This is a genomic window from Paraburkholderia sp. BR10882 (assembly GCF_040948855.1).
Lineage (GTDB): Bacteria > Pseudomonadota > Gammaproteobacteria > Burkholderiales > Burkholderiaceae > Paraburkholderia > Paraburkholderia nodosa_A.
The window spans coordinates 1-112670 of sequence record NZ_JBFPKP010000011.1; the positions used below are offsets into that span (position 1 = coordinate 1).

Here is a 112670-nt window from a genome sequence, read left to right on the forward strand (position 1 = left end):
CGGGTCGCCACCGCATCAAGCGCCCACACTTATCGGCTGTAAATTTTTAAAGATCGATCGCGAAAGCGCCGTTAAAACTGCTCAACTACCGGCTTCTTTCTGCGTTGCTGCGTCAGCAGCAGAGAAACGAGATTATGAAGAATCTTTTCCGCTTCGTCACCCCCTTTTTTTCGCTCACCGCTTGAAAAAGCTTGCTGACTCCTGCGTCCGCCGGTTTCCGCGGCGGCCTTCGCTGCCCTGACGTCGGAGACATCGAACTGCGAAGGGGGCGAATCTTATCGCCCCCGCCGGCACTGTGCAAGGGGGTGGCGAAAATATTCCTCACTTGCGGGTAAGGACCTCCAGCGGCACCGCATTCGCCATCGCCGCGTAGCCCGCATCGCTTGGGTGGATGTGGTCGCCACTGTCATAGCCGTAACGCAGTCGCGCCGGATCTGCCGGGTCCCGCAGCGCGGCATCGAAGTCGACCACGCCGTCGAACGCCCCGCTCGTCCGAATCCACTGGTTCACCGCCGTGCGGATTGCCTCGCGCTCCGGCGGCAGTGAAGCTGGCGTGAGTGTCGCGCCGAAAATGCGCACGCCGCGCCCATGTGCCTGCGCGATCACGCGGCGGTAGCCCGCGATCAGGTCGTTCGCGTCCACGTGCGTATGAGGAAAGTCGCAGTCGAGGCCCGATCGCGCCGGCATCGCCTGGAAGTTGATGTCGTTGATGCCGATGAGCAGCACCACGGTCTTCACGCCCGGATGGCCGAGCGCGTCGCGGCCAAAGCGCCGCTCGAGCGCCTCGCCATAGCAAGGCGAATCGCTCAGCAGCCGGTTGCCGCTGATCCCGAGATCGATCACGGCGAGATCCGTGCGCTGCGACTGGGCGATGCGGCGCGCCAACGCGTCCGGCCAGCGACGGTTCTGGTTGAGCGAGGAACGCATGCCATCGGTAATGGAATCGCCGATCGCCGCGACTGTCGACGCCCCCGGCGCCTCGACCGCCAGCCCCGTCACCCACGCGTACTGCGTAAAGCGCTGGGTGAACGCGCCAATCGACGGATCGGCGACGTGATTGCCCGGACGAGAGACGTAATTCACCTGGCTCGCCACGCGGTGCCACGCAACCATCTTTTGCTCGGCTCCCATATAGGAGCTGATCGCGTATGGCGCGTGCGCCTTCAGGTCGATCTGGGCCGGATCGCTATCGAGCGCCGCGCCGGGCGGCACCGACACCGACGCCCGCCCGCCGAAGGTCACGTGCACCGTGCCCGCCTCGCTCGCCGCCGCGCCGCCGGCCGACGGTGCAATCGCCATCGCCTCGATCACGAGCGGCGTGCGCCCATAGAGGTTGCTCACATGCACCCGCGCGACCGTGCCGCCCAGCGTCGGATACACGATCTGGCGAACGGTACGTCCGGCCACCTCGGGCGCACGGTACAGCGCAGGGAGCGCGTCGCGCTCGGGAATCGACTGCAGCGCCGTCGCCCAGCTCGTGACCCAGGGGCTCGGGGCTTGATCCGCGAATGCCGGAGACGTGGCGCCCAGCGAAATGAACAAAGCGGCCGCGGCCGCGAGGGGAGCAAAAGAAATCTTCATCCGTGAACGAGTGCGCAGGCAAAGGGGCATTGTGCCCCATGGCCCGGTGCCCAGCCTTCCATCCACCTGACAATCCAGCGCACGAAACCAAGCGAAACCCACGCACAAGCCGCCCGCACCAACAAATCCCAGGCATTCCTGCTGCTGCCCCACTAAAACTCAGCGGTAGGCCCGATTTCTTTGCCCTACCTCAAAAAATTCATTTACCGACCGGTCGGTTGGTTTATACTGCGCGACATACCCAACTTCGACGAGAGCGTCTCCATGTACACGCAATCCCTCGACATCCCCGGCAACGTTGCTCCGCTCGACGCGGACGCAACCTCGCCGGAGCAGGCGCAGTTCGACGCCATCATGGCCGCCGACGGCAAGATCGAGCCGCAGGACTGGATGCCCGAAGCCTATCGCAAGACGCTCGTGCGCCAGATCTCGCAGCATGCGCACTCGGAAGTCGTCGGCATGCTGCCGGAAGGCAACTGGATCTCGCGCGCGCCTAGCCTCAAGCGCAAGGCGATCCTGCTCGCCAAGGTGCAGGACGAAGCCGGCCACGGCCTCTATCTGTATAGCGCGGCGGAAACGCTTGGCGTTTCGCGCGACCAGCTCGTCGACGCCCTGCACGCCGGCAAGGCCAAGTATTCGAGCATTTTCAATTACCCGACGCCCACGTGGGCCGATGTCGGCGTGATCGGCTGGCTCGTGGACGGCGCGGCGATCATGAACCAGATCCCGCTGTGCCGCTGCACGTATGGCCCGTACGCGCGCGCCATGATCCGCATCTGCAAGGAAGAGTCGTTCCACCAGCGTCAGGGCTTCGACGCGCTGCTCGCCATGATGAGCGGCACCGAAGCGCAGCGCGAACTCGTCCAGCAGGCCGTGAACCGCTGGTGGTGGCCGGTGCTGATGATGTTCGGCCCGAGCGACGCCGATTCGGTCCACAGCAACCAGTCCGCCAAATGGGGCATTAAGCGCATCTCGAACGACGACCTGCGCCAGAAGTTCGTCGATGCGACGGTCGAGCAGGCGAAGGTGCTGGGCGTCACGCTGCCCGATCCCGATCTGAAATGGAACGAAGCGCGCGGCCACTACGACTACGGCACGATCGACTGGGAAGAATTCTGGCGCGTCGTGAACGGCGACGGCCCGTGCAACCGCGAGCGTCTCGGCACGCGCGTGAAGGCACACAACGAAGGCGCTTGGGTGCGCGAAGCCGCCCTCGCCCACGCCGAAAAGCAACGTCAGCGCGCCGAAAAGCACGCAGCTTGAGCACACCTCATACATGAATCAGGAAGGAAGGAGATCCACGATGAACAAGGAATGGCCGATCTGGGAAGTGTTCGTGCGTAGCAAGCAGGGCCTCGACCACAAGCACTGTGGCAGCCTGCACGCCTCCGACGCCTCGATGGCGCTGCGCATGGCGCGCGACGTCTACACGCGCCGCCAGGAAGGCGTGAGCATCTGGGTGGTGCCGTCGTCGGCAATTACGGCATCGGATCCGAACGAAAAGGCCGAGCTCTTCGAGCCGGCCGGCGACAAGATCTATCGCCACCCGACGTTCTACACGCTGCCCGACGAAGTCAACCACATGTAAGAGCGCAACATGACGACGCCCACGCCTGAACAACTCGCGTACGTGCTGCGCCTCGCCGATACAGCGCTGATCCTCGGTCAGCGCAACACGGAATGGTGCGGCCACGGCCCGATCCTCGAAGAAGACATCGCGCTCGCCAACATGAGCCTCGACCTGATCGGTCAGGCGCGCCTGCTCTACACGCATGCCGCCACGCTCGAAAACGCCCTCACCGGCCGCGAGCGCACGGAGGACGACTACGCCTACTTCCGCGCCGAGCGCGAGTTCGCGAACTACACGCTCGCAGAACTGCCGCACTTCGGCCCGCTCGCCGGCACGACGCATTCGGCCAACGACTACGCCGTGACAATCGTGCGCAATTTCCTCTACGCCACGCTGATGGGGCATCTGTGGACCGCGCTGCTGCGCTCCGCCGACCCGCAACTGGCCGCGATCGCCGAGCGCTCGATCAAGGAAACGCGCTACCACGTGCACCATGCGCGCGAGTGGCTGATCCGTTTCGGCGACGGCACCGACGAATCGCACCGCCGCGCCCAGGCCGCCATCGACTGGCTGATGCCGTACACGCGGGAATTCTTCAGCACCGATGCCGTGGAAACGGCCGTGGCCGAAGCCGGCATCGCGCCGCTCGCCGCACAGTTCGAAGCGGCGTGGCGCACCGACGTAGAAGCCGCGCTCGAAGAAGCCACGCTCGCCATGCCCGCGCCGGTGTTGCACGTCACGACCGGCAAGCACGGCGAGCACTCGGAGCACATGGGTTTCGTGCTGGCCGAGATGCAGAGCCTCGCGCGCCAGCACCCGGACGCGCGCTGGTAAGCACCCCCGCAGGAACAGAGGAAGTCACGATGCAAGCAACGGCAGATCACGCGCTCGAACGCGCGTGGGAAGTGCTGGAATCGGTGCCCGATCCGGAGATTCCGGTCGTGTCGATCCGCGAACTGGGCATTCTGCGCGACGTGCGCCGCGCCGACGACGGCCAGATCGAAGTGGTCATCACGCCCACCTACTCCGGCTGCCCGGCGATGTCGCAGATCGCGGAGGACGTCGCGCACGCGCTCGACGCCGCCGCGCTCGCGCCCTACCGCATCGCGACGACCCTCACGCCCGCGTGGACCACCGACTGGATCACCGACGAAGCGCGCGAGAAGCTGCGCGCCTATGGCATCGCGCCGCCCACGGGCAACTGCGGCTCCGCGCCTCAATCTGCCGAACAGCCGATCACCTTCATCGCGAAACCGAAGCCGTTGCCCGCGCCCGCCTGCCCGCACTGCGGCTCGCAGCACACCGAACGCCTCGCGCAGTTCGGCTCGACTGCGTGCAAGGCGCTCTACCGCTGCATCGACTGCCGCGAACCCTTCGACTACTTCAAACCGTACTGATATGGCCACTCCGCAATTCCATTCGCTGCGCATCCGCGAAGTGCGGCCCGAAACCGCGGACGCGGTCTCTGTCGCTTTCGAAGTCCCGCCCGAGCTGCGCGAGGCGTTTCGCTTCACCCAGGGGCAGTTCGTGACGCTCAAGACGCACATCGATGGCGAAGAAACGCGCCGTTCGTACTCGATCTGCGTGGGCGTCACCGACTACGACCGCGACGGGGAGCTGCGCATCGGCATCAAGCGCGTGCGCGGCGGGCGTTTTTCGAACTTCGCGTTCGACCAGCTCGCGCCCGGCCACGAGATCGACGTGATGACGCCCGATGGCCGCTTTTTCACGCACCTGAATGCCGAGCACGGCAAGCACTACGTGGCGTTCTCGGGCGGTTCGGGCATCACGCCCGTGCTCGCGATCATCAAGACGACGCTAGAAACGGAGCCGCGCAGCGCGTTCACGCTCGTGTACGGCAACCGCAGCGTCGACTCGATCATGTTCGCCGAGGAACTGGAAGACCTGAAGAACCGCTTCATGAGCCGCTTCCGCCTCTATCACGTGCTCTCGGACGACCTGCAGGACGTCGAGCTCTTCAACGGCGTGCTCGATCAGGCCAAGTGCGCGGCGTTCCTCGAAACGCTCTTGCCCGCCGACGAGATCGACGAAGCCTTCATCTGCGGCCCCGGCCCGATGATGGACGCCGCCGAAGCCGCGTTCAAGGACGCGGGCGTACCGCCGCAGAAGGTGCACGTGGAGCGCTTCGGCTCGCCGCTGCCGCAGGCGGGCGTGCCGAACGTCGAGATCACCGAAAACACGCCGGCGGCCGACCTCGAAATCGTCATCGACGGCAAGAAGCGCAAGATGCGCCTGCCATACGAGGGCGTAAGCCTGCTCGACGTCGGCCTGAAGGCGGGTCTGGCGCTGCCTTACGCGTGCAAGGGCGGCGTGTGCTGCACCTGCCGCGCCAAGGTGCTCGAAGGCGAAGTGAAGATGGACAAGAACTACACGCTCGAGGAGCAGGAGGTGAAGGACGGCTTCGTGCTCACCTGCCAGTGCCATCCGGTGAGTGAGCGTGTGGTCGTGAGTTTCGACGAACGTTAAGGCGTTAGAGCAACAGCACGCTTTCGGCCCGCAGGCGATCCGCTTACACTAGGGGCCGCCCGCGGGTGTTGCAGCGCAGCGCTGCAGCACCCGCGGGCGGCTCCTTTTGTTATTTGCGTGCTTTCGGGCTTACAGGGCGTTCAGCGTGAACGCAACGAGTTGTCGATGACCACGATTCACCTCATTTACGGCGAGCCGGCCGTGACGGCGCTACGACAGGCTCTCGAAGCGGCAGGCCGTCCGGACCGCGTGATCGCCCTGCGCGACGACCTGACGGTCGGTCCGTTGCGCGACATCGACGTGGCGGGCGACCCAGGCGTCGCGCAACGCGCCGCCTTCTGGGAGCGCCTGAGCGATGCGCCGCCCGCCCTCGCCCACGACGACTGTGCGGCGCTGGGTGCGCTCGAAGCCGACGATTCCCACGTGGTGTTCTGGCACACGCACGACGCCGCCCACCAGCTCGCGTTGCGGCGGGTCTGCTACCGCTTGCGCGACGTCCCGCAGCGCCTGAATGAAGTGCGTCTGACTGCCGACGAAATTTCGGGCCCGAACGCTGCAACCCGCATCGAGGCGCGCTTGCCGGACGCCGCGCCGATCTCGGTCCTGCGCATCACGCGGCTCGCGCTGGAGTGGCAGGAAGCCAAGTTCGCCAATGGCGAGACGCGCCGCTGGCGCGACAACACCTTTACGAGCGGCACGTGGAGCGACCTCGACGCCATGATCCTCGACGTGCTCGACGCCCATGAAGACCGTCCGGCGGACGCTTCCTGGCTCGCCAGCGACGTGCTCGGCGCAGCCCTCACGCGTGGCGGCGCCGGCTTCACGGTTGGCGAGCCCGTCGTGCTGTGGCGCCTGCGCGAGTTGTGCGCGGCCGAAGAACTGCGCCTGCGCGACGATATGTGCGCCGCCTGCGCCCCGCTCGCCGCTGCCGCGCGCGCCGCGCGTCCGCCGCTGCCGCAAACCGCCGCGCACCTTTCCCTCCCCCGCTGAATTCCCATGGCACGCACCCGAGCGCCCGACCACGAAACCCAACGCGACCAGATCCTCGAGCTCGCCGCCGCCAAATTTGCGCAGACGAGCTACCCGAGCACCTCGATGTCGGATCTCGCGGCCGCCAGCGGCACCTCGAAGGCGCGGCTCTATCACTATTACGAGAGCAAGGAAGCGATCCTCTTCGACCTGCTCGATCGCTACACCAAGCGGCTCATGCTGATCATCGCGGAGGTCGAAGGCGCGAGCCAGCGGCGCGGTCACGACGAGCGCGAGAGCTTCGCGGAGCTGATTCGCGCGTTTCTCGCCGAGTACGAAACCTCGCACAGCCGCCACGTGGCGCTCCTGAACGACGTCAAATACCTCGTGGACGCCCAGCGCGAGATCATCCTGAACCGCCAGCGCGACGTGGTCGCCGCATTTACGCGCCAACTCGCGCGCGCGTATCCGGGCCACGTCACGAGCGAAAACCAGACTGCGCTGACGATGATGGTGTTCGGCATGATCAACTGGACGTTTACGTGGCTCAAACCCGGCGGCCGCATGGGATATCGCGACTTCGCCGAGCAGGTGATCGCCATGGTCGATCACGGTCTGAAGGGCGCCTGAAGGTGGCTTGGGACGGTGCTCCGGGCGATAGAACTTTTCGGGCCAGATTGCTGCAACGCGACATGATGCGTCAGGACAACAGTTGACGAGTCAAACGACTCATTCAGAATAAGCGTTAATAATCAGTCGCTTGCGCTCATATTTTTATTAATTAGGCGCAACACTCAAATTTGCACTCCGGGTTTTCCCTAGAGTGCATCCAGGGTTTCCGCTAGAATGCGTTTTGCGCTGCATCATGCGGCATGCATTCCAAGGAGAACCCATCATGAACCCGCTTTCGACCCAAGCCAACGTGCCGATCATGTCGTCCGCTCGTCCGCTGACGTCCGGTCATGCGCCCGTCATGGTGCGAGTGCTCACCTCGGCAGACCGCGAACGCCTGCTCGCGCACTTTCTCTCGCTCGACAGCGACGACCGCCTGCTGCGCTTCGGCCAGGCCGCGCCGGACCACGTGATCGAAAAGTACGTGCGCTCGATGGATTTCACGCGCGACACCGTGTTCGGCGTGTTCGACCACCAGTTGCAACTCGTGGGCGTCGGCCATCTGGCCTACCTGCCGGCGGACGGCAACGGCCGCACGGCCGAGTTCGGCGTGTCCGTGCAGGAAAGCGCGCGCGGCCAGGGCATCGGCTCGAAGCTGTTCGAGCGCGCCGCCATCCGCAGCCGCAACACGCACGTCACCACGCTCTACATGCACTGCCTGTCGCGCAACTCGACGATGATGCACATCGCGAAGAAGTCGGGCATGAAGATCGAGTACGCGTATGGCGAAGCCGACGCTTATCTCTCGCTCGAGCCGGCCGACCAGAGCAGTATCATCGCCGAAATGCTCCAGGAACAAGCCGCCGTGTTCGACTACGCGCTCAAGCGTCAGGCGCGCCAGGCCAGCAAGCTGATGGAAACGATCCTGCCGCAGGCTGTCGCGGCGTGACTCCTGCCCTTCGGGACAGACTGATGCATTGAAAAAAGCGGCCTCGGCCGCTTTTTTTGCGTCTGCTGCACGGCGCCGCGCAGTCAGCGGATCGGCAAAGCCGTCGTTTCCTTGAACGTGTCGAGCGAAAAGCTGGACTTCACGTCGATCACCGAAGGATGGTGCAGCAACTGGTCCTGCACGAAGCGCGAGAAGTGCGCCATATCCTCCACCTGCACGCGCAGCAGAAAATCCATGTCGCCCGTCATCGCGTGGCAGGCCACCACCTCCGGCCAGGTCTGCACCGCCGCACGAAACAGCTCGGCGTGCGTCACGCCTTCGCGCCCCGCCGCCGTCGGCCCGCGCTTTTCCAGCCGCACGTTCACGTAGGCGAGCAGGTCGAGCCCCAGCTTCTGCGCATCGAGCAGCGCCACGTAGCTGCGGATCACGCCGCTTTCCTCCAGCCGCCGGATGCGCCGCAAACAGGGGCTCGGCGAGAGATTCACGCGCTCGGCGATCTCCTGGTTCGAGAGCCGGCCATTCTCCTGAAGGATCGCCAGGATGCGCCTGTCGATCGCGTCCAATTCGATGCTTGCCATTTTATGCCTTCTCAACACTCATTTAAGGCAGTTTATAGCGTAGATCGACAGCAATGCGACCCAACTCGCAAGTTTTCTCCCAATACGGCGGACTACACTGTGCAGCACGAAATCTGATCTACATCAGCCAGGAGACAACCATGCAGGTCCCCAACTGGGAGAACCCCGTCGGCACCGACGGCTTCGAATTCATCGAATACACCGCGCCGGACCCCAAGGCGCTCGGCAAACTGTTCGAACGCATGGGTTTCACGGCCATCGCGCGCCATCGCCACAAGGACGTGACGCTCTATCGTCAGGGCGATATCAACTTCATCGTCAACGGCGAACCCGACTCGTTCGCCCAGCGCTTTGCGCGTTTGCACGGCCCGTCGATCTGCGCGATCGCCTTCCGCGTGCAGGACGCCGCCAAAGCCTACAGGCACGCGCTCGAACTTGGCGCGTGGGGCTTCGACAACAAGACCGGCCCGATGGAGCTGAACATTCCGGCCATCAAGGGCATTGGCGACTCGCTGATCTATTTCGTCGACCGCTGGCGCGGCAAGAACGGCGCGGCGCCGGGCAGCATCGGCGACATCAGCATCTATGACGTCGACTTCGAGCCGATCGCGGGCGCCGAGCAGAACCCGGTCGGCCACGGCCTTACCTATATCGATCACCTCACGCACAACGTCCACCGCGGCCGCATGAACGAATGGGCCGAGTTCTACGAGCGCCTCTTCAACTTCCGCGAAATCCGCTACTTCGACATCGAAGGCAAGGTCACCGGCGTGAAGTCGAAGGCGATGACCTCGCCCTGCGGCAAGATCCGCATCCCGATCAACGAGGAAGGCGGCGAGACGGCAGGCCAGATCCAGGAATATCTCGACGCCTATCACGGCGAAGGCATCCAGCACATCGCGCTCGGCACGAACGACATCTACCGCACCGTGGACGGCCTGCGCGCCAGCGAAATCGCGCTGCTCGACACGATCGACACGTACTACGAGCTCGTAAACCGCCGCATTCCGGGCCACCCCGAGCCGCTCGAAGAACTCAAGAAGCGCAAGATCCTGATCGACGGCATGCCCGAAGACCTGCTGCTGCAGATCTTCACGGAGAACCAGATCGGCCCGATCTTCTTCGAGATCATCCAGCGCAAGGGCAACCAGGGCTTCGGCGAGGGCAACTTCAAGGCGCTGTTCGAATCGATCGAACTCGATCAGATCCGCCGGGGCGTGGTGCAGGACAAGGCATGACGCACTCGCATCAGTAATTTCGGCCAAAGCCAAACAAAAAGGGCGAAAGATCGCGCGATCTTCGCCCTTTTTGACTTTTGAATCCGCCGCCGCACACCCCGGCGCCGGATTCGGGTGAATGGAATACTGCGCGGATCAGCGCGGCATCAGGATTTGCGTTCGGCCTTCGCGGCCGGCATGGCGTTCGTATCAGCCTTCATGCTCAGCGTGTACTGGGCGCATCGGGTCGTCGCATTCTCGCCGCTCTTTGTGCTGGCGTTCGAATGCAGCGGCGCGCTCATGGCAAAGAACGCAGCCGAGACCGTCAGGAAGGTCTGGATATGTCGACTATTCATGCTGGACTCCTTTTTTAGACTGCCTGTTGCAGTAGTGCCCCTTTTAATAACTGTTAACAGCCAGGGAAGCTGCGCGGTTCGCACAGGTGAGGGAGTTAGACAGGATATTCAAGTCCGGTTCCCAGGTAGTGCAAGTTTTACACGTTGTTACTCCTCTGATGAATTCGATACATCCGTTATTACACAGGGGTTTCAGGCCGCTTGCGAGACACGGCGCCGCGGGCCCGAAACATGCAGCGGGGTGCGGCGCTGCGCTCCGAGGCTCGAAGCGGCGGGTTTATCCGAGTGCTACTATCGAAAGAAAGAAGCCAATATGGCGACCCCGGCCAGAGCATTCACAAGATGCCGAGGCCCTGAAGTTCTGGCGATCCCACAACGGATTGGTTGGATGGAGGAAGACACATAATGAATGCCCCGCTAGACGCAGGTCAGCGCGCTTCGCTCGAAGCCGCACTCGCTTCCGTCACGCTCGACGATAAATACACCCTCGAACGCGGCCGCGCGTATATGAGCGGCATCCAGGCGCTGGTCCGCCTGCCGATGCTGCAGCAGGAGCGCGACAAGGCCGCCGGTCTCAATACCGCGGGGTTCATCTCAGGCTATCGCGGTTCGCCACTCGGCGGTCTCGATCAGTCCCTCTGGAAGGCGAAGCAGCACCTCGCCGCGCATCAGATCGTCTTTCAGCCAGGCGTGAACGAAGACCTCGCCGCGACCGCCGTGTGGGGCTCGCAGCAGGTGAACCTGTACCCGTCCGCGAAATACGACGGCGTGTTTTCGATGTGGTACGGCAAGGGCCCGGGCGTCGACCGCAGCGGCGACGTGTTCAAGCACGGCAACTCCGCCGGCTCGTCGCCGCACGGCGGCGTGCTCGTGCTCGCCGGCGACGACCATGCGGCCAAATCGTCCACGCTCGCGCACCAGTCGGAGCACGTCTTTAAGGCCTGCGGCCTGCCGGTGCTGTTCCCCTCGAACGTGCAGGAATATCTCGACTTCGGCCTGCATGGCTGGGCGATGAGCCGCTACTCGGGCCTCTGGGTCGCAATGAAATGCGTGACCGACGTGGTGGAATCGTCGGCGTCGGTCGAGCTCGATCCGCATCGCACGAACATCATCCTCCCCGAAGACTTCGCGATGCCCGAGGGCGGCCTTAACATCCGCTGGCCCGATCCTCCGCTCGTACAGGAAGCGCGTCTGCTCGACTACAAGTGGTACGCGGGCCTCGCCTATGTGCGCGCCAACAAGCTCGACCGCATCGAGATCGATTCGCCGCATGCGCGCTTCGGCATCATCACGGGCGGCAAGGCGTATCTGGATGTGCGCCAGGCGCTCACCGACCTCGGCCTCGACGACGAAACCTGCTCGCGCATCGGTATCCGGCTCTACAAGGTCGGCTGCGTGTGGCCGCTCGAGGCGCAGGGCGCGCACGCCTTCGCGCGCGGCCTCGAAGAGATTCTCGTGGTCGAGGAAAAGCGCCAGATTCTCGAATACGCGATCAAGGAAGAGCTGTACAACTGGCCCGACGCGCAGCGTCCGCGCGTGTACGGCAAGTTCGACGAAAAGGACGGTGCGGGCGGCGAATGGTCGGTGCCGATGGGCAACTGGCTCCTGCCCGCGCACTACGAGCTGTCGCCGGCGATCATCGCCCGGGCGATCTCCACGCGGCTCGACAAGTTCGAATTGCCTTCGGACGTGCGCGCGCGTATCGCGGCGCGCATGAGCGTGATCGAGGCCAAGGAAAAGGCGCTCGCGAAGCCGCGCGTCCAGGCGGAGCGCAAGCCGTGGTTCTGCTCGGGCTGCCCGCACAACACATCGACGAACGTGCCCGACGGCTCGCGCGCGATGGCCGGCATCGGCTGCCACTACATGACGGTGTGGATGGACCGCGGTACGAGCACCTTCAGCCAGATGGGCGGCGAAGGCGTGGCGTGGGTCGGCCAGGCGCCGTTCACGAACGACAAGCACGTGTTCGCCAATCTGGGCGATGGCACCTACTTCCACTCGGGCCTGCTCGCCATCCGCGCGGCGATCGCCTCGAAGGCGAACATCACCTACAAGATCCTCTATAACGATGCGGTCGCGATGACGGGCGGCCAGCCGGTCGACGGCACGCTCACGGTGCCGCAGATCACGCATCAGGTCGCCGCCGAAGGTGCAGCAAAGATCGTGATCGTCACCGACGAACCCGAAAAGTACGAAGGCGAACCCGCCACGAAGCTCGCGCCGGGGGTGACGATCCACCACCGCGACCAGCTCGATGCGATCCAGCGCGAACTGCGCGAGGTTCCCGGCACGACGATCCTGATCTACGACCAGACCTGCGCCACCGAAAAGCGCCGCCGCCGCAAGCGCGGCACGTATCCGGACCCGGCGAAGCGCGTGGTCATCAACGAGGCCGTGTGCGAAGGCTGCGGCGATTGCTCGGTGCAGTCGAATTGCCTGAGCGTCGAGCCGCTCGATACGGAATACGGCACGAAGCGCCAGATCAACCAGTCCACCTGCAACAAGGACTTCTCGTGCCTGAAGGGCTTCTGCCCGAGCTTCGTGACGGTGGAAGGCGGCCAGCTGCGCAAGCCGAAGACGAGCAGCGTCGCGAACGAAGCGATGCCGACCGTCCCGACGCCCGACGTGCCCGCTATCGACCGCCCCTACGGCGTGCTCGTGACGGGCGTGGGCGGCACCGGCGTGGTGACGATTGGGGCGTTGCTCGGCATGGCCGCGCACCTCGAATCCAAGGGCGTGACCGTGCTCGACGTGACCGGCCTCGCGCAAAAGGGCGGCGCGGTGATGAGCCACGTGCAGATCGCCAACCGCCCCGGCGACATCCACGCGACGCGCATCGCCATGGGCGAGGCGAACCTCGTGATCGGCTGCGACGCCATCGTGACGGCCGGCGACGACTGCGTCTCGCGCATGCAGGAGGGCATGACGCACGTGGTGCTCAACAGCGCGCCCACGCCGACCGCCGAGTTCATCAAGAATCCGCAGTGGCAGTTCCCGGGCTCCAACACCGAAGCCGACGTGCGCGCCGCGGCGGGCACGGACCACGTCGCGACCGTCGATGCGAACCGCTACGCGCTCGCGCTGCTCGGTGACGCGATCTACACGAACCCGTTCGTGCTCGGCTACGCGTGGCAAAAGGGCTGGCTGCCGCTCACGCACGAGTCGCTCGTGCGCGCGATCGAGTTGAACGCGGTGCAGGTCGAGAAGAATCTCGCGGCGTTCGAATGGGGCCGCCGCGTGGCGCACGATCGCGCCGCCGTGGATCAGCTCGAGAAGAAGCCGATGGCCGAGCAGAACGCCGAAGCGGCCGGCGCGAAGATCGTCTCGCTGCACACGCCAAAGGCGCTCGACACGCTCATCGAAAAGCGCGCGCAGTATCTCGCCGCGTATCAGAGCGCGGCATACGCGCGGCGCTATCGCGCGTTCGTCGAAAGCGTGCGCGAGGCCGAAGCGAAGCTCGAGCACGTCGACGGCCAGTCTCCGCTCACCGAGGCTGTAGCGAAGAACCTGCACAAGCTGATGGCGTACAAGGACGAGTACGAAGTCGCGCGCCTCTACGCGGACCCGGCGTTCATCGAGAAGATCAAGGCGAGCTTCGAAGGCGACTGGAAGGTGAATTTCCATCTCGCGCCGCCCTCGCTCGCGAAGCATGACGACAAAGGCCAGCTCGTGAAGAAGCAGTATGGCCCGCGCATGCTCACGGCCATGCGCGTGCTCGCGAAGTTCAGGTTCCTGCGCGGCACGGCGCTCGACCCGTTCGGCCGCACTGAGGAACGCCGTCACGAACGCGCATTGATCGGCGAGTACGAAACGCTGATGCGCGAAGTGATCGGCGGTCTGAGCGAAGCGAATCTGCCGCTCGCGCTGGAACTCGCGAACCTGCCCGACGCGATTCGCGGTTACGGCCATATCAAGGAGAACAACCTCAAGGCCGCGCGCGCGAAGTGGGCCACGTTGCTCGCGAAATGGCGCTCGCCGGAAAACGGCGCGGCGCGGCACGCGGCTTGACGCTCACCTGATTTGAGGCGGTAAAAGCAAAGGGCGCTCCGTGCAATACGGAGCGCCCTTTTCACATCAGGCGTTTCACGCCAAAGCGATTTACTTCGCTGCAGCCTTCGCCACGTTCGCGTTCGCCGAAGCCACCGCCGTCATGTTGATGATACGTCGCACGGTGGCCGCCGGCGTGAGGATGTGCACCGGCTTCGACGCGCCCAGCAGGAACGGGCCGACCGTCACGCCTTCGCCGCCGATCACCTTCAGCAGGTTGTAGGCGATGTTGGCCGCTTCCACGTTCGGCATGATCAGCAGGTTCGCTTCGCCCGTGAGCGTCGTGCCCGGGAACGACTGCTTGCGGATCAGCTCGGAGAGCGCCGCGTCGCCGTGCATTTCGCCGTCCACTTCGAGCTGCGGATCGCGCGCGGCGATCAGCTCGCGTGCGGCCTGCATGCGCTGCGCGGTCGACGAACGCACGCTGCCGAAGTTCGACGACGAAAGCAGCGCGACCTTCGGCGTGATGCCGAACTTCTCGATTTCGCGCGCGGCGAGGATCGTCATGTCGGCGAGCTGCTCGGCGCTCGGCACTTCGTTCACGTAGGTGTCGCTGATGAAGATGTTGCGGCCCGGCAGCATCAGCAGGTTCATCGCCGCGTAGTTCCCGGCTTCCTTCGCCTTGCCGAACACCTGATCGATGAACTTGAGGTGATAGTCGAAGCTGTTGAGCAGGCCGCAGACCATGCCGTCGGCGTCGCCGAGGTGCACGAGAATCGCGCCGATCAGCGTGTTGAACTTGCGCACCGAAGCCTTCGCTACTTCAGGCGTGATGCCCTGACGCGCACCGAGTTCGTGATACGCCTGCCAGCTCTTCTGGAAGCGCGGATCGTCTTCGGGATCGACGATCTCGAAGTCGGCGCCCGGACGCAGCTTCGAGCCCATCTTCTTCAGGCGCATTTCCACGACCGACGGACGGCCCACGATGATCGGCCTGGCGATCTTCTCGTTGAGCACGAACTGCGCGGCACGCAGCACGCGCTCGTCCTCACCTTCGGCGAACACGATGCGCGCGCAGTTGGCCTTCGCCGCCGCGAACACCGGACGCATCACCATGCCCGAGCGATACACGGTCGCGCCCAGTTGCTCGCGGTAGGCTTCCATGTCCTGGATCGGGCGCGTGGCCACGCCCGAATCCATCGCGGCCTGCGCCACGGCCGGCGCGATCTTGATGATGAGGCGCGGGTCGAAAGGCTTCGGAATCAGGTATTCCGGGCCGAACTCGAGCGTGTGGCCTTCATAGGCCTTCGCCACTTCGTCGCCCTGATCGGTTTCCTCGGCGAGTTCCGCGATCGCGCGCACGCACGCGAGCTTCATCTCTTCCGTGATGGTCGTCGCACCCACATCCAGCGCGCCACGGAAGATGAACGGGAAGCACAGCACGTTGTTGACCTGGTTCGGATAGTCCGAACGGCCCGTGGCGATGATCGCGTCCGGGCGCACCTTCTTCGCGTCTTCCGGGCGGATTTCCGGCTCCGGGTTCGCGAGTGCGAGGATCAGCGGTTTGTCGCCCATCTCCTTGACCATCTCGGGCTTGAGCACGCCTGCGCTCGAGCAGCCGAGGAACACGTCGGCGGACTTGATCGCGTCGCCGAGCGTGCGCGCTTCGGTGTTGGCGGCGTAACGCGCCTTCGACGGATCGAGATTGCCGCGGCCTTCGTAGATCACACCCTTCGAGTCGGTGACGAGGACGTTCTCTTTCTTCAGACCGAGATTCACGAGCAGGTCCAGACACGCGATCGCCGCTGCGCCCGCGCCCGAGCACACGAGCTTCACTTCATCGAGTTTCTTCTCGTCCACTTTCAGGCCGTTGAGAATCGCCGCCGAAGCGATGATGGCCGTGCCGTGCTGATCGTCGTGGAAGACCGGAATCTTCATGCGCTCGCGCAGCTTCTTCTCAATGTAGAAGCACTCGGGCGCCTTGATGTCTTCGAGGTTGATGCCGCCGAGCGTGGGCTCGAGCATCGCGATGGCTTCGACGAGCTTGTCCGGGTCGGTTTCGTCGAGTTCGATGTCGAACACGTCGATGCCGGCGAACTTCTTGAAAAGGCAGCCCTTGCCTTCCATCACCGGCTTGGCCGCGAGCGGGCCGATATTGCCGAGGCCGAGCACGGCCGTGCCGTTCGTCACGACGCCGACGAGGTTGGCGCGCGAGGTGTATTTCTGCGCATCGAGCGGTTCTTCGTGAATCGCCATGCACGCGGCCGCAACGCCGGGCGAGTAAGCGAGCGAAAGATCGACCTGGTTCGAGAGCGGTTTGGTCGGTGTGACCGAAATCTTGCCTGGCCTCGGATTCTGGTGATACGCGAGCGCGCTTTGCTTCAGTTGTTCATCCATTTTCAGGCCTGCCTGGACGTGAGAGGTGAGAGACGTGAGAGAGAATCTTTTATGGTCGTAGGCCCGCCGGCCCGCACGGCACGAGCGTTCCAGCAGGGCCGAATAGTGTACACCTGGCGCCGTTCGCGTCCACGTGGGTCAAAGACTGATACCGGGAATTCGCGCGGCCGATATTGCGGAATAGTTCCGCGCTTTTGTCTTACGGTTGCGCGCTGCTCATTCGAGCGCGGCGCCGCGTCGTTCGGGAATCAGGAAGAGGGTCGCGAGGATGTCGAGCACGTAGATGGCGGCGAGCATGCCGAGCGCCGCTGTGAAGGAATAGCGCGCGGCCAGCGCGCCCACGGCGAGCGGCCCGAAGCCGCCAACGGCGCGGCCGATGTTGAACAGCACGTTCTGCGCGGTGGCGCGTGCCGCAGTGGGATACAGCTCGGAGATGAGCGCGCCGTAGCCGCCGATCATGCCGTTGACGAACACGCCCATTGCTGCGCCGCCGATCAACAGCGCGAACGGCGTGGAAAGCTGCGCATAGACGAATACCATGACCACGGCGCCCGCCTGATAGAACAGGAACGCGGGCCGGCGCCCGAACCGGTCGGCGGCGATGCCGAAAAGCCAGATGCCGAGCGCCATGCCGGCAACCGTCGCGGCGGTCCACAGCCCCGACTTCGTGAGCGAATAGCCAAAGGACTTCGAAAGGTACGCGGGCAACCAGATCATGAGCCCGTAGTAGCCGAAGTTCTGCACCGAGCAGAGCACGGCTACCCCGAGGCTCGCGCGCGCGGTGCGCGCATCGGCCACGAGCATGCGCAGGGCGCGGGGGCGCTCGGCCCTGGCGGCAGCGGCCATGCGCTGCGCATGTGCGATGAAAAGCTCGGGCTCCTCCACGCGCCGCCGCACCACGAACGAGACGACCGCCGGCAGCAGCCCGATGGCGAACATGCCGCGCCAGCCGATCAGCGGGAGCAGCAGCGGCGTGAGCAGCGCCGCGGCCAGCACGCCCAGCTGCCAGCCGAGCCCGACATACGACGACGCCCGCGCGCGCAGTTGCGCGGGCCATGCCTCGGCGACGAGCGCCATGCCAATGCCGAACTCGCCGCCCAGCCCGATGCCCGCGATCGTGCGGTAGACGAGCAAGTCGCCGTAGCCGCGCGCCAGCGCGCACATGCCGGTGAAGACGGCGAACAGCAGAATGGTCCACGTGAGCACGCGCACGCGGCCGTAGCGGTCGCTCAACAGCCCGAACACGATACCGCCCATCACCGCGCCGACGAGCGTCCAGGTGACGAGCGCGCCCGCCTGCGCGCCGGACAGATGCAAATCGGCGCTGATCGCCGGCAGCATGAAGCCGAGCATCAGCAGATCGAAGCCGTCCATGGCGTAGCCGAGCACGGCGGCGACCAGCGCACGCAGGGCGTGGCTGCGCGTGGCGGCGGCAGGGTTGGTAGAAACGACGGTCATGTGGGCAATCCTGAGAAACGTACGTGCACGGGGAGCGCAAACCGGCGTGAGTGTAAAGGCGTGGCCGGGCCGTCACAACCGCGACGCCAGGCGCACATAGCGCAGCGCCGCCGGCGTTCGCGCCCCACATCGCTGCCGGCGCTTGCCCGCGCGACTCGTCGGCAGTCGTCAAGTCGGGTAAAATACCGGCCTACGCGCGCAAGAGAAGCCGTCCGGACCGGGCGAGTCGCCTTGACCCCATGCAGTGAAAAAGGTCAGGCGATCCACGCCCCCGGGCCGCGCACCGCAGACGCCGAAGCCACGCTTCGCGCCCGCCGTGCCAGCGCCACCGGGCCACGCGCCCACCCTCCTCTCGCACTCATATCCAAGGATTCGCCCATGACAGGCTACGATCGCCAGACGATCTCGGACGCAACCGCGAAAATGCTGCTCGAAGTGAAGGCCGTGCACTTCAACGCCGAAAAGCCCTTCATCTTCACTTCCGGCTGGGCGAGCCCGGTCTACATCGACTGCCGCAAGCTGATCTCGTATCCGCGCGTGCGCCGCGGCCTGATGGAAATGGCCGAAGCCACGATCCTGCGCGACGTCGGCTACGAACAGATCGACGCCGTGGCCGGCGGCGAAACTGCGGGCATTCCGTTCGCGGCCTGGCTCTCCGACCGCCTGATGGTGCCCATGCAGTACGTGCGCAAGAAGCCGAAGGGTTTCGGCCGCAACGCGCAGATCGAGGGTCTGCTCACCGAAGGCCAGCGCGTGCTGCTCGTCGAAGACCTGACCACCGACAGCCGCAGCAAGATCAACTTCATCAACGCGCTGCGCACGGCCGGCGCGCAGGTGAACCACTGCTTCGTGCTGTTCCACTACAACATCTTCAAGGAAAGCGTCTCGGTCCTGAAGGACATCGACGTCGACCTGCACGCGCTCGCCACGTGGTGGGACGTGCTGCGCGTCGCCAAGGAGTCGGGCTACTTCGAAACGAAGACGCTCGACGAAGTCGAGAAATTCCTGCACGCACCGGCTGAGTGGTCGGCTGCGCACGGCGGCGCGACGTCGGCGCCGCAGTAAGCGCTCGAATCGCGCTCGCACAAGCGTGAGCGCGTGGCAAAAGGGCCATCTGCCTCTGGGCAGATGGCCTTTTTTCTGACTGGTGCAGCGGTGTAATGCGAACGTCGAGCGAATGTCGAGCGGGGGTCGCGCGGCAGGATCAATGCGCCGTTTCTGCCTCGCCGCCCGCTTCGGGCACATTGGGCGCGTACGAGGAGAGATTGAGCAAGCCATTGCTCTGCGCGTACTGGAACAGTTCGGAGTCTCGATCGAGTCCGAGCTTGCGCATCGCCGTGTTCTTCTGAGTACTAATAGTCTTAATACTGCGGTTCAGCTTCTCGGATATTTCTTTAATCGTCATGCCCGAAACAAAGAGTCGCACGACCTCGAGTTCTCGCTTTGAGAGAATCACTTCATCGGTTTTCCCGCCGCTGTTGATGCGCAGTTGATCGAGCGCGGTCTTGACCTGTGGGCTCATGTATTCGAGATTGCGGCTCACATGCTGCACCGCGAGGCCGATGTGGCTCAGGTCGTCGGATTTGTGCACCACCGCGAACACGCCGAGTTCACCGAGGCGTTTGAGCAACGCGGGATTTTCGAGCATCGTGAGGACGACGATGGGAACGTTCGGGAAGTTGCGCCGCAGGTAGCCGATGAGCGGCAAACCGTCGCCGTACTGGCCGCCCGGCATGGCAAGGTCAGTCACCAGCACGTCGCAGGGACCGGCTTGCAACGCCTTGACGAGTTCGGTGGACTGACGGGCGCGCCCTACTACCTTGATGCCGGGAAAGTTGAGCAGTGCATGTTCCGCACCAAACAAGATCACCGGATGATCGTCGGCGACTACGACCCTGATTGGTTGCTGCATTAGCCCTCCGTGTAGGCAAACCTGCTTGTTGCTTTGGCGCTCGGCCAGTCCACATTTCGCTTGTTGTTCCGGCGTCCGACAGCTCCACGTGCCTAAGCGGGAGAATATACGACTATAACGAAATCCTCCCGCGCACCTGGTACGCGCGCAAGCGAAAGCTCGCTCGCTTATACCGCTATATTGGATCAGATTCGGACCATCGAACAATTCAAATGTTTCCTTCAGAAAAACGTGGCCGGAATTTCACAAACATGCAGGAGAGCTCGCTGATGCGTACTCCATATGACTTTCAGCCAGGTTGCGCGCGCCGTGCGCGCCTATGCGCGTGGCTCGCGATGGCGAGCATTGTGGCGACAGCCAATTTAGCCTATGCAGGCGAAACATTCACAGTATCGAGCGCCGATTTCAGCGACGGCGGAAAAATCGGCCCGCGCCAGGTCTTCAACGATGCGGGCTGCAATGGACCCAACGAGTCACCCAGTTTGACCTGGCGCAATGCTCCCGCAGCCACACGGAGCTTTGCCATCACGATCTTCGATCGCGACGCGCCAGGACGCGGCTGGTGGCACTGGGCCGTCGCGAATATTCCGGCGCGCGTAACGAGCCTGCCGGAGAACGCCAGCGCCACGGGCGCGTTGCGCAAGCTTGGTGCGATCGAGGCGCGCAACGATTTCAACATCGACGGCTATGGTGGACCGTGCCCGCCGCCGGGCAATCCCCACCGCTACGTCGTCACCGTCTATGCGCTGAACGTCGAAGCGCTGCCGCTCGCACAAGGCCGCCCGGCAGCGCTGTTCGATCGCGAGATCAGTGGCTCGACGCTCGGAAGCGCACAAATCACCGTCACGTACGGCCGCTGAGCGGGGGCGGTTGCGCGCGGCGAGCGTCTGAGCGCTTACGGGTAAGCCCCGATTTTTTCCGGACGCGTTCACACGCGCGTCCGCATGACGTCTTAAAATACCGTTCCAGCATCGCCCTGGGTGATGGCGCCCCCAATCCCCGCGTTCAGAGAGACTGAGATGAGCACGAAAGTTTTTGTCGACGGACAGGAAGGCACGACCGGCCTGAAGATTTTTGAATACCTGTCGCCGCGCGCCGACGTCGAGATCCTGCGTATCGACGATGCGAAGCGCAAGGATGTCGAAGAACGCCGCCGTCTCATCAACGCTTCGGACGTGACGTTCCTGTGCCTGCCCGACGTCGCCTCGCGCGAGTCGGCCTCGCTCGTCGAAAACGATCGCACCGTGCTGATCGACGCGAGCACGGCGTTCCGCACCCAGGCCGACTGGGCCTACGGCCTGCCCGAGCTGACCAAAGCCCAACGCGACAAGGTGCGCAAATCGAAGCGCATCGCCGTGCCCGGTTGCCACGCTTCGGCGTTCATTCTCGCCATGCGTCCGCTCGTCGAAGCCGGCCTCGTTGCGCCGGATTTCGCCGCGCACAGCTACTCGCTCACCGGCTACAGCGGCGGCGGCAAGAAGATGATTGCGGAGTACGAAGCAGGCGGCAACGCGAAGCTCGCGAGCCCGCGCCCGTACGCGCTCGGCCTCACGCACAAGCATTTGCCGGAAATGGCGGTGCACGGCGGCCTGAAGTCGGCGCCGGTGTTCACGCCGATCGTCGGGCCGTTCTACAAGGGCCTCTCGGTCACCACCTATTTTTCGCCGAAGCAGCTCACGCGCGGCGCCAAGCCGCAGGACGTGCAGGCGCTGTTCGCCGAGTACTACGCAGGCGAGCCGTTCGTGCGCGTGGCGCCGTTCAACGCCGATGAGAACCTCGACGCCGGCATGTTCGACGTTCAGGCGAACAACGACACGAACCGTGTCGACCTGTTCGTGTTCGGCAACGACGAGCAATTCGTCACCGTTGCCCGCCTCGACAACCTGGGCAAGGGCGCTTCGGGCGCAGCGATCCAGTGCATGAATCTCGCAATTGGCGCGGCTGAAAATACCGGCCTGCATGCCTGAAGCAGCGGGACTCGCAGCGCAAACAAAAAACCGGCTCGCTGAGCCGGTTTTTTTTGCCCCACGCCCTCGTCTTGCGCCAAGGCAAAACCTGCAGACGAAAAAAAGCCCGCCAATGGTTGGCGGGCTGAATCCATATCAGAGGAGACATGGAGGAGACAAGAAGCAGTATATCGACTAGCGTGATGCGATGCAACATGTAAAGTAGTGCGCACCCTGAATGTTGCTTCAAAACAACACAGCCATCATTGTCCTGTCATCGACAAAATAAACATCAGCTGATCGAGCCCCACCGGCCGCACCAGATGCACGTCGAAGCCCGCCGTAAGCGCCTCGTCGCGGTGGCGCGATTCGCCCCAGCCGGCGAGCGCGATCATCAGCGGTACGCGCTCGCCGCTGATCGCGCGCAATGCTCGCACGATCGCGCCGGGCTCGTCCTGCGCGAGCGAAAGCGCCACGATCGCCACGTCGGGCGCGCCGCGCGCAGCCAGGTCGAGCGCCTCATCGAGCGTGCGTGCCACAGATACGCCGTAGCCGAGATCGGCCAGCAAGGTGCTGAGCCCGTCCAGCGACTTCTCGTCGTTATCGGCGATCAGGATGCGCGTCTCCATCCGCCGTTCTCCTACCCTGAAAATGGCCTCGCAGCCGGATCTCCCGCTGGATCCGGTGCGTGCCCTGTCGTCGTCATCGGTTCCCGTCCCACATCGCGGGCGGCGCCGTCAAACCGGTCGCCATCCATCGAGATGCGTCACATTGTGCTCAGCCGCACGCCGGGTCTTTGTGCGTCACCGCGCGGTCGTCTGAAGATTTTGATCGCAAACCACCCCCGGACGTTCGCCGCGCCTCATTGCGCCCTTCATTTCACGCAGACTCGTCAACCGCGGCCCGCGCGCCGCGCGGCCACCTTGCCGAGCACGGCGAAATCGGAGTCGCCGTCGCCGTGCGCCACGGCTTCGAGCAGGCTGTCGCGCAGCACGCTCGCGAGCGGCATCGGCGTTGCGGTGGCGTCGGCCGCGGCCAGCGCGAGCCGCACGTCCTTCAGGCCGAGGCGCGCCTTGAAGAGTGCGGGCTCGTAGCGCCGCTGCGCGATCATGCCGCCGTAGCCCGCATACACCGGGCCCGGGAACGGGCCGCCCGTCACGACGTCGAGGAAGTCGCGCATGGCGACGCCGTAGCCGTCGAGCAGCGCCGCGGCCTCCCCGAGCGACTCGACTGCCGCAGCCAGCATGAAGTTCGCGGCGAGTTTCATCACGTTCGCCTGCTGCGGCACAGCACCCACGCGCCACGTTTTCTGGCCGATCACGTCGAACAGCGGCTGCACGCGGTCGATCGCCTCGGTCGCGCCTGCCGCCATGATCGTGAGCTTCGCCGCCTGCGCGGCGTCCGGGCGCCCGAGCACCGGCGCCGCCACGTAGTGCAAGCCACGCCCGGCATGGGCCTGTGCTAGCGCTTCGGCCAGTGCGACAGAGATGGTCGCCATGTTCACGTGCACGAGCCCTTGTGGCGCATGGTCGAGCAGCGTCGCGTCGATGACCTCGCGTAGCGCGGCGTCGTCGGCGAGCATCGAGAACACGGCGTCGCCGGCGAAGGCCTCGCCCGGCGTGCCGACGATGCGCGCGCCCGCGTCGGCAAGCGCCTGCGCCTTCGCGGCCGTGCGGTTCCACACGCGCACCGTGTGGCCCGCCTTCAGCAGATTGCCGACCATCGCACCGCCCATTTCGCCAAGACCGATAAATCCGATGTCCATCGCCTGCTCCTTCGATTAAAAACGAGGGGAAACCCGGGGCAAAGGTGCAGTACAGCACAAGACGGGCCACGCTGCAGGCGGACCCTCACGCCGCGCGAACGCACGCGCGCTGTGGCGGGCGGTGCGATACTGCTTGGCATGGTCACCGCCACCTTCCGTTTTTACGAGGAGTTGAACGACTTTCTTGCGCGGCCGCTGCGCCGGCGTGCGTTCAGTTGCGCCTGCGCGCGCAACGCCACGGCGAAGCACATGATCGAAGCGCTCGGCGTGCCGCACACGGAGGTCGAACTGATCCTCGTGAACGGCGAATCGGTGGGTTTCGACCATGCGCTCGCGGACGGCGACCGCGTGGCCGTCTACCCGAAGTTCGAGGCGCTGGACATCCGGCCGCTGCTGCGCGTGCGCGACGCGCCGCTGCGCGAACTGCGCTTCGTCGCCGACGCGCATCTGGGCGGCCTCGCGCAACTGCTGCGGCTGGCCGGTTTCGATACGCTCTACGACAACCACTTCCCCGACGACGAGATCGAGGCGCTCGCCGCCGCCGAACACCGCATCGTCCTCACGCGCGACCGCGAGCTGCTCAAGCGGCGCAGCATCACGCACGGCTGCTACGTGCGCGCGCTCAAGCCGCGCGCCCAGGTCCACGAGATTTTCGAGCGGCTCGACCTCGCCGCCAGCGCGCGGCCGTTCCGCCTCTGCCTCATGTGCAACTCGCCGCTGCGGCCGATCGAGCGAGCCGCGGTGCGCGAGCGCGTGCCCGCCGGCGTCTACGACCGGCAGACGCGCTTCGTGACCTGCGACGTCTGCCGGCGGGTGTTCTGGGAAGGCTCGCACTGGCAGCGCATGCGCACGCTGATCGACGGCCTCACGCGCCCCGTGAACGAGGCGCACGCGGCACATGACCGGCTCGAGCGCCACAACGGCCATGAGGGACCGGATCGCGGTGGCGACGCGTAGTGGTATTCACGGGTATTCGATGCGGCTGAATGGCGCTCACGAGACCAGTCGCCGCGATGGACGCACGCGGGCGTTTGCGTACAATGCGCGCCACCGCCCAACACCGGAGCACGACATATGGCCATGAAGAAAACCGACCTTGAGAAGAACAAGGCACTGAAACTGATGCAAGCGACGCACAAGAGCGGGCCCGACCGCTTCGGCAAGGGTGCGGCGCAACCGGCGCTGGACCGCCGCGAACAGCGCAAGCTGGACCAGGCGCAAGGGCTCGTGCCCTTCGCGTGCAAGCTCAACGCCGATCTCGTCGAGAAGCTGAAGGCGCGCGCCGAGGGTCATCCCGGCGGCGTGAACGGCCTGCTGACGGAATTGCTGGAGGCCGGGCTCGCACGCGAAGCGTCCTGAGTTCGCACCCGCGGCGAACGCGCAAAAAAAGCCAGAGCAGTTGCTCTGGCTTTTTTACGACTGAAGGGCGCTTTAGTTTGCCTGGCCCTTGTCTGCCGTACCGGCGGCCGATGCGCCTTCCGACACAGCGGCACGCTTGCCGTGGTGCTTGAGTTGCTTGTGCTGCTTCTTGGCCTTTGCGGGCGCGCTGGCTGCCGGTGCGGTCGCAGCGGGAGCCGAAGCGTCTTGTGCGAATGCCGAAGCCGTGACCAGTGCGAACGATGCTGCGATGAGCGAGGCGAGAATCTTTTTCATCTGTTGTTCCCCAAAACCTGACAAATAATGACCGGCACGTTGTGAATTAGAACAGCGTGAAACCGCAAAACGATCCGCTTGCCGATCTGGGCGGGCGTTTCGCGCGAAGCAGTATTACGCAGCGTAGGGCGTTTGTCATCCGCTAATGGCCGGGTGTATTTTCCGGGAGACAATTCCCTTTCAATTCGGATACGATCGGCCTTTACGCGTCCGTTTTCCGGATGTTCGTTGTTTTTTCACGTAATACGCTGAATTGGCCTGCTCCAAGTGAATTCGGGCCAGATTGACAGTTCCCCGCGAAAAGAGATCTCCGCTTGCAATCCGCCTCCCGCCGCCACCTGCGCGCCAATCTCCTGATGCTGACCGCCGCCCTGATCTGGGGCTCGGCGTTCGTCGCCCAGCGCCTGAGCCTCGACGCCATCGGCCCATTCCTGTTCACCGGCCTGCGCTTCCTGCTGGGCGCCGGCGTCGTTTCGGTCTTTCTGCTCGCACGCCGCCGCACCAGCGGGCGCGGCGCTGCGGAACGCGGCAACACGGCGGCGCCGGCGCTGTTCAACGGCGCGCTGCTGCGCTCGGGCACCGTGCTCGGCCTCGTGCTGGCCGTCGCCATCTCGCTTCAGCAGATCGGACTCGGCTACACGAAGATCGCCAACGCCGGCTTCATCAGTTCGCTCTATGTCGTGATCGTGCCGATGCTCGGCGTGCTGCTGCGCCATCGCACCGGCGTCGGCACATGGCTCGGCGCCGCGCTCGCCGCGGTTGGGCTCTACTTCCTCAGCATCAACGAGCACTTTTCGGTGATGTACGGCGACTGGTACCAGCTCGGCTGCGCGCTCGTGATCTCGATCCAGGTCATGCTCGTGGGCCACTACGCGCCGCGCCACGATCCGCTCGCGCTTTCGATCGTGCAGTTCGTCGCCTGCGGCGTGGTGTGCCTCGCGATCGGGCTCGCGTGCGAACCGCTGCGCGCGGCCGACATCGTGCGCGCCGCGCCCACCATCCTTTATGGCGGCGCGCTTTCGGTAGGCATCGGTTATACGCTGCAGGTCGTCGCGCAGCGCGACGCCGCGCCCGCGCACGCCGCCGTGATCTTCAGCATGGAAGGCGTGTTCGCCGCGCTCGCGGGCTGGGCCGCACTCGGCGAAACGCTCACGCCGCGCGCACTCGCCGGCTGCGCGCTCATGCTCGCCGGCCTGCTCGCCTGCCAGCTCCTGCCGGCCTGGCAAGCGCGCATGCTCGCGAAGCAGCGCGCCGCTGCGCAACCTGCCGAAACGGCGTAAAAACGCGCCATGATTTTCTGGCGTTGATCTCGCGCTCCGCACTATTTCGACAAATGGCGTCGCTTTCGAGTGACGCCATTTTTTTCGTGTGGATAACGCGTAATTGCGTCGCGCCGAACCAGGTTATCCACGCCCACCTCTGGACAACCTGGGGACGACCTGGCGAACGACCTGTGGACCACTTCTTGATAACCACGCGCCTGGCGTTGCGGCCTGAAAAGTTATCCCAGCAGCTCGCAACGCGTACAAGCTTTGTCCGCATGGCTATCCGTTTTGCATCGGTATGAGCCGACAGGCAATTTTCGTGTTGTCCACAGTTAATGCCAGGACTTGTTAACTGCTACTACTTATAAATATAAATACTGAAAAGACTATGGGGATATACCGACGCTCGCTGCGCTCGCGTGCTGCGCATTCGCGCAAAGTCATTCCATGCTGTGTTCAAGTGTCCCACGCATGCGCAATGAAAAAAGGCGTGCCCCGAGGAGGCACGCCCTTGCCGAATGCATCGCGTGAGGAACACCTTGGGGCTAAACGCCCGCCATCATCCGCTCGATCGTCGGCTCGAGATCGAGCAAACCGATGGTCGCGGGCTTGGCCTCGACGACGCCAAAGCATTCCGTGCGCTGTGGCGCCGGATCGACGAGGAAATTGCGCGCGTAATGCCCGCAACGCGCAGGCGGCAGAAGCCGCTCGGGCGGGATCACCTCGAACGCCGTCCCCACGGCGATGAAGAGATCGTCCGGCGTCATGTCGCTCTGAATGCGCCAGAGCGTCTCGTACTCGGGCGCGGCCTCGTTGAAAAACACTACACCGGGCTTCACGCCCTCCACCTGCCCGCAGGACGGACAGGCCGCTTGCGGATCGAGCGCGCGGCCGGACACGGGAAACCGATAGTCGCAATCGGTGCACAGCAGCGAAATCATGTCGCCGTGCAGATGCGTCACCTGGCGCGCGCCGGCCTGCTCGAGCATGTCGTCGATGTTCTGCGTGACGAGATGCACGCGCTCCGTGCCCCAGGCGTCCTGCCACTTCGCGAGCCGTTCGTGGGCGGCGTTCGGGCGCGCGTCGCCGCATTCGGCGATGCGCTGGTTGTAGAAACGGAACACCGCGGGCCGGTTGCGGCGCCACGTGAGGTAATTGCAGACCTCGTCGATGCTCGCATGGGACCAGATGCCGTCGCCGGTGCGGAACGTCGAAATGCCGCTTTCCGCAGACAGTCCCGCACCGGAAAACACGAACAGGCGGGGGAGTCTGCCGGACTGCCCCGGTTGCCGGGATTGCGCCACGTTTGCCACTTTCGCCTCCTTGATCGAACGGCGACATTATGACCGTCCAGCGGCGTTTCGGCAGAGGTTCGCCATGGCGGACAGGCGCATGGTCCCGATGAGCGCGCTGTGCGCCCCCAGAACCGGCGCAGGGCGTCTGATCACCCCTGACCACGCGCCGGGTCGCGGCAGCCGCTTGAGAGGCCTCTCAACGCCTTCTGCCGCGATCGGCCAATAAAAAAGGGATGCCGCTATGGCATCCCTTTTTTCAACAGGCGCGATCAGTGCGCGAACAACCTCACTCCACCGTCACCGATTTCGCGAGGTTACGCGGCTTGTCCACATCGGTGCCGCGCACGCACGCCGTGTGATACGCGAGCAGTTGCAGCGGCACGACGTGCAGGATCGGTGACAGCAGCCCGTAGTGCTCCGGCATGCGGATCACGTGGATGCCGTCTTCGCTCGTGATGTGCGTATCGGCGTCGGCGAACACGTACAGCTGGCCGCCGCGCGCGCGCACTTCCTGCATGTTCGACTTGAGCTTCTCGAGCAGCGCGTCGTTGGGCGCGACCGTCACCACGGGCATCGCCTCGGTCACGAGCGCAAGCGGCCCGTGCTTGAGCTCGCCGGCCGGATACGCCTCGGCGTGGATGTACGAGATTTCCTTGAGCTTGAGCGCGCCTTCGAGCGCGATCGGGTAATGCAGCCCGCGCCCGAGGAACAAGGCGTTTTCCTTGCGCGCGAATTCTTCGGACCACGCGATGATCTGCGGCTCCAGCGCGAGCACGCCGTTGAGCGCGGCCGGCAGATGGCGCAGCAGTTTCAGGTGCGCGCTTTCCTGTTCGGCATTCACATGGCCGCGCAGCTTGCCGAGCGTGACGGCGAGAATGAAAAGGCCGACGAGCTGCGTGGTGAACGCCTTCGTCGACGCGACGCCGATCTCGCGCCCTGCGTGCGTGAGGAACTTGAGCGCGGTGAGCCGCACCATCGCGCTCGTCGCCACGTTGCACACGGCGAGCGTGTGCGCCATGCCGAGCGACTGCGCGTGCTTGAGCGCGGCGAGCGTGTCCGCGGTTTCGCCCGACTGCGAGATCGTCACGACGAGCGCGCGCGGATTCGGCACCGACTCGCGATAGCGGTATTCGCTCGCGATCTCGACATCGGTGCGGATCTTCGCGATCGACTCGAGCCAGTACTTCGCCGTGAGGCCCGCGTAATAGCTCGTGCCGCACGCGAGAATCAGGATGCTGTCGATGCCCTTGAACACCTCGCCCGCGTTCTCGCCGAAGAGTTCGGGCGTGAAGGCGTCGGTGGCGGGAATCGTGTCGGAGATCGCGCGCGGCTGCTCGAAGATTTCCTTCTGCATGTAGTGGCGATACGGGCCGAGATCGACCGCGCCGCCATACGCGCCATAGGCCTGCACGTCGCGCACTTCGCGCGTCACGATATTGCCCGCGCGATCGGCGATGCGCACGCCTTCCAGCGTGATCTCGCACACATCGCCCTCTTCCAGATAGCTGATGTGCTCGGCGCTGCCCGCGATGGCGAGCCCGTCCGACGCGATGAAATTCTCACCCTTGCCATAGCCCACCACGAGCGGCGACCCGGCGCGCGCGCCGACCACCGTATGCGGCTGGCTCTTGTGCACCACGCCGATCGCATACGCGCCCGCGAGTTGCTGCACGGCTGCGCGCACGGCGGCAAACAGGTCGCCCTGATACAGGCTGTGAATCAGATGGGCGATGACTTCGGTGTCGGTCTGCGAAACGAATTCGTAGCCCTTCGCGCGCAGCATTTCGCGCAGCGACTCGTAGTTCTCGATGATGCCGTTGTGCACGATCGCGAGCGTGTCGCGCGAGAAGATCGGGTGCGCATTGTTCACCGTGGGCGCACCGTGCGTGGCCCAGCGCGTGTGCGCGATACCGGTCACGCCTTCGAAGTGCGACTCGCGCACCTGCTCGTCGAGCTCGGCCACGCGCGCCACGCTGCGCACGCGCTGCGGGCCGTCGGTCGTCACGACGGCCACGCCGCACGAGTCGTAGCCGCGATATTCGAGCCGCCGCAGTCCTTCGATCAGGACGGGAACGATGTTACGAAGCGCAACCGCGCCAACGATGCCGCACATGGATTCGATCCTTTGCAATGAGAGGCGTGGGCGCCGCGCGCTTGTCGTGCGACAGGCGGTGCCCGCAATTCAACCGTTCAGTTCTTTTTCTTCACCGGCCGAACGTAGCCGGTTTTCGCGATCTGCGTTTTTTCGTTGAGCACGAGCGTGGCTTCCGGCACGTCCTTCCACACCGTCGTGCCCGCCGCGATCGTCACGCCGCGGCCCACGCGCACGGGCGCGACGAGCTGCGTATCCGAGCCCACGAACACGTTGTCCTCGATGATTGTGCGGTGCTTGTTCGCGCCGTCGTAATTGCAGGTGATGGTGCCCGCGCCGATGTTCACGCCCGCGCCGACATCGGCGTCGCCCACGTAGCTCAGGTGATTCGCCTTCGAGCCCACGCCGATGTTCGCGTTCTTCACCTCGACGAAGTTGCCCACGTGAACTTCATCGGCGAGCTTCGCGCCGGGACGCAGACGCGCATACGGCCCGAGCACCGCGTTCGCGCCGACAGCCGCGTTTTCGATATGCGTGTAGGCGTCCACGCGCGTGCCCGCTCCGAGCGACGCGCTGCGAATCACGCAGTTCGGGCCCACGCTCACGTTGTCCGCCAGCGTCACCTCGCCTTCGAATACGCAGTTCACGTCGATGAACACGTCGCGCCCGCAGTGAAGCGAGCCGCGCACGTCGATGCGCGCGGGGTCCGCGAGCGTCACGCCCGCCACGAGCAGCGCCTCGGCCACGTTGCGCTGATGCACGCGCTCGAGTTCGGCGAGCTGCTGCTTGCTGTTCACGCCGAGCGTTTCCCATTCGTCGTCGGGCTGCGCGGTCACGGCCGGGTGACCGGCGGCGATTGCGGCTTCGACCACGTCGGTGAGGTAGTACTCGCCCTGCGCGTTGTCGTTCTTCAGCGCGGCGAGCCATCCCGCGAGCGGCGCGGTCGGCGTCACGACGATGCCCGTGTTGATCTCGGCGATCTTGCGCTGCGCCTCGTTCGCGTCCTTCTGCTCGACGATGCGCTCGACCTTGCCTGCCGCGTCGCGCACGATGCGGCCGTAACCGGTCGGGTCGTCGAGCGTGACGGTGAGGATGCCGTAGCCGTTCTCGCCAGCGGTGTCGACGAGACGCTCGAGCGTGGAAGCGCGCGTGAGCGGTACGTCGCCGTAGAGCACGAGCGTGGGCACGTTCGCGTCGAGCAGCGGCAGCGCCTGCGCGAGCGCGTGGCCCGTGCCGAGCTGCTGCGCCTGCAGCGCGAACTGGACGTCGGGCGCGCCGACGGCTTCGCGCACGGCCTCGCCGCCATGGCCGACCACGACGACGAGCCGGGTGGGCGACAGCGTGCGGGCGGTATCGATGACGTGCGAGAGGAGCGGCTTGCCGGCGAGCGGATGGAGCACTTTCGGCAGCGCGGAGTGCATGCGTTTGCCCATGCCTGCCGCGAGGATCACGATGTTCATTGCATCAGTGACTGAATGAGGATGAAGCGGCCGATTTTAGCATGCGGGATATCCCCGACACGCCGGCCGGCCGGGCTCTCGTGCCCCGAAAAACATTGTTTTACAACTGCTTTTCTTCGGATCGACAGGCGAAAGTAAAAACGCTCCGATGCGGGGTCGGAGCGTTTCAGAACCACAGAGACGATCTGAGGTAAGGCTCAAAGATCGTCGAACGGCGTGAACTTGATCGCCGTGCCTTCCGTGGGCGCCGGGTCGGTCGAGCACGGCTCTTCGTCGAACGCGATGTCGCCGGCCGGGTCGGCCACGCCCGTCGCGCGCAGGTCCGCGAAGTTGAACAGGTTCGCGTCCATGAGATGCGACGGCACGACGTTGCCTAGCGCGTTGAACATGTTCTCCACGCGGCCCGGGAAGCGCTTGTCCCACTCGCGGATCAGCGCCTTCATCTCCGCGCGCTTCAGGTTCGGCTGGCTGCCGCACAGGTTGCATGGAATGATCGGGAATTCGCGCAGCACCGCGTACTTCTCGAGATCGGTTTCCTTCACATAGGCAAGCGGCCGGATCACGACGTTCTTGCCGTCGTCGGACTGCAGCTTGGGCGGCATGCCCTTGAGCTTGCCGCCGTAGAACAGGTTCAGCAGCAGCGTCTGGAGAATGTCATCGCGATGATGGCCGAGCGCGATCTTGGTCGCGCCCAGTTCGCCCGCCACGCGGTACAGAATGCCGCGACGCAGGCGCGAGCACAGCGAGCAGGTCGTCTTGCCCTCGGGTACGAGGCGCTTGACGATGCTGTACGTGTCCTGGTTCTCGATGTGGTACGGCACGCCTACCTTGTCGAGATATTCGGGCAGCACGTGCTCCGGGAAGCCCGGCTGCTTCTGGTCGAGGTTCACGGCCACGATGTCGAAGTCGATCGGCGCGCGCTCGCGCAGGCGCAGCAGCACGTCGAGCATCGCGTAACTGTCCTTGCCGCCCGACAGGCAAACCATGACCTTGTCGCCGTTCTCGATCATCTTGTAGTCGCCGATCGCCTGGCCGACCTGACGCACGATGCGCTTGAACAGCTTGTTGTTCTCGTAGGCTTCCTTCTGCTCGCGGCGCGTGAGCACCTGGCGGCCCGTCTCTTCGGTCGCGGCGTCCTCGCCAACGGGTAGCGTTTCGGGGGCGTTCATGAATCAGTCCTCTTTGATGCGAAAGACCTCGACGCCCACCGCGTCGCAGTCCGGATAAACGTCGGGCTTCTCGGTCGAAACGCGCACCGCGCGCACGAGTTCGTGCGAAAGCAGCGCCGCGGCGAGATCGTCGCAGAGCGTCTCCTGCAGATGGATATGGCCTTTGCCCACGCGTTCGGCGACGGTCGAGCGCATGAAGTCGTAGTCGACGACTTCGCGCAGCTTGTCCTCTTGCGGCGTGGTCGAAGCAAGCGGCACGAACAGGTCGACATTGATGATGACGCGCTGTTCGCCGCGCTTCTCGAACTCATGCACCCCGATGTTGATGTGCACTTCGTAGTCGCGCAGGAAGAGCCGGCGGCAATCGGCGAGCCGGGGGTGAAGCAAAACGGTGGACATACGGGTTCCAGTCGATAAAAGCGTGCGTTCTCTCGCACGTATGCCGGCGCGGCGCGCCCGGCGGGTCGTTCAGCCGGTCTGCAAAACCGCTCGTGCGCGGCGGCTTGCATTCCTTTGTCTTCGTCAGCACCGCTGGCTCGCCGTTCTGCTGGCAGCGGGCTGTGCATTTAGTTGCAAAACTAGATGCAATCCACGTTCGGGCGTCAGCCGCCCGTCAAAAACATCACGTCGCGGGGCAGCGGCAGGAGGTGCTGGCCGCCGTCCACGACGAGCGTCGTGCCGGTCACGCCGGTCGCCCGCGCCAGATACAGCGCCGCTTCCACGAGATCGGCGGGCCGCGACGCGCGCTTGAGCGGCGTAACCTGGTGCGCGGCGGCGAAGCTCGCCGGCGTCTGGTCGCCCGACTGCAGCGTCAGGCCGGGCGCGAGCCCGACCACCCTCACCTTCGGCGCGAGTGCCTGGGCAAGCGCGACAGTGGCGTTCTGCAGCGCGGCCTTCGTCAGCGTGTACGACAGATAGTCGGGATTCATGTTGTACAGCTTCTGGTCGAGCACGTTGATCACACATGGGCGCAGCGTCTCGTCGTCCGCCGCCGCTTCGGGCGTTGCCTCGTACAGCATGCGCGAGAGCACGAGCGGCGCGCCCACGTTGATCGCCATCAGCTGCAGCAGCTTCGCGTAGCCCACATCCTGCGCCGTGTCCTCGTCGAAGCGCGAGGCATTGTTGAGCACGCACGCCGGACGACCGAGCGCCGCAACGCAGTCCGGCACGAGCCGCGCCACCTGGGCTTCGTCGCCGAGGTCGGCGTGCAGCGCCACAGCCCGGCGGCCCAGCGCCGCGATCTGCGCGACGACTTCGTCGGCGGCCTCGCGCGACTCGCCGTAATGGACCGCGACGTCCCAGCCGCGCTGCGCAAAGCCGAGCGAGAACTCGCGGCCAATACGGCGTGCTCCGCCCGTGACCAGCACGACGGGCGCCGCTACGCCAAAATCGGGGCGCGATCCGTTGTCGGATGCACTCATGTCGGCGTCAGCCGGGCGGATGCCGGGAGTTGCGCTCATTTACAATGCCGGGATGAATCCGAAAGCTCACGAACCCGATAGTTTACCTGTTCCCGAGCCGATCGCGCTCGCGCAGTCCGAGGCGCTCGCGGCCACGTTGCGCGCCGAGATCGCCGCGGCGGGCGGGTGGCTCCCGTTCGACCGCTACATGGAGCGCGCACTCTATGCGCCGGGACTCGGCTACTACGGCGGCGGCGCACGCAAATTCGGCCTCTTTGCCGGCGACGGCAGCGACTTCGTGACCGCGCCCGAGCTTTCGCCGCTCTTTGCCGCGACGCTCGCGCGCGCCGTGGGCGAAGCGCTCGCCGCCAGCGGCACGCACCGTCTGATGGAATTCGGTGCGGGCACGGGCCGCCTCGCGGCGGGTCTGATGCTCGCACTCGACGCAGCAGGCGTGGCGTTCGACTCCTACGCCATCGTCGATCTGTCGGGCGAGTTGCGCGAGCGCCAGCGCAAGACCATCGTGCAGCTCGCGCCGGCACTGCTGAGTCGCGTGACGTGGCTCGATGCGCTGCCCGCGCAGTTCGAAGGCGTGGTGATCGGCAACGAGGTGCTCGACGCCATGCCGGTGCGCCTCTTCTCGCGCAAGGACGCCGTCTGGCACGAGCGCGGCGTGAGCGCAAACGCAGAAGGCGCCTTCGTCTTTTCCGATCAGCCGGCGAACTCCGGGCGCGATGCCAACTGGCCCGAGAGCGCGCTCGCAGGCGTGGAAGGCAGCGAAGACTACGTGACCGAAACGCACGAAGCCGCACTCGCCTTCACGCGCACGGTTTGCGCGATGCTCCAGCGCGGCGCGGCGTTCTTCATCGACTATGGCTTTCCGCGCCACGAGTACTACCATGCGCAGCGCGCGCAAGGCACGCTGATGTGCCACTACCGGCACCGCGCGCATGGCGACCCGTTCCTCTATCCCGGTTTGCAGGACATCACCGCGCACGTGGAATTCACGGGCATTGCCGAAGCGGGCGTCGAAGCGGGCGCGGACCTGCTCGGCTATACCACACAGGCGCGCTTTCTGATGAACGCGGGCATTACCGACGTGCTGAGCGAGATCGATCCGCACGACGCGCAGCGCTTTCTGCCCGCCGCGAACGCGGTGCAGAAACTCGTATCGGAAAGCGAGATGGGCGAGCTGTTCAAGGTGATCGCGTTTTCGCGCGGCATCGACGAGACCATCGCGGCGTTTGCGCGCGGCGACCGCAGCCACACACTCTGACGCTCACGCCACGCGACCATGATCCGCTGGTTTCTCACCACCTTCATCGCCGTGGCGATTCTCTCGAGCGCCCAGCCCTGGCTCAGAAAGCTCGGCATCGGGCGGCTGCCGGGCGACATCACGCTGCGCATTTTCGGCCGCGAATATCCGCTGCCGTTCATGTCGACGCTCGTGCTTTCGATGGCGCTTTCGTTTCTCGTGCGCGTGCTCTGAACGCGCGCTCGACCGGTCAAGCCGTAGCGAGCGCGGCTTCCACCGCCGCCACGCGCGCCTCGTGCACCGCTTCCTTGATCTTCTCGGCGCCGCCGCGTTCGATCGAGCGCGCAATCGCCCCCGCATCGACGCCGCGCGCAGCCACGAGCGCGATCCGCAGGCGCTCCGCCTGCGGATAAGGCGCGTTCTCCCAGTTCAGCCGACCGCGCAAATCGGCCTCGCAGGCCTGCAACGCCTCGGCGAAACGCGCGGGTTTGCGCAGCGCGTCGCAACGTTCGAGCATGCGCACGAGCGCCGCCGCGCCCATCGCCATCACGCGATGCACGTTGCCGTGCTCGCGCGCGACCAGCACCGCCAGCTCGCGGCAGTCGTTGGGCACGCGCAGACGGTCGCACAGCGGTTTGAGCAGGTCGACGCTGCGCCCTTCGTGGCCGATGTGACGCGGCAGCACGTCCTCGGGCGTCGTGCCCTTGCCGAGATCGTGCGTGAGCGCCGCGAAGCGCACCGGCAGCGTGTAGCCCTGCGCGGCCGCATGGTCGATCACCATCATCACATGCACGCCGGTGTCGATCTCCGGGTGATAGTCGGCGCGCTGCGGTACGCCCCACAGCGCGTCGACCTCGGGCAGCACGCGCGCGAGCGCGCCGCAATCGCGCAGCACCTCGAACATGCGCGACGGCTTCGCTTCCATGAGACCGCGGGCGATTTCCTGCCAGACGCGCTCAGGCACGAGTGAATCGACTTCGCCCGAAGCGACCATCTCGCGCATGAGTTCGAGCGTTTCGGGCGCGACGGTGAAATCGGCGAATCGCGCGGCAAAGCGCGCGATACGAAGAATGCGCACGGGGTCTTCGAGAAACGCGTCGCTCACGTGGCGGAACACGCGCGCCTCGAGATCGCGCGCGCCGCCGAACGGATCGACGACCTCCCCAGTGAGCACGCCGCCCGGCTGCACTTCGCGCGCCATCGCGTTGATGGTGAGGTCGCGCCGCGCGAGATCTTCCTCGAGCGTCACGTCAGGCGCGTAGAAAAACTGGAAGCCGTGATAGCCGGCCGCCGTCTTGCGCTCGGTGCGCGCAAGCGCGTACTCCGCGTGCGTTTCGGGATGCAGAAAGACCGGGAAGTCCTTGCCCACCGGACGATAGCCCTGCGCGGCCATCTGCTCGGGCGTCGCGCCCACCACGACATAGTCGCGGTCGCGCACGGGCAGCCCGAGCATCTCGTCGCGGATCGCGCCGCCTACGACATAGATCTTCATTCGTCGTCGCGCTCGTCGTCCTGGACGATGTGCGTTTCGCGGCGCGCCGCCTCGACCCACTCGGTCACCGCCGGCAGTGCGCTCACGCGCTGTGCGTACGCCGCCGCTTCGGGCGAGAGCTTCGGCTGGTAGCTGTTGAAGCGCATGACGACCGGCGCGTACATCGCGTCGGCAATGCTGAACTCGCCGAACAGGAACGGCCCGCCGCTCGCGGCGAGACACTCGCGCCAGAGCGCGTCGATGCGCGCGACGTCGGCGAGCGCACCCGGCGTCGCGCCGGCGCCCGGCTTCACCTTGCGGATGTTCATCGGCATGTGGTTGCGCACTTCGCCGAAGCCCGAATGCATCTCCGCGCTCACACTGCGCGCGCGGGCGCGCGCGTTCGCGTCGCGCGGCCACAGCGCGTGCTGCGGGAAGCGCTCGGCGAGCGTCTCGGCAATCGCGAGCGAATCCCACACGGCAAAGCCGTCGTCGCCAACGAGGCACGGCACCTTGCCCGAGGCCGAGAACGCGAGGATCGACGACCTGGTGGCCGGCTCGTCGAGCTCGATCAACACCTCCTCGAACGCAATGCCGAAGTGCTTGAGCAGCACCCACGGACGCATCGACCACGACGAATAGTTCTTGTCTCCGAGTACGAGCTTCATTGTTCCAATGACCGTTGTGAGTTGAATAAGCGCCGGCTGAGAGTCCGCGTTGGGCTATCGGCCGGCACTGGCGCGAAAGATGTTCAGCCGCGAACGCAGCGAGGCGTCGGCGAGATAGAGCGGCGCGATCGTCTCGATGCTCGCGGGCTCGATATCGAGCTCGGGGGCGAGCGGCCCGGTCAGCACGCTGTCCACCTTCATCGAATCGAGATTATCGCGCGTGAGCACCGGCACGCCCGGCGCCATTTCGAACGAGAGCGCCTGCAGGCGGCCGAACGCGTCGGGCAGCCGCACGATGCGCGCGTGCCGACCCACCACTTCGCCGCAATACTGCAGCAACTGTTCGAGCGTGTAGACCGTCGGGCCGCCGAGTTCGTAAGTGTGCCCGCTCGCGGCGTCGAGATCGAGCACGTTGACGATCGCCTTCGACACATCGCCCACGAACACCGGCTGGAACTTCGCGTCGGGCATAGCGAGCGGAATCATCGGGAAGAGCCGCTGCAGGAGCGCGAAACGGTTGAGGAAGGTGTCCTCGGGACCGAACACGACGGAAGGCCGGAAGATGGTCGTAGCGAGCGCCGGGGCCGCGTGCACGGCTTTCTCGCCGTCGCCCTTGGAGCGCAGGTACATGCTCGGCCCGCGCGGGTCGGCGCCGAGGGCGCTCACGTGGATCAGGCGATGGACGCCCTTGCCCTCGCAGGCGGCGACGATCTTCGTGGGCAAGTCGACGTGCAGCTTCGCGAAGCCCGGGCCGTAGGGATCGCCGCGCCCGCCGTTGAGCGTGCCGACGAGATTGATGACCGCGTCCGCATTTTCGACGAACGCCGCGAGCGCGACCGGATCGGACACATCGGCCTCGATCACGTCGACGGGCAGCAGGGTGAGATGGCGGGCGTTGTAGCGGCGTCGGGTGGCGACGCGCACGTCCTTGCCCGCCTCGACGAGCGCGTTGACGAGATGGCTGCCGATGAATCCCGAACCGCCGATGACCGCAATGGCTTGATGTCGCATCTTCGACCTCCTCGGGCAGGCGGCGCCGCCGCGTACGAGGTCCGGTTCGTCCCGCGGCGCGCCAGTCAGAAGACGGAGCACGCAGCGTGCCGTCTGCCGTGCGCGTTTCCGTATGAAGGGAAGCGGCGCGGTCCAACGGCCCGGCGCTTACGGCGAGATATAGCCGAGACGCGCCTTCAGCGATTGCGGACGGCCCTCGAACAGCGCCGCATAGTAGACCGTGTTCGACAACACGTTTTTCACGTAATCGCGGGTTTCCTGGAACGGAATGGTTTCCGCGAAGATGGCGCCCTCGACGCCGCCCTGCAAAGTCTGGCGCCATGCGCGCGGGCGGCCCGGCCCGGCGTTGTAGCCCGCGGTGGCGAGCACGGCGGAGCCGTCGAACTGATTGTAGATCATCGACAAATAATTCGTTCCGAGCAGGATATTGGTGTCGAGATCGTTGAGCTGGTCGCGCGACAGGGGCCCGAGGCCGATCTTCTTCGCCACCATCTGCGCCGTGGCCGGCATGATCTGCATGAGGCCGCTCGCCCCCACGCCCGATTTCGCATTGAGAATGAAACGCGATTCCTGGCGAATCAGGCCGTAGGCCCATTCGACGTCGAGGCCGCTCGTTTGCGCGTCGCGCTCCACGACGTCGCGGAACGGCGCGAGATAGCGCAGCGAGAAGTCGTGCTCCGTTTGCGTGCGGTCGGCCGTGTTGACAGTGCGGTCGAGCAACTGGATGCGTTTCGCGTATTCGGCGACGGCGAGCAGCTGCCGGTCGCTCATGCCGCGCAGCGGCCAGTTCCATTCGCGATTGCCTTCGAGCCGCAGATTCAGCGCATAGAAGCGCTGCGCGAGCGCGAAGCCCGGCGTTTGCGCAGCCTGGGCGATCTCGGCGTCGCTCACCGTGGTCTTCGGCGGGATGGTGATCTTCTGGCCGAGTTCTTCGGTGGCGAGCTGGCCGTAGAAGTGATAGCCCTGCGAAATCGACGCGAATTCCTGGTTCGCTGCGCCCGTTTCGCCGGCCTGTTTGAGCGCGCGTGCGTGCCAGTACACCCACGACGGCTGCGCGCGCAGCGCGGCCGGCATCTGTTCGATCGACCAGCGCACCATGGTCCAGTCGCCGCCCAGCAGCGCGGCGCGCGTACGCCATTCGTAAGCCGGGTTCGAGAGAGGCGCATTGGCCGAGAGGCGGTACCAGCCGAGCGAAGCGGGCAGGCGCTTCAACGCCCCTTGATAGCCGATCGTGCCCCAGCCTGTCGCGCGCTCCGGCGAACTGAGCTGCGGTGCGACAGTGGCGAAGGTGGCCGCTGCCATGGCCGGATCGTTGGCCGCCATCACGGTGACGGCGAGCAGCGCGAGCTGGTGCGATTGCGGGTCGGCGGTGACGCCTTGCGCGAGCGTGAGCGGCGGCGTGCTCACGGCCTGGCTGAACGCGGTCGGGTCGGGGCGCTGCGAAAGGCCGTCGAGCAGCTTCGCGCCGGTCGAGGTCTGGTTCTGCTCGTAGGCGAGGCGGATCTGCTGCCACACGTCGTCGCTCGAGAACTGGCCTTTGATGGCAAGCGCGGTGATGAGATCGACGCAGCCGTCGCCGTAATAGCGCGGCTCGGTGAGCAGCGCACGCGCGTCGTTCGCGACGTTCTCGCCGCGCGCCGCGCGCGACTCCAGCGCGTAGCACTTCACCTGCGTGTCGTCGTTGAGCACGAAGCGCGAATATTGCTGGTCGAAATTCGTCCAGTCGTGGCGCGCGCCGAGCACGGTCAGATAGTCGTTGCGCATGCGGTCGGCGATCGCCTGACCGTCGTAGCGCTGCAGGAACGACAGCACCGGCGCGTCGGGCGCGTCGATGCGCGCATGGCCCTGCGAATCGAACAGCTGCGGCTTGAGCTGGAAGTATTCGAGGTACGACGGCGCCGGGTAGTCGGGAATCATCGCAGCGAGTTGCGCGGCGCGCGCGGGATCGTTGTTGCGCGCGGCTTCGCGAAGCTGGATGAAAGTCTGATCGTCGTTGGAAAGGACTGCGCCTATGGGCAGTGCGACGGGGCGCACGGCGTCCGCCGTGCTGCATGCTACGAGCGCCGCGGCAGTCAGTGCGAGACCGACCACGCGATATACTCGGACAAGGCGTTTGGACATCGTTATTTCTGGAGCGCGAGGTGAACCCAAGCATAGCACGCAACCCTCACACGGAATCCAAAAAGGACTGGCGTGCAAGGCTGCTTCCTCGGCGAATTGAGGCGGCTTCCGACGTGGCAATCGGTGCGGCACTCGCGGCTCGTCTCGATGCGCTCGTCGCGCAATTTTCGCCGCGTTCGATCGGGTTCTACTGGCCCTTGCGCGGCGAGTTCGATGCGCGCGCCTGGATCACCGCCTGGCTCGCCGCCGATGCGTCACGCCGCGCCGCCCTCCCCGCCATTCCCGAGCGCCATACGCCACTCGTCTTTCACGCCTGGACGCCCGATGCTCCGATGTGCGAAGGCCATCACGGGATCCTCGAGCCGCAATCGCAGGAAGTGATCGTGCCTGATCTTCTTTTCGTGCCCTGCGTGGGTTTCGATCGCGACGGCTATCGCCTCGGTTACGGCGGCGGCTACTACGACCGCACGCTGGCCGCCTGGCCGGGCGTTGCGTTGCCCGTCACGGTTGGCATTGCGTATGAAGCATGCCGCATCGACGACGGCGTGCTTGCGCGCGAGGCGCACGACCTGCCGCTCGACGCCGTGGTGACGGAAGCCGCCACGCACCTTTGCCAACGTTCACGTGAACGTTGAACGCTGAACGCGCCTTGATCGCTCAGAGCGAAGCCGCCGCGCGCGCGGCCGTGTCATAGAGCCCCGACGCATTGCGCATGAGTTGCGCGGCATCGCCGATCTGCTGATTCGTGAGGCCGCTTTCCTTGAGCGTCGCGATGAGGCAGCTCTCGCGCACGTCGCGATAGCGCAGGCACAGCGCCTGGCCTTCCGGCGTGACCGAAAAGAAGACTTCCTTGCCGGTCTTTTCGCTTTTTACATACCCTCTTGAGACGAGCTTCTTCAACGCATACGTGGCCACGTGCGTGTCCTCGATGTTGAGCACGAAGCAGATATCCGCGAGCTTCTTGCGCCGCTCGCGATGGCCGACGTGATGGAGCAGCGACACCTCGATCGGCGTCATGTCCTTCACGCCCGCCGCCGACATGCAGCGCACCATCCAGCGGTTGAACGCATTGCTCGCCATGATGAGCGCGTACTCGAATTCGGAAAGCTCGGCGCTCGACTCGGAGACGAGATGTTCGGACGAAACGATCTTGGTCGGCTGGCGCGACATGGCAGATAACCCGGTAGTCGGTGTTAGAAAAGGCAAAGCGGCGTGGCGTGAGTGTAATTGCAGCGCGACTGCCGTGCGCCTGGCGAAAACGCTTATTGATAATTTGTAGATAATTTATCGACAATGTACGCTAGGAAGGAATGGCACCGGCACCGCCTGTGCATCTTTCGTGCGCTTATTTCCGACCGGTCGAACCGTCCCTTGATCGATCCAACATGCCGAATTCTGACCCTCGCATTTTTCCTCTCGGTGACGAAGCGCTCGTCTGCGAAGCGCCGCCGCCCGCCACGCTCGAGGTCCAGCGCCGCGTCTGGGCCGTCGCCGCGCTGGCGCGCGGCTGGGCGCCGGTGCGCGAAGTGGTGCCCGGCATGAACAACCTGACGATCACCTTCGATCCGCTCTCGGCCGACGCCGCGGCGCTCGCGCTCGCGCTGCGCGACGCATGGCGCGAGGCCGAAGACGCGAGCGCGGCAGGCCGTGAAGTCGAGATACCCGTGGTCTACGGCGGCGAAGACGGCCCCGATCTCGAAGCGGTCGCGCAGCATTGCGCGCTCGCCGCCGCCGACGTCGCCGCGCGCCATGCCGCGGGTGTCTACACGGTGTTCTTCCTCGGCTTTCAGCCCGGTTTCGCCTATCTCGGCGGTCTCGAACCCGCGCTGCACACGCCGCGCCGCCGCGAGCCGCGCCTGGCCGTCCCCGCCGGATCGGTGGGCATCGGCGGCGAGCAGACGGGCATTTATCCGGCCGCCTCGCCAGGCGGCTGGCAACTGATCGGCCGCACCGCCGCGAAGTTGTTCGACCCTTCGCGCAATCCGCCTTCGCTGCTCATGCCAGGCGACCGCGTGCGTTTCACCATCGCGGAGCTCCACGCATGATCGAAGTATTGCGCGCGGGCCTGCTCACCACGGTCCAGGATCTCGGCCGCCCCGGCTACCGGCATCTGGGCGTCGCCACCGGCGGCGCGCTCGACACGCTCGCACTCGAGGTGGGCAACCGTCTCGTCGGCAACCGGCCCGACGCCGCCGGCGTGGAAATCACCTTCGGCCCCGTCGCGCTGCGCTTCGCGCGCGCCACCCGCATCGCCATTACCGGCACCGACTTCGGCGCGACGCTCGGCGGGCGCCCGGTCTGGTCGTGGTGGAGCCTGCCCGTGGCCGCCGGCGAGGAACTCGTGCTGAACGGCGCGAAGCGCGGCATGCGCGCCTATGTGTGCGTGGCCGGCGGCGTCGACGTGCTGCCCATGCTCGGCTCGCGCAGCACCGACCTCGCGGCGGGCTTCGGCGGCCTCGCAGGTCGCGCGCTCAAGGACGGCGACCGTCTCGCCACGGGCGCCTCGTTCGCGCCGGGCCGCGAGCGCGCTGCGCTCGACCCGGGCGCGCCGGCCTTCGGCGTGAAGGCGCCCGTGTGGTGCAACTTCGCGCTCGCGGACGAGCCGCATCACCGGCGCGGACGCCATCCGGACGGCATGGCCTGGGCCGTGCCCGTGCGCGTGCTGCGCGGCCCCGAGTACGACAGCTTCACACCCGAGGCGCGGCGCGCGCTCTGGTCCGACGAATGGCAGATCACGCCCAACAGCAATCGCATGGGCTTTCGGCTCACGGGCACGCCGCTCGTGCGCGCGAACGGCGTGGATCTGTTGTCGCACGCGGTGCTGCCCGGCACGATCCAGGTGCCGCCGAGCGGCCAGCCCATCGTGCTGATGGCCGACGCGCAGACCACGGGCGGCTACCCGAAGATCGGCTCCGTGATTCGCGCCGACTGGTGGAAGCTCGCCCAGGTGCGGCTCACCGGTGGCGTGCGTTTCGTGGAAGCGACGCCGGCCGCCGCGCGCGCGGCGCTGGAAGAGGAACGGGCGTATTTGCGGCAGATCGACACCGCGATCGCCATGCACGACGAACGCCTTGCGAACCGCCGCGCGAACGCGGCCGCGAGCGCGTGATTTTCAAGCACCATCGGTAAGACAGGCAGTAAGAGGAACCCATCATGACCACCATCGATCTGAACGCCGATCTCGGCGAAGGCTGCGGCTCCGACGAGGCGCTGCTCGACCTCGTGAGCTCCGCCAACATCGCGTGCGGCTGGCACGCGGGCGGCGCCAACGCCATGCGCGAATGCGTGCGCTGGGCCGTGGAGAAAGGCGTGTCGATCGGCGCGCATCCGAGCTTCAACGACCCCGAGAACTTCGGCCGCAAGGAGATGAACCTGCCGCCCGAGGAAATCTACGCGGGCGTGCTGTATCAGCTCGGCGCCCTCTCCGCCATCGCCCAGGCCGAAGGCGGCCGCATCGCCCACGTGAAGCCGCACGGCGCCCTCTACAACCAGGCCGCGCGTGACCCGCAGATCGCCGAGGCCATCGTCTCGGCCGTGCACGACTTCGATCCGTCCGTGACGGTGTTCGCGCTCGCGGGCAGCGGCCTCGTGACGGCGGCGCGCGAGGCGGGGCTCGTCGCGATCGAGGAAGTGTTCGCCGACCGCGGCTATCGCGCGGACGGCTCGCTCGTGCCGCGCAGCGAGCCGGGCGCGTTGCTCGACGACGAAGACACCGTGCTTGCGCGCACGCTCGCGATGATCCGCGAGCAGCGCGTGCAGGCCGTAAACGGCGCCTGGGTGCCGCTGAACGCGCAGACCATTTGCCTGCACGGCGACGGCCCGCACGCGCTCGCGTTCGCGCGGCGCATCCGCACGGCGCTGGACGACGCAGGCATCGGCGTGCGCGCGGCGGGGGCCGGCGAAGTTTGACCCACGCGCGTTCGAACGCAGCAAAGCGCGCGGCATGCGCCGCGCGCCGCTAGAGACGTATCACCGAAGGTTTTCACAAGGCAAACCCCCGGCAGCGCAAGCTTGCCAGGCGTAGTTGTACCGAGCAGGTTCGTAGTTGTGCGAACGGCCGTCAGAGCCGTGAAGTCAACGCCGCTATCCGCGGCAATCAACGACAAGCCAATACGTTTGGAGATCTACATGCAGAGCACCGTCAACTTATGGCCGCTGATCGGCGTGGCCGTCATCATCGCCGGCTTCTTGCTACGTTTCAATCCGATGCTGATCGTCGCCGCGGCGGCCGTCGTCACAGGCTTTGCCGGGGGCTTCCCGGTCGCGAAGATTCTCGCCGCCATCGGCACCGGCTTCATCAAGACCCGCAACATTCCGCTCATCATCCTGTTGCCGCTCGCCGTGATCGGGTTGCTCGAGCGCCACGGCCTGCGTGAGCGCGCGCAGATCTGGATCGGCAGCATCAAGGCGGCCACCGCCGGGCGTCTGCTCATTGTCTATCTGCTCGTGCGCGAGCTGACCGCCGCGGTCGGCTTGACGGGCCTCGGCGGCCATCCGCAGATGGTGCGCCCGCTCATCGCGCCGATGGCCGAAGGCGCCACCGAAAACCGCTTCGGCAAGCTCTCCGACGCCGTGCGCTACAAGCTGCGCGCCTACTCGGCCGCGACCGACAACGTGGGTCTCTTCTTTGGCGAGGACATCTTCGTCGCGTTCGGCGCGATCGTGCTGATGGTCACGCTGCTCAAGGAAGCGGGCGTTTCGGTCGAGCCGATCCACGTGGCGTTCTGGGGCATTCCCACGGCGATCTGCGCGTTCCTGATTCACGGCTTCCGGCTCTGGCTGCTCGACCGCAAGCTCGAACGCGAACTGGGCGCCATGCGCAACGCGAGCGACGCCAAGGCTGCAAACGGCGCACAAGGAGACGAAGCATGACGCTCACCCTCAACTGGCTCTTCTGGCTGCTCGGCATCGTGCTGCTGATCGTCGGCGGCATGATCGTGATGGATCGCGAGCATCCGCGCCGCTTCACGGCAGGCGGCTTCTGGCTGCTCTACGCGCTCATCTTTCTCGTCGGCGATCTGCTGCCCGCCGAAGTCGTGGGCGTGCTCGTGCTCGCCATGGCGCTGATCGCCGGCCTCGGCGGCGTGACGGCCGCGAAGCCCAAGGTGCTCGCGCTCGAAACGCGTATCGCCAGCGCGAAGCGACTGGGCAACAAGCTCTTCGTGCCCGCGCTCACCATTCCCGTCATTACCGTCGTGCTCACGCTCGCGGCCAGCCATCTCGTCTTCGGCGGCAAGCCGCTCTTCGACCCGAAGAACGTCACGCTGATCGGCTTCGGCATCGGCTGCGTGATCGCGCTCGCGATTGCCTGCATCATCACGCGCGACAGCGTCGGCCAGTCGATGAAGGAAACGCGCCGCCTCGTCGACGCGCTTTCGTGGGCCGCCGTCCTGCCGCAGATGCTCGGCATGCTCGGCCTCGTGTTCTCGGACGCGGGCGTCGGCAAGGCCGTCGCGCACGTGACGACGTCGTACATCAACATGGACGTGCGCTTCGTGGCCGTGGTGGTCTATTGCGTGGGCATGGCGCTCTTCACGATCATCATGGGCAACGGCTTCGCCGCGTTTCCGGTGATGACGGGCGGCGTGGGCGTGCCGGTGCTGGTGGGCGTGTTCCACGTCAATCCGGCGATGATGGCCGCCATCGGCATGTTCTCGGGCTACTGCGGCACGCTCATGACGCCGATGGCCGCGAACTTCAACATGGTGCCCGCCGCGCTGCTGGAACTGCCCGACAAGAACGCGGTGATACGCGTGCAGGTGCCCACGGCGCTCGGCATCCTCGCGGCGAATATCGTACTGCTGAACGTGCTCGGGTTTTGACCCGCGTACGCATGCGCTCGCAAGAAGAGCCGGCGAAAGCCGGCTTTTCCGCATTCAGGCCGCGCGCGAGCACAAGATGCGAGCGCAAAGGCCCGGCCTGGCTCAACCCGGGTCGACGTTGAACCCACGCTGGCGCAACAGCTGGAGCACGCCTTTAGGTCCGCCCAGGTGCAACGCGCCGACGGCGACGAAGAGCGGCTTGTTGGGCGCCACGTACTGCTGCATGCGCGAAACGAAGCGCCGGTTGCGCTCGTAGACGATGCGGTTGTCGACCGACGCCGCCACCCGCGCGTCGTGCGAGAGCTTTTCGGTGCGCGCCGATTCCCATGCGGCGATCGCGTCGGCGTCGCCCACGCGCCACAGGTGCAGCAGCGTCTGCACGTCGGACACGTTTTGCGCCGGCGTCTGCGCGAGGTCCTGGGCGAGCATCTCGCGCTGCTGCGCGAGGCTCAGATTCGTAAAGGCGCGCATCTGCTCGCCGAGCGTCTCCAGGCCGACGATGCGGCGGCCCTTCCAGCGCAGGAACACGTTCTGCAACTGCGCCTCGGTGCCGAACTCGGTCTGCAGGCCGGCGCTCAGCGAATCATAGGTTTCGACCAGCAGCGAGGCGAGCCACGGCCGCATCTTGCGGATCTCGGCGAGCGCCTCGGGATTGCCGCGCATGCGCGCCTCGAGTTTCTGCCAGAGCGGATCGGGCAACAGGCCCGGCAGGCAGGGCCGTTTGCACACCCCGTATTTCGAGACGTCGTCCTGGGAAACCAGCAGATCGTCGGGGGACAGCTCGAGCGCGAGAATGGGCGACGCGGCGAGCGCCGCGAGAATCTGCGGGCGAAACGGCTGGGCGGGCGGGTAGTCGGCGGGGTCGCCCACATGGAGCGTGCCGAGCAGATAGATCGTGAGGTTGCCGCGCGTGGCGACATAGAACGGCATGCGCGCAGGCTGGGTGCGCACCGGGCCGCCAGCCGTCGTGCCCGATGCGTAGCTCGGCACGGCGGGCGCGGCGTGAAAGCCGGGAATGCCGCCGTTCGCGCCGCGTGCGGTGCCGGGCGGCATGGGCACGGCCGGATGCACACCGGGCGTGTTGGCGACGGCGCCGCCAGCGAACACCGGGCCCGAGGCGCCCGCGAGAACGCCGATCGCCAGGACCAGCGTGAGCGCCGCGCGCGCCGCAGCGCTCGACGCCTGCTTCAACGCCGCACGCAACGCCACCGCGAATGCCACACCAAAAGCCACACCGAATGTCACCCGAACAGCCGTACCCAGCCCGGCCGCCACGATAACGGCGGCAGCCGGAACGATTGAAAGAGCGGCGGAGAAAACGGTGGGAAAACCAGTGAAAAAGGCGGCACGACGGCCGCCCATCAACTGGCGGCGCGTAGCAATAAAACGACGCGCCGCCGTCGCTTCAGGCCGGCATGGGCCGCCCATCCTCTTCCCCCACCTCCTCTGCACGATGGCAGGATACCTGACGGCCGTCCACTTCGCGAAGAACAGGCACTTCCTTACGACACCGCTCGACTGCGTATGGACAACGTTGATGGAACGTGCAACCAGACGGCGGGTTGAGCGGCGAAGGCAATTCGCCCTCGAGCTTGATCTTCACGCGGCGGTCCGCTTCGAAGATCGCGGGCGTGGCCGAAAGCAGCGAGCGCGTGTACGGATGGCGCGGCCGCGAGATCACCGTGTCCTTGTCGCCCAGTTCCGCCACGCCGCCCAGGTACATCACCATCACGTCGTCGGCGATGTGCTCGACCACGGCCAGGTTGTGCGAGATGAACACGTAGCTCGTGCGGAACTGCTCCTGCAAGTCCATGAACAGATTGAGAATCTGCGCCTGGATCGAGACGTCGAGCGCGGAAACCGGCTCGTCGGCCACGACGATCTGCGGGTCGAGAATCATGGCCCGCGCGATCGCCACGCGCTGGCGCTGGCCGCCCGAGAACATGTGCGGATAGCGCTTGGCGTGCTCGGGGCGCAGGCCGACGATGCGCATCATGTGCGCGATGCGGTCCGCGCGCTCGTTCGCCGTGAGGCGCGTGTTGATGGCGAGCGGCTCGCCTAGCGTCTGCTCCACGGTCTTGCGCGGATTGAGCGAGGCGAACGGATTCTGGAACACCATCTGCACGCGGCGGCGCAGCGCGGCGATCTTCGCGGCGTTTGCGTGCGCAACGTCCTCGCCGTCGATGGTCAGCTTGCCCGCGGTGGGCGGCTCGATCATCGTGAGCTGGCGCGCGAGCGTCGATTTGCCGCAGCCGGACTCGCCCACCACGGCGAGCGTGCGCCCGCGTGTGAGCGAGAACGACACGCCGTTGAGCGCCTTCACGGTGCCCGTACCGAACATGCCGCGTTTGACGGTGTAATGCTTCTTGAGATCGTCGGCGACGAGAACCTTGTCGTCCTGATGGTCCTGACGAGCCGCGTGTTGCTGGACTGCGTTCATCGCGCGCCTCCACTGGATTGAGTCACCGCCGCGTTCAGCGGCTTGATGCAGCGCACTTGCGCATAGCCGCTTTCATCGGTCACCGCGTCGAGCGCGGGCCGCGCCTTCATGCAGTCATCCACCACATACTTGCAGCGCGGCGCGAACAGACAGCCGCTCGGCCGGTCGTCGCGGCCGGGCACCATGCCGGGCAGCGCGGCAAGCCGCATCGCCCCCTTGTTGTGTTCGGGAATCGCGGCGAGCAGCGCTTCCGTGTACGGATGATGCGGACGCGAAAAGATGTCCGGCACGCGGTTCGTCTCGATGATCTCGCCCGCGTACATCACGGCCACGCGCTGCGCGACTTCGGACACCACGGCCAGATCGTGCGAAATCAGCACGAGCGCCATGCCGCGCTCCTTCTGCAGACGCACGAGCAGTTCCATGATCTGCGCCTGGATCGTCACGTCGAGCGCCGTGGTGGGCTCGTCGGCGATCAGCAGCTTCGGGTTGCAGGCCACGGCCATGGCGATCATCACGCGCTGGTTCATGCCGCCCGACATCTGGTGCGGGAAGTTGTCGATGCGGTTCTTCGCGTCGGGAATGCCGACCTGGTCGAGCAGTTCCAGCGCGCGCGCGTTGAGCGCGGAGCCGCGCAGCCCTTCGTGCAGCTTGAGCACTTCCTTGATCTGATAGCCGATGGTGTAGCTCGGGTTCAGGCTCGTGAGCGCGTCCTGGAACACCATGGCGATGTCCTTGCCGACGATGCGGCGGCGCTCCTTGCCGGTGGCGTTTAGCAGATCGCGGCCGTCGAAGGTGATCGAATCCGCGCTCACCTTGCCGGGGGCGTCGATGAGGCCCATCAGCGCCATCATCGTCACGCTCTTGCCCGAGCCCGATTCGCCGACGATGCCGAGCACTTCGCCAGGCGCGACCGACAGATTGACGCGGTCGACGGCGGGCAGGCCGTTGAAGTTCACCGCCAGATTACGGATGGTCAAAAGTTCGTTGTTCATGTCAGTCCTCGCCGGGCCGCCCCAAGAGGACTGACGCCCCCTCGGGGGGCAACGACCGAAGGGAGTGTGGGGGTCGTTTTCATGTCAGGCCATCCGCTTGAGCTTGGGATCGAGCGCGTCGCGCAGCCCGTCGCCGAGCAGGTTGATCGCGAGGACCGAAATGAGGATGGACAGACCCGGCATCGTGACGATCCACCATGCGCTGTCGATGTAGTCGCGCGCCGAGGCGAGCATCGCGCCCCACTCCGCACGCGGCGGCTGCACGCCGAGGCCGAGGAAGCCGAGCGCGGCGGCGTCGAGAATCGCCGAGGAAAAGCCGAGTGTCGCCTGCACGATGAGCGGAGCCGTACAGTTGGGCAGCACCTGCGAGAACATCAGGCGCAGCGTGCCGGCACCTGCCACGCGCGAAGCGGTCACGTACTCCTTGTGCAGTTCGCCGAGAGCCGAACCGCGCGTGAGACGCACGTAGCCGGGCAGCGCCACGATCGCGATCGCGAGCATGGTGTTCGTGAGACCCGGACCGATGATCGCGACCACGGCCACCGCGAGCAGCAGCGAAGGCAACGCGAGCAGCACGTCCATGAGACGCATGATCGGCGTGTCGGCCCACTTCTCGAAGAACGCGGCGACGAGCCCGAGCACGATGCCCGGAATCAGTGCGAGCACGACTGAGACGCAGCCGATCCACAGCGAAAGCCGCGCGCCGTACATGAGACGCGAGAGGATGTCGCGGCCCGCTTCGTCGGTGCCGAGGATGAACTTCCAGTTGCCGCCGTCGAGCCACGCGGGCGGAATCTTCACGTAGTCGCGGTATTGCTCGATGGGGCTGTGCGGCGCGATCAGCGGCGCGAAGATCGCGATGACGATCAGCGCGAGCACGATCACGCCCGCGCCCACGGCGCCCCTGTTGCGCGAGAAGTTCGCCCAGAATTCGCGCAGCACGAGCGCGCGGCCCGAAGGCGGCGTGACGGCGCGAGGCACGGTGTTCTGAATGTCAGCCATCATGCCTCCTGGTGTTGAATGGTGTGTTGTGGGGTTCGCATTTTCATGGCTCGCTTACCTCGTATGTCGAATGCGCGGGTTGAGCACGCCGTACAGCAGATCGACGAACAGGTTCACGACGATCACGAGCGTCGCGATCATGAGAATGCCGCCTTGCACCACCGGGTAGTCGCGCCGGCTGATCGCGTCGATCAGCCATTTGCCGATGCCGGGCCAGGAGAACAGCGTTTCGGTGAGCACCGCGCCCGCGAGCAGCGTGCCGACCTGCAGGCCGATCACGGTCACCACGGGAATGAGCGCGTTGCGCAGCGCATGCACGACGATCACGCGCACGGGCGAAAGACCTTTGGCGCGCGCGGTGCGGATGTAGTCCTCGCGCAGCACTTCGAGCATGGACGAGCGCGTCATGCGCGCGACCACGGCGAGCGGAATCGTGCCGAGCACGATGGCCGGCAGGATCAGGTGACTCAGCACCGACCTGAACGCGCCTTCGTCGGTGCCGGGCAGCAGCGAGTCGATCAGCATGAAGCCGGTCACGCGCGGAATGTCGAATTCCACCGCGATGCGGCCGGACACCGGCGTCCAGCCGAGTTTCGACGAGAACACCATGATGAGGATGAGCCCCCACCAGAAGATCGGCATGGAGTAGCCGGTGAGCGCGGTGCCCATGACGCCGTGATCGACGGCAGTACCGCGCCGCAGCGCCGCGAACACGCCGGCGGGCAAGCCGATCACGAGCGCGAAAACGAGCGCGCAGATCGACAGCTCGACGGTGGCGGGAAAGCGCGCGAGAAACTCGCCCATCACGCTCGTGTTGGTGATGATCGAGGTGCCGAGATTGCCGTGCACGGCGTGCCAGACGTAGTGCACATACTGCATCGGCAGAGGCTCGTCGAGCCCCAGGCGGTGCATCGCCTCGGCGTGCATTTGCGGATCGACGCCGCGCTCGCCCATCATCACTTCGATGGGGTCGCCCGGAATCAGGTGGATGAGTGCGAACGCAAGGATGGTGATCCCGATGAACGTGGGTATGACCATGCCGATGCGGCGCAATACGAAGCGGAACATGTGGTGTTCCCCCAAAAGCTTGAAATGAAACGCAACCGGCGACAGGGGCTCGTGACCCCGGTCGCCGGACCATTTTCCGCCGGTCCTGGCTGATATGCGGACCGAGCGGAAAGTCTTACCCGATTATCCTTACTGCATGCCCACGCCGTCGAAGCGCGCGTAGCCAAGCGGCTCGATGCGCATGTCGGTCACCTTCTTGCTGACCGGCTGGTAGACGGTCGAGTGAGCGATCGGCGAGAACGGCAGTTGCTGCGCGAAGATCTGCTGCGCCTGCTGGTAGAACTTGGTGCGCTGCGCCACGTCCGAGGTCTGACGGCCCTTCTGGATCAGGTCGTCGAACGGCTTGTAGCACCACTTGCCGAAGTTGTTGCCGTTCACGGCTTCGCAGCCGAGCAGCGTGCCGAGCCAGTTGTCCGGATCGCCGTTGTCGCCCGTCCAGCCGATCAGCATCGAATCGTCTTCGCCTGCGTGAGCGCGCTTGATGTACTCGCCCCACTCATACGTCACGATCTTCGCCTTCACGCCGATCTTCGCCCAGTCGGCCTGGATCATTTCGGCCATCAAGCGTGCGTTCGGGTTGTAGGCGCGCTGCACGGGCATGGCCCACAGCGTGATCTCGAAGCCGTTGCCCTGACCCGCCTTCGCGAGCAGCGCCTTGGCCTTTTCCGGATCGTACGAATTGGCCGGCAGGTTCTTGTAGTACGACCACTGCGTCGGCGGCATCGGGTTGGTTGCGAGCTGGCCCGCGCCCTGGTACACCGAGTCGATGATCGCCTTCTTGTTGATCGCCATGTCGAGCGCGTGGCGCACGTCCGCGTTATCGAGCGGCTTGTGCGTGACGTTGTACGACAGGTAGCCCAGGTTGAAACCCGGCTGCGACGGCATCGCGATGTTCGGCTCGGCCTTCAGCGGCGCGATGTCGGCGGGACGCGGATAGCTCATCACCTGGCATTCGTCGCGCTTGATCTTCTGCACGCGCACGCTGGCGTCCGGCGTGATCGAGAAGATCAGCTTCGAGAGCTTCACAGCGCCCGGCTTCCAGTAGTCGGGGTTGCCGTCGTAGCGGATCGTCGCGTCCTTCGTGTAGCTCTTGAAGATGAACGGACCCGTGCCGACCGGGAACTGGTTGATGTCGGCGGCCTTGCCGGCCTTCATCAGTTGATCCGCGTATTCAGCCGAGAGGATCGAGGCGAATTCCATCGCCATGTTCTGGATGAACGGCGCGTTCGGCTCGTTCAGCGTGAACTTGACCGTGTACGGGTCGACCTTTTCGACCTTGGCGATCAGCTTGTCGAGGCCCATGTCGGTGAAGTACGGGAACGACACCGGGTACGCCTTGCGGAACGCATTGTTCGGATCGAGCATGCGGTCGAACGAGAACACGACGTCGTCCGCATTGAATTCGCGCGTGGGCTTGAAGAACGAGGTGGTCTGGAACTTCACGCCATGACGCAGATGGAACGTGTAGGTCTTGCCGTCCGGCGAAACGTCCCACGATTCTGCGAGACCCGGTTCGACCTTGGTGCCGCCGCGCTCGAACTCGACGAGGCGGTTGTAGACGGTGAACGTGTTCGCGGTGAAGTCGGTGCCGGTCGTGTATTGGGCCGGGTCGAAGCCAGCGGGGCTGCCTTCCGAGCAATAGACGAGCGTCTTGTTCGGAATGCTTTGCGCGGCGTGCGCGAGCGGGGCTCCAGCAATCGATGCCGCTGCGAGCGCCACGAGAGACGTCATTCGTGCAGCACGCAACAGTTTGTTTTCTTTCATGTTTCCTCCAGTTCAGTGCCGGCTTGCGCCAGCGTAGCGCGATCTTACACAGCAGGTGCCGCAGTCACAAGCAAGCCAAAAGTCCCGTCGCTTGTGGAAAACGCCGGGTTGACAGGCGTTGCGGTTGCAGCATGCTGCGGTGCAACGTAGCTTCACCCCTCTTTTTCTCTTGCCGATCAGGAACATAGCGCGCCGAAATGACGCGCGCAGCCGGGACGCGCAGCCTTGCTGATGCAAATCGCGCAATCGCGTCTCAATAAAAAACCGCGCGGCCCGGGAGTCCGGGAACCGCGCGGTTTGTTGCCGTTTGGCGGGTCGAGCGTGCGGGCCCTAGAACCCCAGCCGCTCGCAAATGGCCTTGGTGGCCGGCGCCGCGTTGAGCGTGTAGAAGTGGATGCCCGGCACGCCTGCCTCGACGAGACGGCGGCACAGGTCGGTCACCACGTCGAGCCCGAATGCGCGGATCGACTCGCGATCGTCGCCGAAGCTTTCCAGACGCTTCGCGACCCAGCGCGGCACTTCGGCGCCGCACATCTCCGAAAAGCGCATGAGCTGCGAGTAGTTCGTGATCGGCATGATGCCGGGCACGATGGGAATATCCACACCCAGTTTCTTCGCGTCGTCGACGAAGCGGAAATACGCGTCTGCGTTGAAGAAGTACTGCGTGATCGCCGAATTGGCGCCCGCTTTCACCTTTTGCGCGAACGCTTCGAGGTCGTGACGCGGCGAACGCGCCTGCGGGTGGTACTCGGGATACGCGGCCACTTCGATGTGGAACGCGTCGCCGGTTTCCTCGCGGATGAACGCGACGAGTTCCGACGCGTAGCGCAGTTCGCCCACCGCGCCCATGCCCGAGGGCAAGTCGCCGCGCAGCGCCACGATGTGGCGGATGCCGTGCGAGCGGTACTCGCCGAGAATCGCGCGCAGGCTCTCTTTCGAGGAGCCGATGCACGAGAGATGCGGCGCCGCCTCGATGCCAGCCTTCGCGATGTCGACGACGGTATCGAGCGTGCCCTGTTGCGTCGAGCCGCCCGCGCCGAACGTCACCGAGAAAAACTTCGGCTTGAGCGTGGCAAGTTCCGCCCGCGTAGCGCGCAGCTTTTCCAGGCCGTCCGGCGTCTTCGGCGGGAAGAATTCGAATGAGAGTTCGATCGGTTTCATGTTGATGAGGCCAGTGAGGCCGGGCCGCGAACGTGGGCGGCCCGGCCCGCGTCAGCCGAGGCTGCGGTTGCCGAAAATCAGCGCCGACAGCAGCCACGACACGATGCTGTACAGGATCGAGCCGAAAAATGCCGACCAGAAGCCCGACACCTCGAAGCCCTTGAGGAGCGACGCCGCCAGCCAGAAGCACAGCGCGTTCACCACGAGGATGAAGAGGCCGAGCGTGAGGATGGTCACGGGCAGCGTGAGCACGATCAGCAGCGGGCGCAGCACGGCGTTGATGAGTCCGAGCACGATCGCGACGATGAGCGCGGTGCCGAAACTGCGAATATGGATCGACGGAACGAGCCAGGTGATGATCAGGAGCGCGAGCGCGTTGATCAGCCAGGTCAGCAGCACGGTCATAAGGACTCCTTTTGCGTCGTTGCTTTTTGTATCGCCAGGTGCCGGCGGCGGATGCCGCCCGCAGTCCCCACGCGTTGCGCGCGCAGGGATTGGGGTCAGCATCCGCCTGACCGCTTAAAGCGGGCTTAAAACAGCAGCCCGCTTTGTATCGCGTTGTATCGGCTTAATAGCGATAGTGGTTCGGCTTGAACGGACCGTTCTTGTCGACGCCGATGTACGAAGCCTGGTCGTCCGACAGCACGGTCAGGTTCGCGCCGATGCGCGCGAGGTGCAGGCGTGCAACCTTTTCGTCCAGGTGCTTCGGCAGCACGTACACCTTGTTCTCGTACTTCTTGCCCTGCGTGAACAGTTCGATCTGCGCGAGCGTCTGGTTCGTGAACGAGTTCGACATCACGAACGACGGGTGGCCCGTGGCGCAACCGAGGTTCACGAGGCGGCCTTCGGCCAGCAGGATCACGCGCTTGCCGTCCGGGAAAATGATGTGGTCGACCTGCGGCTTGATGTTTTCCCACTGGTACTGGCGCGTCGACGCAACATCGATTTCCGAGTCGAAGTGGCCGATGTTGCAGACGATCGCGTTGTGGCGCATCGCCTTCAGGTGATCGTGGTTCAGCACGTGGTAGTTGCCCGTGGCCGTCACGAAGATGTCGGCCTTGTCGGCGGCGTATTCCATCGTCACGACGCGGTAGCCTTCCATCGCCGCCTGCAGCGCGCAGATCGGATCGATTTCCGTGACCCACACCGTGGCGCCGAGACCGCGCAGCGACTGCGCGCAGCCCTTGCCCACGTCGCCGTAACCGGCCACGACCGCGATCTTGCCCGCGATCATCACGTCGGTCGCGCGCTTGATGCCGTCCACGAGCGACTCGCGGCAGCCGTACAGGTTGTCGAACTTCGACTTCGTGACCGAATCGTTGACGTTGATGGCCGGGAACGGCAGACGGCCTTCCTTCTCCATCTGGTACAGGCGGTGCACGCCCGTCGTGGTTTCTTCGGTCACGCCCTGGATGTGCGAAAGGCGCTTCGAGTACCACTGCGGATCGACGTCGAGGTGCGCGGCGATCGACTTGTAGAGCGCGACTTCCTCTTCGTTCGTCGGCTTGGCGATGACCGAGCGGTCCTTTTCAGCCTTCGAGCCGAGGATCAGCAGCAACGTGGCGTCGCCGCCGTCGTCGAGGATCATGTTGGCGAACTCGCCGTTCGGCCATTCGAAGATGCGGTGCGAGAACTCCCAGTACTCGTCGAGCGATTCGCCCTTGAACGCGAACACCGGCACGCCGCCCTGCGCGATCGCGGCGGCGGCATGGTCCTGCGTCGAGAAGATGTTGCACGAGGCCCAGCGGACGTCGGCGCCGAGCGCGGTGAGCGTCTCGATCAGCACGCCCGTCTGGATCGTCATGTGCAGCGAACCGGCGATGCGCGCGCCCTTGAGCGGCTGCTGCGCCTTGTACTCTTCGCGGGTTTGCACGAGACCCGGCATTTCGGTCTCGGCGATATTGAGTTCCTTGCGGCCCCAGGCGGCAAGCGACATATCGGCGACGATGAAATCTTTGGCTTGATCTTGCGGAACTGCGGCGTTCATCACGCCCTCCTTTCTAAAAGTGACTAGAAATTAAAGACGTGAGCGCCGTTTCAGTGCGGTTGATTCAGTGGAGTCAACCGGATTGAAGCACTTTCGAGCCTGGCGGGTTACAGAAAACCCGTCGCAACGCTCCTCGAAAGCGAGCCGAGATTGTAGCAAATCGGGATGGCGTCCGCGCGTGCGCGCATTGCCCATAAAAGCGGGCGCGAACGCGCCCGCAGGACTTCAAACCGGCAAGAAACTGAGCGCCGGCGCGAGCAGCACCATCACCACGCCCGCGATCATCATCGTGAGGCTCGCCACCACGCCTTCTTCCCTGCCCAGCTCGCGCGCCTTCGCCGTGCCCACGCCGTGCGCCGCCGCGCCGAAGAGCGCGCCGCGCGCGAGGCGCGTGCGCAGCGGCACGAGGCCCAGCACCAGTTCGCCGAACAGCATGCCGCACACGCCCGTGGCGATCACAAAGAGCGCGGTGAGGTCACGCGGCGCGTGGATCTTGTCCGACACCGCGAGCGCGAACGGCGTGGAGATCGAGCGCGTCATCAGGCTGCGCTGCAGATCGGGCGACAGGTGCAGGAGCTTGGCCAGCGCGAGCGAACCGCCCACTGCCACGATGATGCCGACCGTCACACCCACGGTGAGCGAGATCCAGTGGCGCCTGAGCAGGTCGCGGTACTCGTAGATCGGCACCGCGAAGGCCACGGTGGCCGGCCCGAGCAGCCACATGAGCCAGCGCGTGTCCTGGAAGTACACGGGGTACGGAATATGGAGCACCAGCACGAACACGCCGAGCACGGCGGGCACCGCAACGAGTGGCGTGAGCCAGGGCGAGCGAAAGCGCGCATAGAGCGCCTTCGAGGCGAAATAGAGCGCAACGGTGAGGATGAAGCAGCCGGCGGCGATGAGCCGCGCCGCGTCGTCGGCGAACAGGGACGAATAAAACGTGTTCATGACGGAATCATCCTCACTCTATTCAGGACGTTGCAGCCTCAAGCCCGCGCCAGATGGCGCGAGTGCCGCGAATCGCGCACGCGGCGCAGCGCGAGGCGCCGCTCGAGCTTCGCGGCCTGTTCGACCGCAAACGCCACGGCCACCATCACCATCAGCGTGCCGCCGACCACGACGAGCGCGAGTCGCCAGCCATCGGCGCGAAAGAGGCCGCCGTACTTCACGGCTGCGACGGCAGCCGGAATGAAGAACAGCAGCATGTCGGAAAGCAGCCAGTCGGCGCCCGCCTTGACCCAGCGCGGCGTGACGCCGCCGCAAAAGAGCAGTGCGAGCAGCAGCACGAGGCCCACCACGCCACCCGGCACCGGCAGGTGCGTGAAGCGCGTGAGGGCGTCGGCGGCGTACCAGACGCCTGCGAGCAGCGCCGATTGCACGGTAATGCGGCCGATACGGCGCCCGAAGCTCGCCATGCCGCCCGCTTTACGCTCGGCGTTTTCGGAGACTTTCGCGGTCGCGTTGGAGGTAGTCATGGCAAACCCTAAGTGACACTGGAATGGAAGTCAGTATAGGGTGCAGCGCAGCATAAACATAATGACTTAGGATCATCTGCTACATTCCATATTGGAATGCACCAACTCAGCACCCGGCTGAGCGTGTTTTCTGCACATTTGTGGAGTCCCGATCGTGGAACTGCGCGCGCTTCGCTATTTCATCGAGGTGGTGCGGCAACAGAGCTTCACCGCCGCGGCCGAAAAACTGCATGTCACCCAGCCGACCATCAGCAAGATGGTGAAGGCGCTCGAAGACGAGACCGGCACCCAGCTCCTGCTGCGCGACGCGCGCCAGATGGTGCTCACCGACGCCGGGCGCATCGTCTACCAGCGCGGCCAGGACGTGCTCGCCGCGCAGGCGCAGCTCCAGGCCGAACTCGCCGATCTCGGCACCCTCGGGCGCGGCGAACTCACCATCGGCATCCCGCCGATGGGCGGCTCGCTCTTCACGCCCGCCATCGCCACGTTTCGCCAGCGCTATCCGAAGATCGAGCTGAAGCTTTTCGAGCAGGGGTCGCGTGCCATCGAAGCCGCGCTGATCTCAGGCGAGCTGGAACTGGGCGGCGTGCTGCTGCCCGTCGATCCCGCGCTGATCGACGTCCTGCCGATCTCGCACGAGGTGCTGTGGCTCGTCGCGCGGCGCGGCTCGCGCTGGGACAACAAGCTCGCCGTGCCGCTCGCGGAGCTGGCCGGCGAGCCGTTCGTGTTCTACGGCGAAAGCCTCGCGCTCAACGACGTCGTGCTGAACGCGTGCCGCACGGCCGGCTTCGTGCCGCAGGTGGTGGGACGCAGCGGCCACTGGGACCTGATGGCCGCACTCGTGCTCGCGGGCGTGGGCATTGCGCTGCTGCCTGCGCCGTACGTGCGCCGGCTCGACGCCGAGCGCTTCACCTGCCTGCCCGTGAGCGAGCCGCAGATCACCTGGGACATGGCGATCGGCTGGAAACGCAGCGGCTATCTCTCGCACGCGGCGCGCGCCTGGCTCGACGTCGCGCGCTCGGAATACGGCAAGCCCTTCACGTTTCTCGACGACTTCGTGCACCCGCCGGGGATGGAAAAGCAGCCGGGCAAGCCTGGCTGAAACCTGCGACGAGCGAGGGCGAACCCTCAGGCGTCGACGTGCTGAAGCGCCGTATCGCGCTCGCATCTCGTTTGTGCGATGAAGTCGGCCGCCCGCTCGCCGATCATCACGCAAGGCGCATTCGTGTTGCCGCCGATGAGTGTCGGCATGACCGAGGCATCGGCGATGCGCAGCCCCGTCACGCCGCGCACGCGCAACTGCGGATCGACGACGGAACGCGCGTCGCCGCCCATGCGGCAGGTCGCGACGGGGTGATAGATCGTGTCGGCATGGCGGGCGATCGTCTCGCGCAAGTGCGCGTCGCTCTGCTCGCCATGCGTGTAGAGTTCGCGGCCGCCCAGCTGCGCGAGCGCGGGCGCGTCGAGTATGCGCCGCGCGAGCCGTGCGCCCTGCACGAGCGCGTCGAGGTCGCGCGGATCGCAGAGAAAGCGCGGGTCGATCGTGGGCGCCACGCGCGCGTCGGCGCTCGCGAGCGTGACCGTGCCGCGGCTCGCCGGGCGCAGCACGCACACGTGCAGCGAATAGCCGTGGCCCCAATGCAGGCGGCGGCTGTGATCGTCGACGAGTGCCGTGCAGAAGTGCAGCTGCAGGTCGGGCCGGTCGAGTTCCGGGCGGCTCTTCAGAAAGCCGCCCGCCTCCGCCACGTTGGTCGTGAGCATGCCGCGCCGCCCCTGCAGATAGCGCACGAAGCCCGCCGTCATGCGCGCCGCGCCGCGCAGCGAGTAGCCCACGGTGTCGCTCGAACGCACGCGCTTGTTGAAGGTGAAATCGATATGGTCGATCAGGTTGCGGCCGACCTCGGGCGCGTCGTGGCGCACCGCAATGCCGAGCGCGCGCAGTTCGTCGGCGGGGCCGATGCCCGAGCACATCAGCAACTGCGGCGAGTTGAACGCGCCCGCCGCGAGGATCACCTCGGCACGCGCCCGCAGGGTCTCGATCGCACCGCCGCGCGCAAGCTCCACGCCGCTCGCGCGCGCGCCGTCGAAGCGCACGCGCAGGACCGTCGCATCGGCGATCAGATGCAGGTTCGGCCGCTCGCGCCCATACAGATACGCGCGCGCCACCGTGCAGCGTTCGCCGCCGCGCTGCGTCACCTGATAGAAGCCGACGCCCTCCTGTTCCTCGCCGTTGAAGTCGTCGTTCATACGAAAGCCCGCCTCGCGCGCGGCCTCGACGAAGCGCGCGGCCACCGGATTGCGCTCGCGCAGGTCGGCGACGCCCAACGGGCCGCCCGCGCCATGCCAGGCGCTCGCGCCGCGCTCGTTGTCCTCGGCGCGCAGAAAGTACGGCAGCACGTCGCGCCACGCCCAGCCCGTGCAGCCAAGCTGCGCCCATTCGTCGTAATCGAGCGGATGGCCGCGCGTGTAGATCATCGCGTTGATGGTGCTCGACCCGCCGAAGCCGCGGCCGCGTGGCTGGTAACCGCGCCGTCCGGCGAGTCCCGGCTGCGGCACGGTTTCATAGGCGTAGTTGTTTTTCGTGCGAAACGGGACGAGCGCGGCGACGCCGAGCGGCATGTTGACGAACGGGTTGCGCGCCGTATGCGGCCCGGCTTCGACGAGCGCGATGCTCGCCTGCGGGCAACGGTCGGCCAGCCGGCCCGCCAGCGACGCGCCACCCGAGCCGCCGCCTACGATGATGTAGTCGTATTGCATCGTCTCCGTCTCCTGCCCCATGCCTGCCTCTTGCGAGGCCCGGCGCGCTAATTGCACGCTCGTTCGTTTCGGCTTCAATGGCGCATTGTAGGAAGCGTCTGATTCTGAGGTCAGCTTTTATGTCAGAGCATCTCCTCTAAACCTGACAGCGGATCGACGCCTATGATGGAAGGCGGTTCAGCCGCCAGAGCTGAAACCCGCGAGATTCCAGCAAGCGGCAAAGGGAGCGCTGGAGCGCACAAGAATCACTCACCTCACGGACGCTTCCCATGGAGCGGCCGCTGCGCACGCCTCCCCCGTCACGAGAGCGAATACAACACGAACGGCCGCGCGTGAAGCACGTCGCACGCAGCAGCCTTGCATCGGAGACAGGCAGATGAACCCGACGGAAGTCACGCATCGCCCCGGCACGACCCACGAAGTGACGAACCAGGCGCCGCCGCTCGCCGACTACAACCTCTTCACCACCGACGCAGCGCTCGGCGAGGCCCTCGCGCGCGCTGGCGCGAACTGGCACCGCGAAACGCTAGCGCGCCATGGCGAGACCCTCGGCAAGGCGCAAACGCTCGCGCTCGCGGATCTCGCCAATCGCCATGAGCCCGAACTGCACACGCATAGCCCGCGCGGCGAGCGTATCGACGCGATCGAATTCCACCCCGCCTGGCACGAGCTGCTCACGCTGCTGCGCGAGCAGGGCCTGCACGCGCTCCCCTATTCGGACCCGCAGCCTGGCGCGATGGCCGCGCGCTGCGCAGGCTACTTCCTGCACGCGCAGCTCGAATCGGGGTCGTTGTGCCCGCTGACCATGACGTTCGCGAGCATCGCCGTGCTGCAGCGCGAACCGGCGCTGTTCGAAACGCTGCGCGCGCCGCTCTACACGCGCGAGCACGACGCGCGCGACCTGCCGCTCGCGCAGAAGCGTTCGATGATGATCGGCATGGGCATGACGGAGAAGCAAGGCGGCTCGGACGTGCGCAGCAACCGCACCGAGGCGCGCCCCGCGGGCATCGAAGCCGGCCGCGGCGCGGCGTATCTGCTCACCGGCCACAAGTGGTTTTTCTCGGCGCCGCAGTGCGACGCGCATCTCGTGCTCGCGCGCACCACGGAGCACGACGGCCTTTCGTGCTTCTACGTACCGCGCTACCGGCCGGACGGCACGAAAAACGCGGTCAATGTGCAGCGCCTGAAGAACAAGCTCGGCAACCGCTCGAACGCGAGCAGCGAAGTGGAGTTCTTCGATGCGTACGGCGTGATGATCGGCGACGAAGGCCGCGGCGTGCCGACCATCATCGAGATGGCGAACTACACGCGGCTCGACTGCGTGATCGGCAGCGCGGCGCTCATGCGCGCGGCGCTCGTGCAGGCGATCCACCACGCGCGCCTCCGCAGCGCGTTCGGCCGCGTGCTCGCCGAGCAGCCGCTCATGCAAAACGTGCTCGCCGATCTCGCGCTCGAATCGGAAGCGGCGACGGCGCTCTTCATGCGGCTTGCGCGCGCCTTCGAAGACAGCGCCGAAGCGAAACCCGGCGATACCGACGACACGTTGCTCGAAGCACGCGCCTGGCGGCGCATCGTCACGCCGGCGGCGAAGTTCTGGGTCTGCAAGCGCGCGCTCGCGTTCACGGGCGAGGCCATGGAAGTCTGGGGCGGCAACGGTTACGTCGAGGAAGGGCCGATGGCGCGCTTCTATCGCGAAGCGCCCGTCAATTCGATCTGGGAAGGCTCTGGCAACGTGATGTGCCTCGACGTGCTGCGCGCGCTGGAGCGCGAGGCCGACGCCACCCAGGCGCTCTTTCTCGCGTGGCGGCGCGACGCGCAGACTCACCCGGTTCTGAACGCCGCGCTCGACCGTCTCTCGGTGCTGCTCAATGGCGCGCCGGGCACGCGCGAGGCGAGCGCGCGGCGCATCGCACAGCAGATCGTGCTGATCGCGCAGGCCATGCTGCTGCGCGACGGTCCGCCGGAGATCGCCGAAGCGTTCATCGCCACGCGCCTCGACGAGCACGACGCCGACTGCGACCGCGTATTCGGCACGCTGCCCGCGCGCTTCGATCACGCCGCGATCATCGAGCGGGCGTTTCCGTCGCGCCCGGGGTGACCACTCAGCACGAACCGATAGCACGAACCGATTTTTCCGTTCGCCCGCGCGCCAAAGCGTGGGCGAACCCAAGAGGACCGACCATGAAGCAGGACCTGCCTGAAGACTTCGCGATCAACGCACACGACGCCCCCGACGGCCCGCGCGCCGCGCTCGACACGCTGCTCGCCGCGCAGCGCGAAGCCTTCCTGCGCGACCCGTTCCCGTCGTGGGACGCACGCGCGCGCCATCTCAGGGCGCTGCGCGACGTGCTGTTCTCGAACCGCGACGCGCTCGCCGAGGCGATGAACGCCGACTTCGGCCAGCGTTCGAAGGCGGAGGTCGCGCTCGCGGAATTCGTCGTCCTCAAGCAGGAGATCGACGCGGCGCTCAGGCACGGCGCGCGCTGGATGAAGCCGCGCCGCAGACCGGTCGGTAAATGGCTGCTGCCCGGACGCGCGAAGCTGGTGCCGCAGCCGCTTGGCGTGGCGGGGATCGTGGTGCCGTGGAACTATCCGCTGCAGCTGGCCGCGAGCCCGCTCGTGTGCGCGCTCGCGGCGGGCAACCGCGCCATGATCAAGATGTCGGAGCTGACGCCGCGCACGTCCGCGCTGTTCGCGGAGCTGATCGGCAAGACCTTCGCGCGCGACCACGTGGCGGTCGTAAACGGCGACGCGTCGGTGGGCGCCGCCTTCAGCGCGCTGCCGTTCGACCATTTGCTATTCACCGGCTCGACGCGCGTGGGGCACGAGGTCATGCGCGCGGCTGCCGCGAACCTCACGCCGGTCACGCTCGAACTGGGCGGCAAGTCGCCCGTAATCATCGGTGAAGACGCGCGCCTGAACTACGCCGTGGACAGCCTGCTGCTCGGCAAGACGCTGAACGCGGGGCAAACCTGCATCGCGCCCGACTACGTGCTGCTGCCGCGCGGCCAGGAGGAGGCGTTCATCGCTCGCGCGCGCACGCGCTTCGCGCAGCTCTATCCGGACTTCGCAAACAACCGCGACTACACGTCGATCATTTCGGCGCGCCATTTCGAGCGCCTGCAACGCCTCGCCGACGAAGCCCAGGCGAACGGCGCGCAACTGCACGCGCTCGGCACGCACGACGCGGCCACGCGGCGCTTCGCGCCCGTCATCGTGACGAACGCCGGCGCGCAGACGGCGCTCATGCAGGAGGAAATCTTCGGGCCGCTCTTGCCGCTCGTGCCCTACGACACGCTCGACGAAGCGTTGCGCTACGTGAATGCGCGCCCTCGCCCGCTCTCGCTCTATCTCTATGCCGACGACCCGCGCACGGTCGAGCGCGTGACGCACGAAACGGTGGCGGGCGGGATGTCGGTGAACGAGACGCTCATGCATATCGCCGCCGAGGGGCTGCCGTTCGGCGGCGTCGGCCCGAGCGGCATGGGCGCGTATCACGGCTACGAGGGCTTCGTCACGTTCTCGAAGATGAAGCCGGTCTTCACCCAGGCGCGGCTGAATGCGCGCGGGCTCATCGCGCCGCCCTACGGCAAGCGCGTCGGCTGGCTGATCAAGTTGATGTTGAGGGATTGAAGGGCAGCGCGGGGCGGGTGCCGGCGATCCTGCGGATGTCGCTGATATCGCGTGGGGCGCCGCCGGCTGTCGCTCCGGCGGCTTGCGTTTGCGCGGCGGCTTTGACCTTCGCGTCGTTTTCCGCTTCGAGGCGGTGCAGCCACGCCAGCAGTTCGGCCACCGCCTGATAGAGCTGCGGCGGGATCTTGGCGTCGAGGTCCACGCGCATGAGCAGCGAGACCATCTCCGGCGCTTCGTGCACGTAGAGGCCCGCTTCCTTCGCGCGTTGCACGATCATCTCCGCGACGAGGCCGTAGCCCTTCGCGACCACGCGGGGCGCGCCGTCGCCGTCGGGGGCGTCGTAGGCGAGCGCGGCGGCGCTCTTGCGGTGCGTGCGGCTCATCACAACTCCCAGTCGTGGTCGAGGCGGTGGCTCCGCTGATCGGTCGCGTCGGCGCCCGGTCGCGCGGCGGACGCCTCCGCCGCGGCGCCAGCCTGCGCGGTCTGCGTGGTGGATGCGGCGGAAGTGGTTTGTGCGGCGTAGGCGCTCGCAGCGCTCGCTGCCCTGGCCGCCTCGGCGGGACTTGCCGCGGGGCCGCTGCCGATCTCGCGGATCGAGAGCCCCGCGAGCGTGAGCCCGAGCGCTTCGAGCCGACCGCGCAGCGATTCGCTTTCTGCGGTCAGGCGCGCGGCGCCGCCCGCATTCGCCTGCACGCGCACGGCGAGCGTCGAGCCTGTGAGCGTCAGTTCCGCGTCGACGGTGCCGAGCTTCGGCAGCGCAAGCGTGAGCCGCGTGCGCCATGGGATGTCGTCGGCATCCACACCGCCTGCGCCCGAACGCGGGTCGCGGGCATCGTAGTCGTCCTGCTGGATGCTCCAGTCCACTCGCACGCCCGGCCAGGCCTCGCCGTTCCAGCGAAACTCACCGGTGGCGAGCAGATCGAGCTGCTGGCGCACGAGCGGAATCACGGCCGGATGGACCGTCGGCCCGGCGCCCTGCGCGGCGGCCTCATGCATCGCGGGCAACAGGGTGTCGGCGAGCGTCGCGCGCGCCTGGGCCTGGTTCGCGGCCGCGTCGCCGTGCAGATCGCCCAGCCCGGGAAAGGCTCGTGCCAGTGCGGCATTGAGCGCGTTTGCCGCGTTCTGGGCATTGCCCGTTTCGCCGCGCGCGGCGCCCGGCGCGTCGGCGAACGTCTCGGTCCATTGCACGTCGTCGATCTCGTCGTCGGCCGGGCTCCAGTCGAGCGGCAGTTGCGAGTGCGCGCCGAGCAGACGGTTTTGCGGCTCGTCGGCAAGGTCGGCGGGCGAGAGCTGGCCGCGCAACCATTGCGCGAGGTGGGCTTCGTAGAAGAGTCCGCTCGAGCTGACCGTCTGCGCGAGCGACGCCGCGAGCGCGGCGACCGGGCCGGCTTGCGCCGCGGCGGCGGTTTGCGCGGTTTGGGTGGTTTGTCCGGCCTGCGGGTTTTGCGAGGACGCCGTCTGCGCGGAAGCATCGGACCCGGCGTCGGCCGCCGCGGCCAGCGCTTCGCCGGCCGGACCCTGGGCCGCGAGCGCCACGTCCGCGAGCAGCGCCGCTTGTGCCGCCTGCGCCTGCTCGCCGGCGAGACCCGGCAGCGGCAACGTGGCCGCGCCGCTGGGCGCCGCGTCGGCAGCGGGGCTGGCCCAGAGCGGCGCGCGGCCCACTACGGCGGGCGTCGCTTCGCCGCCCGAGCGGATGATGGCGTCGAGCGCCAGCGCAACCGCCGAAAGGACGGTCTCGGTCGAGTCCTGCGTACTGCTGGTGTTGGTGGCGGTGTCGGCGAGTGCGGCAGTGCCCGTTGCGAGCGCGGAGACGCCCGTCTGCGCCGCGCCGGAGGCGCTCTGCGGCCCGACCGGCGTGAGCGCCGCAATGCGGCTCGCGAGGAGCGCGGCGGCTCCGGTGTCGATTCCGTTCATGGTGTTCCGGATCTGCGCACGGCGCTGATCTGCCGGTTCATGGGGCGTTGCGCGCCGTTGCCTCGCGAGGCACCACGCGCCGCGCTAGCGGGCGCCGTAGATTTCCTGCAAGACCCGCGCGGGCTGCACGGTGCCGTAAAAGAGCGCCGAAAGCCGTGCCATGCAAGGGCTTGCGAGATCGCGAATGGCGGCGTCGTCGGCGAGGATCTGGCGGATCAGCTCGTACTTGCGAGCCCGTTCGGTAACCGTGAGCCGCACCGCGGCTTCGGCGTCCTTCAAGGCATCGACGAGGATCCGGTACTCCTCCTGCAAGCCGATCAGATCGTTCCAGTGCGCATCGCGCGCCGCATGGAGCATCTGCTCCGACACGGCCGCTATCGCTTCGTAGCGGGCGAAGTAGTCTGCTTTTGAACTCATCTCATCAATGAGCCGGACGCTGACGCGGATGCCTGTTCGGCCATCCTCGCCACTTCCGGCGCTATCCCCAACCAGGCTTCTTCGAGCGTAGCCAGCAGTCGATCGACCTCGACCAGCATGGTCTCGCTCTGTTTAATATTGGCTTCCAGCAGGCGCTTCGTCATATAGCTGTACAGCGCATTCAGGCGTTGAGCGATCTCGCCGCCCGCCTCGACGTTCAACGCGAGCTGAAGTCCGCTCTCGATAATCCGGATCGCCTTGGCGATCGCCTCGCAACGCGGCCCGACGTTGCCGGCCTGCAAATGCATACGTGCCTGCGCAATGGCCTGGCGCGCTCCCTGGTACAGGAGAACGATCAGCTTGTGCGGGCTCGCACCCATGACCCCCGTTTCGACGCCCACGCGTGCATAGGCGTTAGCTCCAGATTGGGCAGGGGAAAACATCGGCGCTTCTCCTTGATACGTTTGGCTTGAATGCGGTCGTCCGACGCGCTGTGCAAGCACGAGCGACGGACTCTTCTAGCCGGGTTATCGGAACGTAGGGGGAGAAGCTTTAGCGCGTTGCGCGGGCAAAGGCTTCGGGCACCGTCACACCTGAATCTGCATGATGTCGGTGTAGGCGGCCACGAGCTTGTTGCGCACCTGCAAGCCGAACTGGAAGCCGATGTTGGCTTTCTGCATGTCGACCATCACGTCGTTGAGCGACACGTTGTTCGCGCCCAGTTCGAACGCCTGCGACTCGCCAACAGCCTTCTGCTGGGCGTCGCTGATCTGGTCGAGCGACGACTTGAGCGCCGCCGCGAACCCGCCGGCCGTGGCCGCGCCCGATTTTTCGTCGGCTGCGGTGGGGCCGCCGGCCGCCTGGGTCGCCATCGACTGCATTTGCGCCAAGGCGGACGTGAGCGGGGATACTGGCACGGTCATGTTTGCTCCACGAAAAGGGGACGGCAGGGTATTCCGGGGACGAGCCCCAATGCCGGAGTTTCAGCGATTGCGCCGCAATCTTCAGCGATTGCACAGCGATCCTGCGGGCCCGGCCGAGACGGCGCACCGACAGAGGCCGAATCTGGAGGAGAGCATAGCAGCGGGTCCGTTTCGGCAGCCCCGAAACTAGGGGGAAAACCCGGCTCTATTCGCGCAATCGGCTTGCCAGTGGCCCCGGATAATGCGTCTCGTGAAAGTCTCCGCCATGCAAGGCGAGACCTGGAAGCCTCCGGAGATACCCGTCGCATGGATTCGACTGCCAATTCTTTGATCAACCCCGACGCCCGCATGGGCCTCGCCACCTCTGGCGCGGGCGCCGCGCCCGGCGCTGGCGCGGGCGCAGGCCTGGGCGGCGCGGATGACCTCGGCGGCGGTTTCGCGCAACGCCTCGGCTCGCTCTCGTCGTTGCGCAACGTGCGCGGCAACCCGCGCGCGCCGCTCATATTTGCCGTGGCGGTGCTCGTGGCCGTGGTCGCGGGTCTCGTGCTGTGGTCGCGCGCGCCCGACTACAAGGTGCTGTACAGCAACCTGTCGGACCGCGACGGCGGCGCCATCATTACTGCGCTCCAGGCCGCAAACGTTCCCTACAAATTCTCGGACGCCGGCGGCGCCATTCTGGTGCCCGCCGAGCAGGTCAACGAAATGCGCCTGCGCCTCGCCTCCCAGGGCCTGCCGAAGAACGGTTCGGTCGGCTTCGAGCTGATGGACAACCAGAAGTTCGGCATCAGCCAGTTCGCCGAGCAGGTGAACTACCAGCGCGCGCTCGAAGGCGAGCTCGAACAAACGATTCAGTCGATCGCGAGCGTGAAGTCGGCGCGCGTGCATCTGGCCATTCCGAAGCCCTCGGTGTTCGTGCGCGAGCGCGAAGCGCCCTCCGCCTCGGTGCTCGTGAACCTGTATCCGGGCCGCATCCTCGACGACGGCCAGGTCGCCGCGATCACGCACATGGTGGCTTCGGCCGTGCCGGACCTGCCGGTGCGCAACGTGACGGTGGTCGACCAGGACGGCAACCTGCTCACGCAGAGCGCCACGGGCGTAGGCCTCGATGCCTCGCAGCTCAAGTACGTGCGCCAGGTCGAGCACGACACGCAGGCGCGCATCGATGCGATCCTCGCGCCCCTGTTCGGCGCCGGCAACGCACGCTCGCAGGTGAGCGCCGACCTCGACTTCTCGAAGCTCGAGCAGACCTCCGAGGCCTACGGTCCGAACGCCAATCCGCAGGCCGCCGCCATCCGCAGCCAGCAGCAGAACATTTCGACGGAAATGCAGCAAAGCGGCGCGGGCGGCGTGCCCGGCGCGCTCACGAACCAGCCGCCGCAGCCGGCTTCGGCGCCCATCAGCGCGCCGGCGGGTGCCAACGGCGCGTCGGCTCCGGTGCCGGTCTCCGATCATCGCGACACCACCACGAACTACGAGCTCGACAAGACCGTGCGCCACTATCAACAAGCGCCGGGCGACGTGAAGCGCCTGTCGGTCGCCGTGATCGTGAACTATCAGCCGAAGATGGACGCCAAGGGCCACGCCACCATGCAGCCGCTCGACGCGCAGAAGCTCGCGCAGGTCGAGCAGCTCGTGAAGGACGCCATGGGCTACGACGCCAAGCGCGGCGACTCGGTGAACGTGGTGAACGCCGCGTTCCAGACCGAAGTGGACCCGAACGCGAACCTGCCGTGGTGGCGTCAACCGGACATCCTCGCCCTTGCCAAGCAGATTGCGACGTGGCTCGGCATTGGCGCGGTGGCTCTCTTCCTCTATTTCGTGATGGTGAAGCCGGCGCTGCGCCGCGCGTTCCCGCCGCCCGAGCCGGTTGCGCCCGCGCTGCCCGGCATGGGCGACGGCGAGCCGCTGATGCTCGACGGTCTCCCCGAAGCGGTGCGCATCGGCGGCACCGGCGCGGAAGGCGAAGACAGCGCGGAAAGCGAAGCCGCCCTGCTCGCCTTCGAAAACGAGAAGAACAAGTTCGAACGCAACCTGGAATACGCGCGCAACATCGCGCGCCAGGATCCGAAGATCGTCGCAACCGTCGTGAAAAGCTGGGTGAACGATGAACGCTGAAGGCGCAACCAAGAGCGCGCTGCTGCTCATGTCGATCGGCGAGCAAGAGGCCTCCGAGGTCTTCAAGTTCCTCGGTCCGCGCGAAGTGCAGAAAATCGGCGCCGCCATGGCGGCGCTCAGGAACGTCAAGCGCGAAGAGATCGAAGTCGTGCTGCAGGAATTCGTCAAGGAAGCCGAGCAGCACACCGCCTTCTCGCTCGACTCGAACGACTACATCCGCAACGTGCTCAACAAGGCGCTGGGCGAGGACAAGGCCGGCGCGATCATCGACCGCATTCTGCAAGGCGGCGACACGAGCGGCATCGAAGGCCTCAAGTGGATGGACTCGGGGTCGGTGGCCGAACTCATCAAGAACGAGCACCCGCAGATCATCGCGACGATCCTCGTGCACCTCGACCGCGACCAGGCATCGGAAATCGCTTCGTGCTTCACCGAGCGCCTGCGCAACGACGTGCTGCTGCGTATCGCGACGCTCGACGGCATCCAGCCGCAGGCGCTGCGCGAACTCGACGACGTGCTCACGAACCTCCTCTCGGGCAGCGACAACCTCAAGCGCAGCCCGATGGGCGGCATCCGCACGGCGGCCGAAATCCTCAACTTCATGACGAGCCAGCACGAAGAAGGGGTGATCGAGAACGTCCGCCAGTACGACGCGGAACTCGCACAGAAGATCATCGATCAGATGTTCGTGTTCGAGAACCTGCTCGACCTCGAGGACCGCGCGATCCAGCTGCTGCTCAAGGAAGTCGAGTCGGAGTCGCTCATCATTTCGCTCAAGGGTGCGCCGCCCGCGCTGCGCACCAAGTTCCTCTCGAACATGTCGCAGCGTGCGGCCGAACTGCTCGCCGAAGACCTCGACGCGCGCGGTCCGGTGCGCGTGTCGGAAGTCGAGGCACAGCAGCGCCGCATCCTGCAGATCGTGCGCAACCTCGCCGAGAGCGGCCAGATCGTTCTAGGCGGCAAGGCAGAAGACGCTTATGTCTGACACGAGCTCCGCGAACAGCCATCGCTCGGCGTACCAGCGCTGGGAGATGGCCTCGTTCGACCCGCCGCCTCCCCCGCCGCCGCCGCCCACGCCCGACGAAACCGCGGCGTTCGAGGCCCAGCTCCATGCGCTGCGCGACGCGGCCCACCAGGAAGGGCTGCGCTCCGGGCACGTGGCGGGCCAGGCGCTCGGCTATCAGGCCGGGCACGAACAGGGCCGCCAGCAGGGCTTCGAGCAGGGCCAGGCCGAAGCGCGCGCACAAGCTGCACAGCTCGCGGCGCTCGCCAGCCGCTTTAGCGACGCGCTCGAAACGGCGCAGGCCGGCGTGGCCGAGACGCTCGTGGAACTCGCGCTCGACATCGCGCAGCAGGTCGTGCGCCAGCACGTCCAGCACGACCCGACGGCGCTCGTCGCGGTCGCGCGCGAAGTGCTCGTGGCCGAGCCGCAGCTCGCCGGTTCCCCGCAGCTCGTGGTGAGCCCCGCCGATCTGCCGATCGTCGAGGCTTATCTGCTGGACGACCTTCAGACGCGCGGCTGGAGCGTGCGCACCGACCCGACCATCGAGCGCGGCGGCTGCCGCGCGCAGGCCGCGACGGGCGAAACCGACGCCAGCATCCGCACGCGCTGGGAGCGCGTCACGGCCGCGCTCGGCAAGGCACGGCCATGGTGAACCACCCGCAACCGCCGAGCCATCAGACCATCCACACGGGCGGTCTCACGCCGCTCGAGCAGGAACTCGCGCTCGCCTCGTTCGGCCCGCTCGCGAGCGACCCGGCACAGCTTGGCGCGTTGCTCGTGGGCGACCTCGACATTCCGGGCATTCCGGCCAAACGCGAGGCACGCGAGCAAGGCGCCATCGATGCGATCGACGCCGCGCTCGCCGCGGACGCCGCCGATGCGCCGCCAGGCATGACGGATCACGGCGCGCCGGTCGTGGCGGCCGAAACCCCGAGCGCACCCTACGTACCGCCGGCGAACTACGACCCGGCCAACCCGTTCCTGACCTCGTGGAACGCGCAACTTCGCGGCGTGCGCGAGCGCAACGCGCTCGCCCTGCCGCTGCGCGGCTGCGGGCGCCTCACGCGCGCGGCGGGCCTCGTGCTCGAAGCCGTGGGGTTGCGCCTCTCCGTGGGCGCCGAGGTGATGATCGAGCTGCCGCCGGGCAGCTCGCTGCCGATGGCCGAAGCGGAAGTGGTCGGCTTCGGCGGCGACAAGCTCTTTCTGATGCCGACGACCGAAGTCGCGGGCCTGTTGCCCGGCGCGCGCGTCTGGCCGCTGGAAACCGCGCCGATCGCCGACCCGAAGGCCGGTGCGAAACGCCTGCCGGTGGGCTGGGGCATGCTCGGCCGCGTGGTCGATGCCTCGGGCCGCCCGCTCGACGGCCTGGGCCCCTTGAACACCGAGGCCGATGCGCCGCTCACCTCGCCCGTCATCAATCCGCTGAACCGCGAGCCGATCCACAAGGTGCTCGACGTGGGCGTGCGCGCGATCAACTCGCTGCTCACGGTCGGGCGCGGCCAGCGCATGGGCCTCTTCGCGGGCTCGGGCGTCGGTAAATCGGTGCTGCTCGGCACGATGGCGCGCGCAACCAGCGCGGAAGTCATCGTGATCGGCCTGATCGGCGAGCGGGGCCGCGAAGTGAAGGAATTCATCGAGCAGATCCTGGGCGAGGATGGGCTCGCGCGCTCGGTCGTCGTGGCCGCGCCGGCCGACGTTTCGCCGCTCCTGCGCTTGCAGGCCGCCGCGTACACGACGTCGCTGGCCGAATATTTTCGCGACCAGGGCAAGCACGTGCTGCTGCTCATGGACTCGCTCACGCGTTACGCGATGGCCCAGCGCGAGATCGCGCTCGCCATCGGCGAGCCGCCCGCGACCAAGGGCTATCCGCCTTCGGTGTTCGCCAAGCTGCCGGCGCTCGTCGAGCGCACCGGCAACGGCCCCGAGGGCGGCGGCTCGATCACGGCGTTCTACACCGTGCTCACCGAAGGCGACGATCAGCAGGACCCGATCGCCGACTCGGCGCGCGCGATTCTCGACGGCCATATCGTGCTCTCGCGCGCGCTCGCCGAAGCGGGGCATTATCCCGCCATCGACATCGAGGCCTCGATCAGCCGCGCGATGACCGCGCTGATCGACGACCAGCATCTGAACCAGACGCGCGCGCTCAAACAGATGCTTTCGCGCTATCAGCGCAACCGCGACCTCATCAACGTGGGTGCGTACGTAAGCGGGCGCGACGCCGTGCTCGACCGCGCGATCGCGCTGTATCCGCGCATCGAGGCCTTTCTTCAGCAGGGTTTTCGCGAAACCGCGAACTATGATCAGAGCGTCGAGATGCTCGGCCAGCTGATTGGAGCCAGGACATGACGAAACAAACCGCGCTGCAAACCTTGATCGGCCTCGCGCAAGACGACGTCGACGCCGCCACGCAGAAGCTCGGGCGCGTGCAGCGCGAGCGCGTCGAGGTCGAAAAGCAGCTCCAGGCGCTCATCACCTACCGTGACGAGTACCACACGCGTTTCACCGAATCGGCGCGCAGCGGCATGGCTGCAGGCAACGTGCGCAACTTCCAGGCGTTCATCGACACGCTCGACGCGGCGATCGAACAGCAGCGGCGCCTGCTCGAGCAGGCCACCGCGCGCGTGGAGGCCGCCAAGCCCGAGTGGCAGCGCAGCAAGCAGAAGCTCGGCTCGTACGAGGTGCTGCAAACCCGCCATGACGATGTGCAGGCCCGCAAGGACGCCCGCCGCGAACAGCGCGACGCCGACGAGCACGCCGCCCGCGTGCTGCGTATGCGCACGTCGCAACATCCGTAACACGTTTTCGAGGCCGCCAGTATGTCGCTCCTCTCTTCCCTTTCTTCGCTGTTCGGCGCCGCCACGGACGCCGTGACGGGCAATTCCACCTCGAACGCCGTGTCGAACACGGCAGCGAACTCCATTAGCCAGGCCGATGCCGCCAGCCAGGGTTTTGCGCAGACGCTGCAGCAGCAGATGAACGCGCAAAGCGCGCAGGCGAACCAGAACGCCCAGGCGGCGCAAAGCGCGCAGTCGAATGCGTCGGCGCAGTCCAATTCGAACACGTCGAGCAGCAGCGCCTCGCAAAGCAGCAGCAGCAACAGCAGTGCTTCGCAGACGCCCAGCTCGAGCTCGAGCCAGGCCTCGCAGGGCACCTCGAGCGCCGATCGCCGCGCCGCCGCCGCGCGCACCCAGCAAAAGCAGGCCACTGACGCAGGCGCGCAGGCCGCCGCGGCTCAAGCCCAGCAGGCGCAGCAAGCGCAGCAGGGCCAGCAGACCCAGGACAGCACGAGCACCGACGCGAACGCCGACGGCAGCCAGGCGAGCAGCGACAGCACGCTCGCCGGCGTCGCCTCCGCGGCGGCAGCAGCGGCCGCCACGGCAGCCACAGCAGTTGCCGGCGCGGCAGGCGACGGCACGGCCACGGGCAGCGCCGCGAGCAGCGCCTCGACGTCTGTGCACGACGCCCTGCAAGCCGCGCTCGCGCAACTGCGCGGCGGCGCGGCTACGCTCGCCACGCATGCGGTGAGCACGGCCGGATCGGCTGCGAATGGCGCAACCACGGCCAGCACGGGCTCGGGTTCGAACATCGTCAGCAGCTTCGCCTCGCATTTGAGCGCGACCGCCCAGAGCAAGGCGTTCAGCACGGCCGCAAGCAGCGGCGCGAGCGCCGACGCGGCCAAGGGCGCCACGACGGCCGCGACCGACGCCGCGAAGGCCGCCACCGACGCGCTCACGGCAGCGGCACAGCAGCAGGCAGGCGCCGCCACGCAGACCGACGCCACGGCGAGCACCGCGACGACCGACGCGCTCGCCGCGACCCAGGCCGCAGCGGTCGCCGCCGCGACGGCCGCGCAGGCTCAGGCCGCCCAGGCGGCCAGCGCAAGCGCGAATCCGGCGGCGGCGGCCGCCTCCGCGTCGATCGCGCCGCAGGTCGGCACGAACGACTGGGAAGACGCGCTCAGCCAGAAGGTCGTGTTCCTCTCGAACGCACACCAGCAGTCGGCGGAACTCACGCTCAATCCGAAGGATCTCGGTCCGCTCCAGGTCGTGCTGCAGGTCTCGGACACCCACGCGCACGCCCTCTTCGTCTCGCAGCACCAGCAGGTGCGCGAGGCCGTCGAGGCGGCCCTGCCGAAGCTGCGCGAGGCCATGGAGCAAAACGGCATCGGCCTTGGCAGCGCGAGCGTGAGCGACGGCTTCTCGCGCCAGATGAACCAGCAGGCGCAGCAGGACGGCAGCGGTTCGGGCCGCTCCGGCCGTTCCGGCTCCGGCTCGGGCAGCACGCTCGCCGCAACGGATGCCGTGGACGAGACGAGCAGCGCCGCGAGCGTCACGCAGCGCTCCGTCGGCCTGATCGACACCTTCGCCTGACACCTTTCTGACACCCTGCCTTACGCAGCCGCGCCCAGCGGCTGCGCGCCCTGACCTCTCGTCCTTGCGCGCCCGGCTTGCCGCGGCGCGCAACAAAACCACGAGATAGCCGGAATTCCCCCGTCTATTCCTCCCATCGCTGAAAGGCAAAAGCCGGAACAATGCAGCATGCCCGGACTGACCACCAGGTCGGTGCCCCGGACCCTTGCAAGCATCCAGGCTGACTTTCGACATGGCGACCACCACCGCATCCCAGCAAGCCGCGCCCCAGGGCGCGAAACCCGGACCGATGAAGCGCATTATCGTCATCGCGCTCATTGCGATCCTCGCCGCCGCCGCGGCGGGCGGCGCGACGTGGTTCTTCATGTCGCGCCACACGGCGAGCGCGCCGGTCACGCCGACCGCCGCGCCGCCGGCAATGCCCGTGTACTACGCGCTCGAGCCGATGACCGTCAATCTGCAGGCCGACGACGGCGAGTCGCACTACCTGCGCATCGGCCTCACGCTCAAGCTCGACAACCAGGCCACCCAGGACGCGCTCGTCGCGCGCATGCCCGAGATCCGCAGCCGCCTGTTGCTCGCGCTCTCGAACAAGCATCCGTCCGACCTCGCACCGCTCGACGGCAAGCGTGCGCTCGCCACGGAACTCGCCGTGCTGATCTCGCAGCCTGCCGGCGCGAACGAGAAGCCGATGCACGTCGACGACGTGCTGTTCACCGAATTCGTCGTCCAGTGAGCGTGACTGACATGATTCCCGCGATGGAGGGCCAGTCATCATGACGATGGGTCACGACGAGTTCATGTCCCAGGAGGAGGTCGATGCCCTCCTCAAAGGCGTCACCGGCGAAGTCGATTCCGATTCGAGCGGCTCGGAGAAGCAGGGCGTACGGCCCTACAACATCGCGACGCAGGAACGTATCGTTCGCGGCCGGATGCCCGGCCTCGAAATCATCAACGAGCGCTTTGCGCGCCTGTTGCGCGTCGGCATCTTCAATTTCATGCGCCGCACCGCCGAAATCTCGGTCGGTCCGGTGCGCGTGCAGAAGTACAGCGAGTTCACCCGCAACCTGCCGATCCCGACGAACCTGAACCTCGTGCACGTGAAGCCGCTGCGCGGCACGTCGCTGTTCGTGTTCGACCCGAACCTCGTGTTCTTCGTCGTGGACAACCTGTTCGGCGGCGACGGCCGTTTTCACACGCGAGTGGAAGGCCGCGACTTCACGCAGACCGAACAGCGCATCATCGGCAAGCTGCTCAATCTCGTGTTCGACCACTACACGACCGCGTGGAAAAGCGTGCGGCCGCTCCAGTTCGAATACGTGCGTTCTGAAATGCATACGCAGTTCGCAAACGTTGCCACGCCCAACGAGATCGTGATCGTCACGCAGTTCTCGATCGAATTCGGGCCGACGGGCGGCACGCTGCACATCTGCATGCCGTACTCGATGATCGAGCCGATCCGCGACGTGCTCGCCTCGCCGCTGCAAGGCGAAGTGCTCGACGTGGATCGCCGCTGGGTGCGCGTGCTCTCGAAGCAGGTGCAGGCCGCCGAAGTCGAGCTCACGGCCGACCTCGCGCAGGTGCCCGTGACGTTCGAGCAGATCCTGAACATGAAGAAGGGCGACGTGCTGCCCATGAACATCGCAGAGCACATCACCGCCAAGGTGGACGGCGTGCCCGTGATGGAGTGCGGCTACGGAATTTTCAATGGTCAATACGCGTTGCGGGTCCAGAAGATGATCAGCGCAGCCGACACGATGAAGGAAGGTGGATATGAGTGACATCAACGGCACGAGCGCAGACGAGCCGGTGCTCGACCCGGGTTTCGAGGCTGCGGCGCCGGAAGCGGGCAGCGACTCGATGGACGACTGGGCGAGCGCGCTTGCCGAGCAGAACAGCAACGAAGCGCCCGCCGCGCAACCGGCGGCCGTGTTCCAGCCGCTTTCGAAGGTCGATTCGACCAGGACGGCCAACGACATCGACATGATTCTGGACATTCCCGTCCAGATGACCGTGGAGCTGGGCCGCACCAAGATCGCCATCCGCAACCTGCTGCAACTCGCGCAGGGCTCGGTCGTGGAACTCGACGGCATGGCCGGCGAGCCGATGGACGTGCTCGTGAACGGCTGCCTCATCGCCCAGGGCGAAGTGGTGGTCGTGAACGACAAGTTCGGCATTCGTCTCACCGACATCATCACGCCGTCCGAGCGGATCCGGAAGCTGAACCGATGAAACCCCAGGCTGTTCCCGGCGCCAACGCGCGACGCACGCAGAAGTCCCGCGGCGCGCGCGTGCTGCGATTCTCGTGGCGCCTCGCTGTACACCTTTCGCTCGCCGGCGCGGCCGTCTTCGCGGTCATGAGCGCGCGAGCCGCCGACCTTCAGGCGCTCAACGAAGCCACGCGCGCGGCATCGGCTGCTTCGGGCGCCTCCGCCGTGATCGCCGGCAGCGCGGTCCCCGCGCTCGGGTTCGGCGCGGTGGTGCAGACGGTGCTGGGTCTGGCGCTCGTGATTGCCGTGGTATTCGGCTGCGCCTGGCTCGCGCGGCGTCTCGGCCTCCAGGGCGGCCCGAAGAACGCGCTCGTGAAGACCGTGGGCGGCGCATCGCTCGGCGGCAAGGAGCGCGTGGCCGTCGTCGAGATCGGCGATACCTGGCTCGTGCTGGGCGCCGCGCCCGGCAACGTGCGCCTGCTCCACACGCTGCCCGCGGGTGAGCTTCCCGCAGGCGTCGCAGCGGCCGCTCCCAACGCCCCTGCCCTCTCGGGCACCTTCGCACAGCGCTTTCGTGACGCGCTGAAAAGCGAGGCGAACAAACGCATCAACGCGCGTTTCATGCGTCACGACGGCGGAGCGCAGTAAATGCACGGCAGTTCCCTTCATGCGCCGGGCGCAGGCGGCGATGTCCGCGCGCGCGCGGCTACCCTCGCGAAGATCGCCAGAACGGCGCTTCCGTTCGCGCTGATGCTCGGCGCGGGCGCCTTCGCCCTCGCGCTGCCGCACCTGGCGCACGCGCAGAGCGCGGGCGGCCCGCAAGGCCTCCCCGCCTTCAACACGAGCCCCGGCCCCAACGGCGGAACGACGTACTCGCTGAGCGTGCAGACGATGCTGCTGCTCACGATGCTGTCGTTCCTGCCGGCGATGGTGCTGATGATGACGAGCTTCACGCGCATCATCATCGTGCTCTCGCTGCTGCGCCAGGCGCTCGGCACGACGACCACGCCGCCCAACCAGGTGCTCGTGGGCCTGGCGCTCTTTCTCACGCTGTTCGTGATGTCGCCGGTGCTCGACAAGGCCTACAACGACGGCTACAAGCCGTTCTCGGCCGGCACGATTTCGATGGACGACGCCGTGGCGCGGGGTGTCGCGCCCTTCAAGACCTTCATGCTGCGCCAGACCCGCGAGTCCGACCTCGCGCTCTTCGCGCGCATCTCGCACGCGGCGCCCATGCAGGGACCCGAGGACGTGCCGCTCACGCTGCTCGTGCCCTCGTTCGTCACGAGCGAGCTGAAGACGGGCTTCCAGATCGGCTTCACGATCTTCATCCCGTTTCTCATCATCGACCTGGTGGTGGCGAGCGTGCTGATGTCGATGGGTATGATGATGGTGTCGCCCGCGACGATTTCGCTGCCGTTCAAACTGATGCTGTTCGTGCTGGTGGACGGCTGGCAACTGCTGATCGGCTCGCTCGCGCAGAGCTTTACCTGAGGACACAGACATGACGCCCGAAATGGTCATGACGCTCTCTCACGAGGCGATGTATGTGGCGCTCCTGCTTGCTGCGCCGCTCCTGCTCGTCGCGCTCGTGGTGGGCCTGGTGGTTAGCCTTTTCCAGGCGGCCACGCAGATCAACGAATCCACGCTCGCATTCATCCCGAAGCTGGTCGCCATCGCGGTCACGCTCGTGATCGCCGGCCCGTGGATGCTCACGACGATGCTCGACTACATGCACCGCATCTTCACGAGCATTCCGCAGCTCGCGGGCTAAGCGCAGCCCCGGCCGCCCCTCTGCGCTTTCGGCGCTCGTCTTCCGGCACACGATGTTTACGGTCACCTACGCGCAGCTCAACGCCTGGCTCACGGCCTTCCTCTGGCCGTTCACGCGCATTCTGGCGCTCGTGGCGGTCGCGCCGTTGGTGGGCAACCGCTCCGTGCCGACGCGCGTGAAGATCGGCCTCGCGGGCTTCATCACGCTGATCGTCGCGCCTACGCTCGGCGCCATGCCGCAAGTCACGGTGTTTTCCGCCGAGGGCGTGTGGATCCTCGTCAACCAGTTCCTGATCGGCGTTGCGCTCGGCTTCACGATGCAGCTCGTGTTCGCGGTCGTCACCGCGGCGGGCGACATGATGAGCCTCGGCATGGGTCTGGGCTTCGCGAGCTTCTTCGACCCGCAGGCCAACACCAGTTCGCCCGCGCTCTCCTCCTGGCTGAACATGATGGCGATGCTGGCCTTCCTCGTGTTCGACGGCCATCTGCAGATGATCGCGGCGCTCGTCGCCACGTTCCAGACGCTGCCCGTTACGGCGAGCGTGCTCGGCGCCTCGGGCTGGCAGCTGATCGCCAGCTATGGCGCGACGATCCTCACCTCGGGCCTGCTGCTTTCGCTGCCGGTGGTGGTCGCGCTTCTCATCACCAATCTGTCGCTCGGCATTCTGAACCGCGCGGCCCCGCAAATCGGTATCTTCCAGATCGGCTTCGCGCTCACGATGCTCGTGGGCCTGCTGCTCATTCAGCTGATGATGCCGAACCTGATTCCCTACTTCGCGCGCCTGTTCGACAGCGGTATCGACCAGATGGGCCGCGTGGCCGGCGCGCTGCGGCCGCACGGTTGAAACGCGCTTCGCACGACGCGCGCGCAGCGCAATAAAAAAGCGGATCGGAGTCCGCTTTTTTTTCGACCGCTCAATGCCTCACGATCAAGGATTGATGTACTGGAACAGCGAGAGATTTTGCGTTGCCGCGAAGCTCTTTTGCGAAGCCGTGAGCGCGTTCGACAGCTGCTCGAACTGGCTGATCGCGGCCACCGTGTCGGTGCTCATGAGGTCGGAGAGGTTCGACGTGACCTGCAGCGAGTTGGTCGACGTGACCGTTTGCAGCGCCTTCACTTCCTGCTCGCGGCCGCCCACGGAAGCCTGCACCGTGATCACGTTCGACAGCGAGTTGCCGATCTGCGTGAGGCCCGTGTTCAGCGCGTTGTTGAGGTTCGCGACCGCGGCGGTGGAGCCGCTCGTGGGCGTGTTCAGCGCAGCGATGATGCTGTCGATGCTCGCGAACACGTCCGTGTTCTGCGACGCCGTCGCCGGCGTGACCGAGAACGAGTCGCCCGCACTGGGCGTACCCGACATCGTCACGCTCATGCCCGAGCCGAGCGAGATTGGATTGCCTTCGGTGTAATTGGCCGGCGTCGTGGTCGTCGCCGGGCTGACGCTGTTGTCGGTCACCGTGTAGGTGAGCGCGCCCGTGGTCGCGTCGGTGGCGAACGCGATCGAGTAGTGGTCGTTGTTGGTCGCCTGGGTCGGGTCCGTCACCGTCACGCCGCTGATCACGCCCGTGCCCTTGTTCGACGAACTGCCCGAGGCCACGTTGGCCGAACCCACGGCCTGCACGCTCTGGAACACCGTCGTGCCCGTGTCGCCGACCGCGATGTTGCGCGTGCCGGCCACCTGCATCACGCGCTGGCCCGCGTCGCCGTTGTAAGTCACGCCGCCGCCCGACTTGTTCGAAAACACCTGCGAGGTGCTCTGGAAGCCCGAGAAGATGTAGTTGCCCGCGCCGTCCGTGGTATTGGCGAGCGTGAGCAGCTGGTTGCGGTCGCCTTGCATCTGCTGGGCGATCGCCTGGCGCGCCTGGTCCGTGAGCGAGCCGTTCTGCGCTTCGATGATGAGCGAGTGAATGCTCTGCATCGTGCTCGTCACGCTCGAGAGCGTCGTGTCCTCGAGCTGCAGCGCAGTGAGCGCCGTGGTCTGGTTCGACGTGTACTGCGTGAGCGTCGCGCTCGTGGCGGAAAGCGTCACGGCCTGCGCGGCGCCGAGCGGATTGTCGCCCGGGTTCGAAATCGCCACGCCGGTCGAGATCTGCTGCTGGACCTGAAGGAGCTGAGACTGCTGGTTCTCCATCGTCGACAGACTGGAGGAAAAAATCTGGGAAGTCGCGATACGCATGGGTCAGCGCCTCACTGGAAAATGCCGAGCAGGGTCTGGAACAGCGATGCCGCCGTCTGGATCACCTTGCTGTTGGCCTGATAGAGCTGTTGATACTGCAGCAGGTTCGCCGCTTCCTCGTCAAGGTTCACGCCCTGCACCGACTGCTGCTGCGAGGTGAGCTGCGTCACGAGCGACTGCTGCGACGTGTTCGACGCCTTGAGCTGGCTTGCCGTGTCGCCGATCGAGTTCACGTAGTTCGCATACGCCGTGGTGAGCGTGGTCGATCCCGTGTACGCCGTGCTCGACGTGAGGTTCGCGATCGCGAGCGCGTTGCGGCCGTCCTGCGTGCCGCTCTTGTTGCCCGCCACCGTGAACGTGTCGTTGTTCGAGGGCGTGCCCGTCATCGTGAAGCTCACGTTGGTCGCGGTGGCGTTCGCGCCGGCCGGATCCGTGAGGTTCGTGATGGTGAAGGTCGCGCCCGTGGTCGGGTTGTAGGGCACGCCGGTCACCGGCGGCGTCGCGGCGCTGTTGATCGTCACGGTACTGGTGGTCGTCGACCCCGGCGTCGTGATGGTGACCGTCGTGCCGTTGGGCAGACCGGTCAGTGTGCCGGACGTCGAGTTGTACGTCAGCGTGACCGGCAGGTTCGTCGTCGAATAGCCCGTACCCACCGCGCCTTGCGTCACGGTAGCCGTGCCTGCGTTCGTCGTGGACGCCGACACGACGACCGGCGTGGCCGCCGCGATCGCCGCGGGGTCGCTGGTCGCGACCGAGAAGCTCGCGAGTGCGCCGGCCGTCGGCTGGATCATGAACGAGTCGCCCGCGCTCACCGTGCCCGAAGGCGTAATCGAAAAGCCGCCGATCTTGATCGGCGCGGTGCCGTTCGGCTGGGTCGCGACCAGCGAGTTCGTCGTCGTGTCGGTGAGGTTCCAGTTCGTGCCGTCGTAGCTCAGCTTGTAGTTGTCGGTGAGCGGCTGCGTGCTGTTCGTCAGCGTCGCGCTGACCGTGGTCTGCGTGTCGGGATTCGTCGAGCTGGCCGTGACGAGTGGGTTGCCCACCGTGAACAGATTGCCGCCCGCACCGCCCGAGAGCGTGAGGCCGAGTGCGTTCTGCGAGTTCACCTGCGCGGCGAAACTCGTCACGATCGCGCCCAGTTGCGACTCCGCCGGATCGAGCGTGGACGAGACGAACGAAACGAGGCCGCCCACGGTGCCGCCCTGCAGTGCGGCCGACGACAGCACCTGCGGCGCGCCTTGCGATGCGGCGCTCGCGCCGTTCAGGCCCTGCCAGGTCACGGCCAGTTCCTGCGGGTTGGTGCTCGAAGGCTGCGTGCCGAGGTTGTAGCTCTGGCTGCTGACCACGAGCGGCTGGCCGTTGCCGAGGAACACGCTGTAGCCGGTGCTGCCCTGCACGACCTGGACGCCCACGAGCTGCGAGAGGTTCGCGACCGCTTGATCGCGTTGATCGAGCAGCTGGTTCGGCTGTTGGCCGCTCGAGCTCGCGGACGTGATCTGCGCGTTGAGGTTCGCGATCTGCTGCGTGTAGGTGTTGATTTGCGAGACAGCGCTCGTGAGCTGCGTGTTCACGCTCTGGCGCATCGCGTCGTACTGCTGGCTCGCGGCGTTGATCTGGGTGGCGAGCGTCTGCGCGTCGGAGAGCACGGTTTGCCGCGCTGCGGTATCCGAAGGCGAATTCGAGACGTTCTGCAGGCCCGTGAAGAAGTTCGTGATCGCGGTGGCGATGCCCGAGGTCGGGCTGCCCACGAGATTCGAGAGCTGCGTGGCGAGGTTGTACGAAGCCGTGTACGAACTGCTGGCCGTCTGCGCATTGTTGACGGCCGTCGTGAGGTACTGGCTATAGGCGCGCTGCACGGTGGCGGTAGTGACGCCGCTGCCGAGATAGCCGTTCGACGTGTACTGGCCTGCCGATTCCTGGTACACCGGCTTCTCGACGGTGTAGCCCGCGGTCGTCGAGTTGCTGATGTTCTCGCCGGTGGTCGAGATACCAATCTGCGCCGCCTGCAGGCCGCTCAGACCGATCGAGAAAATGTTGGACATGCGTAATCCTCGAAAGCGGCCTGCCCCCCTGGCAAACCGCGTGGTGTACTCACGGTATAACGGCAACGCACTGCAAAAATTGAGCGCCCGATGGGGACGAAAACGTTAGCGAGTGGGCGCGTGCGCGGCTGCCGCGCGGCGGGCGAACCGGCGCAGCATGCGCTGCGCCGTCCGGGGTGTGGCGGATCGTGCGGGCGAGGCGCGTGCCGCTCAGGCACGCGCGAGCGCGCGGCGCTTCATCTCGAGCTGCGTAATATAGCGCTGCAGCGTGTTCTCGGAGGCGCCGGGCAGCGCGTCGAAGCGAAAGCCCATGTGATAGCGGCGGTCGCCGTTGGGCAGATCGATGAAGCGCAGCACGACGAGCGCGAGATCCACGCGCAGCTTGCCGTGCGCGCGCAGGTCGAGTTCGACGTCGGGCAGCACGAGCCCCATGGCGAGGTCCGCGACGCGCTCCTCGGTCGTACGCAGTCCGAGGCCGCCGAGCGAGAGGTCATGCACCTCGTACGCAAAGCGCGGGCCGCCGCTCGGCAGCTCGCCGCGGCAGATGCACGGCTCGAGCACGGGCGTGTCGACGCGGAAGTACTCGCGCCGCTGCACGTAGAACAGCACTTCGGGGAAATCGGCTTCGAACGCGGGGTGCCCTTCGAACTCGGTGCGCCGCGGCGTAGCCGTCTTGAACTCCACGCGTACGCCGTCGGGCGAGGCGTGGAACAGGCACTCGGGCGCCGCGAGCACGCCCGTGTTCTGCTCGGGCATCGCACCCCAGTCGAACACGAAAGTGCGCTCGCGCCCGTTGACGGCCAGAATGCGCGTGACGAGCTGTCCGCCGCGATACTGGAGGGTCAGGAAGTCGCCGCGATTGACGAGATTGCGTAGCTGGACGCCGATCTCGAGCGGATTGCGGCGCCCAAAATCGTGGGAGCCGTCGGCACCCTCGGCGCCCTCGCCTGCTTCCTGTGGATTCGACTGAACGGTATTCATCGGCCTGCCGGAAATTCGTGAACGTGCCGGCGCGAGAGCGGACCCTTTCCGCCCGCGCCGTTCGGGCGGTCCGACCGCCCGGATTGCTTTTCCATCTCGCCTGCATTAGCGGCAGACATGACGAAAAATTTAGGGATTGGGCGCAAAAAAAATGTGCCTTTTCCCTGCATGAAACACGCGTGCGCAACTTCTTCCGGCAACTGCGCCGAGCCAACGTTTGCGGTTGCCTAATTGACGTCAACCGCGGCGCCGGGCGTCGAATCGATCTTCAGGCCATCCGCTGCATGATGGTCAGCAGCTTTTTCGCATAGTGCGGGTCGGTCGCGTAGCCCGCGCGCTGCATGCCGTGCGCGAAGCCTTCGGCGCTCTTCGAGCCGTTGATCACCGACGCGTAGCGCGGATTGTTCTTGAGCAGCGTGGCGTAGTCGGTCATCGCGTCTTCGTATGAGTCGTAGGCGCGGAACTTCTCCACCACACGATGCGGCTGGCCGTTCACGTACTCGGTCGTGACCGTCGAGACGGTCTTGCCGGTCCAGTCCTTGCTCGCCTTGATGCCGAACACGTTGTGGCTCGCCGAGCCGTCGGCGTTCTTGATCTCGCGCTTGCCCCAGCCCGATTCGAGCGCAGCCTGGCCGAGAATGAAGCGCGCCGGGATGCCCGTGGTCGAGCTGGCCTGCTGCGCGGCGTTGGCGAGCTTGTCGACGAAGGCGTCCACCGAAGCGTCGCCGTTGCCCTTGACCGGCGGCGTGAGCGCGCTGTTGCCGCTGTAGCCCGAGCCGTTGGCGAGCGCGCCATTGGCGGCAGCGTTGCCGTAGGCGCGGCCGAGCGCATTGAGCATGGCGAGGTTGCCCTCGCTCGCGTCCTTGCCCGAAAGCCCCGAGATCGCGCCCGCCACGCCGCCCGCACCACCGGCACCACCCGCGCCATCGGCACCGGCAGCGCCCCCCATGCTGCGCATGAGTTGCTTGAGCATCGCGTTCGCCACGCCGATGCCCTTGTTCGACATCTGCTGGGCGAGCTGCTGATCCATCATCGAGGTGAACTGCGCGCCGTCGTGCGAGTCGAGCGGGCCGTCGTCGGGCGTCGCGTCGCGCATGCTCTTGAGCATCATCTGCGTGAAGACCGCGTCGAACTGCTTCGCGGCCATCTTCACGCCCTGCTGGGGCGAGGCGTTCGCCGCGGCGCGCATCGAGTCGAAGCCCTGCACGTCGAGCGCGAAGCGGTTGGTGAGGTCGAGGCTGCCGCCGCCGATGTTCTTCGTATTATCCAAGTTACACCCCTTAGATGATCTCGAGGTCGGCGCGCAGTGCGCCCGCCGCCTTCATCGCCTGCAGGATCGACATCAGATCCGCCGGCGTGGCGCCCAGCGCGTTGAGCGCTTTCACGACCTCGGCGAGATTGGCACCCGCCGTCACGAGCTTGAGCGACCCGTTGTCCTGCTTCAGCTGGATCTGCGACTGCCGCGTCGCCACCGTCTGGCCGTTGGAAAACGCGCCGGGCTGGCTCACCGCCGTCTGCGTGTTCACGACGACCGAGAGATTGCCGTGCGCGACCGCGCAGCTCTCCAGCGTCACCATCTGGTTCATGACGATCGAGCCGGTGCGCGCGTTCAGGATCACCTTCGCGGCCGGCGTGGCCGGATTCACGTTGAGGTCCTGGATCTGCGCGATGAAGCCCACCTGCGACCCCGGATCGGCCGGCCCGTGCACCTGGATCGTGCGGCCGTCGAGCGGCGAGGCCGTGCCCGGGCCGAACATGTTGTTGACGGCCGAGACGATGCGCTGCGTCGTGTCGTAGTCCATGTCGTTGACGGTCAGCGTGAGCAGACCGCCTTGCTGCGAAACCGGCGAAATCACCGCGCGCTCGACGATCGCACCGCCTGCAATGCGCCCCGCGGCGAGCTGGTTCACCTGCACCTTGCTGCCGTTGGCCGAGGCGCCCGCGCCGCCCACGGCCACGTTGCCCTGCGCGAGCGCGTAGACCTGGCCGTCGGCGCCCTTGAGCGGCGTGAGCAGCAGCGTACCGCCGCGAATGCTCTTCGCGTTGGCGAGCGACGAAACCGTGATGTCGATCTGCTCGCCCGGCCGCGCGAACGGCGGCAGCACGGCCGTCACCATCACGGCGGCGACGTTCTTCAGCTGCATGTTGTTGAGCGTCGACGAGGAACCCGACGAGCTCGACGTGTTGTTGATCGAGATGCCGAGGTTCGCGAGCATGTTCGCGAGCGTCTGCGTCGTGAACGGCGCCTGGGTCGTCTGGTCGCCGGTGCCGTCGAGACCCACCACGAGGCCGTAGCCGATGAGCGGGTTGTCACGCACGCCCTGGAACGTCGCGAGGTCTTTCACTCGCTCGGCGCGCGCCGGCGTCGCGTAGGCGACGAGCGCTCCGCAGGCCACCACGAAGCCGAATGCCACGCCGAGCGCGGCGAGCACGTCCTTCATGCGCGAGCGGCGCGAACGATGGAAGCGGATCTTCACCATGGCGCGATGTTCAGGAAAAAGCGTTGCAGCCAGCCCATCGTCTCGGCCTCGTCGATCACGCCTTTCGCGGAGTATTCGATCTTCGCGTCGGCGACGTCGGTCGATAGCACGGAGTTGTCTCCGGCAACGGTGTTCGGATTGACGACGCCGGAAAAGCGCACGTATTCATTGCCCTGGTTGATGAGCATCTGCTTCTCGCCGGACACGACGAGATTGCCGTTGGGCAGCACGTTCGTCACGGTCACGGTAATGACGCCCGTGAACGTGTTCGAAGCGTTCGCGCCGCCCGTGGCGTCGAACTGGTTCGCGCCCGTCGTATTCAGGTTCGCGCGGTTGAAGAAGCCCGGCAGGAAGTTCGCGGTGCCCGAGAAGCTGGCGCTGGTGCCGCGCTTGGTGGCCGCGCCCGACGACTTGGTCGCATTGATGTTTTCGGAGATGACGATCGTGAGGATGTCGCCGGTATTGCGCGGACGCTGGTCCTCGAAGAGCGGCCGTCCCGCGTAGCCGGGGTTGTAGATCGCGCCCGGCGAGGTGTTCGCGGGCGGCGGGGGCGGCACGGCCGTCATGGGCTGCTGCGTGATCGGCTGCCGGTTGGGTAGGTAGGCGCAGCCCGCCAGCATCGCGAGCGCCACAGCCGCCACGAACGCCCGGGGGGTGCCCGGATGCCGCGCGCGGATGCGAGGATGGTTTCGAACGGACTGCGACATATTCTTCACCGACTTGATTAACCAGGGAAACCTCAGACCTGCATCTGGCTGAGGGTTTGCAGCATCTGGTCAGAAGTGGTGACCGCCTTGCTGTTGATTTCGTAGGCGCGCTGCGTCTCGATCATGTTCACGAGTTCCTGCACGACGTTCACGTTCGACGATTCCACGTAGCCCTGATTGAGCGTGCCCGAACCGTTCTGGCCCGGCGTGGAAACCGTGGGCGCGCCCGACGATGCCGTTTCCGACAACAGGTTTTGCCCGTTCGACTGCAGGCCGGCCGGGTTGATGAACATGGCGAGCTGCAGCGTGCCGATGGTCGTGTTGTTGCTCGAGCCCGGCGTGGTGACCGTGACCACGCCGTCGCTGCCGATGGTGAGCGAGGTGGCGTTGGCGGGCACCGTGATCGCCGGCATCACCTGGTAGCCGCTCGCCGTCACGAGCTGGCCTTGCGCGTTGGTCTGGAACGAGCCGTCGCGCGTGTAGGCCGTCGTGCCGTCGGGCATCTGCACCTGGAGGAAGCCGGCGCCGTTGATCGCCACGTCCTTAGAGTTGCCGGTCTGCTGCAGGTTGCCCTGCGTATAGAGACGCTCGGTCGCCACCTGCTGCACGCCCGTGCCCACCTGGCTGCCCGAAGGCAGTTCGGTTTGCTGGGTCGAGTTCGCACCCGGCTGGCGCAGCGTCTGGTACATCAGGTCCTCGAACACCGCGCGCGAGCCCTTGAAGCCATTGGTGCTCACGTTCGCGAGGTTGTTCGAGATCACGTCCATCTGCGCCTGCTGGGCGTTCATGCCGGTGGCGGCGATGTAGAGCGATCGGTTCACGGTGTCTTTCTCCCGGTCCGGCCTCGCGCGCGGCGCGAGGCGGCCTTCATTTAACTTGAAATGGCTTAGCTGAAGTTGAGCAGCTGGTTCGCGCTCTGCTCGTTCTGGTCCGCGTTCTGGAGCAGCTTGGTCTGCATCTGGAACTGGCGCGCGTTGGTGATCATCGAGACCATCGCCGCCACCGGGTTCACGTTGCTGCCCTCGAGCGACTCGGTTGCGACCTGGACGGTCTGGTCCGCGTCGGCGGGGTTGCCGTCCGACGTGTGGAACAGGCCGTCGTCACCGCGCGTAATCGCGCCTGCCGGCGGGTTGACGAACTTGATCTGGTCGATCATGGCGATCGCGTTGGCGGGGCTGCCCGGCGCGATGGCCGATACCGTGCCGTCCTTGCCGATCGTGATCGCCGAGCCCGGCGGCACCGCGATCGGGCCGCCGCCGCCGATCACCTGCAGGTTGTTGGCCGTGACGAGCTGGCCGTTTTCATCGACGTGCAGGTTGCCCGCACGCGTATAGGCCTCGTTGCCGTCGGCCGTCTGCACGGCCATGAAACCCTGGCCCTGAATCGCGATGTCGAGCGGGTTGCCGGTATGCGAGATCGCACCGGGCGTCATGTCCGAGCCAGGCGTTGCCGAGAGCACGTAGGTGCGCGTGGTCTGGTCGTTCACCGTCGAGCCGTCGCCGAACGACATCGGCACGGCGCGAAAGTTGGCGAGCTGCGCGCGAAAGCCCGTGGTCGAGACGTTCGCGAGGTTGTTCGCGACGACGGCCTGCTGCTCGAGCGCCTGGCTCGCGCCCGTCATCGCGGTATAGATCAGTCGGTCCATGATGTGCCCGGTACGTGGTTAGCCGCGTTACATCTGCAGCAGCGTCTGGTCGACGGTCTGCTGCGTCTTGATGGTCTGCGCGTTCGCCTGATAGTTGCGCTGGGCCGTGATCAGGTCGACGAGCTGGTTCGTCAGGTCGACGTTCGACGCTTCGAGCGCGCCGCCCGTGAGCGTGCCGTGGTTCGTGCTGCCCGGCGTGGAGACCTGCGCGACGCCCGAGGCCGCCGTTTGCTGGAACTGGTTGCCGCCCAGGTTCAAAAGGCCGTTCGGGTTGTTGAAGTTGGCGAGCACGATCTGGCCGAGCGACATGGTCTGGCCGTTCGAGTAATTGCCGGTGATGGTGCCGTCCGCGGCGATCGAGAAGTTCGACAGCGTGCCGCTCGCGTAGCCGTCCTGGGCGAGGTTGTTCACGCCGTTGGCCGAGCCGTACTGCGTCGTGCCCGCGAGGTCGAGCGTCAGCGACTGGGGCTTCGTGGAGCCGTCCGTCGGGTTGATGTTGAAGCTGAACGACGTGGTGCCGTTGGTCGTTGCCGGGGCGCTGGCCGTGATGCTCTGGAGCGCGCCGGACGAGCTGAACTGTGCGGTGCCGAGCTTCGTCACCGAGCCCGGCTGACCGGCATACACGTCCCATTGGCCGCTCGTCGCGTCTTTCGCGAAATACATGTTGACCGTCTGTGCGCCGCCGAGCGTGTCGTAAGCCGTGACCGACGTCGAATACGTGTAGCTCGTCGAGTCGGTTTCGCTGAAGGTCGTCGTGGTAGGCGTCGTGGCCTGCGCGTTCAGGTTCAGCTGCGCCGTGATGTTCTTGGTCGCAACCGGCGCGATGTTGGTGGTCGGCACCTGCAGCGGCACGGTCTGCGCGGTGTTGATCACGCCCGTCGAACTGGCGGCATAGCCCATCAGGTCGTTGCCCGACGCGTCGGTGATAAAGCCGTTCTTGTCGAGCTGGAACACGCCGTTACGCGAATACGTGATCGTGCCGTTGTGCGACATCTGGTAGAAGCCGTTGCCGTTGATGGCGACGTTCAGCGCCTGGCCCGTCGTGCTGATCGTGCCTTGCGCGAAGTCCTGCTGCACGGTCTGGAGCGAGGCGCCGAGGCCGATCTGGTTGCCCACCGACGTCGCGATGGTGTTCGCGTAGACGTCGGCGAACTGCGCCGTGCTCTGCTTGAAGCCGACGGTGTTCGCATTGGCGATGTTGTTGCCGATCACGTCGAGGTCGTTCGACGACGCGGCGAGGCCGCTCAATCCTTGCTGGTAGCCCATGGTTGTCTACTCCGCGTTTATCGTGTTCAGAGAATGGCGCCGACGCTCGTAAGCGCGACGGTCTTGCCGTTGGCGAGCGAGAGGCTCGGGGTGCCGTCCGACTTCTGGACCACGCCTTGCACCTGGCTCGCGACGAGCGCGGTTGCCGTGGCTGACTGGCCGTTGGTCGTCGCGCTGGCGCTGATCGTGTAGGTGCCGTCGGCGACCGTATTGCCCGAGCTGTCCTTGCCGTTCCAGGTGACCGGCACGGTGCCGGCCGACTGCGCGCCGAGGTCGAGCGTGTTGACGACCTGGCCTGCCGAATTGGTGATCGTGAGCTTCACGTCCGAGACCGCCGAAGGCAGCGTCACGCCGAGCTGCGGCGCGCTGCCGCTCGACACGGCGGCGCTGCTGCCCGGGGCGAGCACGGTCGAGCCGATCAGCAGCGCGGCCTGCGCGTTCTGGCCCGCCGAAAGCTGCGTGGAGAGCGACGACAGCGACGTGTTGAGCTGCTGGATGCCCGACACTGTGTTGATCTGGGCGAGCTGCGAGGTCATCTGCGAGCTGTCCATCGGATTGGTCGGGTCCTGGTTCTGCAACTGCGCGACGAGCATCCGCAGGAACGTGGACTGCAGGTCGCTCGCGCTCGTGCCGCTCGACGACGCCGACGACGAACTCGAGCTCGTGCCGTTCATGGTGTCGAGCAGTTGCTGCGACACGGTGGCGGTGCTGCCGCCGATGGTTGTGTTGCTGGAACTCAACGCGTTCTCCCTCGATTGCGCTTCGTGCTTTGGCGTGTGGTGGTGGCAGGCGCTGCTTCATTTCGCGCCCGCTGGTCTCTGTATGTACTGCAGTGTCCGTACTGACTGCGGCTTGCCGTGCTTCAGGCTGCCGCTTTACGTTCCGATCGTGAGCGTCTTGAGCATCAGCGTCTTGGCCGTGTTCAGCGTTTCGACGTTGGCCTGGTACGAGCGTGACGCCGAGATCATGTTCACCATCTCCTGCACCGGATCGACGTTCGGCATCGTCACGTAGCCGTCCGCGTTGGCGGAGGGATTGTCGGGGTCGTAGGTCTCTTTCATGGGCGTGGGGTCGTCCACCACGCCGGTCACCCTGACGCCGCCCACCTGCTGGCCCGAGGCCGTGCGCGCGCCGCCGAGCGGGTTCACTGCGAACACGACCTGCTTCGCCTTGTACGGCTGGCCGTCGGGGCCGGTCGTGCTGTCGGCGTTGGCGAGGTTGGACGCCGTCACGTTCAGGCGCTGCGATTCCGCCGTCATGGCGGAGCCCGCAACGCTGAAGATGTTCATCAGGGATGGCATGGTTTCGTAGACCTCACATCAGGTGCGCGTCACGCGCGCGTTGGTCGTTCATGGCTTCGTTACTGCGTCTTCCGGTTGCGTGCGGCGATCAGCTCGAACCCGAGGTGATCGCGGAGAGCATCGTCTTGATCTGCTGCGAGACCACCGTCATGCCCGACTCGAAGTGCAGCGCGTTGTCGGCGAACTGCACGCGTTCGGTGTCGAGATCGACCGTGTTGCCGTCGAGCGCGGGCTGCACCGGCGTGCGATACATGAGCTGGCTCTTGTAGGTGTCGGCGGGGCCGCCCGTCGGAATCAGCTTCGCGTCGCCGGCCATGTGGCCCGACTTGGTCGACGCCATCTGCATGCCGCTCGTCACGCCCGCGGGCTGCGCCATGGCGAGCGGCTGGGCGTTGCCGCCCGAGGTGGCCTTCATGCCCACCGTGCCGCCGGCGCCCTGCTGGCGCAAAGCGCCGGCGAGCGACGCCGCGAAGTCCACGTCGCGCGCCTGGTAGCCCGGCGTGTCGGCGTTCGCGATGTTCGAAGAGATCAATGCCTGCCGCGTGGCGCGCACATCGAGCGCTTCGCGCCCAAAGGCGAACTCGGCATCGAGTTTGTCCAGCATCGGGCGTTCTCCGTGAAACGAAAAAGGATTCGGCGTGAGCGCGGCGGGCTCGCCAGGCGGCGGGGAAACCGGCGCAAACGTTAGGCGCGTGGTCCGAAGGCCTTTGCGCATGGAGTGGAATATTAGGCGGGGGTGGCAAGAACCAATCGGACGAATAGCCGGTAAAGCGCCCCTCTATTCGACGCAAGCGCGCGGGGGGCGCCGCCTAGAATGCGAGGCGTGTCAATGCAATCGATGGAGAACGACAATGCCGCAGACTGCCCCTTTCCGTAGGCCGCACGCCGGCCTGGAGCGGCGTGCGCGCGCGCTGTCGTGGCGCGCGTCCTGGACATGCGTGCTGGCCTGCGCCCTTGGCAGCGCGCTCTTTGGCGGCACGCTCGCTCATGCACAAACTCCGGCGCAACCTGAAGCCGCCGGCAGCCAGATCTTCATTGCGGGCCCCGGCGACCGCTCGGGCGCCGACGCCGCGCAGATGAACGCGATGCTCGCGAGCAATGTGAAGAAGCCCGCCGCGGCTGTGGCCAGCGTTGCTCCCGCCAATGAGGCCGCACCGTTGCGCGCGGCCAGCTACGCCGATCTGAATTCGCGCGGCGTGCCGGAGGATGCACGCGCGGGCGTCGAGTCGAACGGCATGATCACGATTCCGGGTCCCGGCGAGCGCGCGCCCCAAGGCGACGCGCCGCGCATCGTCACGGTTCCCGCGCCGGGCGCGAGCGCCCAGCCCATGCGCGTGCCGGCGGCCAACGCGAACAATTCGGGCACGCTGCAGCGCGTGAACCTGTCTACCGCACCGAACCGCGTCGCCCCGGTGGTCGTGGACGCCGGCGCGGCGACGCTCGCGAAGCCGGTTGCCAGCGCAAGCGCCGGCGCGCCGCCGAATCCCAATACCAGCGCCGTCGCCACGAACGTGCAGGCCACGCCGCCGGGCCAGCAGGACGGCGAATCGATCCGAGCCGCCGCGCTCGCCTTCCTGCAGCAGCAGTCGGCAGGCTTGCCGGGCCACGTGAGCATCACGGTCGCGCCGGTGTTTCCGCGTGGCCTCGCAGGCTGCACGTCACTCGAGCCGTTCATGCCGCCGGGCGCGCGCACCTATGGCCACACGACCGTGGGCGTGCGCTGCATCGGCGCGAAGCCGTGGACGCTCTATGTGAGCGCGCGCATTGCGGTGGACGTGACCTACTACGTGGCCTCGCGCCAGATCGGCGCGGGCGAAGCGCTTTCGGCCGCCGATTTCATGCCGCGCGCGGGCGACCTCGCGAACCTGCCGCAGACCATCATCACCGATCCCAACCAGGCGACCGGCGCCGTCGCGCTCGCCCGGATTTCCGCGGGACTGCCGCTGCGCACCGACATGCTGCGCAGCGCCGCCTCGGTGGTCATCGGCCAGACGGTCAAGGTGATTGCCGTGGGCAGCAACTTCACGATCTCCGCCGAGGGCAGCGCGCTCAACAACGCCGAGCCGGGCCAGCAGGTGCGCGTGCGCACGAGCGGCGGCCAGATCATCTCGGGCGTGGTCAAGGACGCGGGTACCGTGCAGGTGCAGATCTAGGGCCGTAAGCGCTGGCAAGGGCCGGATCAGGGCGCGCCGAGCCCCGTCCGGCGGCCCGATCCGGCCGTCTCCGGCTTTGTGCGTCAGCACACGTAACAGCATGTAACGGTGGGATTTTTCGGCTAAAGTTCGGCCCGACCTGTGCCGTTATCAAGGTCAAATCGATCAGGAACGCCCATCGTGAAAGTTGACTCCTCCACCCGCAATGATCCGCGCACGCTGCAGGATGGCCTCGCGCGCTCGCAAGCCGATTCGACCGGCGTAAGCACCGACACCGCTACCACCTCCGGCGCGGCAGTCGGCACGATCGCCGCCGCTCAAGGCGGCGCGAACGTGAGCCTGTCGTCGCTCTCGTCGACGATGCGCTCGCTCGCGGCGAGCGGTTCCGCCGACATCGACACGGCGCACGTGCAGTCGATCAAGGACGCGATCCGCAACGGCACGTTGCAGATCGACTCCGGCAAGATCGCCGACGGCGTGATCCAGACCGCGCGCGACCTCATGAAGCCGACGTCGGGCAACTGACGCCCGATGCGCGAGCGCCGCGCAAACCTCGCTTTTTTTGGTGCCTTGCAATGAAAGATGCCCTGTTGGCCACACTGATCGACGAACACGCCACGGTCGAGGCGTTCGCGTCGCTGCTCGCCTATGAAGAGAAGGCGCTCGTGTCGGCCGATGGCATGGAGGCGCTCCCGCAAATCGTCGAGCAGAAGACGACGCTCACGCAGCGTCTCGCGGGCCTCGAAAAAGCGCGCGACGCGCAACTGGCCGGCCTCGGCCTGCCGGGCGGCCGCAAGGGCATCGAAATGGCCTGCGACGGCGACGCGCGTCTGGCAAGTCAGTGGGCGCTGCTCAAGGGGTCGACCGAGCGCGCGCGCCGCAAGAATCTCACCATTGGCATGATGATCCGCACGCGCATGGAGCATAACCGCCGCGCGCTCTCGATCCTGCGCGGCGAAACGGGCAACGGCTCGATGCTGTACGGTCCCGATGGGCGGTTGCCGGCGTTCGGGCTGTAAGCGCGCGTAGATCGTCCGCCAAAGTCAAAAGCCGAAGCAGTGATGCTTCGGCTTTTTTGTTTTGCGCGAGTCCAGTCCACCAACAAAAAAGCCGGGGCGCTCTCGCACCCCGGCTCTGTCATTGCAACTTTAGTCCCGCTCGCGCTGGCCGCCGCGCGCGCCGTCTACCGCCTCAATTCTCCTGGCCGGCCCACGACATCTCGCGCAGCCGCGTGCGCAGTCGCGCCACAGCCTGGCTGTGCAGCTGGCACACGCGCGACTCGCTCACCTCCATCACCGCGCCGATTTCGCGCAGGTTCATGCCGCGCTCGTAATAGAGCGACATGAGCAGCTTTTCGCGCTCGGGCAGCCGGTCGATCGCCTCGATGAGCGCGCCGCGCAGGCTGTCGTCGAGCAGGGCCGAAAGCGGGTCCGAATGATCGACGCAGTAGCGGTCGAGGAACGGTTCGTCCTCGGCGGAGCGGTCGAAGTCTTCGTAGTAGATGAGCTGGCTGCCATGCAGTTCCTGCAGCATGCTCTGATACTCGTCGAGCGGCATGCTCAGATGCTCGGCGATCTCCGTCTCGCTCGCCGAGCGCCCGAGCCGCTGCTCCACCTTGTGCACCGCGCTTTCCACTTCACGCGAGGTGCGGCGCAGGCTGCGCGGCAGCCAGTCGTTGCTGCGCAACTCGTCGAGCATTGCGCCGCGAATGCGCTGGCTCGCGTAGGTCTCGAACTGCGCGCCCTGATCTTCCTTGTAGCGGTTGGCCGCGTCGAGCAGGCCGATCATGCCGGCCTGGATCAGGTCGTCGAGGTCCACGCTCGCCGGCATCTTGGCGACGAGCTGCAAGCCGAGCCGTCTGACGAGCGGCGCGTATTTCGCGAGCACGTCGGCCTGCGAAATTTTTCCTTGAGCGTTATACATCGTGCTCTCCACTTCTCATCTCCCTGTTGGCGTCGTCGTGCGCACGTCAGACGTGCTGCGGCGACGTCCGCTGCGCGGGCGTATCGGTCCGCCAGCCCACATGGGCCGGAGCGGACGCGGATGTTGCGTTGGGTGCGGGATGCACACCCGTCACGGCCGCTACGAACGAATCGGCGTTCGCGGCGAGCGTGCTGTGTGCGGCGTTTGTTGCTTGGGTAGCGTGGGGCTGGACGCCGGCTTGCGGCGCGCCGTCCGGATCGTCGACGGGTGCGTGGCCCGCCGCTTCATGTTCTTCGTCCTTCGCGCCGAACAGTGCATTGGCGCGTGCCGTGGCCGGCGAGCACGCCGAGACCGCGGGTCGCATCGGCCAGTGCGGCAGCTCGGCGGCCACGTGGCGGAAATCACGCGCGGCGGCCGTCGACGGAAACGCATCGACGATGCAGCGCGCAAGCCTGAGCGCCTGCGCCATGTGCTGATCGGCGGCGACGCTTCCGGCGCTGTCGAGCGACACGCTCAGGTAGCGGCTCGCCACTCCTGCGAGATTCTCGATCGCGGCCTGCGCGTCGCTCGCGTTCGCCACATGATTCGCGAGCACGCGAAACTGCGCGATCGCATGCGCGAAGTGCAGCCGTTTCATGCACGCGTAGGCGTCCGTGATCGACTGCGCACCGATGCGCATCACGATCAGCACATCGTGCGCATGCATGGCGAGCGGCGAAAGCGCGCCATCGGCGTCGAGCTGCGCGTCGATCAGTACGATGTCCGCGGGGCCCGAAATGACCTTCTGCAGCTGGGCGGACGTGTACTGCGCGCGATTGTCGCGCGAGGCGGCCAGCACGCCGAAGCCGAGCGCATGGCGGCCCACGGCTTCGTCGAGCGTGCGCTCGCCGCGCACGACGGCGGCGAAGTTGCCTGCGCCGCGCACACCGCCCACCAGCGCACAAACCGAGCGGGGTCCCAGACACTCGTCGATCACGAGCACGTCCTTGCCCTGCGCGGTGAGCGCCGCCGCGAGATTGACCACCGTGGTCGTGCGTCCGGGCGAACCTGCACCGCCCGTCACCGCGACCACGCGCGAGCCTTCACGCGCGAGAAGCCGCCGCAGCCCTTCAGCTTGATCGATTACGAACTTATCCAAACCTGACCTCGGGAGCCTGCGAATTCGTACGCGTCGAGAGTGCCGACAGCAGCGCCGGGATATCGTCTTCGTGCGGCACGAACGGCGAACTCTCTCGCGGAATGCAGAAAGCGCTGCGGATCAGGAAGCGGCGCGTCGCCACGTAAAGGTTCTCGGGGACCTTCTGGCCCGTCGAGACGTAATGCACCGGCAGCTTGTAGCGCAGCACGGTGTCGAGCGCGCTGCCGAGGTTGGTCGCCTCGTCGAGCTTGGTGAGGATGCAGCCCGTGAGCGGCGCGTTGTCCGGGCCGCTCTGGTAGGCCTGCACGACTTCGTTGAGCGTGTCGCCGTGGTTGGTCGCCGAGAGCAGCAGAAGGCGCTGCACCGGGCGGCCCGCGCCGCACAGCATGGCGATCTGGTCGGCCACGGCGCGGTCGCGCTGGCTCATGCCGATCGTGTCGATCAGCACGATGTGCTTGTTCTTGAGTTCGGTGAGCGCGAGCTGGAGGTCCGCGCCGTCACGCACCGCGTGCACCGAAACGCCGAGGATCTTGCCGAAGATGCGCAGTTGCTCGTGGCCGCCGATACGGTAGCTGTCGGTGGTGAGCAGCGCCACCTTGCTCGCGCCGAAGCGCATCACGCAGCGCGCGGCGAGCTTCGCGGTGGTCGTGGTCTTGCCCACGCCCGTCGGGCCCATCAGCGCGAACACACCGCCGCGCTCCATCAGCGCCTGTTCGTCTTCGAGCACGGGGAGGTTCGATTCGAGCACCGACTGGAGCCACTCCATGCCGGCCTCTTCGGTCTGCACGTCGGGCAGCCGGTCGATCATCATCTTCACCAGTTGCGCCGAGAAGCCTGCGGCGAACAGCTGCTTGGTGAGCGCGCCCTGCACCGGGCTGCGGCGCTGGCGCTCGCCCCACAGGAGGCCCGCGAACTGCTCTTCCATCATGCCGCGCATGGAGGCGAGCTCGTTCATCACGGTTTCGTTGACGACCTGCTCGATGCGCGCGCGGATCGCTTCGCTCACGCTTTGCGCCGCATCGGCGCCCTGCGCATTGCGGCTGCCGGGCGCGGGGCCCGCGGCTTCCGGACCGTGGCCGAGGCGCTGCGCGGCGCGGCGCGCGGCGACATGAGCGGCCTCGAGCGCCCAGTCGGGCGTGCTGGCGTCAACGTCGGGCGGCAGCACCGGATCGGCGACGCTGCCAAGGCCGCGCGCGGCGGCGGTGGCAGGCGTCATGCCCGGCACGCGCGGCGCGTTCTGCTGGTTCGCGATACGGCGGGCGTGGTCGATCAGCCAGGGGTTCGATTCGGCCATGGTGCGCGGCGCGTCGCTCGTCTGCGCGGCGGCGGCCTGTTCGAGCCGCGCTGCGGCTTCACGTGCGGCGGCCTGGGCGTTGGCGTTGGCGGCCGGCGCCGTGGACGCAAACGATGGTGCAAAGGCCGGCGAGGCGAGCGACTCGGTCGCGGCCTGCAGCGCCATTTGCAGCGGCGAATGCGCATGCGGGACAGCTTGTTGCGATTGGGCGGCCTGCATCGCGGATTGCAGCGTGGGCGGCATCGCCGATTGCGCGGCCTGCTGGCCTGCCGCGGCGCGCGAAGAAGGCGACGAAGCCGAAAGCGGCGCAATGGCGGCCGACGCGGCCGCCGCTTCCTTGCCGAGCGAGACGGCGGTGTCGGCGGCCTGGTCGCCATCGGCATCGGCGTCGGCACTCGCGCTGCCGTTTTCGGCGCCCACTTCCGGGCTCGCGCCGAACACCGACGAGAACACGTCCGGCATGCCGCTCGCGTAGGGGTTCGCACCGCCCACCGGGGCGGCGAGCGCCGCGGGAGCGGCGCCAGGCGCGCTGCGCGGCGTGCGCGACATCTGCGTCATGGCGGCGGAGGGCTGCGCGAACGGGGCGCCTTGACCACTTTGCGCCACGAGGCCACCCAGGCCTTGCGCGGCGGCAGCATCGGCCGGCGCGATCGCCGCGAGATCGCGGTCCGCGAGCGCGACGATTTCGACGCTGCCGTCGTCGAGCGTACGGTTCGACAGAACGACGGCGTCCGCACCCAACGCTTCGCGTACGAGCCGTAACGCGTCGCGGCTGGTGCCACCGATGAATTTGCGAATGTTCAAGCTAAGCCCCTGATGAGGTGAGCGGCCAATGCCGCCGCCGGTCGTCTGTTGCTGGAATGGCGCTGGATTGCTGCCGGCCTGGCGTCCTGTGCAAGGCCTTTTCCGATGTTGGAATTATTTCGAAGGTGAGCCCCCCATGATCGATGGATCAGGGCGGAGAAATGCGGGCAATTCGCGGAATCGGTGGCGGGGCTGCGCACAGGCAAAAATTACGTGCAGAAAGGCTCGCACGCGGCGCGGCTAACGAAAAAGCCCGCAAGAAGCGGGCTTTTTCTCGTCCAGATGCGGCAGCGCGATCAGTGCGCCCCGATCACGTTCACCACCTTCACGTTGCGCGTATCGGGCACCTCGGCATACGACAGCACCTTGAGCTGCGGCAGACTGCGGCGCAGGAAGCGCGACAGCATGGGCCGCAGCGCGTGCTGCACGAGCATCACCGGCGCGAGACCCAGCGCCTGCTGACGCCCCATCGCCTGCTCGGTCTGCGTGAGCAGCGTGTGCGCGAGACCCGGTTCGAGGCCGGGGTTCGGGCCGGAGGTGAGCGTCTGCGACAGCACGCGCTCGAGGTTCGCGTCGAGGCCCATCACCTGCATGTCGGCGTTGCCGGGGAACCATTGCTGCGTGATCGCGCGGCCGAGCGCGATGCGCACCGCCGCCGTCAGATCGTGGGCGTCGGTGATGCGCGGCGTGTGCTCCGCGAGCGATTCCATGATCGTGCGCATGTCGCGGATCGGCACGCCTTCTTCCAGCAGGTTCTGCAGCACCTTCTGCAGCGTCGTGACCGGCAGCACCTTCGGCACGAGGTCGTCCACGAGCGAAGGCGTGTCCTTCTGCACGCGCTCGAGCAGCGCCTGGACTTCGCGGCGCCCGAGCAGTTCGGCCGCGTGCATGACGACGAGGTGATTCAGGTGCGTCGCCACCACCGTGCTCGAATCCACCACCGTGTAGCCGAACACCTGCGCCTGCTCGCGCACGTTCGAATCGATCCACACGGCGGGCAGGCCGAACGCCGGGTCCGTGGTCGGCGTGCCGGGCAACACCGCGCTCACCTGGCCCGGGTTGATCGCGAGCCACTGGCCCGGGTAGGCCTCGCCCGTGCCCACTTCCACGCCCTTCAATGCAATCCGGTAGGCGTTCGGGCGCAGCTCCAGGTTGTCGCGAATATGGATGACGGGCGGCAAGAAGCCGATTTCCTGCGCGAACTTCTTGCGGATGCTCTTGATGCGCTTGAGCAGCTCGCCGTCGGTGTTCTTGTCGACGAGCGGAATGATGCGGTAGCCCACTTCGAGGCCGAGCGTGTCGATGAGCGCCACGTCGTCCCAGGTCGCCTCGGCGTTTTCTACGGGCGCAAGCGCGGCGGGCGCGGCGTCGGCGATCACGGCGCTCGCCTTCTTCGCTGCGGCGTTCTTCTTCAGCGTGCGGCCGAGCTGGATCGCACCGCCGCCGAGCAGCAGAAACGCAAAGTGCGGCATGCCCGGAATCAGGCCCATCATGACGATGATCGCGCCCGTGATCATCAGCACGCGCGGGTTCGTGAAGAGCTGGCCGGTGAGCTGCGTGCCGATGTCTTCGTTGGTCGCCACGCGCGAGACGATCACGCCGGCCGCCGTCGAGATGACGAGCGACGGAATCTGTGCGACGAGGCCGTCACCGATGGTCAGCAGCGTGTAGGTCTCGCCCGCCGAGGCGAGCGGCATGCCGTGCTGCACGACGCCCACGATCAGGCCGCCCACGATGTTGATCACCATGATCAGCAGGCCGGCGATGGCGTCGCCGCGCACGAACTTGCTCGCACCGTCCATCGAGCCGTAGAACTCGGCTTCCTGGGCAATCTCGCTGCGGCGCTTGCGGGCCGCTTCTTCGTTGATGAGGCCCGCGTTCAGGTCGGCGTCGATCGCCATCTGCTTGCCGGGCATCGCGTCGAGCGTGAAGCGCGCGGACACTTCGGCGATACGGCCCGCGCCCTTCGTGATCACCATGAAGTTGATGACCATGAGGATCACGAACACCACGATACCCACGGCGAAGTTGCCGCCCACGAGGAAGTGGCCGAACGACTCGATCACCTGGCCCGCTGCCCCCGGGCCGGTGTGGCCTTCGAGCAGCACGATACGCGTGGAGGCCACGTTCAGCGAGAGCCGCAGGAGCGTGGAGAACAGCAGCACGCTCGGGAACGCCGCGAAGTCGAGCGGCTTCATGGTGTACATGCTGACGAGCAGCACCATCACCGAAAGCGCGATGTTGAAAGTGAACAGCAGATCCAGCAGGAACGGCGGCAACGGCAGGATCATCATGCCGAGGATCATGCAGATCAGGATCGGTCCCGCCAGCGCGCGCAGATTCGTGCTTTGCAGCATCTCCGGGCGCCGCGCGAGGAAACCGGTGCGGGCGTTCATTCTGTTGCTCCTTCAGTGCCGTCGCGCGCCGGATTGTCATCGGCGCGGCCAGCGGTATTCGATGCGTTGTTTGCGTTCGCCGCGTTCGCTGCGTTCGTGGAATTTGCCGCGTTCGCGCGACTGGCGGCCTCGGCGGCCGCGCGCTCCTCGGGGGTGAGGGCTTCGTCGGCTTCGCTGGCTTCGTCTTCGTCGCTCATCGCGCCCTTGTCCATTTCGGGTGGCACGTCGAGGTCGGTCGGCTCCATCGGCACGTCGCCGCCATGCTCGCGAAAGCGCTTGAGCTGATAGACCCACGCCAGCACCTGGGCGACCGCGCCGTAGAGCGGACCCGGAATTTCGCGGTTGATGTCGACGTTGTAATAGAGCGCGCGGGCGAGCGGCGGCGCTTCGAGCAGCGGCACGTTGTTCTCGGTCGCGATCTCGCGGATGCGCGCGGCCACGAGGTTCACGCCCTTGGCGACGACCTTCGGCGCGCGCATCTCGCCATCGGCGTACTTGAGCGCGACGGCGAAGTGCGTCGGGTTGGTCACGACCACGTCGGCCTTTGGCACCTGAGTCATCATGCGGCGGCGCGCGGCGGCGCGCTGCTGCTGGCGAATGCGCCCCTTCACGTGCGGATCGCCTTCGTTTTCCTTGTGCTCGCGCTTCACTTCTTCCTTGGTCATGCGCAGCTTGCGGTAGTACGACCAGAGCTGGTACGGCACGTCGAGCGCGGCGACCACGAACATGCCGGCGACCGTCATGCCGCAGCACACGCCGATCAGATGCATCGCGTCGGCGAACGCGCGCGGCGCAGGCTGCATGGCGAGCCCGAGAATCTCGTCGCGCCGGCTCCACAGCGCCCAGCCGCCGATCACGCCCACCACGAGCGTCTTGGCGAGCGACATGCCGAGCTGGATCGGCCCGTTCACGGAGAAGATCCGCCCGAGCCCCGACATCGGATTGAGGCGGCCGAAGTTCGGCTGCAGCGCCTTCGTCGAGATGAGCCAGCCGCCGAGCGCCATCGGCGCGAGCAGCGCGGCGAGCCCCGTGAGCGCGAGCACCGGCATGAGCGCCATGAGACCTTCGCGCGCCGCGACGCCGGCGCCGATCAGCATGCGGCTGGTTTCGAACGCCCCCGCGTGATTGAACGAGAACGCGCCGCGCATCATGGCTTGCAGATGCTCGCCGATCGTGCCGGAGAGCATCCACGTGCCATAGAAGCCCGCCGAGAGCAGCGCGAATGTCGCCAGCTCCCGGGAACGCGGAACCTGCCCCTCCTCCCGCGCCTTTTCGAGGCGCTTGGGAGTGGCGGATTCGGTTTTCTCGAGGTCGCTGTCCTCAGCCACGCATGCTCCGGTCGCGGGCACGCGCCGCTCGTCGCGGCTGCGCGGCTGGCGCGCGCCCTTTTTCAGTGACAGCGATTATTGCCGCGCAAGCCAAGCGGCGATTGGCGGAGTAGGACGGGGAAATCAGGGTATTTCGGCCGATGGAACCGGGGCGGCATCATCGGCGAACGCCGGCACACGATGCGCGCGCGCTCGCGGGCCGCCAACTTCACGGCCTACGCACCCTCAGCGCCCGCGATTTCAGAACGCGACGAACGGCGCCTTGCCGCCGGACGCGCTCATGTCCATGCCGTAGTACACGTAGCGGCCATAGAAGAACGACAACCCCAGGTCGAGCGCCGCCGCCGACCCGAGCTGCCCCGCCAGGTTGTTGGCCGCATAGTTAGCGCCGCTGCCGAGCAATGCGTTCGCGTTCGCGACATTGAAGGTCGCGGTGCCCGTCGTTGCGCCGTTATTGGACGCGAGTGCAGCGCTGAAGGACTGGGTGGACGTAGGGCAATAGAACGTGCCGAGATTGCCGCCGCACTGCGGCAGGGCGCTGTCGACGAAGAAGATCGCGTTCGAACCCGAGTCGAGGAAGGTCTGGAGCGTGCGCCCGTTGAAGGTGGAGCTGAGCCTGCCCCACGAGTCCGTGTTGTAGCTTTGCGCGGCGGTCATCGCGTTGTTCGACTGCGTACCGATGCCGAACACGAGCGTGCCCGTCGCACTGGGCGCGCCGTTATCGGATACGGGGGCCATCTCGAGGATCACGCCGTTGCCGTCCGTGCCGAACCTGGGCACCGGATTGGCCACCAACTGGGTTTGCGTGACCGTTGCCGTGACGCAGTTCGTGTCGCCGGGGCAGGAGTAATAAGTGCCGAGGTTGTCATAAGGCGCAACGCCGATACCGAGAATGCCGTTCGCGCCCAGGTCCTGCACCGTGTCCTGCGCGCTGCCGAAGCTCGCGCACGCCGACGGCACCGTGTTCGAGTTCAGGTCGCCGATGATCTGGATCGGAATATTGGACGCCGTTTCGCCGCCGATCTTCACGTCGGCGGGACGCACCGTGCCCCACGTGTAGCCGTCGGCGAAGGCCGTGCATTCGGCGAGGGTGCCGCCGTTGGCCGTCGCCTTGGGCAGCGAGCCCAACAGGTTCGGCACCGCCGACGCGAGCAGGCGCAGCCCGAACGACGCCGTATCGACCTGAATGTTGTCGACGGTCTCGCAGGTGCTCGTGCCGGCCACGCAGATCGTCACGCTGACAGTGGGAATATTGGGCAGCGTGCCGGTCAGTCCGCGATTGACGACGACGCCCACGGTATTCGCGGCGGTAGCCGCGGTGGGCTGCTGTGTGGGACTGGGAACCGCGGAGCCGCTGCCGCCACTGCTGCCGCTCGAGCTGCTGCTACTGCTACCGCTGCTGCCGCCCCCGCCCCCGCAGGCGGCGACGAGCGAAACCAGGGCAACGAGCGCGGCGCCCGAAAGGAACCGGAAAGGGCGCAGCCACACGTTGCGCGAATAGCGTGAAGTCAGCACTGAAGTCAGCACGTTCGGCCTCCGCTCGTCACTGGATATCGGAGGCGCTGACGCCCGCAGGCAGCGCCTGCGGCAGCCATGCCTGCCCGGAGAAGGCGCCCATGTGGCCGCCCGAATGCACCACGACGTTCGAGTTTTCGACCACGCCCGGCCCGCGCACGTGACCGGCGGCGTGGCTCGCCTTCACGCCGGCCGTGTACTGGGGAAAATAGCCGCCCAGCAGCGTGGCGAGATTGGGCATCTGCGGGCCGTCCCAGGCCACGCCGAATACGGTGCCGGCCTGCGAGAGGTACTCGCGCACGACGGTGCCGTTGGCGAGCGTGGTCTGCTGAACGGTATAGGCGGGAGTCGTGGAAGCGCCAGACGCCGCGCCTTGCACCGCTGCGCGCGCCACGGCCGAGGCGTTGCCGGCCGCGGCTGCCGCCGAAGCGGCGCTCAGGGTGCTGACGTTCGCGCCCGCCGGCGTGGGCATGGGCGCACCGCCGAGCGCGGCGTGAGCCGCCGGCGCCGCGAGCAGCACACCAAGCAGGGAACCGAGAAGCGCCGCGCCGGGTGCGCGGCCACGTTTGACGCGGCGCGCAAACGAGCGCGCCGCCTTGCCACAGAACGATGTGTATGGATACAAGGCGTCCCCTCCCTCTTGCGATGGCGCGTTGCACCATGCGCTGGCGGGGCCGCGCGGGAAGGTCGCGGCGGGACGCAGCAGGACGGGCAACGGCTGGCTATGCTTCGTTGCCCCACCGCGACGTTCGCCGCCGCAGGGCACGAAGGCATGAGCACTAGTATGCCCGCCTTGGACTACATGCGGCAGCTAACCGAACGATTAGCTGCACGTTAGGGGTCAGAACCCGAGACTTGCGAGCAAATCGTCGACCTGCGCCTGGTCCTGCACGACGTCGGTCTTGCCTTCCGGATTGATCTGCGGGCCGTTGAGCAGGCCTTCGGGGCTGCCCGTGCTGCTCTGGGTCTCCGCGAGCGCCGCCGCCGTCGCCGCGAACTGCTCGCGCCGCTCCGGCGCGATGTTCTCGACCAGCACGGTGAGCAACTGCTGCTCGATCAGATAGACCACGTCCATGATCTTCTTGATCACCTGGCCCGTCAGGTCCTGGAAATCCTGAGCGAGCATGATCGCGAGGAGTTGCTCGTTGGTCGCCGCGGTGGCTTGCGGCACGCCATCCACGAAGGCGCGCGTGTCGTCCATCAGCTGGCGCACTTCCTCACGGCCGATCGGCGCGTCGTACCAGGTCGCCCAGCGGCTCGTCAGTTCCTTTGCGTCGCGTTCGAGCGTTTCCTGCAGCGGCTTGGCGATGTCGATCGCGGTCAGCACACGCTCGGCGGCCTGCTCCGTCATGTTCGCGACATAGCGCAACCGGTCGCGCGCGTCGGGCACCGCCTCGGCGGCGCGCTCCACATGCTTGTCGAGGCCGAGTTCGCGCATCGAGTCGCGCAGGCTGCGCGTCAGGTGTCCGATGCGCGCGAGGATGCGGTCCGTCGCCAGCTCGCCGGCTTCGCCCGCGGCGGACGGCTCGAAGTCGAACTCGGGCGGCTGCGGGAGCGGCTCGATGCCATCGGCTTCCGGCCACTCACCGGAATGAGCGCCGGACTGCTCACTGATGGGCTCGTTCACGTCAGCTCCCCGTCTTGGCCATCTTCTCGAGAATCTTGTTGAGCTTCTCGTCGAGCGTGGCGGCCGTGAACGGCTTCACCACGTAGCCGCTCGCGCCAGCCTGCGCCGCAGCGATGATGTTCTCCTTCTTCGACTCGGCCGTCACCATCAGCACCGGCAGATGCGTCAGGTTGGCGTCGGCGCGGATCTCCTTGAGCATGGCGAGGCCGTCGAGGTTCGGCATGTTCCAGTCCGAGATCACGAACTCGTAGTTGCCGCCGCGCAGACGGGCGAGGCCCGCTGCACCGTCTTCGGCTTCGTCGACGTTCGAGTAGCCCAGTTCCTTGAGCAGGTTGCGGACAATCCGGCGCATCGTCGGAAAATCGTCCACCACCAGAATCTTCATTCCCTTATCCATCACGTTCCATTCCTCCAGGCGAAAACCCGGGCAATTATCCAGAGAAGCGCACTGCCTATCCAGATAAATTAATCGCGAGCGATCGAGCAAGCGTTTGCGGCCTGCATGATCTCTCTATATCGGCAATTTCTTAGACGCGCTGAACCCTGTCGCCCATCGAGGCGAGTCGGGTCATCACGCGCCGGCTCATGTCGGAGAGCGAGGCGATCTCGTCGGCGCCACCCATGGCGATGGCTTCGCGCGGCATGCCGAACACGATGCAGCTCGCCTCGTCCTGCGCGAGCGTGTACGCACCGGCCTGGCGCATTTCGAGCAGCCCGGCTGCGCCGTCGCGGCCCATGCCCGTGAGAATCACGCCGATGGCGTTCTTGCCCGCGTGCAGCGCCGCCGAGCGAAACAGCACGTCGACCGACGGACGGTGCCGGTTGACCGGCGGGTCGTCGGACAGATGCGCGATGTAGTTCGCGCCACTGCGTGCGAGCAAGAGGTGTGCGTGGCCCGGCGCGATGTAGGCGTGGCCGGGCAGCACCCGTTCGCCGTGCTCCGCTTCCTTGACGGTGATGCGGCACAGCCCGTTCAGGCGCTGTGCGAACGACTTCGTGAAACCGGGCGGCATGTGCTGCGCGATCAGCACCGCGGGCGCGTCGGGCGGCAGCGGCTGCAGCACTTCGCGGATCGCCTCGGTGCCGCCCGTCGACGCGCCGACGATGACGAGCTTTTCGGTCGAGACGAGCGGGTTGTTGATCATCGGCGCCGGGCCCGCGGGGTGCGCAGCGGCGTGGCCGTGCGCGTGCGCTGCCGCGCCCGCCGATGCGGCGGCGGGCGCATGGTGCGCACGCACGCGCGCGCGCGCGGCGGCGCGCACCTTGTCGGCGAGCTTTTCCGAGTATTCGAGCATGCCGTCGCGAATGCCGACCTTCGGCTTCGTCACGAAGTCGACGGCACCCAGTTCGAGCGCGCGCAGCGTGATTTCGTTGCCGCGCTCGGTGAGCGACGACACCATCACGACCGGCATGGGCCGCAGACGCATCAACTTCTCGAGGAAGTCGAGGCCGTCCATGCGCGGCATTTCCACGTCGAGCGTGAGCACGTCGGGGTTGTGTTGCTTGATCAGCTCGCGCGCGACGAGCGGATCGGGCGCGGTGGCGACGACCGTCATATCGGGCTGACTGTTGATGATTTCCGTCATCAAACTGCGGATCAGCGCCGAATCGTCGACGCAGAGAACCTTGATTTTTTGCACAGCGTTCACGCCTCCTCTACTGTCCTGGCGTTGTCTTGACCGGATGCGCGCAGCGCGGACGACACGCTCGAGCCGAACAGCTCGATGCGAGGGCGCGCGCCCTGCGGCTGGGATTGGGAAATCTGGGGCGTATGAGCTGCCGAGTTTGCTGCCGGCGACGTGGCGCCCGGGCCCGCGCGCCCCGCGCCGCCGACGCCGAACAGCTCGACGCGCGCCCGCGCCCGCGCGAGCCGCTCGGCGCGCGCTTCGGCGGTTTGCGCGGCGAGTTGCTGCTCGCGCTCGGCCACGCTCGTGTCCTGCGAGAGACGCAGCTTCTTGACCATCACCTGGCCCGTGCGCGGCAGGAACGCCACCTTGCGCGGATGCGAACCTTGCAGGTCCTCGGCCACGATGCGGATGTTCTCGGTCGCGAGATAGCGGCGCACGAACACGGCGTTGCGGTCGCCGATGTTCATCGTCGTCATGCCCGCGAGCACCGCCGCGCCGCCGAACACCTTGGCCTCGAAACGCTCACGGCGGCCACCCGCCTTGATCAGCTCGTTGATGAGCACTTCCATCGCGTAGGCGCCGTAGCGCATGGCGTCGGAGGCGCCGGTGAGGGCGTGGGCGGAGTCCGCGCCGTCGTCGGGGAGCATGAAGTGGTTCATGCCGCCGATGCCGGCGGTGCGGTCCTGAATGCAGGCCGCCACGCACGAGCCGAGCACGGTGACGAGCACCATGTCCTCGCCCGTCGTGTAGAACTCGTTGGGCAGCAGCTTGACGCCGGGGCGCTGGAAATGCGCGTCGAAATAGCGGTTCGTCGCGATCGGAAGGCGGGCGCTCATGCGGGCACTCCGAGCGCGTCGTTCGCGCGGCGCGGCGCGGCACTGGCAGCGGCGCCGCGCGTGAGTTCGTACACCGTCTGGCCGCGCAGACGGAACGCCTGCGTGACGTAGGTGAAGTTCTCCGAATGGCCCGCGAACAGCAGGCCGTCCGGCTTCATGAGCGGCTCGAAGCGCGTGAGCACCTGTGCCTGGGTCGGCTTGTCGAAATAGATCATCACGTTGCGGCAGAAGATCGCGTCGAACGTCGTGCGCAAGCCGTAGTCCGCGTCGGTGAGATTGAGCTGCTCGAACTTGACCATCGCGCGCAGCTCCGGGCGCACCTTCACGAGTCCCGAGTGCGAGCCGGTGCCCTTGAAGAAGAAGCGCTTCAGACGCTCCGGCGACAGATGCTTCACCTGGTCGAACGAGTAGACGCCCGCGTCGGCCTTGGCGAGCACCTGGGTGTCGAGGTCGGTGGCGAGCACGCGCGCCTCGCGCGCGGCGCGGTCGCCGAGCGCTTCGACGAGCGTCATCGCGATCGAGTACGGTTCTTCGCCCGTGGAAGCCGCCGAACACCACACCGAAACCGGCTGCGAACCTGCCACCCCCGCCCTGCGCTTCACGAAATCCGCGAGGATCGGGAAGTGATGCGCCTCGCGGAAAAACGCCGTGAGGTTCGTGGTGAGCGCGTTCGTGAACGCTTCCCACTCGGTCGCGTCGTTGCGCGCTTCGAGCTGGTCGAGGTACTCGCGAAAACTGTCGAGGCCGAGCGTACGCAGGCGCCGCGCAAGGCGGCTGTATGCCATGTCACGCTTGTGGTCCGAGAGCGAGATGCCCGCGCGGCGGTGAATGAGCGCGCGAATGCGCTCGAAGTCCGCCGAGGTGAAATCGAAATCGCGGTTGCTCTCGACGCCCGAACCGCCCGTCTCGCCGGCGTCCTGGCGTGTATTTCGCAGCGCTTTCATGCTGATGCTCCTTCGCATTGCGCGCCGCCCACTGCATGGGATACCGCGGCGCAGGACTGCTGCGCGCCGCGCCTGCCCGGTTGCAATGCGTGCGGCGCATGGGCGGCCTGCGCAGCACGCGCGGGCCGTGGGGCCCGGCGCGGCAGGTCTTGCCGTTGTGTAGCGCTCATGTGCATTGCAGTTGCTCGTCGTGTTCAGTACTTCACTACTCTTCCATGCCGCGTTCGATCAGAACGTTTCCCAGTCCGAATCGTCCGAAGCGGATGCTGCCGTGCTCACGTACGTCTCGCCGCGCGCAGGCGCGGCCGGTTTCGCTGCAGGCTTTGCCACCGCCTTGTTTGCCGGTTGCGCAGCGGGCTTTGTCGCAGGCTTCGCGGTGTCCGCCGGTGCCGCCGACGTTGCGACCGACGCCGACGACGACGTTGCCGCCGCGGGCTTCGCCCCCGCCGCAGCCGAAGACGGCGTCGCGCGTTTCGCGGCAACCGGCGCGGCCGGCGTGACGCGAGCGGGACCTGCACTCACGCTGCGCGCCGACGCGCCGCCCGTCGTCCACGTGCCGAGCACGTTCTGCAGCTGGCGCGTCTGCTCTTCGAGCGACGCGGCCGCAGCGGCCGCCTGCTCCACGAGCGCCGCGTTCTGCTGCGTGACGGTGTCCATCTGTGTGACGGCGCGGTTGACCTGCTCGATGCCGCCCGACTGCTCCTCGGACGCCGCGCTGATCTCACCCATGATGTCGGTCACGCGACGCACGGCCTGAAGGATTTCTTCCATCGTCGCGCCTGCGCGGCCCACGAGCTGCGAGCCGCTTTGCACTTTCTCGGCCGAGTCGTTGATGAGTTCCTTGATTTCCTTCGCCGCGCTGGCGCTGCGCTGCGCGAGGCTGCGCACTTCACCGGCCACCACGGCGAAGCCGCGGCCCTGCTCGCCCGCGCGCGCCGCTTCCACGGCCGCGTTGAGCGCAAGAATGTTGGTCTGGAACGCGATGCCTTCGATCACGCTGATGATGTCCACGACCTTCGCCGAACTCGCCGCGATGCCCTGCATCGTGTTCACGACTTCACCCACCACCTCGCCGCCGCGCGTCGCGATGTCGGAGGCGTTGACGGCCAGCTGGCTCGCCTGACGCGCGTTCTCCGCGTTCTGGCGCACGGTGCCGGTGAGCTGCTCCATGCTCGACGCCGTTTCCTGCAGCGAAGCGGCCTGCTGCTCGGTGCGCTGCGAGAGATCGGTGTTGCCCATGGCGATCTCGCGCGCGCCCACGTCGATCGAGCTTGCGCCCGTATGCACCGCGCTCACGAGCGTGACGAGGCTTTCCTGCATGCGCTTGATGCCGCTGAACAGACGCCCGATCTCGTTGTCGCTGTAGACCGTGACCGGCTGCGTGAGATCGCCGTGGGCGATGCGCTCGAAGCACGTCACTGCGTCCTCGAGCGGCTGCACGATGAGGCCGCGCATGGCGAAGCGGATCACCACGACGAGCACGAGCGCCACGGCGATCGCCGCGCCAATCGCGATGCGCATGACGGCGATCTTGTCGTGCGCGCCAGCCTCGCGAGCCTGCGCGCTTTGTTCCAGGGCCTGCGCGAGCGGACCGGCGACGTTGTCGTAATCGACGAACATCGGGCTGATCTTCGTGTCGGCGATGGCGTGATAGGCCGGTTGATCGTTTGCGCGCAGGGCCGCGAATTCGGGCTGCACGCCGTCTTGCATGAGCGTGGCGCGCTTTGCCGCGAGCGCGTCGAGCGCGGCGGCGTCGAGACCGCCCTTCGGCGCGTTCTGGAACGCTTGCCAGGCTTCGTTGGATTTGCCGAGCAATTCCTGGGCGCGATCGATCACCTTCTTCGCATCGTCGGCCTGGCCTGCTGCCGTGAGCGCGCTGGCGCGGTCGATCGCGACACGCGTGCGCAGCAGATACGACGACGCGTCGTTCAGCGCATGCATCGCCACGAGATCGCCTCGCACGATTTCGGTGAACGCATCGCTCGCACGCCCGAGCGCGACGAGCCCGAGTGTGCCGACCAGCACGGTCAGCGCAACCAGAATGACCCCGACGCCCGTGAGCGTCGTGCGGATCGACCATCTTTGCAGCATCTCGTTTGCTCCTGTCCTGTACGAATCGGGGCGGGCTGTGCGGTCAAGCGCGGCCGGCATAGGCACGGCGACCGGGCCCCTGCGCGAAGCGCGCGCGAAAACGAAGGCGGCTTGCCGCTCTTTGGCGGCGGCTTTCCGCTCTCTCTCACGCTGGCCTCGCGGCCCCCCGGTTTAACTCTCGGCGCGTTAGACCAGCGCCTCGATCAGAGCCATCTCGCGGCTCGTCATCAGTTTTTCGATGTCCATCAGGATCAGCATGCGGCCTTCCACAGTGCCGAGGCCCGTGAGGTACTCGGTCGTGAGCGTCGCGCCGAATTCGGGCGCCGGCATGATCTGCTCCATCTGCAGCGTGAGCACGTCCGAGACGCCGTCCACCACCATGCCGACCACGCGATGCGCGACGTTCAGGATGATGACGACCGTCTGGTGGTCGTACTCGACGCGGCCCAGATGGAACTTGATGCGCATGTCGACGATCGGCACGATGATGCCGCGCAGGTTGATCACGCCCTTGATGAAGTCGGGCGCGTTCGCGATGCGCGTCACGCTGTCGTAGCCGCGGATTTCCTGCACCTTCAGGATGTCGATGCCGTACTCTTCCGCGCCGAGGGTGAAGACGAGGAATTCCTGGCCGCCTGCGTCGGCCTGCAGCGCGTCGCGGCGTTGCGCGCCGGCAATCGCGCCGTGTGCGCCGTTGCCTTGAATCGATTGGACTTCTGCCACGTTAGCCCCTGAACGGTTGGGAGATGATGGGTTGAGTGCGTCCGGACTTCATCGCGATTACGCGAATTCGGCGAACGCACCCGAATTTGCGCTGGCGCTTACGCCATGCGTGGCGCGCGTCTCGCGATTGAGCGCGGCCACGTCGACGATCAGCGCGACGCTGCCGTCGCCGAGAATGGTCGCCGCCGAAATGCCGTGCAC

The 112670-nt window shown here is 66.4% G+C and carries 106 protein-coding genes, 2 pseudogenes and 1 riboswitch (1 of these 109 running past the window's edge); of the genes and pseudogenes, 44 read left to right on the forward strand and 64 right to left on the reverse strand.

The window, feature by feature from the left end; translation table 11 throughout:
• Nucleotides 1-241 (forward strand): hypothetical protein (locus AB3X99_RS25345; protein ID WP_368618501.1); only part of this gene is annotated, 241 nt, incomplete at its 5' end.
• A gap of 80 nt (nt 242-321) precedes the next feature.
• On the opposite strand, the gene AB3X99_RS25350 is transcribed toward AB3X99_RS25345, so the two are convergent.
• Nucleotides 322-1581 carry an SGNH/GDSL hydrolase family protein gene (locus AB3X99_RS25350; RefSeq protein ID WP_368618502.1) on the reverse strand — a complete coding sequence of 420 codons (1260 nt, stop codon included), beginning with the start codon at nt 1579-1581 and terminating at the stop codon, nt 322-324.
• Nucleotides 1582-1845: 264 nt separating this feature from the next.
• On the opposite strand from AB3X99_RS25350, the gene paaA reads away from it, so the two are divergent.
• The 8 genes from paaA (at nt 1846) to AB3X99_RS25390 (ending at nt 8168) form a co-directional block, all read left to right on the forward strand.
• Nucleotides 1846-2844: a 1,2-phenylacetyl-CoA epoxidase subunit PaaA gene (paaA, locus tag AB3X99_RS25355; protein WP_342949244.1), complete on the forward strand. Its 999-nt coding sequence runs from the start codon at nt 1846-1848 to the stop codon at nt 2842-2844.
• A 40-nt stretch (nt 2845-2884) separates the two neighbouring features.
• Nucleotides 2885-3169 (forward strand): 1,2-phenylacetyl-CoA epoxidase subunit PaaB, encoded by a 285-nt coding sequence (gene paaB / locus AB3X99_RS25360; protein WP_028203445.1) that lies wholly within the window; start codon nt 2885-2887, stop codon nt 3167-3169.
• Between the two features lie 9 nt (nt 3170-3178).
• On the forward strand, nt 3179-3985 hold the full coding sequence (gene paaC, locus AB3X99_RS25365; RefSeq protein WP_342949243.1) for a 1,2-phenylacetyl-CoA epoxidase subunit PaaC: 807 nt from the start codon (nt 3179-3181) through the stop codon (nt 3983-3985).
• A gap of 29 nt (nt 3986-4014) precedes the next feature.
• On the forward strand, nt 4015-4548 hold the full coding sequence (gene paaD, locus AB3X99_RS25370; protein WP_028203443.1) for a 1,2-phenylacetyl-CoA epoxidase subunit PaaD: 534 nt from the start codon (nt 4015-4017) through the stop codon (nt 4546-4548).
• A 1-nt stretch (nt 4549) separates the two neighbouring features.
• Nucleotides 4550-5638, forward strand: a complete 1089-nt coding sequence (paaE, locus tag AB3X99_RS25375) for a 1,2-phenylacetyl-CoA epoxidase subunit PaaE (RefSeq protein WP_069264219.1) — start codon at nt 4550-4552, stop codon at nt 5636-5638.
• Between the two features lie 165 nt (nt 5639-5803).
• A complete protein-coding gene (locus AB3X99_RS25380; RefSeq protein WP_368618503.1) occupies nt 5804-6628 on the forward strand; it encodes a DUF1835 domain-containing protein in 825 nt (274 codons plus the stop codon).
• Between the two features lie 6 nt (nt 6629-6634).
• Nucleotides 6635-7237: a TetR/AcrR family transcriptional regulator gene (locus AB3X99_RS25385; protein ID WP_069264222.1), complete on the forward strand. Its 603-nt coding sequence runs from the start codon at nt 6635-6637 to the stop codon at nt 7235-7237.
• A 265-nt stretch (nt 7238-7502) separates the two neighbouring features.
• Entirely contained in the window at nt 7503-8168 is a 666-nt protein-coding gene (locus tag AB3X99_RS25390; RefSeq protein ID WP_368606121.1) for a GNAT family N-acetyltransferase, read from the forward strand.
• A gap of 83 nt (nt 8169-8251) precedes the next feature.
• On the opposite strand, the gene AB3X99_RS25395 is transcribed toward AB3X99_RS25390, so the two are convergent.
• Nucleotides 8252-8746, reverse strand: a complete 495-nt coding sequence (locus AB3X99_RS25395; RefSeq protein ID WP_028203439.1) for an Lrp/AsnC family transcriptional regulator — start codon at nt 8744-8746, stop codon at nt 8252-8254.
• 140 nt (nt 8747-8886) lie between these two features.
• Here AB3X99_RS25395 and hppD point away from each other — a divergent pair, with 140 nt between their 5' ends.
• A complete protein-coding gene (hppD, locus tag AB3X99_RS25400; RefSeq protein ID WP_368618504.1) occupies nt 8887-9984 on the forward strand; it encodes a 4-hydroxyphenylpyruvate dioxygenase in 1098 nt (365 codons plus the stop codon).
• Nucleotides 9985-10130: 146 nt separating this feature from the next.
• Here the strand turns inward: hppD and AB3X99_RS25405 are convergent, their stop codons facing one another.
• Nucleotides 10131-10319 (reverse strand): hypothetical protein, encoded by a 189-nt coding sequence (locus tag AB3X99_RS25405; protein WP_368618505.1) that lies wholly within the window; start codon nt 10317-10319, stop codon nt 10131-10133.
• A gap of 405 nt (nt 10320-10724) precedes the next feature.
• Here AB3X99_RS25405 and AB3X99_RS25410 point away from each other — a divergent pair, with 405 nt between their 5' ends.
• Entirely contained in the window at nt 10725-14327 is a 3603-nt protein-coding gene (locus AB3X99_RS25410) for an indolepyruvate ferredoxin oxidoreductase family protein (protein ID WP_368618506.1), read from the forward strand.
• Nucleotides 14328-14417: 90 nt separating this feature from the next.
• Here the strand turns inward: AB3X99_RS25410 and AB3X99_RS25415 are convergent, their stop codons facing one another.
• A complete protein-coding gene (locus AB3X99_RS25415; RefSeq protein WP_368618507.1) occupies nt 14418-16703 on the reverse strand; it encodes an NADP-dependent malic enzyme in 2286 nt (761 codons plus the stop codon).
• 216 nt (nt 16704-16919) lie between these two features.
• On the reverse strand, nt 16920-18161 hold the full coding sequence (locus AB3X99_RS25420; protein WP_368618508.1) for an MFS transporter: 1242 nt from the start codon (nt 18159-18161) through the stop codon (nt 16920-16922).
• 378 nt (nt 18162-18539) lie between these two features.
• Between AB3X99_RS25420 and AB3X99_RS25425 the strand changes: the two genes are divergently transcribed.
• Nucleotides 18540-19226 (forward strand): orotate phosphoribosyltransferase, encoded by a 687-nt coding sequence (locus AB3X99_RS25425; protein ID WP_028203433.1) that lies wholly within the window; start codon nt 18540-18542, stop codon nt 19224-19226.
• 139 nt (nt 19227-19365) lie between these two features.
• Here the strand turns inward: AB3X99_RS25425 and AB3X99_RS25430 are convergent, their stop codons facing one another.
• On the reverse strand, nt 19366-20073 hold the full coding sequence (locus AB3X99_RS25430; RefSeq protein WP_069264237.1) for a response regulator: 708 nt from the start codon (nt 20071-20073) through the stop codon (nt 19366-19368).
• A 335-nt stretch (nt 20074-20408) separates the two neighbouring features.
• Here AB3X99_RS25430 and AB3X99_RS25435 point away from each other — a divergent pair, with 335 nt between their 5' ends.
• Both AB3X99_RS25435 and argC read left to right on the forward strand, forming a co-directional pair.
• Nucleotides 20409-20933: a YbhB/YbcL family Raf kinase inhibitor-like protein gene (locus tag AB3X99_RS25435; RefSeq protein WP_368618582.1), complete on the forward strand. Its 525-nt coding sequence runs from the start codon at nt 20409-20411 to the stop codon at nt 20931-20933.
• Between the two features lie 159 nt (nt 20934-21092).
• Nucleotides 21093-22040: an N-acetyl-gamma-glutamyl-phosphate reductase gene (argC, locus tag AB3X99_RS25440; protein WP_069264239.1), complete on the forward strand. Its 948-nt coding sequence runs from the start codon at nt 21093-21095 to the stop codon at nt 22038-22040.
• Between the two features lie 242 nt (nt 22041-22282).
• Here argC and AB3X99_RS25445 read toward each other — a convergent pair whose 3' ends face one another.
• Both AB3X99_RS25445 and AB3X99_RS25450 read right to left on the reverse strand, forming a co-directional pair.
• Complete coding sequence (locus AB3X99_RS25445; protein ID WP_368618509.1) at nt 22283-22648, reverse strand: response regulator; 366 nt, start codon at nt 22646-22648, stop codon at nt 22283-22285.
• 263 nt (nt 22649-22911) lie between these two features.
• Nucleotides 22912-23784, reverse strand: a complete 873-nt coding sequence (locus AB3X99_RS25450; RefSeq protein WP_069264243.1) for an NAD(P)-dependent oxidoreductase — start codon at nt 23782-23784, stop codon at nt 22912-22914.
• A 138-nt stretch (nt 23785-23922) separates the two neighbouring features.
• Between AB3X99_RS25450 and AB3X99_RS25455 the strand changes: the two genes are divergently transcribed.
• Entirely contained in the window at nt 23923-24741 is an 819-nt protein-coding gene (locus AB3X99_RS25455; RefSeq protein WP_069264244.1) for a Mut7-C RNAse domain-containing protein, read from the forward strand.
• 117 nt (nt 24742-24858) lie between these two features.
• Nucleotides 24859-25143 carry a hypothetical protein gene (locus AB3X99_RS25460; protein ID WP_069264245.1) on the forward strand — a complete coding sequence of 95 codons (285 nt, stop codon included), beginning with the start codon at nt 24859-24861 and terminating at the stop codon, nt 25141-25143.
• A gap of 72 nt (nt 25144-25215) precedes the next feature.
• On the opposite strand, the gene AB3X99_RS25465 is transcribed toward AB3X99_RS25460, so the two are convergent.
• Nucleotides 25216-25437 (reverse strand): hypothetical protein, encoded by a 222-nt coding sequence (locus tag AB3X99_RS25465; protein ID WP_028203426.1) that lies wholly within the window; start codon nt 25435-25437, stop codon nt 25216-25218.
• 314 nt (nt 25438-25751) lie between these two features.
• Between AB3X99_RS25465 and AB3X99_RS25470 the strand changes: the two genes are divergently transcribed.
• Entirely contained in the window at nt 25752-26717 is a 966-nt protein-coding gene (locus AB3X99_RS25470; protein WP_141710658.1) for a DMT family transporter, read from the forward strand.
• A 530-nt stretch (nt 26718-27247) separates the two neighbouring features.
• Here the strand turns inward: AB3X99_RS25470 and AB3X99_RS25475 are convergent.
• The 6 genes from AB3X99_RS25475 to AB3X99_RS25500 form a co-directional block, all read right to left on the reverse strand.
• Nucleotides 27248-28015: a Sir2 family NAD-dependent protein deacetylase gene (locus tag AB3X99_RS25475; RefSeq protein ID WP_342949232.1), complete on the reverse strand. Its 768-nt coding sequence runs from the start codon at nt 28013-28015 to the stop codon at nt 27248-27250.
• Nucleotides 28016-28283: 268 nt separating this feature from the next.
• Nucleotides 28284-30110 (reverse strand): glutamine--fructose-6-phosphate transaminase (isomerizing), encoded by a 1827-nt coding sequence (gene glmS / locus AB3X99_RS25480; RefSeq protein WP_368618510.1) that lies wholly within the window; start codon nt 30108-30110, stop codon nt 28284-28286.
• A gap of 77 nt (nt 30111-30187) precedes the next feature.
• Nucleotides 30188-31549 carry a bifunctional UDP-N-acetylglucosamine diphosphorylase/glucosamine-1-phosphate N-acetyltransferase GlmU gene (glmU, locus tag AB3X99_RS25485; protein WP_368618511.1) on the reverse strand — a complete coding sequence of 454 codons (1362 nt, stop codon included), beginning with the start codon at nt 31547-31549 and terminating at the stop codon, nt 30188-30190.
• A 197-nt stretch (nt 31550-31746) separates the two neighbouring features.
• Nucleotides 31747-32718 (reverse strand): tRNA 2-thiocytidine(32) synthetase TtcA, encoded by a 972-nt coding sequence (gene ttcA / locus AB3X99_RS25490; protein WP_368618512.1) that lies wholly within the window; start codon nt 32716-32718, stop codon nt 31747-31749.
• 3 nt (nt 32719-32721) lie between these two features.
• Nucleotides 32722-33117, reverse strand: a complete 396-nt coding sequence (locus AB3X99_RS25495; protein WP_069264253.1) for a dihydroneopterin aldolase — start codon at nt 33115-33117, stop codon at nt 32722-32724.
• 203 nt (nt 33118-33320) lie between these two features.
• Nucleotides 33321-34139 carry an SDR family oxidoreductase gene (locus AB3X99_RS25500; RefSeq protein ID WP_069264255.1) on the reverse strand — a complete coding sequence of 273 codons (819 nt, stop codon included), beginning with the start codon at nt 34137-34139 and terminating at the stop codon, nt 33321-33323.
• A 52-nt stretch (nt 34140-34191) separates the two neighbouring features.
• On the opposite strand from AB3X99_RS25500, the gene AB3X99_RS25505 reads away from it, so the two are divergent.
• Entirely contained in the window at nt 34192-35394 is a 1203-nt protein-coding gene (locus AB3X99_RS25505; RefSeq protein ID WP_069264700.1) for a class I SAM-dependent methyltransferase, read from the forward strand.
• Between the two features lie 18 nt (nt 35395-35412).
• Nucleotides 35413-35607 carry a DUF2905 domain-containing protein gene (locus AB3X99_RS25510; protein WP_158758829.1) on the forward strand — a complete coding sequence of 65 codons (195 nt, stop codon included), beginning with the start codon at nt 35413-35415 and terminating at the stop codon, nt 35605-35607.
• A gap of 16 nt (nt 35608-35623) precedes the next feature.
• Here the strand turns inward: AB3X99_RS25510 and AB3X99_RS25515 are convergent, their stop codons facing one another.
• From AB3X99_RS25515 to AB3X99_RS25530, 4 genes are all read right to left on the reverse strand, one after another.
• On the reverse strand, nt 35624-36865 hold the full coding sequence (locus AB3X99_RS25515; protein ID WP_368618513.1) for a multifunctional CCA addition/repair protein: 1242 nt from the start codon (nt 36863-36865) through the stop codon (nt 35624-35626).
• Nucleotides 36862-37512: a glutathione S-transferase family protein gene (locus tag AB3X99_RS25520; RefSeq protein ID WP_368618514.1), complete on the reverse strand. Its 651-nt coding sequence runs from the start codon at nt 37510-37512 to the stop codon at nt 36862-36864. Before AB3X99_RS25520 ends, AB3X99_RS25515 begins: the two co-directional genes overlap by 4 nt.
• Before the next feature lie 54 nt (nt 37513-37566).
• On the reverse strand, nt 37567-38523 hold the full coding sequence (locus AB3X99_RS25525) for a complex I NDUFA9 subunit family protein (RefSeq protein WP_342949226.1): 957 nt from the start codon (nt 38521-38523) through the stop codon (nt 37567-37569).
• Nucleotides 38524-38670: 147 nt separating this feature from the next.
• Nucleotides 38671-40644, reverse strand: coding sequence for a transglycosylase SLT domain-containing protein (locus AB3X99_RS25530; RefSeq protein ID WP_368606131.1), 1974 nt, complete (start codon nt 40642-40644; stop codon nt 38671-38673).
• An 8-nt stretch (nt 40645-40652) separates the two neighbouring features.
• Here AB3X99_RS25530 and AB3X99_RS25535 point away from each other — a divergent pair, with 8 nt between their 5' ends.
• Nucleotides 40653-41279 (forward strand): 5-formyltetrahydrofolate cyclo-ligase, encoded by a 627-nt coding sequence (locus tag AB3X99_RS25535; RefSeq protein WP_342949257.1) that lies wholly within the window; start codon nt 40653-40655, stop codon nt 41277-41279.
• A 22-nt stretch (nt 41280-41301) separates the two neighbouring features.
• On the opposite strand, the gene AB3X99_RS25540 is transcribed toward AB3X99_RS25535, so the two are convergent.
• Nucleotides 41302-41814, reverse strand: a complete 513-nt coding sequence (locus AB3X99_RS25540; protein ID WP_028212076.1) for a winged helix DNA-binding protein — start codon at nt 41812-41814, stop codon at nt 41302-41304.
• Nucleotides 41815-42029: 215 nt separating this feature from the next.
• On the opposite strand from AB3X99_RS25540, the gene pxpB reads away from it, so the two are divergent.
• The 5 genes from pxpB (at nt 42030) to AB3X99_RS25565 (ending at nt 46466) form a co-directional block, all read left to right on the forward strand.
• Nucleotides 42030-42689 carry a 5-oxoprolinase subunit PxpB gene (pxpB, locus tag AB3X99_RS25545; protein WP_069264268.1) on the forward strand — a complete coding sequence of 220 codons (660 nt, stop codon included), beginning with the start codon at nt 42030-42032 and terminating at the stop codon, nt 42687-42689.
• Entirely contained in the window at nt 42686-43753 is a 1068-nt protein-coding gene (locus AB3X99_RS25550) for a biotin-dependent carboxyltransferase family protein (RefSeq protein ID WP_368618515.1), read from the forward strand. Before pxpB ends, AB3X99_RS25550 begins: the two co-directional genes overlap by 4 nt.
• A gap of 44 nt (nt 43754-43797) precedes the next feature.
• Nucleotides 43798-44553 (forward strand): 5-oxoprolinase subunit PxpA, encoded by a 756-nt coding sequence (gene pxpA, locus AB3X99_RS25555; protein WP_069264272.1) that lies wholly within the window; start codon nt 43798-43800, stop codon nt 44551-44553.
• Between the two features lie 219 nt (nt 44554-44772).
• Entirely contained in the window at nt 44773-45516 is a 744-nt protein-coding gene (locus tag AB3X99_RS25560; protein ID WP_368618516.1) for a DUF969 domain-containing protein, read from the forward strand.
• On the forward strand, nt 45513-46466 hold the full coding sequence (locus AB3X99_RS25565; protein ID WP_368618517.1) for a DUF979 domain-containing protein: 954 nt from the start codon (nt 45513-45515) through the stop codon (nt 46464-46466). The genes AB3X99_RS25560 and AB3X99_RS25565 overlap by 4 nt, the downstream gene beginning before the upstream one ends.
• 102 nt (nt 46467-46568) lie before the next feature.
• Here AB3X99_RS25565 and AB3X99_RS25570 read toward each other — a convergent pair whose 3' ends face one another.
• From AB3X99_RS25570 to AB3X99_RS25620, 11 genes are all read right to left on the reverse strand, one after another.
• Complete coding sequence (locus AB3X99_RS25570; protein WP_368618583.1) at nt 46569-47687, reverse strand: TraB/GumN family protein; 1119 nt, start codon at nt 47685-47687, stop codon at nt 46569-46571.
• 184 nt (nt 47688-47871) lie between these two features.
• Nucleotides 47872-48906 carry a peptide ABC transporter ATP-binding protein gene (locus tag AB3X99_RS25575; protein WP_069264281.1) on the reverse strand — a complete coding sequence of 345 codons (1035 nt, stop codon included), beginning with the start codon at nt 48904-48906 and terminating at the stop codon, nt 47872-47874.
• Nucleotides 48903-49901: an ABC transporter ATP-binding protein gene (locus tag AB3X99_RS25580; protein WP_368618518.1), complete on the reverse strand. Its 999-nt coding sequence runs from the start codon at nt 49899-49901 to the stop codon at nt 48903-48905. Before AB3X99_RS25580 ends, AB3X99_RS25575 begins: the two co-directional genes overlap by 4 nt.
• A gap of 84 nt (nt 49902-49985) precedes the next feature.
• A complete protein-coding gene (locus tag AB3X99_RS25585) occupies nt 49986-50903 on the reverse strand; it encodes an ABC transporter permease subunit (RefSeq protein WP_266233648.1) in 918 nt (305 codons plus the stop codon).
• A gap of 54 nt (nt 50904-50957) precedes the next feature.
• Nucleotides 50958-51971 carry an ABC transporter permease subunit gene (locus AB3X99_RS25590; RefSeq protein WP_368618519.1) on the reverse strand — a complete coding sequence of 338 codons (1014 nt, stop codon included), beginning with the start codon at nt 51969-51971 and terminating at the stop codon, nt 50958-50960.
• Nucleotides 51972-52100: 129 nt separating this feature from the next.
• Nucleotides 52101-53735: an ABC transporter substrate-binding protein gene (locus AB3X99_RS25595; RefSeq protein WP_342949223.1), complete on the reverse strand. Its 1635-nt coding sequence runs from the start codon at nt 53733-53735 to the stop codon at nt 52101-52103.
• A gap of 330 nt (nt 53736-54065) precedes the next feature.
• Nucleotides 54066-54896, reverse strand: coding sequence for a methylenetetrahydrofolate reductase [NAD(P)H] (gene metF / locus AB3X99_RS25600; protein ID WP_069264291.1), 831 nt, complete (start codon nt 54894-54896; stop codon nt 54066-54068).
• A 51-nt stretch (nt 54897-54947) separates the two neighbouring features.
• The gene (locus AB3X99_RS25605; RefSeq protein ID WP_028203399.1) at nt 54948-55301 is read right to left on the reverse strand and encodes a phage holin family protein; all 354 of its coding nucleotides are present in this window, start codon (nt 55299-55301) and stop codon (nt 54948-54950) included.
• Nucleotides 55302-55464: 163 nt separating this feature from the next.
• Nucleotides 55465-56883 (reverse strand): adenosylhomocysteinase, encoded by a 1419-nt coding sequence (gene ahcY / locus AB3X99_RS25610; protein ID WP_069264292.1) that lies wholly within the window; start codon nt 56881-56883, stop codon nt 55465-55467.
• A gap of 33 nt (nt 56884-56916) precedes the next feature.
• Nucleotides 56917-57024, reverse strand: a riboswitch (S-adenosyl-L-homocysteine riboswitch).
• An 84-nt stretch (nt 57025-57108) separates the two neighbouring features.
• Nucleotides 57109-57831: an LrgB family protein gene (locus AB3X99_RS25615; RefSeq protein ID WP_368618520.1), complete on the reverse strand. Its 723-nt coding sequence runs from the start codon at nt 57829-57831 to the stop codon at nt 57109-57111.
• 38 nt (nt 57832-57869) lie between these two features.
• Nucleotides 57870-58298, reverse strand: coding sequence for a CidA/LrgA family protein (locus AB3X99_RS25620; RefSeq protein ID WP_035512721.1), 429 nt, complete (start codon nt 58296-58298; stop codon nt 57870-57872).
• A 214-nt stretch (nt 58299-58512) separates the two neighbouring features.
• On the opposite strand from AB3X99_RS25620, the gene AB3X99_RS25625 reads away from it, so the two are divergent.
• A complete protein-coding gene (locus tag AB3X99_RS25625; RefSeq protein WP_069264295.1) occupies nt 58513-59460 on the forward strand; it encodes a LysR family transcriptional regulator in 948 nt (315 codons plus the stop codon).
• 26 nt (nt 59461-59486) lie between these two features.
• Here AB3X99_RS25625 and AB3X99_RS25630 read toward each other — a convergent pair whose 3' ends face one another.
• A complete protein-coding gene (locus AB3X99_RS25630) occupies nt 59487-61115 on the reverse strand; it encodes a GMC family oxidoreductase (RefSeq protein WP_368618521.1) in 1629 nt (542 codons plus the stop codon).
• 376 nt (nt 61116-61491) lie between these two features.
• Between AB3X99_RS25630 and AB3X99_RS25635 the strand changes: the two genes are divergently transcribed.
• Together AB3X99_RS25635 and AB3X99_RS25640 are read left to right on the forward strand one after the other, a co-directional pair.
• Nucleotides 61492-63213 (forward strand): isovaleryl-CoA dehydrogenase, encoded by a 1722-nt coding sequence (locus AB3X99_RS25635; protein ID WP_368618522.1) that lies wholly within the window; start codon nt 61492-61494, stop codon nt 63211-63213.
• Nucleotides 63214-63296: 83 nt separating this feature from the next.
• Nucleotides 63297-64748, forward strand: coding sequence for a coniferyl aldehyde dehydrogenase (locus AB3X99_RS25640; protein ID WP_368618523.1), 1452 nt, complete (start codon nt 63297-63299; stop codon nt 64746-64748).
• On the opposite strand, the gene AB3X99_RS25645 is transcribed toward AB3X99_RS25640, so the two are convergent.
• The 5 genes from AB3X99_RS25645 to fliE all read right to left on the reverse strand — a co-directional run bounded on the left by AB3X99_RS25645 (nt 64726) and on the right by fliE (nt 68002).
• Nucleotides 64726-65130 (reverse strand): EscU/YscU/HrcU family type III secretion system export apparatus switch protein, encoded by a 405-nt coding sequence (locus AB3X99_RS25645; RefSeq protein ID WP_368618524.1) that lies wholly within the window; start codon nt 65128-65130, stop codon nt 64726-64728. The two genes, AB3X99_RS25640 and AB3X99_RS25645, sit on opposite strands and share 23 nt — an antisense overlap.
• Complete coding sequence (locus tag AB3X99_RS25650) at nt 65130-66662, reverse strand: flagellar hook-length control protein FliK (RefSeq protein ID WP_368618525.1); 1533 nt, start codon at nt 66660-66662, stop codon at nt 65130-65132. The genes AB3X99_RS25645 and AB3X99_RS25650 overlap by 1 nt, the downstream gene beginning before the upstream one ends.
• 84 nt (nt 66663-66746) lie before the next feature.
• On the reverse strand, nt 66747-67079 hold the full coding sequence (locus AB3X99_RS25655) for a flagellar protein FliT (RefSeq protein WP_069264304.1): 333 nt from the start codon (nt 67077-67079) through the stop codon (nt 66747-66749).
• Nucleotides 67076-67522, reverse strand: a complete 447-nt coding sequence (fliS, locus tag AB3X99_RS25660; RefSeq protein WP_069264306.1) for a flagellar export chaperone FliS — start codon at nt 67520-67522, stop codon at nt 67076-67078. The genes AB3X99_RS25655 and fliS overlap by 4 nt, the downstream gene beginning before the upstream one ends.
• A gap of 144 nt (nt 67523-67666) precedes the next feature.
• On the reverse strand, nt 67667-68002 hold the full coding sequence (fliE, locus tag AB3X99_RS25665; protein ID WP_069264308.1) for a flagellar hook-basal body complex protein FliE: 336 nt from the start codon (nt 68000-68002) through the stop codon (nt 67667-67669).
• Between the two features lie 306 nt (nt 68003-68308).
• Between fliE and fliF the strand changes: the two genes are divergently transcribed.
• From fliF to fliR, 13 genes are all read left to right on the forward strand, one after another.
• Nucleotides 68309-70117, forward strand: coding sequence for a flagellar basal-body MS-ring/collar protein FliF (gene fliF / locus AB3X99_RS25670; RefSeq protein WP_069264310.1), 1809 nt, complete (start codon nt 68309-68311; stop codon nt 70115-70117).
• Complete coding sequence (gene fliG, locus AB3X99_RS25675; RefSeq protein ID WP_069264314.1) at nt 70107-71102, forward strand: flagellar motor switch protein FliG; 996 nt, start codon at nt 70107-70109, stop codon at nt 71100-71102. Before fliF ends, fliG begins: the two co-directional genes overlap by 11 nt.
• Nucleotides 71095-71772, forward strand: coding sequence for a flagellar assembly protein FliH (fliH, locus tag AB3X99_RS25680; protein WP_069264316.1), 678 nt, complete (start codon nt 71095-71097; stop codon nt 71770-71772). The genes fliG and fliH overlap by 8 nt, the downstream gene beginning before the upstream one ends.
• Nucleotides 71766-73469, forward strand: coding sequence for a flagellar protein export ATPase FliI (gene fliI, locus AB3X99_RS25685; protein ID WP_069264317.1), 1704 nt, complete (start codon nt 71766-71768; stop codon nt 73467-73469). Before fliH ends, fliI begins: the two co-directional genes overlap by 7 nt.
• A complete protein-coding gene (gene fliJ, locus AB3X99_RS25690) occupies nt 73466-73918 on the forward strand; it encodes a flagellar export protein FliJ (RefSeq protein ID WP_069264319.1) in 453 nt (150 codons plus the stop codon). The genes fliI and fliJ overlap by 4 nt, the downstream gene beginning before the upstream one ends.
• Before the next feature lie 21 nt (nt 73919-73939).
• Nucleotides 73940-75493 carry a flagellar hook-length control protein FliK gene (locus AB3X99_RS25695; RefSeq protein WP_368618526.1) on the forward strand — a complete coding sequence of 518 codons (1554 nt, stop codon included), beginning with the start codon at nt 73940-73942 and terminating at the stop codon, nt 75491-75493.
• Between the two features lie 232 nt (nt 75494-75725).
• Complete coding sequence (gene fliL / locus AB3X99_RS25700) at nt 75726-76229, forward strand: flagellar basal body-associated protein FliL (RefSeq protein ID WP_069264327.1); 504 nt, start codon at nt 75726-75728, stop codon at nt 76227-76229.
• Nucleotides 76230-76275: 46 nt separating this feature from the next.
• Nucleotides 76276-77274: a flagellar motor switch protein FliM gene (fliM, locus tag AB3X99_RS25705; protein ID WP_069264713.1), complete on the forward strand. Its 999-nt coding sequence runs from the start codon at nt 76276-76278 to the stop codon at nt 77272-77274.
• Nucleotides 77267-77725, forward strand: a complete 459-nt coding sequence (fliN, locus tag AB3X99_RS25710) for a flagellar motor switch protein FliN (protein ID WP_069264329.1) — start codon at nt 77267-77269, stop codon at nt 77723-77725. Before fliM ends, fliN begins: the two co-directional genes overlap by 8 nt.
• 125 nt (nt 77726-77850) lie before the next feature.
• On the forward strand, nt 77851-78351 hold the full coding sequence (gene fliO / locus AB3X99_RS25715) for a flagellar biosynthetic protein FliO (protein WP_368618584.1): 501 nt from the start codon (nt 77851-77853) through the stop codon (nt 78349-78351).
• Nucleotides 78352-78453: 102 nt separating this feature from the next.
• Nucleotides 78454-79197, forward strand: a complete 744-nt coding sequence (gene fliP, locus AB3X99_RS25720) for a flagellar type III secretion system pore protein FliP (protein WP_246089067.1) — start codon at nt 78454-78456, stop codon at nt 79195-79197.
• Between the two features lie 10 nt (nt 79198-79207).
• Entirely contained in the window at nt 79208-79477 is a 270-nt protein-coding gene (gene fliQ / locus AB3X99_RS25725) for a flagellar biosynthesis protein FliQ (RefSeq protein WP_069264333.1), read from the forward strand.
• A 52-nt stretch (nt 79478-79529) separates the two neighbouring features.
• The gene (gene fliR / locus AB3X99_RS25730) at nt 79530-80321 is read left to right on the forward strand and encodes a flagellar biosynthetic protein FliR (RefSeq protein ID WP_069264337.1); all 792 of its coding nucleotides are present in this window, start codon (nt 79530-79532) and stop codon (nt 80319-80321) included.
• Nucleotides 80322-80405: 84 nt separating this feature from the next.
• On the opposite strand, the gene flgL is transcribed toward fliR, so the two are convergent.
• From flgL to AB3X99_RS25790, 12 genes are all read right to left on the reverse strand, one after another.
• Complete coding sequence (flgL, locus tag AB3X99_RS25735) at nt 80406-81650, reverse strand: flagellar hook-associated protein FlgL (RefSeq protein WP_342949214.1); 1245 nt, start codon at nt 81648-81650, stop codon at nt 80406-80408.
• An 11-nt stretch (nt 81651-81661) separates the two neighbouring features.
• On the reverse strand, nt 81662-83689 hold the full coding sequence (flgK, locus tag AB3X99_RS25740; protein WP_368618527.1) for a flagellar hook-associated protein FlgK: 2028 nt from the start codon (nt 83687-83689) through the stop codon (nt 81662-81664).
• Between the two features lie 210 nt (nt 83690-83899).
• Nucleotides 83900-84670 carry a flagellar brake protein gene (locus tag AB3X99_RS25745; RefSeq protein ID WP_028203371.1) on the reverse strand — a complete coding sequence of 257 codons (771 nt, stop codon included), beginning with the start codon at nt 84668-84670 and terminating at the stop codon, nt 83900-83902.
• 268 nt (nt 84671-84938) lie between these two features.
• Nucleotides 84939-85940 (reverse strand): flagellar assembly peptidoglycan hydrolase FlgJ, encoded by a 1002-nt coding sequence (flgJ, locus tag AB3X99_RS25750; protein WP_368618528.1) that lies wholly within the window; start codon nt 85938-85940, stop codon nt 84939-84941.
• 10 nt (nt 85941-85950) lie between these two features.
• Nucleotides 85951-87150, reverse strand: coding sequence for a flagellar basal body P-ring protein FlgI (locus AB3X99_RS25755; RefSeq protein WP_083245231.1), 1200 nt, complete (start codon nt 87148-87150; stop codon nt 85951-85953).
• The gene (locus tag AB3X99_RS25760; protein ID WP_342949211.1) at nt 87144-87857 is read right to left on the reverse strand and encodes a flagellar basal body L-ring protein FlgH; all 714 of its coding nucleotides are present in this window, start codon (nt 87855-87857) and stop codon (nt 87144-87146) included. The genes AB3X99_RS25755 and AB3X99_RS25760 overlap by 7 nt, the downstream gene beginning before the upstream one ends.
• Nucleotides 87858-87889: 32 nt before the next feature.
• Entirely contained in the window at nt 87890-88678 is a 789-nt protein-coding gene (gene flgG, locus AB3X99_RS25765) for a flagellar basal-body rod protein FlgG (protein WP_069264346.1), read from the reverse strand.
• A 65-nt stretch (nt 88679-88743) separates the two neighbouring features.
• Nucleotides 88744-89502 (reverse strand): flagellar basal-body rod protein FlgF, encoded by a 759-nt coding sequence (gene flgF, locus AB3X99_RS25770; protein ID WP_069264348.1) that lies wholly within the window; start codon nt 89500-89502, stop codon nt 88744-88746.
• Between the two features lie 27 nt (nt 89503-89529).
• Nucleotides 89530-90768 carry a flagellar hook protein FlgE gene (gene flgE / locus AB3X99_RS25775; RefSeq protein ID WP_368618529.1) on the reverse strand — a complete coding sequence of 413 codons (1239 nt, stop codon included), beginning with the start codon at nt 90766-90768 and terminating at the stop codon, nt 89530-89532.
• A gap of 26 nt (nt 90769-90794) precedes the next feature.
• Entirely contained in the window at nt 90795-91442 is a 648-nt protein-coding gene (locus tag AB3X99_RS25780) for a flagellar hook assembly protein FlgD (protein ID WP_083245249.1), read from the reverse strand.
• A gap of 201 nt (nt 91443-91643) precedes the next feature.
• Entirely contained in the window at nt 91644-92069 is a 426-nt protein-coding gene (flgC, locus tag AB3X99_RS25785) for a flagellar basal body rod protein FlgC (protein WP_028203363.1), read from the reverse strand.
• Between the two features lie 88 nt (nt 92070-92157).
• A complete protein-coding gene (locus tag AB3X99_RS25790; RefSeq protein WP_069264353.1) occupies nt 92158-92673 on the reverse strand; it encodes a flagellar basal body protein in 516 nt (171 codons plus the stop codon).
• 247 nt (nt 92674-92920) lie between these two features.
• Here AB3X99_RS25790 and flgA point away from each other — a divergent pair, with 247 nt between their 5' ends.
• The 3 genes from flgA (at nt 92921) to AB3X99_RS25805 (ending at nt 95241) form a co-directional block, all read left to right on the forward strand.
• Entirely contained in the window at nt 92921-94222 is a 1302-nt protein-coding gene (gene flgA / locus AB3X99_RS25795; RefSeq protein WP_368618530.1) for a flagellar basal body P-ring formation chaperone FlgA, read from the forward strand.
• A gap of 180 nt (nt 94223-94402) precedes the next feature.
• Nucleotides 94403-94747, forward strand: coding sequence for a flagellar biosynthesis anti-sigma factor FlgM (gene flgM, locus AB3X99_RS25800; RefSeq protein WP_368618531.1), 345 nt, complete (start codon nt 94403-94405; stop codon nt 94745-94747).
• Between the two features lie 50 nt (nt 94748-94797).
• On the forward strand, nt 94798-95241 hold the full coding sequence (locus tag AB3X99_RS25805; protein ID WP_069264359.1) for a flagella synthesis protein FlgN: 444 nt from the start codon (nt 94798-94800) through the stop codon (nt 95239-95241).
• A 172-nt stretch (nt 95242-95413) separates the two neighbouring features.
• On the opposite strand, the gene AB3X99_RS25810 is transcribed toward AB3X99_RS25805, so the two are convergent.
• From AB3X99_RS25810 to cheA, 15 genes and pseudogenes are all read right to left on the reverse strand, one after another.
• On the reverse strand, nt 95414-96145 hold the full coding sequence (locus tag AB3X99_RS25810; protein WP_069264361.1) for an RNA polymerase sigma factor FliA: 732 nt from the start codon (nt 96143-96145) through the stop codon (nt 95414-95416).
• A 355-nt stretch (nt 96146-96500) separates the two neighbouring features.
• A pseudogene (locus AB3X99_RS25815) lies at nt 96501-97283 on the reverse strand (MinD/ParA family protein); the annotation flags it as partial.
• Nucleotides 97276-99381, reverse strand: a complete 2106-nt coding sequence (gene flhF / locus AB3X99_RS25820) for a flagellar biosynthesis protein FlhF (protein ID WP_368618532.1) — start codon at nt 99379-99381, stop codon at nt 97276-97278. The pseudogene AB3X99_RS25815 and the gene flhF, both read right to left, overlap by 8 nt.
• A 296-nt stretch (nt 99382-99677) precedes the next feature.
• Nucleotides 99678-101777, reverse strand: coding sequence for a flagellar biosynthesis protein FlhA (gene flhA, locus AB3X99_RS25825; RefSeq protein WP_069264366.1), 2100 nt, complete (start codon nt 101775-101777; stop codon nt 99678-99680).
• Between the two features lie 155 nt (nt 101778-101932).
• Nucleotides 101933-103105 (reverse strand): annotated as a pseudogene (gene flhB / locus AB3X99_RS25830) (flagellar biosynthesis protein FlhB); the annotation flags it as partial.
• 240 nt (nt 103106-103345) lie between these two features.
• The gene (locus AB3X99_RS25835; RefSeq protein ID WP_368618585.1) at nt 103346-104593 is read right to left on the reverse strand and encodes a DUF3443 domain-containing protein; all 1248 of its coding nucleotides are present in this window, start codon (nt 104591-104593) and stop codon (nt 103346-103348) included.
• A 55-nt stretch (nt 104594-104648) separates the two neighbouring features.
• Nucleotides 104649-105149, reverse strand: a complete 501-nt coding sequence (locus tag AB3X99_RS25840) for a DUF2844 domain-containing protein (RefSeq protein WP_069264722.1) — start codon at nt 105147-105149, stop codon at nt 104649-104651.
• A 312-nt stretch (nt 105150-105461) separates the two neighbouring features.
• Nucleotides 105462-106118 (reverse strand): protein phosphatase CheZ, encoded by a 657-nt coding sequence (gene cheZ, locus AB3X99_RS25845; protein ID WP_069264724.1) that lies wholly within the window; start codon nt 106116-106118, stop codon nt 105462-105464.
• A gap of 130 nt (nt 106119-106248) precedes the next feature.
• Nucleotides 106249-106644 (reverse strand): chemotaxis response regulator CheY, encoded by a 396-nt coding sequence (gene cheY, locus AB3X99_RS25850; protein ID WP_028203354.1) that lies wholly within the window; start codon nt 106642-106644, stop codon nt 106249-106251.
• 130 nt (nt 106645-106774) lie between these two features.
• The gene (locus tag AB3X99_RS25855; protein WP_141710660.1) at nt 106775-107896 is read right to left on the reverse strand and encodes a chemotaxis response regulator protein-glutamate methylesterase; all 1122 of its coding nucleotides are present in this window, start codon (nt 107894-107896) and stop codon (nt 106775-106777) included.
• Nucleotides 107893-108711 carry a chemoreceptor glutamine deamidase CheD gene (gene cheD / locus AB3X99_RS25860; RefSeq protein ID WP_069264368.1) on the reverse strand — a complete coding sequence of 273 codons (819 nt, stop codon included), beginning with the start codon at nt 108709-108711 and terminating at the stop codon, nt 107893-107895. The genes AB3X99_RS25855 and cheD overlap by 4 nt, the downstream gene beginning before the upstream one ends.
• Nucleotides 108708-109655, reverse strand: coding sequence for a CheR family methyltransferase (locus tag AB3X99_RS25865; protein ID WP_368618533.1), 948 nt, complete (start codon nt 109653-109655; stop codon nt 108708-108710). Before AB3X99_RS25865 ends, cheD begins: the two co-directional genes overlap by 4 nt.
• 228 nt (nt 109656-109883) lie before the next feature.
• The gene (locus AB3X99_RS25870; RefSeq protein WP_368618534.1) at nt 109884-111746 is read right to left on the reverse strand and encodes a methyl-accepting chemotaxis protein; all 1863 of its coding nucleotides are present in this window, start codon (nt 111744-111746) and stop codon (nt 109884-109886) included.
• A gap of 186 nt (nt 111747-111932) precedes the next feature.
• A complete protein-coding gene (cheW, locus tag AB3X99_RS25875) occupies nt 111933-112469 on the reverse strand; it encodes a chemotaxis protein CheW (protein ID WP_028203349.1) in 537 nt (178 codons plus the stop codon).
• Nucleotides 112470-112526: 57 nt separating this feature from the next.
• Nucleotides 112527-112670, reverse strand: partial view of a chemotaxis protein CheA gene (gene cheA / locus AB3X99_RS25880; protein ID WP_069264374.1) — the end only. It continues 2133 nt past the right edge of the window; the window shows 144 of its 2277 coding nt (coding positions 2134-2277); its start codon lies beyond the right edge, outside the window; the stop codon is at nt 112527-112529.

What these genes read in the sequence shown, in the direction of transcription:
- AB3X99_RS25350 (WP_368618502.1), bottom strand. Translation starts at nt 1,581, where the DNA reads ATGAAGATTTCTTTTGCTCCCCTCGCGGCCGCGGCCGCTTTGTTCATT.
- paaA (WP_342949244.1), top strand. Translation starts at nt 1,846, where the DNA reads ATGTACACGCAATCCCTCGACATCCCCGGCAACGTTGCTCCGCTCGAC.
- paaB (WP_028203445.1), top strand. Translation starts at nt 2,885, where the DNA reads ATGAACAAGGAATGGCCGATCTGGGAAGTGTTCGTGCGTAGCAAGCAG.
- paaC (WP_342949243.1), top strand. Translation starts at nt 3,179, where the DNA reads ATGACGACGCCCACGCCTGAACAACTCGCGTACGTGCTGCGCCTCGCC.
- paaD (WP_028203443.1), top strand. Translation starts at nt 4,015, where the DNA reads ATGCAAGCAACGGCAGATCACGCGCTCGAACGCGCGTGGGAAGTGCTG.
- paaE (WP_069264219.1), top strand. Translation starts at nt 4,550, where the DNA reads ATGGCCACTCCGCAATTCCATTCGCTGCGCATCCGCGAAGTGCGGCCC.
- AB3X99_RS25380 (WP_368618503.1), top strand. Translation starts at nt 5,804, where the DNA reads ATGACCACGATTCACCTCATTTACGGCGAGCCGGCCGTGACGGCGCTA.
- AB3X99_RS25385 (WP_069264222.1), top strand. Translation starts at nt 6,635, where the DNA reads ATGGCACGCACCCGAGCGCCCGACCACGAAACCCAACGCGACCAGATC.
- AB3X99_RS25390 (WP_368606121.1), top strand. Translation starts at nt 7,503, where the DNA reads ATGAACCCGCTTTCGACCCAAGCCAACGTGCCGATCATGTCGTCCGCT.
- AB3X99_RS25395 (WP_028203439.1), bottom strand. Translation starts at nt 8,746, where the DNA reads ATGGCAAGCATCGAATTGGACGCGATCGACAGGCGCATCCTGGCGATC.
- hppD (WP_368618504.1), top strand. Translation starts at nt 8,887, where the DNA reads ATGCAGGTCCCCAACTGGGAGAACCCCGTCGGCACCGACGGCTTCGAA.
- AB3X99_RS25405 (WP_368618505.1), bottom strand. Translation starts at nt 10,319, where the DNA reads ATGAATAGTCGACATATCCAGACCTTCCTGACGGTCTCGGCTGCGTTC.
- AB3X99_RS25410 (WP_368618506.1), top strand. Translation starts at nt 10,725, where the DNA reads ATGAATGCCCCGCTAGACGCAGGTCAGCGCGCTTCGCTCGAAGCCGCA.
- AB3X99_RS25415 (WP_368618507.1), bottom strand. Translation starts at nt 16,703, where the DNA reads ATGGATGAACAACTGAAGCAAAGCGCGCTCGCGTATCACCAGAATCCG.
- AB3X99_RS25420 (WP_368618508.1), bottom strand. Translation starts at nt 18,161, where the DNA reads ATGACCGTCGTTTCTACCAACCCTGCCGCCGCCACGCGCAGCCACGCC.
- AB3X99_RS25425 (WP_028203433.1), top strand. Translation starts at nt 18,540, where the DNA reads ATGACAGGCTACGATCGCCAGACGATCTCGGACGCAACCGCGAAAATG.
- AB3X99_RS25430 (WP_069264237.1), bottom strand. Translation starts at nt 20,073, where the DNA reads ATGCAGCAACCAATCAGGGTCGTAGTCGCCGACGATCATCCGGTGATC.
- AB3X99_RS25435 (WP_368618582.1), top strand. Translation starts at nt 20,409, where the DNA reads ATGGCGAGCATTGTGGCGACAGCCAATTTAGCCTATGCAGGCGAAACA.
- argC (WP_069264239.1), top strand. Translation starts at nt 21,093, where the DNA reads ATGAGCACGAAAGTTTTTGTCGACGGACAGGAAGGCACGACCGGCCTG.
- AB3X99_RS25445 (WP_368618509.1), bottom strand. Translation starts at nt 22,648, where the DNA reads ATGGAGACGCGCATCCTGATCGCCGATAACGACGAGAAGTCGCTGGAC.
- AB3X99_RS25450 (WP_069264243.1), bottom strand. Translation starts at nt 23,784, where the DNA reads ATGGACATCGGATTTATCGGTCTTGGCGAAATGGGCGGTGCGATGGTC.
- AB3X99_RS25455 (WP_069264244.1), top strand. Translation starts at nt 23,923, where the DNA reads ATGGTCACCGCCACCTTCCGTTTTTACGAGGAGTTGAACGACTTTCTT.
- AB3X99_RS25460 (WP_069264245.1), top strand. Translation starts at nt 24,859, where the DNA reads ATGGCCATGAAGAAAACCGACCTTGAGAAGAACAAGGCACTGAAACTG.
- AB3X99_RS25465 (WP_028203426.1), bottom strand. Translation starts at nt 25,437, where the DNA reads ATGAAAAAGATTCTCGCCTCGCTCATCGCAGCATCGTTCGCACTGGTC.
- glmS (WP_368618510.1), bottom strand. Translation starts at nt 30,110, where the DNA reads ATGTGCGGCATCGTTGGCGCGGTTGCGCTTCGTAACATCGTTCCCGTC.
- glmU (WP_368618511.1), bottom strand. Translation starts at nt 31,549, where the DNA reads ATGAACATCGTGATCCTCGCGGCAGGCATGGGCAAACGCATGCACTCC.
- ttcA (WP_368618512.1), bottom strand. Translation starts at nt 32,718, where the DNA reads ATGAACGCCCCCGAAACGCTACCCGTTGGCGAGGACGCCGCGACCGAA.
- AB3X99_RS25495 (WP_069264253.1), bottom strand. Translation starts at nt 33,117, where the DNA reads ATGTCCACCGTTTTGCTTCACCCCCGGCTCGCCGATTGCCGCCGGCTC.
- AB3X99_RS25500 (WP_069264255.1), bottom strand. Translation starts at nt 34,139, where the DNA reads ATGAGTGCATCCGACAACGGATCGCGCCCCGATTTTGGCGTAGCGGCG.
- AB3X99_RS25505 (WP_069264700.1), top strand. Translation starts at nt 34,192, where the DNA reads ATGAATCCGAAAGCTCACGAACCCGATAGTTTACCTGTTCCCGAGCCG.
- AB3X99_RS25510 (WP_158758829.1), top strand. Translation starts at nt 35,413, where the DNA reads ATGATCCGCTGGTTTCTCACCACCTTCATCGCCGTGGCGATTCTCTCG.
- AB3X99_RS25515 (WP_368618513.1), bottom strand. Translation starts at nt 36,865, where the DNA reads ATGAAGATCTATGTCGTAGGCGGCGCGATCCGCGACGAGATGCTCGGG.
- AB3X99_RS25520 (WP_368618514.1), bottom strand. Translation starts at nt 37,512, where the DNA reads ATGAAGCTCGTACTCGGAGACAAGAACTATTCGTCGTGGTCGATGCGT.
- AB3X99_RS25525 (WP_342949226.1), bottom strand. Translation starts at nt 38,523, where the DNA reads ATGCGACATCAAGCCATTGCGGTCATCGGCGGTTCGGGATTCATCGGC.
- AB3X99_RS25530 (WP_368606131.1), bottom strand. Translation starts at nt 40,644, where the DNA reads ATGTCCAAACGCCTTGTCCGAGTATATCGCGTGGTCGGTCTCGCACTG.
- AB3X99_RS25540 (WP_028212076.1), bottom strand. Translation starts at nt 41,814, where the DNA reads ATGTCGCGCCAGCCGACCAAGATCGTTTCGTCCGAACATCTCGTCTCC.
- pxpB (WP_069264268.1), top strand. Translation starts at nt 42,030, where the DNA reads ATGCCGAATTCTGACCCTCGCATTTTTCCTCTCGGTGACGAAGCGCTC.
- AB3X99_RS25550 (WP_368618515.1), top strand. Translation starts at nt 42,686, where the DNA reads ATGATCGAAGTATTGCGCGCGGGCCTGCTCACCACGGTCCAGGATCTC.
- pxpA (WP_069264272.1), top strand. Translation starts at nt 43,798, where the DNA reads ATGACCACCATCGATCTGAACGCCGATCTCGGCGAAGGCTGCGGCTCC.
- AB3X99_RS25560 (WP_368618516.1), top strand. Translation starts at nt 44,773, where the DNA reads ATGCAGAGCACCGTCAACTTATGGCCGCTGATCGGCGTGGCCGTCATC.
- AB3X99_RS25565 (WP_368618517.1), top strand. Translation starts at nt 45,513, where the DNA reads ATGACGCTCACCCTCAACTGGCTCTTCTGGCTGCTCGGCATCGTGCTG.
- AB3X99_RS25575 (WP_069264281.1), bottom strand. Translation starts at nt 48,906, where the DNA reads ATGAACGCAGTCCAGCAACACGCGGCTCGTCAGGACCATCAGGACGAC.
- AB3X99_RS25580 (WP_368618518.1), bottom strand. Translation starts at nt 49,901, where the DNA reads ATGAACAACGAACTTTTGACCATCCGTAATCTGGCGGTGAACTTCAAC.
- AB3X99_RS25585 (WP_266233648.1), bottom strand. Translation starts at nt 50,903, where the DNA reads ATGGCTGACATTCAGAACACCGTGCCTCGCGCCGTCACGCCGCCTTCG.
- AB3X99_RS25590 (WP_368618519.1), bottom strand. Translation starts at nt 51,971, where the DNA reads ATGTTCCGCTTCGTATTGCGCCGCATCGGCATGGTCATACCCACGTTC.
- AB3X99_RS25595 (WP_342949223.1), bottom strand. Translation starts at nt 53,735, where the DNA reads ATGAAAGAAAACAAACTGTTGCGTGCTGCACGAATGACGTCTCTCGTG.
- metF (WP_069264291.1), bottom strand. Translation starts at nt 54,896, where the DNA reads ATGAAACCGATCGAACTCTCATTCGAATTCTTCCCGCCGAAGACGCCG.
- AB3X99_RS25605 (WP_028203399.1), bottom strand. Translation starts at nt 55,301, where the DNA reads ATGACCGTGCTGCTGACCTGGCTGATCAACGCGCTCGCGCTCCTGATC.
- ahcY (WP_069264292.1), bottom strand. Translation starts at nt 56,883, where the DNA reads ATGAACGCCGCAGTTCCGCAAGATCAAGCCAAAGATTTCATCGTCGCC.
- AB3X99_RS25615 (WP_368618520.1), bottom strand. Translation starts at nt 57,831, where the DNA reads ATGAACACGTTTTATTCGTCCCTGTTCGCCGACGACGCGGCGCGGCTC.
- AB3X99_RS25620 (WP_035512721.1), bottom strand. Translation starts at nt 58,298, where the DNA reads ATGGCGAGCTTCGGGCGCCGTATCGGCCGCATTACCGTGCAATCGGCG.
- AB3X99_RS25630 (WP_368618521.1), bottom strand. Translation starts at nt 61,115, where the DNA reads ATGCAATACGACTACATCATCGTAGGCGGCGGCTCGGGTGGCGCGTCG.
- AB3X99_RS25635 (WP_368618522.1), top strand. Translation starts at nt 61,492, where the DNA reads ATGAACCCGACGGAAGTCACGCATCGCCCCGGCACGACCCACGAAGTG.
- AB3X99_RS25640 (WP_368618523.1), top strand. Translation starts at nt 63,297, where the DNA reads ATGAAGCAGGACCTGCCTGAAGACTTCGCGATCAACGCACACGACGCC.
- AB3X99_RS25645 (WP_368618524.1), bottom strand. Translation starts at nt 65,130, where the DNA reads ATGAGCCGCACGCACCGCAAGAGCGCCGCCGCGCTCGCCTACGACGCC.
- AB3X99_RS25650 (WP_368618525.1), bottom strand. Translation starts at nt 66,662, where the DNA reads ATGAACGGAATCGACACCGGAGCCGCCGCGCTCCTCGCGAGCCGCATT.
- AB3X99_RS25655 (WP_069264304.1), bottom strand. Translation starts at nt 67,079, where the DNA reads ATGAGTTCAAAAGCAGACTACTTCGCCCGCTACGAAGCGATAGCGGCC.
- fliS (WP_069264306.1), bottom strand. Translation starts at nt 67,522, where the DNA reads ATGTTTTCCCCTGCCCAATCTGGAGCTAACGCCTATGCACGCGTGGGC.
- fliE (WP_069264308.1), bottom strand. Translation starts at nt 68,002, where the DNA reads ATGACCGTGCCAGTATCCCCGCTCACGTCCGCCTTGGCGCAAATGCAG.
- fliF (WP_069264310.1), top strand. Translation starts at nt 68,309, where the DNA reads ATGGATTCGACTGCCAATTCTTTGATCAACCCCGACGCCCGCATGGGC.
- fliG (WP_069264314.1), top strand. Translation starts at nt 70,107, where the DNA reads ATGAACGCTGAAGGCGCAACCAAGAGCGCGCTGCTGCTCATGTCGATC.
- fliH (WP_069264316.1), top strand. Translation starts at nt 71,095, where the DNA reads ATGTCTGACACGAGCTCCGCGAACAGCCATCGCTCGGCGTACCAGCGC.
- fliI (WP_069264317.1), top strand. Translation starts at nt 71,766, where the DNA reads ATGGTGAACCACCCGCAACCGCCGAGCCATCAGACCATCCACACGGGC.
- fliJ (WP_069264319.1), top strand. Translation starts at nt 73,466, where the DNA reads ATGACGAAACAAACCGCGCTGCAAACCTTGATCGGCCTCGCGCAAGAC.
- AB3X99_RS25695 (WP_368618526.1), top strand. Translation starts at nt 73,940, where the DNA reads ATGTCGCTCCTCTCTTCCCTTTCTTCGCTGTTCGGCGCCGCCACGGAC.
- fliL (WP_069264327.1), top strand. Translation starts at nt 75,726, where the DNA reads ATGGCGACCACCACCGCATCCCAGCAAGCCGCGCCCCAGGGCGCGAAA.
- fliM (WP_069264713.1), top strand. Translation starts at nt 76,276, where the DNA reads ATGGGTCACGACGAGTTCATGTCCCAGGAGGAGGTCGATGCCCTCCTC.
- fliN (WP_069264329.1), top strand. Translation starts at nt 77,267, where the DNA reads ATGAGTGACATCAACGGCACGAGCGCAGACGAGCCGGTGCTCGACCCG.
- fliO (WP_368618584.1), top strand. Translation starts at nt 77,851, where the DNA reads ATGAGCGCGCGAGCCGCCGACCTTCAGGCGCTCAACGAAGCCACGCGC.
- fliP (WP_246089067.1), top strand. Translation starts at nt 78,454, where the DNA reads ATGCTCGGCGCGGGCGCCTTCGCCCTCGCGCTGCCGCACCTGGCGCAC.
- fliQ (WP_069264333.1), top strand. Translation starts at nt 79,208, where the DNA reads ATGACGCCCGAAATGGTCATGACGCTCTCTCACGAGGCGATGTATGTG.
- fliR (WP_069264337.1), top strand. Translation starts at nt 79,530, where the DNA reads ATGTTTACGGTCACCTACGCGCAGCTCAACGCCTGGCTCACGGCCTTC.
- flgL (WP_342949214.1), bottom strand. Translation starts at nt 81,650, where the DNA reads ATGCGTATCGCGACTTCCCAGATTTTTTCCTCCAGTCTGTCGACGATG.
- flgK (WP_368618527.1), bottom strand. Translation starts at nt 83,689, where the DNA reads ATGTCCAACATTTTCTCGATCGGTCTGAGCGGCCTGCAGGCGGCGCAG.
- AB3X99_RS25745 (WP_028203371.1), bottom strand. Translation starts at nt 84,670, where the DNA reads ATGAATACCGTTCAGTCGAATCCACAGGAAGCAGGCGAGGGCGCCGAG.
- AB3X99_RS25755 (WP_083245231.1), bottom strand. Translation starts at nt 87,150, where the DNA reads ATGGTGAAGATCCGCTTCCATCGTTCGCGCCGCTCGCGCATGAAGGAC.
- AB3X99_RS25760 (WP_342949211.1), bottom strand. Translation starts at nt 87,857, where the DNA reads ATGTCGCAGTCCGTTCGAAACCATCCTCGCATCCGCGCGCGGCATCCG.
- flgF (WP_069264348.1), bottom strand. Translation starts at nt 89,502, where the DNA reads ATGGACCGACTGATCTATACCGCGATGACGGGCGCGAGCCAGGCGCTC.
- flgE (WP_368618529.1), bottom strand. Translation starts at nt 90,768, where the DNA reads ATGGGCTACCAGCAAGGATTGAGCGGCCTCGCCGCGTCGTCGAACGAC.
- AB3X99_RS25780 (WP_083245249.1), bottom strand. Translation starts at nt 91,442, where the DNA reads ATGAACGGCACGAGCTCGAGTTCGTCGTCGGCGTCGTCGAGCGGCACG.
- flgC (WP_028203363.1), bottom strand. Translation starts at nt 92,069, where the DNA reads ATGCCATCCCTGATGAACATCTTCAGCGTTGCGGGCTCCGCCATGACG.
- AB3X99_RS25790 (WP_069264353.1), bottom strand. Translation starts at nt 92,673, where the DNA reads ATGCTGGACAAACTCGATGCCGAGTTCGCCTTTGGGCGCGAAGCGCTC.
- flgA (WP_368618530.1), top strand. Translation starts at nt 92,921, where the DNA reads ATGCCGCAGACTGCCCCTTTCCGTAGGCCGCACGCCGGCCTGGAGCGG.
- AB3X99_RS25805 (WP_069264359.1), top strand. Translation starts at nt 94,798, where the DNA reads ATGAAAGATGCCCTGTTGGCCACACTGATCGACGAACACGCCACGGTC.
- AB3X99_RS25810 (WP_069264361.1), bottom strand. Translation starts at nt 96,145, where the DNA reads ATGTATAACGCTCAAGGAAAAATTTCGCAGGCCGACGTGCTCGCGAAA.
- flhA (WP_069264366.1), bottom strand. Translation starts at nt 101,777, where the DNA reads ATGAACGCCCGCACCGGTTTCCTCGCGCGGCGCCCGGAGATGCTGCAA.
- cheY (WP_028203354.1), bottom strand. Translation starts at nt 106,644, where the DNA reads ATGGATAAGGGAATGAAGATTCTGGTGGTGGACGATTTTCCGACGATG.
- cheD (WP_069264368.1), bottom strand. Translation starts at nt 108,711, where the DNA reads ATGAGCGCCCGCCTTCCGATCGCGACGAACCGCTATTTCGACGCGCAT.
- AB3X99_RS25865 (WP_368618533.1), bottom strand. Translation starts at nt 109,655, where the DNA reads ATGAAAGCGCTGCGAAATACACGCCAGGACGCCGGCGAGACGGGCGGT.
- AB3X99_RS25870 (WP_368618534.1), bottom strand. Translation starts at nt 111,746, where the DNA reads ATGCTGCAAAGATGGTCGATCCGCACGACGCTCACGGGCGTCGGGGTC.